The sequence below is a fragment of the Gilliamella sp. W8136 genome, assembly GCF_016101285.1.
Taxonomy (GTDB): domain Bacteria; phylum Pseudomonadota; class Gammaproteobacteria; order Enterobacterales; family Orbaceae; genus Gilliamella; species Gilliamella apicola_N.
Map to the genome: position 1 here is coordinate 1 of NZ_JACFQU010000010.1, position 115,343 is coordinate 115,343.

Below are 115,343 nucleotides of genomic sequence, written 5' to 3' on the forward strand. Positions count from 1 at the left end.
CTATGATAATTTTTAAATCTCGACTATATTTTGACATAAAAAGACCCCCAGTTATTGGTTGTCCAACTATTGGGGGTCACTTCAATTAGGCGCTTTTTTTGTATGGTGCAAAGTTTCTCATTTTTTTGTGAAATAACTCATAATATTTCTACTGATTATTTTATCTTATCTATTATTCCATTAATAATTCAGTTTTGAATAATAGGAATTGTATTATGTCTTCACTACCCACAACATTAATGCCCAGAGAAAAGCTTTTGAAATTTGGAGTAGAAACATTAAGTGATGCTGAATTACTAGCGTTATTTTTACGTACTGGTACCCGTAATTTACCTGTTTTACAGTTATCGCAAAAATTATTAAGTGAATTTGGTTCTTTGTATAATTTAATTAATGCAAGCCATAGTGAATTTTGTAAAAAAAATGGATTAGGAACAGTAAAATACACACAATTAAAAGCAGTCATTGAACTTTCACATCGATACCTTAAAGTTAAAATGGCAAACGAAAATTTTCTTTCTTCACCATCCTTAACTCATCATTACTTAGCTAGTCGATTAGCAAATAAAGATCGTGAAATTTTTATGGTGGTTTTTTTAAATAATCAAAATCAAGTAATTACATCTGAGGAAATGTTTATTGGTACTTATAATTGTGTCGAAGTGCATCCACGAGAAGTTGCTAGACGAGCATTGCAACATAATGCTGCGGGTTTGATTTTAGCGCATAATCATCCATCTGGAATGGCTGAACCAAGTCAAGCTGATCGTATATTAACTCAAAAAATAGAGCAAGTTTGTGAACTAATTGATATCCGAATTGTTGATCATCTTGTAATAGGTAAGGGGGAATACGTCTCTTTTGCCGAACGAGGATGGATTTCATAGGTCTTTTTACTTACAATATGAAAAATTGAATAGAATCCACAAAAACACTTTATGAAACATCAATTAGAATTACTAGAAACAAAAGTTGCATTTCAAGAAATGACCATTGAAGAATTAAATCAGATGGTGGTTAATCTACAATCTGATATCAGTAAACTTAAAGAACAATTAACATTATTGTCGCAAAAACTTCAAGCAACACAAGTATCAAATATTGCTAGCTTGTCTGAAGAGACCCCTCCGCCACATTATTAATGTATGTTGCTGTATCTTATAGGGATTCCCTTTTAATTTACAACTCAAAACTCAATAATAAAATTAATAAGTCATTGCTTAAGAATTAAATCTCTTATAAAACAGAAAATTTATTTTACTAATAAAAAACCGGCATATAGCCGGTTTTTGTACACAATGATTTTATAATTATTCAGCTGCTGCTTCTGCTTCTTCTACCGCAGGGCGATCAACTAATTCAATATAAGCCATTGGAGCATTATCTCCATCACGGAAACCACATTTAAGAATACGTACATAACCGCCTGGACGGGTAGCAAAACGTGGACCTAAATCTGAAAATAATTTTTTCACTGTATCTTTATCACGGATACGAGCAAATGCCAAACGGCGATTAGCTACGCTATCGCTTTTGGCTAGCGTAATTAACGGTTCAACAACACGACGCAACTCTTTTGCTTTAGGCAATGTAGTTTTGATGATTTCATGTTCAACAAGTGAACTAGTCATGTTACGAAACATTGCTTGACGATGGCTGCTATTTCGGTTCAGTTGACGACCACTTTTACGATGGCGCATAACTTTATCCTTCTTATAAATTTTATCTTAGTCTTCAACAATACTTGCTGGTGGCCAATTCTCAAGACGCATGCCTAAAGATAAACCACGAGATGCGAGCACATCCTTAATTTCAGTAAGTGATTTCTTACCAAGATTAGGAGTTTTAAGCAACTCAACTTCAGTACGTTGCACTAAATCACCAATATAATGAACTGCTTCTGCTTTTAAGCAATTAGCAGACCGAACGGTTAATTCCAAGTCATCTACTGGACGTAAAAGAATTGGATCGAACTCCGGTTTATCTTCTTTAACTTCTGGTTGACGTACATCACGTAGATCAACGAAAGCTTCAAGTTGTTCAGCCAAAATTGTTGATGCACGACGGATAGACTCTTCAGGATCGATAGTACCATTTGTTTCCATATCGATAACAAGTTTGTCTAAATCTGTACGCTGTTCCACACGAGCAGCATCGACAGAATAAGCGATACGCTCAACAGGACTATAACATGCGTCAACTAACAAACGACCAATTGGTCGATCTTCATCTTCTGACTTGACACGAGCAGAAGCAGGGACATAACCACGTCCTCGTTGTACACGAATACGCATACTAATTGAAGCATTGGCATCAGTAAGATGACAAATTACTAAATCAGGATTAACAATTTCAACATCACCATCGTGAGTGATATCAGATGCAGTTACAGCACCAATACCTGATTTATTTAAAGTCAGCATAACATCATCTTTATTATGCACTCGAACCGCTAATTTTTTTAAATTAAGCAAAATATCAAGCACATCTTCTTGAACGCCTTCTTTAGTACTGTACTCATGCAGAACACCGTCAATTTCAACTTCGGTTACTGCATGTCCCGGCATAGATGATAATAAAATGCGGCGTAGTGCATTACCTAAAGTATGACCAAAACCACGCTCAAGTGGCTCTAAAGTCACTTTAGCATGAGTTTGACTGTATTGAACAACATCAACTAGGTGAGGTTTTAAAAACTCTGTTACAGAACCCTGCATTATGTCCTCTCTTAAGTGCTAAACTTTACTTAGAGTAAAGTTCGACGATCAAATGTTCGTTGATGTCAGCAGATAAATCTGAACGTTCTGGTAAGCGTTTAAATACACCTTCCATTTTGCTAGCATCAACTTCTAACCATGTTGGTTTTTCACGTTGTTCAGCTAACTCTAAAGCGGCTTTAATACGTGCTTGTTTTTTTGATTTTTCGCGAACACTAATTACATCTTCTGGTGAAACCTGATAAGAAGCAATGTTCACTACCTGACCATTAACAAGAACAGCTTTATGACTAACTAATTGACGAGCTTCAGCACGAGTTGCACCAAATCCCATACGATAAACAACGTTATCTAAACGACGCTCTAAAAGACCAAGTAGGTTTTCCCCGGTATTGCCTTTAATACGCGCAGCATTTTTGTAATAATTACGGAATTGACGTTCTAAGATTCCATAAATACGTCTAACTTTTTGTTTCTCACGTAACTGAACACCATAATCTGATAAACGCGGTTTACGCGCACCATGTTGTCCAGGAGCTTGTTCTAATTTACATTTACTATCAACCGCTCGGACTCCAGATTTAAGGAATAAATCTGTACCTTCACGACGACTTAATTTGAGCTTTGGTCCCAAATATCTTGCCATTTTATTTCTCCAATAATCCTAAACATTCAATGTTTAACAAAATTAAACACGACGTTTCTTTGGTGGACGACAACCGTTATGAGGAATCGGAGTAACATCAGTAATATTAGTGATGCGATAACCCGCTGCATTTAATGCACGAATTGTTGACTCACGACCAGGACCAGGTCCTTTTACCATAACTTCCAGATTCTTGATTCCGTAATCTTTGACGGCTTCAGCACAACGTTCTGCTGCTACTTGAGCTGCAAAAGGTGTTGACTTACGAGAGCCACGGAAACCAGAACCACCAGCGGTTGCCCAACCCAACGCATTACCTTGACGATCGGTAATAGTTACGATTGTATTGTTAAATGATGCATGAATATGAGCTATACCATCAGAAACTTGCTTTTTAACACGTTTACGTGTACGAACAGGTGTCTTTGCCATTTAATTATACCTCAATTATTTCTTGATTGGCTTACGCGGTCCCTTACGGGTACGAGCGTTAGTCTTAGTGCGTTGACCACGAACCGGAAGTCCACGACGGTGACGCATGCCACGATAACAACCAAGGTCTAATAAACGCTTGATACTCATAGTTACTTCACGACGCAAATCACCTTCAACTGTGAATTTAGCGACTTGTTCACGTAACTTTTCAATCTGATCTTCAGATAGTTCTCTGATCTTAACATGTTCTGGAATACCAGCTTCAGCACAAATTGTCTTAGCGCGGGTATTTCCGATACCATAAATTGCTTGTAATGCAATTACAGCATGTTGCTGATCAGGAATGTTAATGCCTGCTATACGGGCCACTATGCACTCCTTTATTGTTAATGTTTAGTAAAATCACCATACTGAAAAGCCCGTTTTCAGGATACTCAAACAGCGATTTTACAAATAAATTTAGGCTGGCTATTCTAGCCAGCTTTACTATACTTTGGCAAGTAAAATATGCAAAAGTTACAACTTCGCGACCAAATAATTAGCCTTGACGTTGTTTATGTTTACCTTCAACGCAAATAACACGAACAATGCCATTACGTTTAATGATTTTACAATTTCTGCATAATTTCTTGACTGAAGCACGAACTTTCATGTTTTTCTCCGTAACTTCTGGCTAACTTATCGGCCGTAGCCTTTAAGATTCGCTTTCTTTAACACTGACTCATAACGATTTGGCATCATTAAAGTCTGTACTTGTGCCATAAAATCCATGATTACAACAACCACAATTAATAAAGAAGTTCCACCAAATTGAACCGGAACTTTCATTGCACTTGTCATAAACATTGGAACCAAACATACAAAAGTAATGTAGATTGCGCCAACCAGCGTTAAACGAGTCATTACTTTGTCGATATATTTAGATGTTTGTTCACCTGGACGGATACCTGGAATAAATGCACCAGATTTTTTTAGCTGATCTGCTGTCTCTCTTGGGTTGAAAACCAACGCCGTATAAAAGAAACAAAAGAAGATAATCGCTGCTGCAAAAAAGATTATATATAATGGTTGGTCATGAGAGAAGTATTGTCCGATAAGAACAATGATATATCTCCATCCTTCACCATCTCCTTGAAACCAAGAAGCCATCATCGATGGTAACATAACAATTGTTGAAGCAAATATTGCAGGGATAACGCCTGCCATATTGATTTTCAATGGTAAATGTGTGCTTTGTGCCGCATAAACTCTACGACCTTGTTGACGTTGAGCATAATTGACAACGATACGACGTTGACCACGTTCAACAAATACAACAAAATAAGTCACACCAACCACTAATGCTGCCACGACTAATAATAAAATCGGATGCAATGAACCAGAACGAGCTTGTTCAATCGTTTCATAGATTGCATGAGGAAGACCTGCAACGATACCAGCAAAGATAATGATTGAAATACCATTACCTACACCGCGTTCCGTGATCTGTTCACCCAACCACATAAGAAACATAGTGCCAGTAACTAAGCTAACCGATGCAATAAAATAGAAAGAAAATCCTGGATCAATGACCACTTGACCATAACCAGGAATATTAGGTAAACCAGTCGCAATACCAACAGCTTGTACCATCGCCAAAGCCAATGTGCCGTAACGAGTGTACTGACTAATTTTCTTACGACCTGACTCACCTTCTTTCTTCAATTCTGCAAGTTTAGGGCTAATGGCCGTTAATAATTGCACAATAATTGATGCAGAAATATAAGGCATTATCCCTAAAGCAAAAATCGAAGCACGGCTTAAAGCACCACCAGAGAACATATTGAACATACCTACAATACCATTAGATGATGCTTGTTCTAGTAAGTCCGATAACGCTTTAGTATCAATACCAGGAACCGGAACGTAAGAACCAAGACGGAAAACAATAAGCGCTAAAAGCACAAATAATAAACGTCTTTTAAGCTCGCCGCTACCGCCTCGTGTACTTTGAAAATCTAATCCTGGTTGCTTTGCCATCTTTCTAATTATTCCTCAATTTTTCCGCCAGCAGCTTCAATTGCAGCTTTAGCACCTTTAGTCACTCGAATACCGCGAACAGTTACAGGTTTAGTTACTTCACCAGATAACATAATTTTTGCGTACTCGATTTGTGAATTAATCACATTAGCGACTTTTAAGCTATTTAGGTCAACAATATCACCTTCAACTTTCATTAAATCTGAAAGACGAACTTGAGCTGTAACTTGAGCTTTACGTGAGGTAAAACCAAATTTTGGTAAACGACGATATAAAGGCATTTGACCACCTTCAAAGCCGCGACGTACGCCACCACCTGAACGAGATTTTTGACCTTTAATACCACGAGTACCAGTTTTACCTAATCCAGAACCAATGCCTCGACCTACACGTTTAGGTGCATGCTTTGAACCTTCAGCAGGAGATAAAGTATTTAAACGCATTACTATTACTCCTCAACTTTAACCATGTAATAAACTTGGTTTACCATACCGCGAATCGCAGGAGTATCCTCACGCTCAACAGTATGACCAATACGACGTAATCCTAGACCAACTAACGTTGCTTTATGCTTCGGTAGACGACCAATAGAACTACGAGTTTGTGTAATTTTAATTGTTTTTGCCATGGCTAATTACCCCAAAATTTCTTCGACGGTTTTACCACGTTTAGCAGCAACCATTTCTGGTGATTTCATATTTTCTAAGCCATCAATCGTCGCACGAACCACATTAATTGGGTTAGTTGAACCATATGCTTTAGCTAGAACGTTACGAACTCCTGCAACTTCTAAAACAGCGCGCATTGCACCACCAGCGATGATACCAGTACCTTCTGATGCTGGTTGCATATAAACACGAGACCCAGTATGAGCACCTTTAACTGGATGCTGTAAAGTATCGTTATTTAAAGCAACATTAATCATATTACGACGTGCTTTTTCCATTGCTTTTTGGATTGCTGCAGGCACTTCACGTGCTTTACCATATCCAAAACCTACGCGGCCATTACCGTCACCAACTACTGTTAGTGCAGAAAAACTAAAAATACGACCACCTTTTACGGTTTTAGAAACTCGGTTAACTGCGATTAATTTTTCCTGCAGTTCACCAGCTTGTTTTTCGATGTTTGACATCTTTAACTCCTACCTTAGAACTGTAGGCCAGCTTCGCGAGCAGCATCTGCTAGCGCCTGAACTCGACCATGATATTGGAAACCTGAACGATCAAATGAAACTTCTTTGATATCTTTCGCTAATGCACGTTCTGCAATTGCTTTACCAACTGCTGCCGCTGCATCTTTGTTTCCAGTGTATTTTAAACTTTCACTGATAGCTTTTTCTAACGTAGAAGCTGCTGCCAGTACTTCTGATCCGTTTGGTGCGATAATCTGCGCATAAATATGACGCGGAGTGCGGTGAACCACCAAGCGAGTTGCAAGTAGTTCATGCATCTTGCGACGCGCTTTAGTTGCACGACGGATACGAGCTGATTTCTTATCCATAGTGTTACCTTACTTTTTCTTAGCTTCTTTAGTACGCACAACTTCATCTGCGTAACGAACACCTTTACCTTTATAAGGCTCAGGACGACGATAAGCACGGATATCTGCTGCAACTTGTCCAATTAACTGTTTATCCGCACTTGTTAGTACGATTTCAGTTTGTGAAGGACATTCAGCTTTTACACCAGCTGGTAATTCATGTTCAATTGGATGAGAATATCCAAGAGATAAACCAATCGCATTACCTTTAACTTGTGCACGATAGCCGACACCAACTAACTGAAGTTTTTTCGTAAAACCTTCAGTAACACCAATAACCATTGCGTTAACCAATGCACGTGCAGTTCCAGCTTGAGCCCAAGCATCTGCAAAACCATCACGAGGACCAAATTTAATTTGACCTTCTTCTTGATTAATTACAACAGCATTATTTATTGTGCGAGATAACTCGCCATTTTTACCTTTAATCGTAATTACCTGACCATTGAGTTTTACCTCTACGCCAGCAGGAACAACGACAGGTGCTTTTGCAACACGAGACATTTTTTTCTCCCTTACGCTACGTAGCAGATAATTTCACCACCAAGACCTGCTTGGCGTGCTGCACGATCAGTCATAACACCTTTAGAAGTAGAAACAACTGCGATACCTAGTCCAGCCATAACTTTTGGCAATTCATCTTTACGTTTATAAATACGTAAACCTGGACGGCTAACACGTTTAATACTTTCTACAACAGCTTTACCTTGGAAATATTTTAAAGTAATTTCCAATTCTGGCTTAGTGTCACCAACAATTTTAAAGTCCCCGATATAACCTTCTTCTTTTAGCACATTGGCAATTGCCACTTTTAGCTTAGAGGAAGGCATGGTGACTGCAACTTTATTCGCAGCTTGACCGTTACGAATACGGGTCAACATATCTGCTATAGGATCTTGCATGCTCATCTATAACACTCCCCTGATTACCAACTTGCCTTTTTAAGACCAGGAATCTCACCACGCATGGCTGATTCACGAACCTTAATACGGCTTAAACCAAACTTACGAAGGACGCCATGAGGACGACCAGTTTGACGACAACGACGACGTTGACGTGATGGACTAGAATCACGAGGAAGCGTTTGCAATTTAAGCACTGCATTCCAACGATCTTCATCTGATGCATTAAGATCAGAGATAATCGCTTTTAATTCTTGACGCTTTGCAAAATATTTTTCTGCTAGCTTTACGCGTTTTTTGTCGCGTTCAATCATTGATTGTTTAGCCATTATGCCCTACCTTACTTACGAAATGGGAAGTTAAAGGCAGATAATAAAGCTCGGCCTTCTTCATCTGATTGTGCAGTAGTAGTGATAGTAATATCTAAACCACGAACACGATCAACTTTATCATAATCGATTTCAGGGAAAACGATTTGTTCACGAACACCCATGCTATAGTTACCACGACCATCGAAAGATTTCGCGCTTAAACCACGAAAATCTCGAGTACGAGGAAGAGCAATATAAACTAGACGTTCAAAAAATTCCCACATGCGTTCGCCACGTAAAGTGACTTTACAACCAATAGGATACCCTTGACGGATTTTAAAACCAGCAACTGATTTGCGTGCTTTAGTGACTAGTGGTTTTTGACCACTGATTGCAGCTAAATCTGCAACAGCATTATCTAATAATTTTTTATCAGTAATTGCTTCACCCACACCCATATTCAAGGTGATCTTTTCGATCCGAGGGACTTGCATGACAGATTTGTAGCCAAACTGTTCTTGCAGTTTATTTACTACCTGTGCTTTGTAGTAATCATGCAGTTTCGCCATCGTACACTCCAAATTACTTATTTGATTAATTCATTAGTAGACTTATAAAAACGGACTTTTTTGCCGTCTTCAATACGAAAGCCTACGCGATCTGCTTTGCCTGTAGCTGGGTTGAAAATTGCTACGTTAGAAACATTAATAGCTGCTTCTTTCTCAACAATTCCACCATCTTGATTTAATGCAGGTACAGGTTTTTGGTGTTTTTTCACCAAATTAATACCTTCAACAATCACTTTGCCAGTAGACAAAACGCTTCTTACTTTACCGCGTTTACCTTTATCTTTACCAGTTAACACGATAACTTCATCTTCTCGACGGATTTTCGCTGCCATTACCCGCTCCTTACAGTACTTCTGGTGCTAATGAAATGATCTTCATAAACTTCTCAGAACGAAGTTCACGAGTGACCGGTCCAAAAATACGCGTACCAATCGGTTGCTCACTGTTATTATTTAAAATAACACAAGCATTGCGATCGAAACGAATGACAGATCCATCAGGGCGACGAACACCTTTTCTAGTGCGCACTACCACAGCTTTAAGTACATCACCTTTCTTAACTTTACCACGTGGAATTGCTTCTTTGATAGTAACTTTGATGATATCACCTACCGCTGCATAACGACGGTGCGATCCACCGAGAACCTTGATACACATTACGCTACGTGCGCCAGAGTTATCGGCAACATCTAGCCTAGTCTGTTCTTGGATCATTTTAATGCTCCGTATAAATTAATTATTGTCTAATCTACCTTCATCCACCTCAACTTCCATGGATAAGAATAGACAACCAAAAACCCACTTACGTGAGGGCGCATAGTATAACACCACTCAAATAAAATGGATAGCATAAAATAAACGGCCGTCGAGCCGTTTATTATATTATGTGCAGTTTTTAATCAAATAGATTAACTAACCGCTTTTTCAACGATTCGAACAAGAGTCCAAGATTTGGTTTTTGATAATGGACGACACTCTTTAATTTCTACAGTATCACCAATACCACACTCGTTGTTTTCATCATGTACATGCAATTTAGTCGTACGTTTAATGAACTTACCATATAACGGATGCTTCACTTTACGTTCAATAGCTACAGTAATAGATTTATCCATTTTGTCGCTAATAACACGACCTTGCTGAGTACGAATTTTTACTTCAGTAGTCATATTACGCACCCGCCTTCTCAGTTAATAACGTTTTAACTCGTGCAATATTACGACGCACTTGTTTTAACATATGAGTCTGTTTCAACTGACCCCCAGATAATTGCATACGTAAGTTAAATTGCTCACGTAATAAATTAAGAAGTTCAGTATTTAACTCTTCAACGCTTTTTTCGCGTAGCTCTTTTGCTTTCATTTACATCACCGTCTTAATCACAAAGGTGGTTTTAATTGGCAGTTTTGCAGCTGCCAACGCAAATGCTTCACGAGCAACTTCTTCCGGTACTCCGTCCATTTCATAAAGGACTTTACCTGGTTGAATCTGAGCAACCCAGTATTCAACGTTACCCTTACCTTTACCCATACGCACTTCAAGTGGTTTTTCAGTAATTGGTTTATCAGGGAAAACTCGAATCCAGATTTTACCTTGACGCTTAACTGCACGAGTCATTGCACGACGTGCCGCTTCGATCTGGCGCGCAGTCAAACGACCACGACCCACAGCCTTAAGACCGAATGTACCGAAACTAACGTCAGTACTTACAGCAAGACCACGATTGCGGCCCTTGTGCACTTTACGGAATTTTGTACGCTTTGGTTGTAACATCAGCGACGCTCCTTATTGTTTTCGGCCTTTGCGCTGCTTTTTCGGTTGAGCAGCAGGTTGTTTCTCTGCTTGTTCAACGGCAGCCATACCACCAAGGATCTCACCTTTGAAGATCCACACTTTAACACCAATAATACCATAGGTTGTTAATGCTTCAGACAAACCATAGTCGATGTCAGCACGTAATGTATGTAAAGGTACTCGACCTTCACGATACCATTCACTACGAGCGATTTCAGCGCCGCCTAAACGACCACTTACTTCAACTTTGATACCTTTAGCACCCGCTTTCATTGCGTTTTGAACCGCACGTTTCATAGCTCGGCGGAACATAACACGGCGTTCTAACTGAGAAGTAATGCTGTCAGCAACTAATTTAGCATCAAGTTCAGGTTTACGAACTTCGGCAATATTAATTTGTACTGCAACATCACGTTTTTCTCTCTTGTCTTTATATTTATTGACAATAGAAGCTACGGCATTACGTAATTTTTCAACGTCCTCACCTTTTTTACCAATCACAATACCTGGACGAGCAGTGTGAATAGTAATGCGAACGTTAGTTTCTGCTGAACGATCGATTACAATCTTAGAGATTGATGCTTGTGCTAATTCTTTGTTCAAGAATTCACGCACTCTAAAATCACTTTCTAAATTATCAGCGAATGTCTTTGTACCCGAATACCATGTAGATGTCCAAGGCTTGACGATGCCTAGTCGGATACCATTTGGATTTACTTTTTGACCCATTGCTATTCTCCAGCCTAGCGATCTGAGACGATCACGGTGATGTGACTCGTACGCTTCAAAATTCGATCTGCACGACCTTTCGCACGAGGCATAATACGCTTCATGGTTGGGCCTTCATCTACGAAAATTTTCGCAACTTTTAGATCATCAATATCAGCACCATCGTTATGCTCTGCATTAGCAATAGCAGATTCTAATACTTTTTTAACAAGTACAGCCGCTTTTTTATTGGTGTACGTTAAAATATCAAGTGCCTGAGACACATTCTTACCGCGAATAAGATCTGCAACTAAGCGAACTTTTTGCGCAGAAGAACGAGCGTGGCGATACTTTGCAATTGTTTCCATCTCTTTCTCCTACTTATTTCTTCTTAGCTTTCTTATCAGCCGCGTGGCCGCGATAAGTACGAGTCGGCGCGAATTCACCCAATTTATGACCAACCATTTCGTCGGAAACATAAACTGGAACGTGCTGACGACCATTATGGACAGCGATGGTCAAACCGATCATATTAGGAAAGATCGTTGAACGACGGGACCAAGTACGAATTGGTTTCTTGTCCCCGCTTTCCACCGCTTTCTCTACCTTCTTCAGCAAGTGTAGGTCAATAAAAGGACCCTTCTTGAGAGAACGTGGCATAGCTAATCCTCTATATTAATTATTTCTTATTGCGACGGCGAACAATATACTTATCAGTACGTTTGTTGCTACGCGTTTTCAATCCTTTGGCTTTTTGACCCCATGGAGACACAGGATGTTTACCAAAGTTACGACCTTCACCACCACCATGTGGATGGTCTACCGGGTTCATTGCTGTACCACGAACAGTAGGACGAACACCACGCCAACGCGCTGCACCCGCTTTACCTAATACGCGAAGCATATGTTCTGAGTTACCAACTTCACCAATGGTGGCACGGCAATCAGATAACACTTTACGCATTTCACCTGAACGTAGACGTAATGTTACATAAGCACCATCACGCGCAACGATTTGAACATAACTACCAGCAGAGCGAGCAAGTTGTCCGCCTTTACCTGGTTTCATTTCAATATTATGCACGGTAGAACCGACTGGAATATTGCGCATCGGTAAACAGTTACCTGTTTTAATTGATGCATCAACACCAGATTGGATCTGATCACCTGCTTTTAAGCCTTTAGGCGCTAAAATATAACGACGTTCACCGTCTTTATATAAAACCAATGCAATATTTGCACTACGGTTTGGATCATATTCCAAACGTTCAACAACTGCTGGAATACCATCTTTATTACGCTTAAAGTCAACAATACGATAATGTTGTTTATGACCACCACCGATATGACGGGTAGTGATACGACCATTATTATTGCGACCACCAGTTTTGCTTTTTGAATCAAGCAACGGTGCATAAGGCTTACCTTTATGCAACTCTGGGTTAACCACTTTAACAACGTGGCGACGACCCGGAGATGTAGGTTTACACTTAACAACTGCCATTGTTCTTACTCCTCCGAATTACTCAGCGACGCCAGCAAGGTCTAAATTTTGACCTTCTGCTAAAGTAACGTAAGCTTTTTTCCAGTCGCTACGGCGACCGATTTGTTGACCACGACGTTTAACTTTGCCTTTAACAACAAGTGTATTAACGCCATCTACTTTAACTTCAAATAGTTGTTCAACTGCGGCTTTAATCTCTCTCTTAGTAGCATCTTTAGCAACTTTCAATACTAATGTATTTGTTTTTTCCATTGAAATAGATGCTTTTTCAGAAATATGTGGTGCTCGCAGGACTTTAAGCAGACGCTCTTCACGAATCATGCTAACATCTCCTCTACTTGTTTAACAGCATCAACAGTGATAACCACTTTGTCAAATGCAATCAAACTAACTGGATCAATACCTGCCACATCACGCACATCAACTTTATGTAAGTTACGTGCTGCTAAGAAAAGATTTTCATCAACATCAGAAGTAATAATAAGAACATCATTAAGGTTCATATCATTTAATTTCTGAGTTAATAATTTAGTCTTAGGTGCTTCAACAGTGAATGTTTCAACCACAACTAAACGTTCTTGACGCACTAATTCAGAGAAAATACTCTTTAATGCACCACGATACATTTTACGGTTAACTTTTTGGCTATGATCTTGTGGTTTTGCTGCAAATGTCACACCACCACTACGCCAGATTGGGCTCTTAATAGAACCTGAACGAGCACGACCAGTGCCTTTTTGACGCCATGGTTTTTTACCTGAACCAGCGATTTCTGCACGAGTTTTTTGTGCGCGAGAGCCTTGACGAGCAGCAGATGCATAAGCAACAACTACTTGGTGAACTAACGCTTCATTAAACTCACGTCCGAAGGTAGTTTCGGAAACAGAAAGCGCTTGCGCGTCTTTTACTACTAATTCCATCTCTATCTCCTCGACGTTAAGCCTTGATTGCCGGTTTAACAATTACGTCACTATTGATTGCGCCTGGAACAGCACCTTTAATTAATAAAAGGTTACGTTCTGCATCAACACGCACAATATCTAAGTTTTGAACAGTTACACGTTCATTACCTAAGTGACCTGCCATTTTACGACCTTTGAACACTTTACCTGGAGTTTGGTTTTGACCGATAGAGCCATGACCACGGTGTGCCAAAGAGTTACCATGAGTTGCATCTTGAGTACGGAAATTCCAGCGTTTAGTTACACCAGCATAACCTTTACCTTTAGATGTTCCAGTAACATCAACTTTTTTAACGTCAGTGAAAATATCAACGTTAATACTTTGACCTACAGTAAATTCGCCTTCTTCAAAACGGAATTCCCATAGACCACGACCAGCTTCAACGCCAGCCTTAGCGAAATGACCTGCTTCAGGTTTATTTACGCGGCTTGCTTTTTTGCTGCCAGTAGTAACCTGAATAGCTTGATAACCATCATTCTCAAGAGTTTTAACTTGAGTAACGCGGTTGCTTTGAACTTCTACTACGGTGACGGGAATAGAAACACCTTCTTCAGTGAAGATTCGTGTCATTCCCACTTTACGACCGATTAAACCAATCATTGTTTCGACCTCTCAATCATTCAGCTTAGGATTAACCTAAACTGATCTGCACATCAACACCGGCAGCAAGATCTAGACGCATTAAGGCATCAACTGTTTTTTCAGTTGGCTCAACAATATCAACTAGACGTTTGTGAGTGCGAATCTCATATTGATCTCGCGCATCTTTATTTACGTGCGGAGAAATCAATACAGTGAAACGCTCTTTGCGTGTCGGTAATGGAATAGGACCACGAACTTGCGCACCTGTGCGCTTCGCAGTTTCTACAATTTCAGCAGTTGATTGATCAATCAAACGATGATCAAACGCTTTTAACCGGATACGGATTCTTTGGTTCGACATGAGACCAGAGCTCCATTATTTAAAAGTTATAACAAAAGACTACTCCTCCTACCCTGTTTCGATTGACAGGAGAGTGTAATCCGTTCTTTTCGTAACCCCCAAATCGGGAGTATTGTTGATATAATTCAATACATTATATATTAACTATATCTTTATACGCATTTGCTGTTGAAAAATCAACAAACAAAGTGCGTCAATTATACGTAAATTATAAATGAATGCAAGGAGTAATTAATAAAGTATGTAGATAATTATTTAACTAACAAACATTTTTTAAATAATAGGTATAATTACGAGTTCTGACGCTTGAAGAGTGAATTTAATTACAATATATCATTCTTCAAACATCCTTTTTTAAAATAGATTATTTAAGGAAAGAAAAGCGCTTTGCAGAAATTTAAATCAAATTGTGATAGATAAAACCGCCATTATGGCGGTCTTTTTAATGATCTTCTTTGGCATGATTTAAACTATATCTTGGAATTTCAACTTCAAGATCTTCATCAGCAACTCGAGCTTGGCAACTTAGTCGACTATGAGGCTCGACTCCCCAAGCTTTATCAAGCATATCATCTTCTTGTTCATCACTTTCCTCTAGCGAATCAAAACCTTTACGAACAATACAATGGCATGTTGAACATGCACAAGACATTTCACATGCATGTTCAATTTCAATATCATTACGAAGTGCAACTTCTAAAATAGATTCACCTTCTTCAGCTTCAACTGTTTTGCCTTCAGGGCAAAGATCAGCATTAGGTAAAAATGTAATTTTGGGCATAATAATCTCGTTTGTTAAATATCATCAACTTTATGGCCAGTTAAGGCTTGACGAATTAATCTATCCATACGTTTAGCAGCAAACTCTTGTGTCATATTATCAACAATCTTAATATGCTTTTTTATAGCATCACTATCATCTAATTCACTTACGGCCTGTAACTGATGCTTAGCGATTAAAATCTGATTAAGCTGTTGCTCATTTAATAGATCAGCATCTTTATCTAAAGCACTTTGTAAACTCTCTAGTACTCTAGCCGCTTCAACCTTTTGTTCGGCAAGCATTCTTACTTGTTTATCTTGCTGGGCATAATTGATTGAATCTTGAATCATGTTAGCAATTTCATTATCAGTTAGACCATAAGATGGCTTAACTTGAATCGCAGCTTCAACACCTGTTGATTTTTCCATTGCAGTAACATTTAATAAACCATCAGCATCAACTTGAAAAGTAACACGAATATGTGCTCCGCCAGCAGGCATTGGGGGAATACCTCTTAGCGTAAAACGAGCTAACGAGCGGCAATCTGCAACACTTTCACGCTCGCCTTGTAACACATGAATCATCATAGCTGTTTGGCCATCTTTAAATGTGGTAAATTCTTGAGCTCTTGCACAGGGTATTGTGCTGTTACGAGGGATGATTTTTTCCACTAATTCCCCCATTGTTTCTATTCCTAAAGATAAAGGAATAACATCAAGCAATAACATATCTGAATCGGGCTTATTACCAACCAGAATATCAGCTTGTATTGCCGCACCAATAGCAACAACTTTATCAGGATCAATGGAAGTTAAAGGCTCTTTTCTAAAAAAATCACCGACTAATTGTCGAACTAAAGGGACACGAGTTGATCCACCGACCATGACAACTTCAACCACTTCATCAATATTGATTTCAGCATCTCTTAATGCTCGGCGACAAACCGCCAAAGTTCGTTTAACTAAAGGTTCAATTAAGTCTTGAAATTGTTGACGCGTTATAGTTAAAGATTGACCTTCTATATTAGCTAAAGCTAAGTCTTGCTGACTTAATGCTATTTTTATTTTAACTGTTTCATCGATAATTTTTTGGTTTATATAAGGATCAGTATTATTTTCTAAACCTAATTGATTTTTTAAATAATCAGCAAGCAATCGGTCAAAATCATCACCACCTAGAGCTGAATCACCACCGGTTGCTAAAACTTCAAATACCCCTTTATGTAGACGCAAAATAGAAATATCAAATGTACCGCCACCTAAATCATAAACTGCAATAACGCCTTCTTTGCCAGTATCCAAACCATAAGCGATAGCAGCAGCAGTTGGTTCATTTAATAATCTTAAAACATGCAGCCCAGCTAATTTAGCCGCATCTTTAGTTGCTTGCCGTTGCGCGTCATCAAAATAAGCTGGCACTGTAATTACAGCACCATCAATTTCACCACCTAAACTCTGTTTTGCACGTTGAGCTAAAGCGATCAAAATTTCCGAGGAGACTTGTATTGGGTTAACTTGATTATTAGGCAAATTCAATAATGGAACACCATTATCCGTTTGTGAAAAAGTATAAGGAAAATGTACAGCATCAACATCAGATAAGTTTCTACCCATTAACCGTTTAACAGAACTCACCGTGTTTTGAGGATCATTTACAGCATTAGATTTTGCATGCTTTCCAACGGTAATAACAAGATTATCATCAACATCTAAGCCGTAATGAACAACTGAAGGTAATAGAAAATCATTATCCAAATCTGGTAACACTTCGGTTTGTCCGCTACGCACAGTAGCAACTAGTGAATTAGTTGTCCCCAAATCAATTCCCACAGCTAAACGGCGCTGATGTGGTTCAGGTGTCTGTCCTGGTTCACTAATTTGTAATAATACCATTTGAATTGTCTCTAATTGATATATGCTTAACTAAAATTATAAAGCATATTGTTTTTCTTGTAACTTTTCGATTTGTTCTATCAATCTAGTTAAATAGCGGATTTTAAAGATTTGATTAAGGGCTGCTTCCCAATCTTGTTTGTTAATAAATTCTAATAATTCTTTATAAACATCACGTTGACGCGCAAAAACTTCCGAATGAAAGTCATCTAATATAACAAAATTATCCTGACTTTCAATATCTTCTAATTTTTCACGTAAAACAAATTGTTCCATTAAAAAATCAGCATCATGAATAATATTTTGCTCAGTTGCCACATCAAAACCTTGCAGATACAACAAATGTTCAGCAGCTTTAATAGGATTTTTCAATGTATGATAACCGTCATTAATCATTGCTGATTTTTGTACCATCACCATTTTATCGTTATCATTAGCAGTGGCAAAATTATCTGGATGATATTGTCTTTGTAATTGTTGATAATGCGCTGTTAGTAACGAAACATCTACTGGTAGCTTAACAGGTAAATCAAATAGTTCAAAGTAATTAGGCATGTTCATTACCCCAATTACACATTAAAGCTTTCACCGCAGCCACATTCATTTTGTGCATTGGGATTATTAAATTTAAAACCTTCGTTTAATCCTTCTTTAACAAAATCCAGTTCGGTACCATCGATATAAACCAAACTTTTTTTATCAACAATGACTTTAACATTTTTATCTTCAAACACACTATCATCATCGTTAATAATATCAGCAAACTCTAAAACATATGCCATACCAGAGCAACCTGATGTTTTAACGCCTAACCGCAGCCCTACCCCTTTTCCACGATTGGCAAGAAAAGCCTGAACACGATTAGCGGCGCTATTTGTTAGTGTAATTGCCATTAACTTTGACCTTTTTTAGTTTTATAGTCATCAATTGCTGCTTTAATTGCGTCTTCCGCTAAAAGCGAACAGTGAATTTTAACAGGTGGTAACTCAAGTTCTTTAGCAATATCTGTATTTTTGATTGCTTGCGCTTCATCCAAAGATTTACCTTTAATCCACTCAGTAACTAAAGAACTTGATGCAATTGCACTACCACAACCATAAGTTTTAAATTTAGCATCTTCAATTATACCGTCATCATTTACTTTGATTTGTAAACGCATAACATCACCACATGCTGGTGCACCAACCATGCCACTACCAACATTAGGATCATTTTGATCAAAAGAACCAACATTACGAGGGTTTTCATAGTGATCAACTACTTTTTCACTGTATGCCATAATTTACTCCTAATTTTAATGGGCTGACCATTTGATTTTGCTTAAATCAACACCATCTTTGAACATTTCCCAAAGTGGAGATAATTCCCTTAATTTACCAATAGAATCTTTAATTAGTTTAATAACATAATCCACTTCTTCTTCAGTACTAAATCGACCAAATGAGAATCGAATTGAGCTATGTGCAAGTTCATCATTAAGGCCAAGTGCTCTCAATACATAAGATGGTTCTAAACTTGCAGAAGTACATGCTGAACCGGATGATACGGCTAAATCTTTTAAAGCCATCATAAGTGACTCACCTTCAATATAAGCAAAGCTTACATTTAATATATTAGGGACACTATGTTCTAAAGAACCATTAAGATAAACTTCTTCGATATCTTTTAAGCCATTCCATAAGCGATTTTTTAACGCTAATAAACGTGGCATTTCAGTTGCCATTTCTTCTTTAGCTATACGATATGCCTCGCCCATACCAACGATTTGATGCACTGGCAACGTACCAGAACGCATACCGCGCTCATGACCACCACCATGCATTTGCGCTTCAATACGAACACGAGGTTTACGTCTAACATAAAGTCCACCAATCCCTTTTGGCCCATAAATTTTATGTCCAGAAAATGACATAAGATCAACTTTTAATTTAGACAGATCAATGGGTAATTTACCGACGCTTTGGGTTGCGTCAACATGAAAAACAATACCTCTTTCACGACACATCTCACCAATTTTTTCGATATCTTGAATGACACCAGTCTCATTATTGACATGCATAATTGATACAACGGTTGTATCACTGCGCATGGCTGCTGCAAGTTTATCTAAATCCAGTATCCCATTAGACTCTGGAGCCAAATAAGTCACTTCATAACCTTCACGTTCAAGTTGACGACAAGTATCAAGTACCGCTTTATGTTCTGTTTTACAAGTAATAATATGTTTACCTTTAGCTTTATTAAAATGCGCTGCACCTTTAATAGCTAAGTTATCAGCTTCCGTTGCTCCAGAAGTAAATACAATTTCGCGGGAATCAGCACCAATAAGATCTGCAATTTGATTTCGAGCAATATCAACTGCTTCTTCGGCTTGCCAACCAAATTTATGAGAACGAGATGCAGGATTACCAAAAATACCATTTGGTGTTAAATACTGCATCATTTTTTCAGCAACTCTAGGATCAACGGGTGTTGTAGCTGCATAATCCATATAAATAGGTAATTTCATTAATTACTCCCAATAACAAATTCTGTATTTTATTTTTTAATTAATGCTGACGTGTCGTATATTACTTTGTCGATTAGCTACGGCTTTAACTTCATTATTATTGACTAATTCGCTAAGTGTAATACTGGTTAAAAAGTCTTCAATTCGCTCACTTAAATCATTCCATAGTGTATGAGTTAGACATCTAACACCACCTTGACAGCCATCTTGACCGTGACACTTAGTTGCATGTACCGTCTCATCAACGGCTTTTACAATTGAGCTAATCGCAATTTGATCCATTGACCGACTCAGCACATAACCCCCACCAGGGCCTCTAACGCTGGTTACTAAACCATTTTTTCGTAACCGCGCAAATAATTGTTCAAGATAAGAAAGTGAGATTTCTTGACGTTCTGAAATATCGGCAAGTGATACAGGTCCTGAATCAGAATGTAATGCTACATCCAACATTGCAGTTACCGCGTATCTTCCTTTTGATGTCAATTTCATTAATCATCCCCCTATGTGTTATAATATTTATTGTATATATCCTTTTATTTTAGTCAAGTATTTAGTTGACTATTTTAGTGGGAATTATCCCCTTTTAGTTCATCATCGACGAAACACAATGAAATATGCTAATCTAGTTAGATAAATTCATATGGGAGCTAAAAGGATGAAATTGGTATCACGTTACTTATTGATAATAAGTTTAATATTTACAAGTAACGCTTTCGCAAATAATTCTCAAAAAATGTTACGAGAAAATTATCAAAAATGGATTAACTCTTATCAATCGTTAAATTTTCAAGAACAAAAAACATTACTTGCAACCATAAAAAATTATCCATTATATCCTTACGCTGCTGTGCAATTTTTTCAAAAAAATATAAAAGTTGTCTCCCCTGATGTAGTTAGTGATTTTGTAAAGAAAAATCAGGATTTTCCTTTAACAAACTCTTTAACCCAATCCTACTTGAAAGAGTTAACAAATCGCCAAGATTGGAGTTCAATAATTTCATTCCCCAAAGATAATTCAATATCTTCTAATTGTCGCTACCAATATGCTTTACTCATGAAAAACGGAGATAAATCAGTTTTTAAAGATGTAGAAACACTTTGGATGACAGGAAAAGATCTTTCTTCTGCATGTGATCCATTACTTAATGCTTGGGCTAAAGCCGGTAAACGAACAAACAATTTAATATTATTACGTATTGAATTGGCAGTTGAAGCGAATAATTTAAAATTAGCTCGATATCTAGCAAATTTATTAGATGAGGATTACAAAACAACTAAAAGTAATTTACTAGCTTTATTTGATAATCCGAGAAAATTAGACGATTTTTCAAAAAATATTAAAGCGAGTTCTTTTACTAAAAAGATTATTTTAGCATCATTTTCTCGTTTAACTAAAGTTGATATAGAATTAGCTGAGACCTTATTACCACAATTCATCAAACAGCAAAAATTAAATGAAAATGAACAAAGTTTATTGCAAAAAAGTTTAGCAAACCGTTACTTTAATGATTCAGCCACTTATGAACAAATTAAATGGCGAGATAATTATATTGCTAAAAGCCATGATTCATCTTTGGTTGAAAAACGTATTCGTTTAGCTATTGATGAAAATAATTACAAGGATATTGCTTATTGGTTAGAACAACTATCACCAGAAGATCAATTAAAAGAAGATTGGCAATATTGGAAAGCACGAGTGTTATTAAAAAATAATCGAAAAAAAGAAGCTAATAGTATTTTACAAACACTCACAGCTAAACGTGGTTTTTATGGTATGATCAGTGCGCAAACGCTGGATCGACATTATTCTCTTAATAATCAATCAAAAAAAATTACTCATACCGAAATTTCAGCATTAAAGTCTAAGTTTGATGATAAACCATTTGTGAAAAGAATTAATGAATTACGTAGTTTAGGAATGTTGCCAGAATCAAGCAGAGAATGGCGATATATGCTAAACAATCAAGTGGATAGTAATGAATATCTAAAATTGGCTCAATATGCTTTACATAAAGGTTGGGGTGATCTAAGTATTCAAGCAACGATTGTAGGCAAATTATGGAATAACTGGACTGAACGCTTGCCCATCATGTACCAAGACTTATACCATGATACCCTAAAAGATAAAGCTATCCCTCTTTCTTATGCTTTAGCTATTTCTCGTCAAGAAAGTGCGCTTGATACCTCGGTACAATCTTCAGCTGGAGCCAGAGGATTAATGCAACTGATGCCTGCAACCGCTAAAGAAACAGCTAAAAAAATGGGCTTACTTACTTATACTTCATCAACACAACTGTTCGATCCTGAAATCAACATACAATTGGGTAGTTACTATTTAAATTCAGTTTATCTACAAAATGGTAATAATCGGATATTATCTTCAGCTGCTTATAATGCTGGACCTAATCGCGTTAAACGATGGTTAAAAGAGAGTGGTGGAAAACTTGATGCCGTTGCTTTTATTGATAGTATTCCATTTACTGAAACACGTAATTACGTGAAAAGTGTTTTAGTTTATGACTATATCTATCAAATAATTTTAGGTAAAAAAAATCCACATATTTTGACTCAGCATGAATTTAATAAACAATATTAATGGTGACTATAATGAAAACTAACGAATGGCAACAAACCGTTAAGCTATTACACCAAGCATTTAATGATGGTTATTCAATTGATATATTAAAATTATTAATGACCGCCGATGAGCGCGATGCATTGATAACTCGAGTAAAAATCATACATTCATTACTTGATGGTTCAATCAACCAACGACAACTAAAAGATCAACTAAAAATAGGCATTGCTACAGTAACTCGAGGTTCTAATAGTCTAAAAGAGGCAACACCAGAATTTAAAAAATGGTTAGAGAATATTCTATTAAGCTCAGATAACTAAAACACTAGCTAATATCTATTCGTTACATTTGTAACAATCAGAGTTATAAATTTTGTTGGATATTAACCTCAGTTTCTGTAACAACTGGCACACAGTAATCACATTCCATAGTCTTAATATCTTTAACAGAGGCAACCGTATCATCATGAAGATTATGATGAATTTCGATTAAACAGCTGGAACTACGCAACCGAACTTTTAGAGCTGGCATTGCGGCTAAATGTACTTGAGAAATGAAATCTCTAAAGTTATCTGGTGAACCAATATATTTAAAGCAAAGATATAATCCACCTTCACTAACAACTTCTTCAATATGTTCAAGATTATTATTATGATCTAATGCAATCGTATAAAGTAATTCTTGTTCATTGGTATTATCTTTGCTTTTTAATATGCGACTAAAAGCATAGATTTTATCAGGCAAATCTTCGTTTTTATTTGTACAACGGGATAAATAATTATGAAAAAACTGTGTTCTAAGTCTATTTTCTTCGTCTAATAATTGTCCTAAATTACAATTATTTTTGAAAGAAATTCCCCAAAAAGTCTGTTTCGGCATATCAACAAATTTGGGTTCAGGTAGTGAAAGCTGATTTTTATTAAGCTCAATTGCTGGTGTTAATCCTGCTGGATCCCAAAATTCACCTCGACGATAACTTGCTGGGGTTTCATTGAACTGTTTTTTAAAAGATCGAGTAAATGTTTGTTGCGAATCAAAACGATATTGCATAGCAATGTCTAAAATGGGTTTACTGGTCATACGCAAAGAGAGCGCTGCATAAGTTAAGCGACGATGACGAATATAAGTTCCAAGAACTTGACCCGTCACTTCTTTAAACATACGTTGTAGATGCCACTTTGAATAACCAGACTTTTGCGATACATTATCAATAGACAATGGCTGTTCTAAATTTTTCTCAATCCAAACGATAAGATCTGAAATAATACTAACTTGATTCATAAAACCCCATCATAAAGTGAACAGACACATAACCCTTGATTATGACTTAATCCCAGCAATAAGCAAGTTTTAAATAAAAATTATTTTCCATGCATTTTAACAAAATGAATGTGTACCTGCTTGATGTTCAGTAATATCTTTCACTCCTGCAAGCTCAGGAAATTCGACCATTAATTGCTTTTCGATACCTTCTTTTAAAGTATAATCAACCATTGAACAACCATTACATCCACCGCCAAATTGTAAGATGACATAGTTATCGTCGGTCAACTCAACTAAATTTACGCGCCCACCATGACTTGCTAACTGAGGGTTAATCTGCGCTTGAATCACATAGTTGACTCGCTCAATTAACGGAGCATCATCAGCAACTTTTTTCATTTTAGAGTTTGGTGCTTTTAATGTTAACTGTGCACCAAATTCATCTGTCACATAATCAATTACGGTTTCTTCCAAAAATGGGGCACTAAATTCATCGATATACACTGAAAAATCCGCATACTTTTCTTCTATATCATTATCTTCAACTGTATCGGCCGGACAATACGAGACTCCGCATTCTGCACTAGGCGTACCCGGATCCATAACAAATACTCTAATTTGTGTGCCTTCTGGTTGATTAGCAAGCAATTTTTTAAAGTGCTGTTGAGCTGATTCAGAAATAGTAATAATAGACATAACTCCTCACTTTAACACCATTTATAATAGTTGACTAACTTTCTTGGTTATTATAAGGACTGTTTAGGATTTTACAATACCGTTCGACATAAACAAATTATCTGAACACGGGTTGCTCCGCATTGTTTTAATTGTTGACTAATAGCATTTATAGTATTACCAGTAGTAACAATATCATCAATAAGCATCACTGATTTATTAGCAACATTTTGGTTACAAACAAAAAGTGTCTCAACATTGCTCATTCTTTGTTTAAGTGATAATTTCTTTTGATCTGTTGCATTTTTCTTTCTTGATAACAGATGAGGATAAAAATCACAATTTAACCATTTAGCAATAGGCTTTGCCAACAATTCGGCTTGATTATAGCCTCGTGACCAATATCGAAGATGATGCAAAGGCACACATGTAACCAAATCTGGTTTAGCTAAACCTTCTGTTTCTCGTCGTTGATACCATGCTAAAAACATTAATCTCGCTAATGCTAGGTTTAATTCAACTTTTTTATAAAATTTTAATTGATGAATTAAGTTTTTCAATGGATGAATATATTCACTAACAGCAATAAGTTCGTTCCAATAAGGTTTATGTTCTCGGCATCGATAGCATACATTCGTTGATAATGAATGGGGTAGACAACATTGGCAACAAATTTTATTGAATTTAGGTAGATTTTTAACACATTGACTGCAAATACCATGATGAGATAAAAATAAAGGCATATTACATAAAATACAACGCATATAGTTTACTTTTTTGTAAAAAAGTTTCAGGTTAACATAACGTTTCAATATAAAAATGGCTTATTCATTTCGCTCAATATCAAAATTAATATGGATACGAATTAAAACGTTATACCAAAATCACAACCAAATAAGTTTATTTATATAAATATTTTAAAAAACTTGTAATTAACAAAAAATAAAATTGCGATCTATGACACATAATTTCATCTGATTTTACATAAAAATTATTTAAAATAATCAAATATTAGGTATAATCAACCAACTATATCGGATTAAGGAAATAATATATGAAAAAAATCAAATTATTATTTATATCATTGCTATTAACTCTTTTTACTAGTGTTGCTTTCGCTGACACTAAAGTTTTATTACAAACAAGTCAGGGTGATATTGAAATTGAATTAGATAGCGAACATGCGCCAATAACCACTAAAAACTTTCTTGATTATGTTAACAGTGGATTTTATGAAAATTTAACGTTCCATCGCGTTATACCTGGTTTTATGATTCAAGGTGGTGGTGCCGATGATCAATTAAAATTTAAAGATGGTAATGCTCCGATAAAAAATGAAGCAAATAATGGTTTAAAGAACAATCGTGGCACAATAGCCATGGCAAGAACGAGCGATGTGGATAGTGCAACTAGCCAATTCTTTATCAACACCGTAAACAACGAATTTCTTAATTACCAATCACCTGAAAATTATGGTTATGCTGTTTTTGGTAAAGTGATTAAAGGAATGGATATTGTTGATAAGATTGTAAATGTAGCAACTCACCGTGTAGGACCTCATCAAAATGTACCTGTTGAGCCTGTTTATATTAAAAAGGCAACTGTTATTGAAGAAAAATAATAAATTATTAAAAAACAGATAAAAACCTAAAAAAACCATCTTAATCATTTAAGATGGTTTTCCTCAACAATTTAATTATTTTTTAATTTATTACAAGCTTTTTCAAAGCCCAACTCACAAGACTGTTTGAAATAATTGTTAGCTAAAGATTTATCCTGTTCAACTCCATCACCTTCATAATACATAATTCCTAAATTGTATTGTGCTTCTGAATAATTTTGTTCTGCTGCTTTAGTAAACCAATAAATAGCCTTCTGTTTATCTTGCTTTACACTATCACCTTCATAATACATAAGTGCTAAATTGAATTGTGCTTCTGAATCATTTTGTTCGGCTGCTTTAGTAAACCAATAAATAGCCTTTTGTTTATCTTGCTTTACACTATCACCTTCATAATACATAAGTGCTAATTGATGTTGTGCATTGGATAAACCTTGTTCCGCTGCTTTTGTATACCAAAATGCTGCTTTTTGTTTGTCTTGTTTTATACCCTCACCTTTAACATACATAAGCGCTAAGTTAAATTGTGCACTCGATAAACCTTGTTCCGCTGATTTTGTATACCAATAAATAGCCTTTTGTTTATCTTGCTTTACACTATCACCTTCATAATATATAACAGCTAAATTATGTTGGGCTTCTGAAGTATTTTGTTCTGCTGCTTTAGTAAACCAATAAACAGCTTTTTGTTTATCTTGCTTTATGCCATTACCTTCATAATACATAAGTGCTAAATTATATTGTGCATTTGAGAAACCTTGTTCCGCTGCTTTTGTATACCAAAATGCTGCTTTTTGTTTGTCTTGTTTTATACCCTCACCTTTAACATACATAAGCGCTAAGTTAAATTGTGCACTCGATAAACCCTGTTCCGCTGATTTTGTATACCAATAAATAGCCTTTTGTTTATCTTGCTTTACACCATCACCTTTTTCATACATAACAGCTAAATTATGTTGTGCTTCTGAATAATTTTGTTCTGCTGCTTTAGTAAACCAATAAACAGCTTTTTGTTTATCTTGCTTTACACCTTCACCTTTATAATACATAAGTGCTAAATTATATTGTGCTTTTAAATGATTTTGTGTTGCTGCTTTTGTATACCAAAATGCTGCTTTTTGTTTATCTTGCTCTATACCATCACCTTTAACATACATAAGCGCTAAGTTAAATTGTGCTATCGAGAAATCTTGTTCCGCTGCTTTTGTATACCAATATACAGCTTTAAGTTTATCTTGCTCTATACCGTCGCCTTCATTATACATTTTTGCTAAATTATTTTGAGCATTGGATAAACCTTGTTCTGCTGCTTTTGTATACCAATAAACAGCTTTTTGTTTATCTTGCTTTATGCCATCACCTTCATAATACATAAAACCTAAAACAGTCTGAGCATTTGCATCTCCTTGTTCTGCTTTTTGTGTACATTTTTCCAATGCTTTCTCATAATTCTTTTTTTCAAAATCAATATTGCATTGACTTGCATATATTGAAAAAGAACAAAGGGATAATAACCCAAAAGATAAAAATTTTTTCATTGTATTTCCTATACATGTTTAAAAAAAATTAATATTTTTTATTTACCTATTGTATATAAAAGTATATATCAGAAATAACCGCCATTATTGATTTTCGTAATTACCAATCACCTGAAAATTATAGTTATGCCATTTTTGGTAAAGTGATTAAAAGAATGGATATTGTTGATAAGATTGTAAATGTAGCAACTCACCGTGTAGGACCTCATCAAAATGTACCTGTTGAGCTGGTTTATATTAAAAAGGCAACTGTTATTGAAGAAAAATAATAAATTATTTAAAATGAGATGAAAACCTAAAAAAAACCATCTTAATCATTTAAGATGGTTTTCTTCAAAAATTTAATTATTTTTTAATTTATTACAAGCTTTTTCAAATCCCAGATCACAAGACTGATTTAAATAATTTTTAGCTAAAGATTTATTCTGCTCAACCCCATCACCTTGATCATATATAAGCGCTAAATTATATTGTGCTTTAGAATGACCTTGTTCTGCTGCTTTCGTATACCAATATACCGCTTTCAACTTATCTTGTTTTACGTCATCACCTTTATCATATATAAATGCTAACCTATATTGTGCTTTAGGCTCGCCTTTTTCTGCTGCTTTTGTATACCAATGTAGTGCCTTTTGTTTATCTTGCTCTATGCCGTCTCCTTCATCATACATAACCGCTAAATTATTTTGGGCATTGGATAAACCTTGTTCTGCTGCTTTTGTATACCAATATAACGCCTTATGTTTATCTTGCTCAACACCATCACCTTTATCATACAGAATCGCTAAATTATATTGTGCTTCCGAATCACCTTGTTCTGCTGCTTTTGTATACCAATATACCATCTGTTCTATGTCATCATCTTCATCATACATAAGCGCCAAATTAAATTGTGCTTGAGAAAAACCTTGTATTGCTGATTTTGTATACCAATAGGCTGCCATCTGTTTATCTTGTTCTACACCATCTCCTTTATCATACAGAACCGCTAAATTGTTTTGTGAATAAGAATGACCTTGTTCTGCTGCTTTTGTATACCAATATACCGCCTTATGTTTATCCTGCTCTATACCATTACCTATCTCATACATAACCGCTAAGTTAAATTGTGCAGCAGATTCACCTTTTTCTGCTGCTTTTGTATACCAATATAACGCCTTTTGTACATCTTGCTCTATGCCGTCTCCTTTATCATACATAACCGCTAAATTATTTTGTGAATTAGAATTACCGTGTTCTGCTGCTTTTGTATACCAATATAACGCTTTTTGTTTATCTTGCTCTATGCCATCACCATGATCATACATAACCGCTAAATTAAATTGTGCATCAGATTTACCTTGTTCTGCAGATTTTTTATACCAATATGCAGCCTTTTGTACATCTTGCTCTATACCATCACCTTCATCATACATAAGTCCCAAAATATATTGGGCTTCGGCATTACCTTGCTCTGCTTCTACTTTACATGGAGTAAAAGCTACTTCATTAATCCCCATCAACCAATATATTTTGCATTGATTTGCATAACTTGAAATAGGACAAAGAATTAATAACCACAAAAATATAATTTTTTTCATTGTTTTCCTTGAATATGTTATAAAAATATTATCCTTTTATTTTAATACATTTAACAAATTAGCAAGCGTTCTTATCCCAATGCCTGTTGCTCCAGTTGCCCATAAAGCGGTTGCGCTTTTGCGGAATGTAGCTGAACAGTCAATGTGTAGCCAATTTTGTTTATAATTTTTTATAAAATGGGACAGAAATGCGGCGGCAGTGCTTGCACCAGCGGTATTCGGTAATCCAGAATTTGCCATATCAGCAAACGAGGATGGGAATTGAGAACGGTGAAAATCAGCTAATGGTAATCGCCAAAATGCCTCATGTTCAGCTTGGCTACTTGCTAATAACTGATTAGCAAATTTGTCATCAAATGAGAGTAATGATTGATAATCGTTGCCTACAGCAATTTTTGCTGCACCAGTAAGCGTTGCGCAATCAATGATATAATGAGGATTATCATTATCTGCATTAATTAATCCATCAGCTAAAACCAAGCGACCCTCGGCGTCGGTATTATCAACTTCAACTGTTTTACCATTACGATAACGAATAATATCACCTAGTTTGAATGCATTACCACTTACCAAATTATCAGCACAGCATAAATAAAGTTTGATGCGATGATTGACTCCGCGAGCAATAGCAAGAGCCAAAGCACCAGTCACCAATGCCGCGCCACCCATATCCGATCTCATTGATTCCATAAAACTACTTGGTTTTAAACTATAACCTCCAGAATCGAAAGTAATCCCTTTCCCGACTAGGCAAGCAATAATTGGTGCTTTTGGATTTTTAGTCGGATTATAATCAAGCTCAAGTAAGGCAGCTGGTCTGTCAGAACCTTTACCAACTGTGTAGATGCCCATATAATCTTGTTCTTTAAGTGCTTCTCCTGAAATAATGTTATAGGAAATATCAGAGGAATAATTGCTAATTAATTTTGCACTTTGTGTTGCTAATTCTAAAGGACTTAATGTTTCTGCTTGTTGATTAACAATATCTCGACACCAATCAATGATGGCTAAGCGATTTTTTAGTTCTTGCTTATCTTTCTTATTTAATTTTGCCCAACTGACTTTATTATTGTTTTTAGCATTACGATAACCAATCCAAAAATGCCAACATGACTCTAAATCCCAATTGTCACCACTAAGTTTAACTGATTTAATACCTTGATTATCTAATTTTCGTGCAGCTCGCTGAATGGCACCATGTCGATGCTCGGGTTGATAATGAATGGTAACAGCATCTTCTGAAAAACTGAGTAATGCATCTTTACCCCACTTTGATGGAGCAGATTTTTCCGAAAGTAATATAGATAAAGTCGACATAATAAATTCCTCAAACAATAATAATGCAAAAACGGTGAATCAATTCTAATCAGAAACATGTTAATATAGCAAGCAAAGTTAAGCATAAATAAGGACCTATAATGACATCAGTTGTACAAATCAAAAATGGAATCAATTTTCGTGACTTAGGTGGCATTAAAACCAGTGATGGTCGTCAAATCCGCTCAGGAATGTTGTATCGTTCAGGTGAATTTTCACGCCTTAATGATAGTGAAAAAAACTTTTTATCTGATGAGCTTAATTTGCATTATGTATTAGATTATCGAGATCAACATGAAATTGATCGTAATCCCGATAATCTTTGGAATAACAGTCAATATATTAATGTGCCTGCAAACCCATTAAGTGATGAAATTACAGCAAGCCTAACCAGTGATGATATTTTCATTATGAAAAAATACTCACCTTTTGATTTTATGGTTAAACTTTATCAATTATTACCATTTAATAATGTAGCATATAAAAAGTTAATATCGCTGCTGCTCAATGCCAACGGTAAACCGTTAGTGCAACACTGCGCAGTAGGTAAAGATAGAACAGGTGTAGGTGTTGCCTTAACCCTATTTGCACTGGGGGTGAGTGAAGAAGTTGTTATGCAAGATTACTTACTTACAGAACGCTATTTAAATGATTATCGTGAAGCCATACTTAGTCAGAATAAAAATAAATTATCACCAGAAGAATTTGAAAAACAAAAAACTATTTTCGCAGCGAAAGAAGAGTTTTTAAATGCGGCTATTGATGAAATCAAAAAACGATATCACACAATCGACAATTGGTTAATTAAAGAATATCAATTAGATGATAAAAACAGGAAAATTCTTCAAGATATTTACCTAATTTAAATAAAATAAGGGGTTTACTATCCCCTTATTAACAATCATGTTACCTGTATTATAAGTGAGTTGGGATTACTTATTACAAGTATAGAATAAACTCATTCCATTAGTCCTATTACAGGATCAATATCGAACAGCGTATTTATTTACTAAGATTGTAAGATAAATTCGGTGATAGGTTTATTATGATTGACAGCAAGATGAACTGATGCAACTTGCTGATATTGATAATAAAAATGTTGACCAAATGGTGCGCTGATCAACTGCTTTTCAATATCTACTTTTACTGATTTTATTTGCCAGACGCCTTTAGCATATAATTTAAGTGCTGATTCTTTTAAAGTCCAAAGCTGCCAAAAGGCCGTTAAGGTATCTGCTTGTTGCATCATCCACTGATACTCAGCATCCGCAAAAAAGTTTTTGGCTACATCTAAGTAATTTTTACGTGGGCGAGCAACTTCTATATCAAGTCCAACTCTACCATCTAACGATATTGCAACCGCTACCCAATCTTGACTATGACTGATATTAAAATCAGGAAGATTGCGATCTAAAAAACAAGGTCGATTATTATCACCTATGACCATAGTTGGCAAAATAGCAATTTGACAATACTGATTAAGCAAGCTAGCTAAGATTGAACGACAGACTAAAAACTGTTTTTTACGTCTGCCATTGAATAATTCAGCATCGTGAATGATCTGTTTTGATAATAGTGAATAGTTGACTTCCACCGTGTCTAAATGGGCAAGTTGGACAATTAACATTTTATATAAGCCATTTTAAACAAAAATTATTTTTTACTATTTTAACAGCATGCTATGCTAACTGTTATCGAAATTTATTAGATCACTAAGGATGCATCATGTCATTACAAACAGAATTAGTTCATGCCGGTCGAAAAAAACGTTATACCCAAGGAGCAGTCAACTCAGTTATTCAGCGAGCATCATCGCTGGTCTTTGACTCATTAGAAGCCAAAAAAGAGGCAATGGAAAATCGAGCTAAAGGAGCGCTATTTTATGGTCGTCGTGGCACACTAACTCATTTTGCCTTGCAAGATGCAATGGCCGAAATTGAAGGTGGCGCAGGTTGTTACCTTTATCCATGTGGTGCAGCAGCCATTGCTAATACCATTTTAGCTTTTGTAAAAAAAGGCGATCATATCCTTGTGTCAGAAGCCAGTTACGAACCAACACAAGAATTTTGTGAACATATATTAAAAGATTTTGGGGTTGAAACGGATTATTTTTCACCTTTGATTGGACGGTATATTACCAATTATATCCAACCGAATACAAAAGTCGTGTTTCTTGAATCACCAAGTTCCATTACTATGGAAGTACATGATGTACCAGCTATAGTTAAAGCGATTCGCAGTGTTAATCCAGAAATTGTTATTATGATGGATAATACATGGGGAGCAGGTGTTTTATTTAAAGCCTTAGAGCATGATGTTGATATTTCAATTCAATCTGGTACAAAATATCTAATCGGACATTCCGACGCAATGCTAGGCACAGCCGTTGCCAATCAACGTTGTTGGGATACCTTACGTGAACGTTCTTATTTAATGGGACAAATGTGTGATGCAGATACCGCCTATATGGCAGCTCGTGGATTACGAACTCTAGCGGTTAGACTCAAGCAACATCACGAAAGCAGTTTAAAAGTGGCAAACTGGTTAGCCAATCATCCTAAAGTTGCAACCGTTAATCACCCTGCATTAGCAAGTTGTAAAGGGCATGAGTTTTTTAAACGCGATTTTAGCGGTGCTAGTGGCTTATTTTCATTTGTACTTAAAGATCATTTAAGTGATATTCAATTGTCTGATTTTTTAGATAATATGACTCACTTTTCAATGGCTTATTCATGGGGTGGATTTGAATCATTAATTTTAGCCAATCAACCTGAAGATCTAGTAAAAATACGACCAGTATCCGGTGTTGATTTCACAGGTACACTAATCCGGTTACATATTGGTCTTGAAGATCCTGATGATTTAATTGCCGATCTTGCTGCTGGCTTAGATAGAATCAAATTACATAAAAACAAAGTTAATGCATTACAAAGTTTAGTGTAAATGGATAGCGGATGAACCATCAAAACAAAGCTAAGACTAAAAGTATTATAGAACAAACCATTTTACAACACCTAAACGGTCGGCAATCGCTACTCGTTGCTTTTAGCGGTGGCGTTGATTCGACCGTATTAATGCATGCATTAGTCACCCTAAAGCAACAATTGCAAAATTTACAACTTAGAGCCATTTATATTCACCATGGTTTAAGCGAAAACGCTGATAGTTGGGCTGAACATTGCCTGCAACAATGTCATTCTTGGCAAGTTCCTTTGATTATTGAAAAAGTCAAACTTGATAGATCGGCGGGCAATATTGAAGAACAAGCTAGAGAAGCTCGATACCAAGCTATCTATCGACATTTAAAAAATAATGAGTTTTTATGTACAGCCCAGCATCTTGATGATCAATGTGAAACGTTCTTTTTAGCGTTAAAGCGTGGAAGTGGTCCAGCGGGCTTATCCGCTATGCCACTTGAAAATGGTCAGCATCTTAGACCATTACTAACGATATCTCGTCAAGAGATTGAACAGTACGCCAATCAGCACCAATTAAGTTGGATAGAAGATGAAAGTAATCAAGATGACCATTACGATCGCAACTTTTTACGTTTAAATGTTCTACCAACACTTAACCAACGTTGGCCTCATTTTTCACAAATGGTTGCTCGCAGTGCCGAATTATGTCAACAGCAAGAAATACTACTTAACGAGCTACTGTTAGCTGATTTTAAACTCATTACAACACCTGAAGGGCAGTTATGTTTAACACCGTTATATAACTATTCAAACTACAAACGTAATGCTATATTGCGCATGTGGTTTCGATCTAAACAGATTAATATGCCAAGCCAAAAACAGTTATCACTAATTTGGCAAACAGTGGCTTTAGCAAAAGAAGACGCTAATCCACAATTTATTTTGCATAATTGGCAAATTCGCCGATATCAAAACCGGCTCTATTTGTTGCCTTTATATCAAGATATCGAACAGCAAATCTTGCCTTGGGATCTAAGTACATCGCTAACCTTGCCGGATAATTTAGGCGTATTACAGCCCAATTATCAAACCGATTTAACTTGCCGTTTACCGCAAAAAGAGGAAACTGTTTCAGTTCGTTTTCATGCACAAGGTCAATTTCAAATTGTTCAGCGCAAAGGATCTCGATCGATAAAAAAATTGTGGCAAGAGCATCATATTCCACCTTGGATGCGTACCCGTATTCCTTTAATTTATTATAATGAACAATTAATTACTGCCGTTGGGGTATTTGTGACCGAACAAGGTAAGGGTTCACAAGTTGGGTTTAATCTGAGTAATACTCTATAATTTAAAAAATAAGGAGACAATACATCTCCTTAATTTAAATTATAAAATATCAAATTATTTTGACTCAGAACGAGCTTTCCATCGTTTTAACAATAACGCATTAGTCACCACACTTACACTGCTAAGTGCCATAGCAGCGCCGGCTATCATTGGATTTAAGAAACCTAAGGCAGCCAGTGGAATGCCAATTAAGTTATAGAAAAATGCCCAAAATAAATTCTGTTTAATTTTATTATAGGTTCTTCGAGAGATATCAATAGCATCAGCAATTAAAAACAGATTGCCACGCATTAAAGTAATACTAGCCGCATGCATTGCCACATCGGTTCCCGTACCCATTGCAATACCAATATCAGCCGCAGCTAAAGCTGGCGCATCATTAATACCGTCACCCACCATCGCAACCTTATGATTGCTATCACTATTGTTAGTGTTTTGACTTTCTTTTTGTAATTGATAAATATAATTCGCTTTATCTTGCGGTAAAACCTCAGCAATAACCTTATCTAAATTTAATTGTTGTCCTACATAATTAGCAGCTTGTTGATTATCTCCGGTTAACATTACCGTTTTAACATTTAGCTGATGCAGTGCTGTAATCGCAGTTTTTGCTTCTTCTTTTATGACATCTGAAAAGCCAAATAGAGCTAATATCACAACGTTTGCTTCTAACTGTTGTTTTGCTAAAAATGAAATCGTATAACCTTTATTAGTTAGCTCATTGATTTTATCGTCCATATCCACAAAATGGGCGTTTAATGATTTCATCCAACGCAAACTACCTAAATAATATTCAGTATTATCAATCGTTGCCATGACACCCGAACCTGTTACAGAAGTAATATTTTGAGCATAACTATGCTGTTTTGCTTTTTTTAGAATTGCTTTTGCTAGTGGGTGCTCACTACCTGCTTGTAACGATGCGGCAATCGCTAATATTTGCTCAGGGGTTTGTGTCCCTATCACATCCATTTCAACCAATTCAGGTTTACCAATGGTTAAAGTTCCTGTTTTATCGAACGCTACGGTATTAACGTTGTGTAATGTTTCAAGGGCTTCGGCATCTTTAATCAAAATACCATGACGAGCCGCAACGCCAGTACCCACCATAATTGCCGTTGGTGTTGCTAGTCCTAAAGCACATGGGCAAGCAATCACTAACACCGCGACAGCATGAAGTAAAGCTTGTTGCCAATCCTGAGAAATCACGCCCCATGCAAGTAATGTAATAAGCGCAATCAATAAAATCACAGGTACAAAAATCGCGCTAATTCGATCTACAATTCGCTGAATGGGTGCTTTTTTAGCTTGAGCAGACTCTACCATGTTAATAATCTTTGATAAGGTAGAATCAGCTTGAATTGCCGTTGTTTTTACCATTAACAATCCTTCACCATTGATAGTACCACCTGTGACAATATCATTGACTGCTTTGTTGACTGGAAAACTTTCACCAGTTAACATCGACTCATCACTACTTGATGCACCTTCAATCACGATACCGTCAACAGGAATACGTTCACCAGGCTTCACTATCACTACATCACCAACAACAACTTGGTTAATGGGCAAACTTATCTCTTGATCGCCCCGCCTAACTAAAGCAACATCAGGTCGTAAGGCAGACAGTGCTTCGATAGCTTGGGTTGTTTGATGTTTCGCTCTTGACTCTAACCATTTACCAATCAAGATTAAGGTAATAATAACAACTGATGACTCAAAATAAAGGTGATCATTATTACCGATCATCCACTGATACAGTGATAAGCCATAAGCAGCACTAGTACCAATAGCGACCAGTAAATCCATATTACCGGACAACGCTTTAGCGGCATTGAAACCGCTGCGATAAAATTTAGCACCTAACCCAAATTGCACAATCGACGCAATTATTAATTGTAACCAAGCGGGCATCATCAAATGTATCCCGAAGGGTTCAAGTAACATAGGCAGAACAAAAGGTATCGCTAATAAAACAGAGATAATAATCGGCCAAAGCGATGCTTGTTTCTCAGCATCCTTAATATGAGTTTGTTGATCGTTAATTTTAACTGCATGATAACCTGCTTTGTCTACTGCCGACATTAATGTTTCTAATTTAACATTGGCATTAGCGTTAACGGTTGCTTTTTCTGTAGCAAGATTAACACTGACGTCAATCACACCATCAATCTTCTTTAGTGCTTTCTCAACTCGACTAACGCATGATGCGCAGCTCATATCCTCAACAAAAAAATTGTATTCAACTGTTTTCATTTGATGCATCCCTTAACTGCCGATGTTATTTGGATTTAGTATTGGCTGAATATTAAGAAACTATTTTCCAACAAAGTATACTGTTGTTTTAACAAATAGAGACAGGTTACTTTTTGTCTTTATTAAAAAGGCTTGTTATATTAATTGATATCAAATAGCTTATAGGCATTTACAAAAAACTCTTTTTATACCTCATTAATAATAACCATAACTTCAAAGGTTATGCTTCTGTAAGAATAGCAACACAAACGCGACTACTAACCTATTTAATGACTATTCTAATGTTTATCATTCTTTTAGCAAGAATGCACTTTTTTGATATATACTTCCCAAAAAGGTACTATTGAGACATTAAAATGAAGAATAAATCAGATTCTAATGAAGATTATAAACCTACTATCCGCTGCCCTGTTGAGACAACAATAAATATCATTGGAGGAAAATATAAATCTTTAATTTTATGGAAATTGATGACAACAAAAACACTGAGATATTCTCAATTACGTAAAGAGATTCCAAGTGCCACACCTAAAATGCTCACCCAGCAACTACGCGAACTTGAAACAAGTGGCTTAATTCATCGCAGAGTATTTCCAGTTGTCCCACCAAAAGTCGAGTACTCATTAACCGATTTTGGTAAAAGTATTAAACCCGTATTAAAAGCAATGTATAAATGGGGTAACCACTGCTTGGATAGCCAAGGATTAGAGGTTAATTGTTCAATGGTTGAGCTAACAGATTAATTATGAAAATTTAACTCAATAAGTTAGATACATACTCAAAAACTATATGAAAAATAACAGGGTGTGAGTAACCCTGCTATTTTAATCTAAAAATTAGTTACGTAATTTTTCTGGCCAATCGTTTTGAGTTGAAACTAATAGATCTTTAACAATTCTAGGATTTCCAGCTACCACATTACCAGAAACCATATAATTATTATTACCAGCAAAATCGGTCATCACACCGCCAGCTTCACGCAAAATCAATTCACCACCAGCGATATCCCATGGTTTTAAACCAATCTCAAAAAAGCCATCTAATCGACCTGCTGCAACATAAGCCAAATCTAAAGCTGCCGAGCCGCTACGACGAAAATCGCCACATCGAGTAAATAACTTTTGTAAAACCGCAAAATAGCTATCACTATGTTGTTTAGCCTTGAATGGAAATGCCGTCGCGAGTACGCTACCATCTAAATCTTTAGCATTACTAACACGAATACGATAACCATTAAGCTGAGCACCTTTACCACGCGCAGCAGTAAATAATTCATTACTCATTGGATTATAAACCACAGCAACTTCAGTTTTGCCCTTAACACGAGCAGCAATAGAAACAGCAAAATGCGGAATATTTTTAATAAAATTGGTCGTACCATCAATTGGATCGATTATCCACTGTGTTTCAGCATCATTACCTTTAGCCAAACCACTTTCTTCGGCAATAATCGTATGATCAGGATACGCTTTTTTGATTGTCTCAATAATCAAAGCTTCAGCAGCGCGATCAGCATTAGTAGCAAAATCGTTGGCGCCTTTAGTGTCAATTTCGATTGAACTAGGGTTTTCATAAGCCTTTATGGCCACATTACCTGCTTTACGAGCAGCGCGAATAGCAATATTAAGCATCGGATGCATAAATTTCTTCCAATTGATGATGTTAAAGAACGGATAGTTTTAGTAAAACTTACACAGTTATACTAAAATTTACGGCATAGTATAAAGGTTTTACCACTGCATTGCCAGACTATGTTAGGATTAATGGCTAAAATAGCCATATTCTCGTAACGCTAGAATTATTGCTTACCTTATTACTAAATTTATTCCATCTATATGTTGCATCTAAGTGAAAATTTTATTGGTAACGGTTCAGTTAATTACTGATCAATTAGGGTAAAAAAATGACTAAATCAATCTATCGTAACTTTTTTCATCGCATGATTGGCTTTCCATTCGCAATAAATTAAGAATTATTGCATAATACCTAGCGTATAAAATAGCGAACTTAAGTTAGGAATAATTATGGAACTTCTTTGTCCAGCCGGATCTTTACCATCACTTAAAGTAGCCATCGATAATGGCGCTGATGCTGTTTATATTGGTTTGAAAGATGATACTAATGCCCGTCATTTTGCTGGTTTGAATTTTAACGAGAAGCGCTTAATTGAAGCATCTGACTATGTGCATAAACGCGGTAAAAAACTACATATTGCAATTAATACTTTTGCGCATCCTGAAAACTTCCAGCGTTGGCAATATGCAGTTGATACAGCCGCCAATATTGGTGCTGATGCACTTATTATTGCGGACTTAGCAATGCTAGATTATGCTGCTGAAAAATATCCAAACCTGGAGCGTCATGTCTCAGTGCAAGCATCATCAACCAATGAAGAATCAATTAAGTTCTACTATAACAATTTTCATGTACATCGTATCGTGTTACCACGTGTACTCTCTATGCATCAAGTAAAGCAACTTTCGCAAGTTTCACCAGTTCCACTTGAAGTATTTGCTTTTGGTAGTTTATGTATCATGGCGGAAGGACGTTGTTATTTATCTTCCTATCTTACCGGCGAATCTCCTAATACCGTTGGTGCTTGTTCACCAGCAAAATTTGTTCGCTGGGAAGAAACTGAAAAAGGTCTTGAGTCTCGCTTAAATAACGTGTTAATTGATTGCCATAAAAAAGGTGAAAATGCTGGTTATCCAACCTTGTGTAAAGGTCGTTATTATGTAGGCGATGAGCTTTATCACCCTATTGAAGAACCAACCAGTTTAAACACAATTGAACTACTGCCTGAACTGTTTGCAGCCAATATTGCATCAGTCAAAATTGAAGGCCGTCAGCGTAGCCCTGCCTATGTTGAACAAGTAACTAAAGTATGGCGTCAAGCAATCGATCGCTATAAAGCAAATCCACAATCATTCCAGGCGGAAAAAAGCTGGATGGATACGCTGGGTTCTGTTTCAGAAGGAACACAAACCACGTTAGGTGCTTACCACCGCAAATGGCAATAACATAATACTAAGTCTACTGTTATATTAATCATCAAGAAATATTGATTATAAAAGATATCACATCTTGATTTTGTATGTACTGTACAACTTAGGTTATGCCATTTTTATTAAATGAAATCAAATTTAAGATAAATAAATTATAGTGAGCAAAACTATGAAATATTCATTAGGACCAGTGCTTTATTATTGGCCTAAAACTGAAACCGAAGCCTTTTATCACGCAGCAAAAGAGAGTGAAGCTGACATTATTTATATGGGTGAAACGGTTTGTACCAAACGCCGAGAAATGAAAGTTACCAATTGGCTAGAATTAGCTAAGGAAATCGCTAAATCTGGCAAACAAGTGGTGCTTTCAACATTGGCTTTACTTGAAGCTCCGTCAGAATTAAACGATTTACGACAACTAGTCAATAATGGTGACTTTTTGGTGGAAGCCAATGATTTAGCGGCCATCAATATTGCTCAAGAAAATAAATTACCATTCGTTGCTGGTCCTGCTATTAACTGCTATAACGCCTTGACTTTAAAATTATTACAAAAGCAAGGTATGGTACGTTGGTGTATGCCGGTTGAACTTTCACGTGATTGGCTAAATAATGTTCTTAAACAATTTGAGAGTTTAAATATTGAAAAAAACTTTGAAGTGGAAGTCTTTAGTTATGGTTATTTACCTTTAGCTTATTCCGCACGTTGTTTTACCGCTCGTTCAGAAGATAGACCAAAAGATAAATGTGAAACTTGCTGCATCAAATATCCTGTTGGCCGTGAAGTATTTTCTCAAGAACAGCAAAAAGTTTTTGTACTAAACGGTATCCAAACACAAAGCGGCTATTGTTATAATTTAGGTAATAATTTAAAAGAGATGAAAGGATTAGTTGATATTGTACGAATATCGCCGTTAGGACTCGAAACACTCGATATTGTAAAACAATTTAAAGCCAATGAAGATGGCTCTAATCCACTGCATATTGAACATAAACGCGACTGTAATGGTTACTGGAATGGTATTGCTGGACTCGAACTTAGCCAATAAAGATTTTACACCAAAGCAGTTTAGGGCTGATTTTCCAGCACTAAACAGTAATAGTGTATATCTTGATTCCGCGGCAACTGCTCTTAAACCTCAGGTAATGGTGGATGCCACAGTGGCCTATTATGCACACAACACCGCGACCGCCAAACGCAGTTTGCACCATGGTGCGTTGCAAGTAACAGTGGCTATCGATAAAGCACGACAACATGTTGCTAATTTGCTTCATGCAAGCAATAACACTGAAATTATCTGGACACGTGGTGCTACCGAATCAATTAATTTAATTGCTCAAAGTTATGCTCGCGGTATATTACAACCTAATGATGAGATTATTGTTAGCGAATTAGAGCATCACAGTAATTTAATACCTTGGTTAATTGTGGCTAAACAAACTGGGGCAAAAGTCATTAAATGGTCTGCCAATATAGATGAGTTATCATCGCTAATATCATCAAGAACTAAAATCGTAGCAATAACCCATATGTCAAATGTCACTGGATTTTGCCCAAATTTAGCTACAATTAGCCACATAGTTCATCAATATAATGCTATTTTAGTAGTAGATGGTGCCCAAGGAATTGTCCATCATGATATTGATGTAACAACGCTTGATATCGACTTTTATGCTTTTTCAGCTCATAAATTGTATGGCCCTACGGGACTGGGTGTTTTATATGGTAAACAAACATTACTTGAGCAAATGTCAGTTTGGCATGGCGGTGGAAAAATGCTAAAAAGCACCTCATTTAATGATTTTATTCAAGAAGATACACCTTATAAATTTGAAGCAGGCACACCCAATATAGCTGGCATTGTTGGCTTTAATGCAATACTTGATTGGTTAAACAATTGGGATCTTAAGAAAGCAGAAAATTACACAGAACAATTGGCCCATTATACTAAATCACAGCTAAGCAAACTGGCTAATCTACAATTCTACAGTGTTGAAAACAGCCCAATCATCACATTTAATATTAATGATATTCATCATAATGATGTAGCGATTTTACTTAGCGAGCAAAATATTGCGATTCGTACTGGCGAGCTGTGTGCTCAACCTTTAATGAATAAATTGGGTTGTCATGGGGTTATTCGTCTATCATTAATGCCATATAATAATGAGCAAGATGTAAATGCTTTTATTTTGGCATTACAAAATGCAATTGAAATTTTAGCCTAATTTTATACTGAAACGTATAGTTAACCTGAAACTTTTTTACAAATAGTTAATTATTTATAGGTCAATATTATGCTATCACAGCAAGACTTAACCAAATTATTTTTACAGCAACATAATTGGCAAGATCGCTATCGACAGTTAATTGTATTAGCAAAACAATTGCCACCAATGCCTGAAGATTTAAAAACGGATGAAAACCAAGTCAATGGTTGTGAAAATCGCGTTTGGCTAACTTATCAAAAGCAAAATGATAATACCTTTATATTTCAAGGTGACAGTGAAGGACGCATCGTTAAAGGCTTACTGGCAATTTTAATTATTATTGCTAACCACAAAACAGCAAAAGAAATTGCCGCTATCGATTTTCAATCTTTATTAAACCAGTTAAAAATTACGGATGAGCTAAGTCAATCGCGTTTACAAGGCTTGACTAAACTAATTGAGCGTATTCAATCCGTTGTATAAAAAAAGAGGGGGGTTATCTTCCCCCTATTTTACTAAGATTGTTGCTAACTGATAACGTTGTTGATTAATTTTCAATATAGGTAAAAAGTGTGATCACTTTTTTAACGCCATCGACTTTACTAGCAAGCTGTGCAGCAGCTTTACCATCTTCTGGTGTCACAATACCAATCAAAAATACTTCCCTATTTTCAGTTACGACTTTAATGTTGCGTGCTTTGGTTTTCGCATTCAATATTAGCTGAGATTTAACTTTCGTTGTGATCCATGTATCATTGGTGATTGTGCCTGCACTAACGGGTTGACCAACTCGAATTTGATTGTAGACTTTTTTTACACCTTCAACTTCATAAGCTAGGCTTTCGGCCTTTTCAATTTGCTCACGACTGGCTTGCCCCGTTAAGATAATATCACCGCTATACGTACTGGAAACGATACGTGCTCCAATAAATTGAGGACCATTATTTTTAATTTTCATCCCCATACGTGAATTTAAGGTAGTATCGTCAACTTGTGTGCCCGCAGTACGAGGGTCGGTAGCAACTTTTGCAGTAGCTGTAGCACCTGCGCCAATTACTGCGGCGGTAATACAGCCTTGTAACATTAATGCGCCTGTTATTAACATAGCTATTAAGGCAGCTCTCTTCATTATTACTCCTTACAATTTATAACATTGTAATCAAATACTAAAAATCGCTGTTATTATGCCTTTTTGATAATGATTTGCAAAACAATTTTGTGTTTTACACTATGATAAAAACCAATAACAATAATCGAACATAAATTATTTAAAAATTGTGTTATTTTATCACTAATAACGGTTACTTTTTTTGATACAATCTAATGTCATCAATATAGTGGAATATATGGAATTATCGGAATTAAAATATGAATCAAGATAGTATTGATTGGCTATATGGATTATCCGCGCCAATGGTTGCTTTAAACAAAGATAATGGTGCAAGTTATACTTCAGCATACTTTATTCCCGAACGGGATTTTGTCGATTTGAACGAAAGTTGGGGGATTAATTCTCGCGAAACTCTACTTAATTGTGTCTTTGATATGGTTGATGATGGACATGCAACATTATTATCTCGCTATTATTCAAGATACTGTCGATCTTCCGAAGCTGATTGGCGTAATTACTGCCAAGATCAAAACGATTATCAAAAAGTCCTAATGAAATTTGTTGAACAAACTTTTTGTGTATGCGGTATTGGTGGCATTCGTAGTTGGGATTATGCACGGATGGGATATATACTACGAAATGGCACAACCAACAAATTTATTACCGAAGAGGAAGCACTATGGATTTTTACAAGAATTGCTTCACGTTCTCAATATTTTTATAAATCTTGGCATAACTACTTTACTGCTTGGTCAGTTGGATTTCAATTTTGGGAATCAATTAACAATAAGGAAGATCTTGAAGCTTTACGTTGTGAATTAACTAGGGCATCGCAAACGCGCACCATGAAAATATTAATTAATGACGAAGATTCACCTTGCAATCGCCTACCTTGGTACATTGATATTGAAGAACTCGAAAAACCTGAATCATTAAGGGAGTATGATTGGTCATGAGTACAAATTTTTGGGAATTATTAGGCATTGAACAAACTACAGATACCGCGCTTATTCGCCAAGCATATCGTGAAAAACTACCCTCATATCATCCAGAAACGGATCCTGATGGGTTTAAAGCATTGCGCGAAGCTTACGAATCAGCAATAAGTTATGCAAAGTCGCCTGAAACAGCTGTTGATACAACAACTCAACAATCGGAAAAAGAATCAGTATCACAACTAACAGAAGAACAAATTCAAGCAAATGAAATTTACAACGCTTACCAAGCTCTATTAGAAGATCCCCAACGCTGTTATAAAGTAGATGAATGGCAGAAATTTATTGGTTCATTTTATGATTACCCAATGTCGGTTATTGATTCAGTCAAGTGGCGATTACTAACTTTAAGCTATGAAACAACAAATATCTCAGAATCATGTGTCAAAATTCTAGCTGATAATTTACGTTGGCGTCAGCAATTAATGACACAGTTCACCGATGACTTTCAAATATATGATAGTTATTTAAATCACATCGATCATGGTGATTTATTTGATTACACGTGTTTGCCTACAACCAACAAAGCATTACAAAATGCTACCATTGATTATATTTATTCTATTAAATGGGTATATTGGGAACGTAGACCTGACGATGTTTATATATTCCTATCACAAGATACTGTCTTTTATCTTCCTGATGATAAAAAACTTATGCTTGAATTTGCTTTTTGGCATAGTGAAGCAAATATGAAAAATCAATTTATCTTGGATTATGCTTTAAAATGCATTGCTGAAAATGATCAAGATGAACAAACTATTATCGATTGGAAATATATTGCCGCCATTCAATATACCTTGCTTGAAGACAAACATAATGCATTACAATTTTGGTTAGATCTATATTATTCTGGGCATTATCAAGAAAAAGCAGAAAGTTGGATAGCAGGTTGGTGCGTCTATTTTGAAAAAGATTACTTCCCTTTATTAATTATGGCGTTAAATAACAGCCACTGTATTGACACCGATAAAACAGAAATTTATCTGCACACTATTCCGCAATTAACCACAACCACAACAGCACGATTAGCAGGAATAGATGATATCGAAAGCTATCCAAAAGAAATTGTTGATTTTGTCAATTGGGCTCTAAGCGTAAATTGGAGTTACCGACAAGTTCTATCGATATTATTACGCGATGACGGTTCACATCGATTATATCGATTATATCGGCATGCAGTGATGTTGCGCCATGGTAACGAAATTCTGTTACAAGAAATTTTAGATGAGCAAAGTAATGATCCATTTGAACAATTTATTTTGCATCATTTAAAACGCCAAGCACGACAACATCTTACATGGCTTAAACAACTCTCACCAATACAAGAGTTTAAAGCCTGGCTATTTGATGATGATAAAAATGCCCTGTTACCAAAAAAATTCGATCCAGATGAAGAGGGTGAGCTGGTTTTATATGGTCGTTTATGGTTAGATAGATTTCAAGAGCTCCCTGAGGTTGCTAAATTACATTTATATCATAGTTTTCATTATTCAAATATGGAAATGTTTGATTGGGCTATGTATTTACAATTCATGAAATATTACTTGTTACCCGAACCACCAAATGCATCAACAAAAATGAATAATAAAAATGCGTATTGGCAATGGTTTCATCATTGTTTATTAGTTTTAGCTACCGTTAACCAACCGATTAATGTCGCTATATATCTACAGCAAGAAAATAATAATTTTACTATTAAGGATGATGACAAACTTAAACCATTAATAGAAATATTTAAACATGGCAATTGGCAAAATGAAACTGAACTTTACAACCTAATTGATAATGACAGCAAGCTCATTAATTGTATTTTAAACAATTATCCAGATTCCATGGAATGGTTTATTGATGATCCTGACTACATCGATTTTAATAATTTCGAACAAAAAATAGAACAATTATGGGCACCAAAATTAGCTAAAAAAAATCCAGTTTATGTGATATTGCTATACCTGATTGTATTAAACAAACCCGAACAAAAAGCCAAATTAGATCAAACGTTACAAAAACTGGTTGGTGATAATAAAGATCTGAAAAAAATAGCAAATAGTTTAAAAGATAATTGGAGTTTTCCTTTATCGGTTAACAAAAATAGATACCACTATACCAAACAAGTAGACGAAATCACCTCACTTGCTGAACGCTTATCTAATCAATACAGCGTATGCGATGATGATGAACTAAAAATGTTAGATAAATTTAAAAATGATAGCGATAACGATTTAGTATTACGACTCTGTGCAGCATTACTTTTGGCAAAAAATACTGAAAATCAAAAATGGCTTGAGTCACAATCTCTACCTCAAAATAAATGGTGGCAATTTTGGCGTTGGAATGGACGTACTAATATACAGGGCTTTATAGTACAGTTAATTTTATCAATTACGATGCTTATGTTTTTAGATAAAAATAATTTTGATAATATAACAAATTATGTCATTTTGACATTAGTAGCAATTAATACTCTTTTTGCTATCAAACGACGTATCAACGACACAGATAAAGGACAACCTTTATATTTTATTGCAACAATATTTTTGCTACCACTATTGTTATCACCATGTTGGCTTCCAGAATTAAAAAAAATCAATCGCTATGGACCACCAATAGAAAAAAAGACTAAGGAAAAGTAAACTACACAAAAATCCCCCTTTTGATTCGTATAAAAAGGGGGAAATGTGATCGAATAAAAATCTATAATGGTTAACGATTGAGTTCTTGTAGATTTGCTTCAATTTCACAGCGCATTTCATCAATTTCTTCTGAATTTTGCTGATCTAATACCTCAATAAAAGCTTCAATGTACGACCCAATTAATGCTCTTTCATCACCTAATGATTGTGCCCATGCTCGCTCTAATCTCGCTAATAAAGTCCGATTTGGCATCTCATCACGAGGATGAACTTTGAGTGATTTTAATCGTTCATGGCTCTCTTGTTTTTGTTTATCAGTTAAACCTATTGGACTATGATCAATGACTTTTCCATGTTTAATACCGGTTTCAAGAACAACTACATCAACTTCTAACAAACCATTCAAATCATAACTAAAACGAACATCAATACCTTGTGTTTTCTCCATCGGAGTTACAGGCACTTCAAACTGATCTATCAGCACATTATTTTCTACGCGTGGACTTTCGCCTTGATAAACCGCAATGCCAATAATCTTCTGTTGCGGATGCACCGTATAAAAAGTTTTTACTTTCGAGGTCGGGACAATGGTATTTCGCTCAATAATCGGTGCAAATAATCCACCAACATTACCTGAACTACTTTCAATACCTAACGTATAAGGACATACATCAGTTAAAATAACCTCTTCTATATCAGCATTACGTAACCGACAAGCAGCTTGAACAGCAGCGCCTTGTGCCACAATCGTGGTAGGATTAATATGACGATAAGGCAATTTGCCAAATAATTTCGTTACCAGCTCACGCACCACACCGAGTTGTGATGAGCCACCGACTAACACAATATGTTCAAGCTGGTTAGGCTTTAAGCGCGCATCATTTAAGGCTTGTTCAATAGGCGAACGTAAACGATTAAGAAGTGGTAACCATAGCGTTTTGGCTCGATTTTCATTTAAGGAAAACTCCCACTGCTTATCTTGCCAAAACCAAGTTAATTTGTGTAATTCATCACCGCTTAACTTACACTTTAATTGCTCCGCTAAATCTAATAAACGTGCATAGTCGTCAACGGGTATATCCTGTTGTTTAAGATTCCAATCACTTAAGCAGGCTTTAACCAGTTCATCGGTAAAATCTTCGCCACCTAAATAGTTATCTCCGGCAGATGCATGTACTTCAATAATTGGCAAAGCATATTCCAGTACAGTCACATCAAAGGTACCGCCACCTAAGTCAAAAACTAAAGTATTACCTGATTGCTCTTCATGTAATCCATATGCCATAGCGGCTGAGGTTGGTTCATTAATTAAACGTACAGCATTTAAACCAGCTAATTCCGCAGCAAAACGTGTTTGTTTGCGTTGTTCATCATTAAAATAAGCAGGAACAGAAATCACTACATCGTGTATTTCTTGTTTTAAAAACGCTTCGGCATCGGCCTTAAGAGATTTTAACACCATGGCAGAAAGTTCGGTTGGCGTAAATTTCTTGTCACCTAATTCAAATACTTTATTAGAGCCAAGAAAGCGTTTGAATGCAGCTGCACTTCGACTTGGATGCGTTGTTAAGCGAGACAATGCAGCACGCCCAACTAAAATAGAATCATCATCATCAACACTTACTACTGATGGAGTGACAACTTCGCCGATTGAGTTGGGGATAAGTATTGGCTTACCATCTTGCCAAACACAAATTAAACTATTAGTAGTACCTAAATCAATTCCTATGGGGTGATGCATAATTGGTTTGTTCTCTTCTTATTATTAAAGTTAATATCAACAATATTATATAGTTAATACTGCTCAAGGTACAATTTTATCAAACACTAAAATATTCAATTTACCTTAACTCATTATTTTATATATGTCTAAAAATTAGACCACCAAAAATTATAATTACTATCTGTATCGATTATTCTCAATAAATAACCATTAAATCAATCGTCATTTAAAAATTGACACTAATAATTATCTTTATTTTGCATATCAATAATTTGACTAGTTAACTGACCGTTAGCTAATCTGGTTGTGATAAACTCACCTACGTTTACTTGTTCAACACGACGCACTACCGTATTTTGTTGATTGGTCGTTACAGAATATCCTCTTTCTAATGTCGCAAGTGGACTAACACTATTAAGTTGCGAGGTTTGTAAAACAAATTGATGTCGTGACTGAGTTATTTTTTGCTGAATTAAATTAATAAGTTGCTGACGTTTCTGGCGAATCATCTGACTTAAGTAGGTAATATTATTTTGTGGAGATAGCCGTAACAGTTGTTTATCTAAAAAGTTATGGCGATTTGACTGTTTGAGTAAATATTGCTGCATATTTTCATATAAAGCATGCTGGTAAGATAGTAATCCATTTAATTTTTTTGCTAGTTTGGCTTGTGGATGTTGGGTTTGCAATTGGTGACGCCACTTATTGAGCATTTCACGACGTCGAGTCAAATAATAATCCATTGCCATAGATAAATGCTGTTCTTGAACTTCAATCCGTCTAATCTGATCTAAGCAATCGCGACTAACTAATTCCGCTGCCGCGGATGGAGTAGCTGCTCTGACATCAGCGACAAAATCGGCTATGGTAAAATCAATTTCATGCCCCACTGCACTGACAATTGGCAATTGGCTAGCAAAAATCGCTCTTGCGACTACTTCTTCATTAAATGACCATAAATCTTCGAGTGAACCACCTCCTCGACCAACAATTAACACATCACATTCTTGACGAGTATTAGCAATTTGAATCATTTTAGCGATCTGCGCAGCAGCTTCTGTGCCCTGTACTTGCGTTGGATAGATAATTAAACGCAAACTTGGATCACGACGTTTTAAGATCTGACAAATATCATGTAATGCCGCCCCAGTTGAAGAAGTAATAATGCCAACAGTACGAATATTTTCAGGCAATGATTGTTTATAAGTAGATTCAAATAACCCCTCTTCAAATAATTTTTGCTTTAATTGTTCAAACTTTTGTTGCAACAACCCTGCACCAGCAGGTTGGATTTTATCAATAACAAGTTGATATTCACCCCGTGCTTCATAAAGCGTAACTGTTGCTCTAACCAATACCTGCTGACCATTTTGTGGTGTAAAACCAGCGCGAAAATTACTATTGCGAAACATGGCACAACGAACTTGAGCGGCATCATCTTTTAAGGTGAAATACCAATGCCCAGAAGCGGGGCGAGAAAAATTAGAAATTTCGCCCATCAGCCAAATTTGACCAATAGCATCAGCAAGAATATCTTTTACCATTTGGTTAAGATCTTTAACCGATAGAATCGAACTATTGTGCTGCATACTATTCCTCTATTAATTATACTGTTACCTATTTAAGCTAAATCAAATTGAGCCCAAATTGGCGCATGATCAGACGGTTTTTCCATAGCGCGGATATCATAATCAATGCCAGTTTGTTGGCAATGCGCCATCAACTTTTCACTAGCTAAAATCAAATCAATTCTTAATCCAGTATGGGTATCAAAGCCTTTAGAACGATAATCAAACCAGGAATATTCCTGTTTTGTTGGATGCTCATTACGATAAGTATCAACAAACCCAAGTGACATTAAATTGTTCATCCACTCTCGCTCTTCAGGTAAAAATGAACATTTACCAGTACGCAACCAACGTTTACGGCTGTCGTCCGAAATGCCGATATCCAAATCGGTTGGACTAATATTCATATCCCCCATAATCAAGCAAAGCTGATCACTTAATTGATGTTGCTTTAAATAATCAATCAAATCTTGATAAAATTTACGTTTTGCAGGGTATTTGATTTCATGATGCAAACTTTCACCCTGCGGAAAATAACCATTAATTATGGTTAACTCACCTTGGTTGGTTGGCAACTGAGCGATAATTAATCGGCATTGGGCATCATCGCTATCAGTTGGAAAACCACATTGTACTGAAAGTGGCTTTTGCTTAGTTAACAGAGCCACACCATAATGCCCTTTTTGCCCATGATAATTTAAGTAATAACCAAACTGCTCAAGCTCCTCGACTGGAAACTGATCATTATGAACTTTGGTTTCTTGCAGACCTATCACATCTGGTTGGTGCTTATCAATAATGGCGGCTAATTGATGGATTCGAGCCCGAAGACTATTAATATTAAAAGAAATAACTTTCATGATGAATTTATTGTATTGGAATTAAGGTTGCAATAGTCCCATCCTACCAAAAATACGTTATACTGTTAAGCTATTACAGAAACAGTTATCATTTGTGAGAAAAGGAATAACCGAATATGTCTACGGAATTACTTGCCTTGCGCGATAAAATTGATGAAGTCGATAAATCAATTTTATCTTTAATTAATAAACGATTAGCTTTAGTCGCCGAAGTTGGCGATGTAAAAAGCAAACACGGTATTCCTATTTACGATCCTAAGCGTGAAGCAGAAATGTTAGCCCAAAGACGAAAAGAGGCTGAAAATATTGGTGTATCATCTGCTTTAATTGAAGATATATTACGCCGTTTAATGCGTGAATCATACATAAGTGAAAATGACAAAGGTTTTAAAAAGGTCTATACCGGTTCAGGTTCTATCGTTATCGTTGGAGGTAATGGACAAATGGGTAAATTGTTTGCTCGTCTGTTCACCCTATCTGGTTACCATGTTAAAACTTTAGGTTCTAAAACTATGCATCAAGCAGCCGAAATAGTTGCTGATGCAGCGGCCGTGATTGTGACAGTACCAATTAACAAAACTTGCGAAATCATCGATCAATTACCGCCATTGCCTAAGGATTGTATCTTAACCGATTTTACCTCAATAAAAGTCAAACCTCTTGAAGCTATGCTCAAAAAGCATCCTGGCCCTGTCGTTGGACTCCACCCAATGTTTGGTCCTGATGTACCAAATTTAGCAAAACAGATTATTGTCTATTGTGAAGGGCGTGAGCCAGATAAATATCAATGGTTAATTGAACAAATGCGCATTTGGGGAGCCAATTTATGTGCAATTGATGCCAAAGAGCATGATAAATGCATGTCATTTATTCAAGCTTTACGCCATTTTACCTCTTTTTCATATGGCGTAAATTTACAGCGAGAACAAGCCGATTTAGAACAACTGATTGCGTTATCCTCCCCTATTTATCGATTAGAATTAATGATGGTAGGTCGATTGTTTGCACAAGATCCGGTGCTTTATGCCGATATTATTATGGCATCTGATGATAACATTGAACTAATCAAACGTTATTATCAATGCTTCGGAGAAATGGTGAAATTAATTGAGCAACGCGACAAAGTAAAATTTATTGAGAATTTTAATAATGTCACCGAGTGGTTTGGTAATTATGCTCAGCGCTTTATTAAAGAAAGTCAGGTTTTACTAAAATTTGCTAATGATAATCGGGAATGATTTTATACTCAAACGTATAGTTAACCTCAAACTTTTTTACAAAAAAGCTTATAAACAATACGTCTAGTTAAAATAATTTTTAAATTACAATTTTATACTTAAGAAGTAGACCACAATAAAATTTAGTGTGAGGGAATAAAATGTCTAATCGGAAATATTTTGGCACTGATGGGATTCGAGGCAAAGTTGGAGAGTACCCTATCACACCAGATTTTGCGCTTAAGCTAGGGTGGGCAGCAGGTCGTATACTTGCTAAAGATGGGGTAAAAAAAGTATTAATTGGTAAAGATACCCGTATTTCTGGTTATATGCTTGAATCAGCACTTGAAGCCGGATTTGCTTCGGCGGGTGTTGCTACTGCATTTACAGGTCCCATGCCAACGCCAGCTATTGCGTATTTAACACGAACATTTAGAGCTGATGCCGGCGTTGTTATTTCAGCATCACATAATCCATTTTATGATAATGGTATTAAATTTTTTTCGACCGAAGGCAAGAAACTCGATGATGCAATCGAATTAGAAATTGAAGCTCAGCTTGAAAAAGAGATCGACTGCGTTGAATCCATACAACTCGGACGTGCAAGCCGAATTACCGATGCGGCAGGTCGTTACATTGAATTCTGTAAAAGCACCTTTGATCATGATTTGAGTTTAGCCAGTTTAAAAATAGTCGTCGATTGTGCTAACGGCGCCACTTATCACATCGCTCCTAAAGTTTTACGTGAACTTGGTGCAGATGTGATAAAGATAGGCTGTGACCCCGATGGCGTTAACATCAATGATAATTGTGGTGCAACAGATATTAGAGCATTGGCCAAATGCGTTATTGATGAAAAAGCCGATTTAGGATTTGCCTTAGATGGCGATGGTGATCGCATTATCATGGTTGATCATAAAGGGCGTAAAATTGATGGTGATTTAATTATTTATATTATTGCTCGTGAAGCATTAAGACAAGGTCAATTAAAAGGTGGCGTTGTTGGCACATTAATGAGTAATATGGGACTTGAAATCGCACTTAAAAATTTGGGTATTCAATTTGTACGCGCTAAAGTTGGTGATCGTTATGTACTTGAAAAAATGCTTGAAAAAAATTGGCGCTTAGGCGCTGAAAACTCTGGTCACGTTTTATTATTAGATAAAACCACCACTGGCGATGGTATTATTGCGGGTTTACAAGTATTAGCCGCAATGGTACGCAATAACATGTCATTAGCTGATTTATGTAGTGGTATGACCATGATGCCACAAGTATTAATCAATGTTCGATTTGCTGAAAAACACGATCCATTAACAAACCCCGATGTCAAATTAGCCATTGAACAAGCCGAAAAACAACTTGGTATTCATGGACGTGTTTTGATTCGTAAATCAGGAACAGAACCACTTATTCGCGTCATGGTTGAAGGTATTGATGCTGCTGAAGTACAAAAACTGGCAGAACAAATCGCTGAAGCAGTTAAAGCATCAAATTAGCTTATTTTATCCCTATTAATTTGGCGATTAATAGGGGATTATTTCTACTAAAGTGACATTATAAAGTTGCTATTCTTTACACAAATTTAGTAAAAAGTGTCTAAATTCTTAATTTAGTTAATCAAAGGTTGACTTATTATAGGCAATTAGGTTTAAAATAGTAGCTTCGAATTATTACAGCGATTGCTTATATCTTTATTGAAAGGAATGTAAGCAGTATTTTTAAATTTTAGGAATAAGGTAAGAGGGTTTTATGTCAGTTTCCTCTCCAGCTTCACCACAAGCTTATATCAAGCATCATCTTGAGAACTTGCAAGTAGGTTCTGGTTTTTGGACCTTTAATCTGGACTCGTTGTTCTTTTCAATTGTACTTGGTGTTATCTTTTTATGGATATTTCATCGCGTAGCTAAAAAAGCTACCAGTGGTGTACCAAGTAAATTGCAATGTGCAGTAGAAATGCTCTTTGAATTTGTTAATAACACCGTTAAAGACATGTTCACTGGTCAAAATAAACTCATTGCGCCGTTAGCCTTAACTGTGTTTACTTGGGTATTTTTGATGAACTTAATGGATCTCATTCCAGTAGACTTTTTACCTTACGCTGCACAATATTTAGGTCTTTCGCATTTAAGAGTCGTCCCTTCTGCAGATGTCAGTATCACAATGTCAATGTCATTAGGCGTATTTATTCTTATCATAATCTATTCAATTAAATACAAAGGTATTTCTGGATTTATTAAAGAATATACACTTCATCCTTTTAATCATTGGGCATTTGCGCCAATCAATTTAATCCTTGAGCTTGTTAGCTTATTAGCTAAACCAGTTTCTTTAGGACTTCGACTTTTCGGTAATATGTATGCTGGTGAACTTATCTTTATCTTAATTGCTGCACTATTACCTTGGTGGTCACAATGGATACTCTCATTACCTTGGGCCATATTCCATATTTTAATTATTACGTTACAAGCTTTTATTTTTATGGTGTTGACGATCGTCTATTTAGCAATGGCATCGGCAACGGAAGATCACTAATTTCAATATTTTTTTGATAATAAACTGGAGTATATAATGGATAGTATGTTATTTGTAGCCGCGGGCATAATGATGGGATTAGCTGCAATTGGTGGTGCAGTTGGTATTGGATTACTAGGTGGTAAATTCCTAGAAGGTGCCGCTCGTCAACCTGAATTAATGCCTATGTTACGTACCCAATTCTTTATCGTTATGGGCTTAGTTGATGCAATTCCAATGATCTGTGTGGGTATTGCACTTTATGTTATTTTTGCTGTTGCCGGTTAATAAACTTTTAAGAGGAATCGTCTCATGAATATGAACGCAACTCTCCTCGGCCAAGCAATTACATTTGTATTGTTTGTTTGGTTCTGCATGAAGTTTATTTGGCCACCTGTTATTAATGCGATTGAAAAACGCCAAAAAGAGATAGCAGACGGTCTTGCTTCAGCAGAAACAGCAAAAAAAGATTTGGAATTAGCCAAAGCAAATACATCTGACATAATGCAACAGGCTAAGGTAGAGGCTAATGCAATTATTGAGCAAGCAAACAAACGCAAAGCTATCATTCTTGAAGAAGCACAACAAGAAGCGATCCGCGAAAAAGAACGTATTGTTGCTCAAGGATTTGCCGAAGTAGAAGCTGAACGCAAACGCGCTAGAGAAGAGCTTAAACAACAAGTCGCTACACTCGCTATTGCCGGTGCAGAAAAAATTATTGAACGTTCTGTTAATGAAGCCGCAAATAGCGACATCATTGATAAACTCGTAGCTGAATTATAAGGAGAATAGAGCAATGGCTGACTTAATTACAATTGCTCGTCCTTATGCTAAAGCCGCTTTTGATTTTGCGGTAGAAAGAAACAGTATCGAATCATGGCATAAAATGTTGGTATTAACTTCTCAAGTAAGCAAAGATGCACAAGTAAGAAGTATCCTAACATCTGATATGAAAACTGATTCGGTGGCTAATTTACTCATCAACATCTGTAAAGATGTATTAGATGAGTTTAGCACTAATTTTATTAAAGTTATGGCTGAAAACAAACGATTATCACTTCTTCCTGAAGTTTTAACTTTGTTTGAACAATATTGTTTAGATAAAGATGCTCAAGCAGATGTTGATGTCATTTCAGCTAATGAGCTAACTAGCGAACAACTTAATAAAATTTCTATCGCTGTCGAAAAACGTTTATCACGAAAAGTAAAACTAAAATGTCATATAGATAAATCGCTCATTTCTGGTTTTATTATTCGTACGGGCGATATGGTTATTGATAGTAGTATCAGAGGGCGTTTAAATCGTTTAAATGACGCTCTACAGTCTTAAGGGGACTGATAATGCAGCTAAATTCAACTGAAATAAGTGAACTAATTAAAGAGCGGATAGCTCAGTTCAATATTGTGAGTGATGCTCACAATGAAGGAACAATCATCTCAGTAAGTGATGGTATTCTTCGAATTCACGGATTAACCGATGTAATGCAAGGCGAAATGATTGCATTACCTGGTAATCGATATGCAATGGCATTAAACCTAGAACGAGACTCAGTCGGTGCGGTGGTTATGGGACCATACGAAGACTTATCGGAAGGGATGAAAGTACAATGTACTGGCCGTATTTTACAGGTACCCGTTGGTGAAGGCTTATTAGGTCGTGTTATCAATACACTTGGTGAACCTATCGATGGCAAAGGCTCAATTCAACATGATGGATTTTCGCCGGTTGAAGTTGTCGCACCAGGTGTTATCGAGCGTCAATCAGTCGATCAAGCATTACAAACAGGTTATAAAGCCGTCGACTCAATGATTCCAATTGGTCGTGGTCAGCGTGAACTTATTATCGGTGACCGTCAAACAGGTAAAACAGCATTAGCAATCGATGCAATCATTAACCAACGTGATTCGGGTGTAAAATGTATCTATGTAGCAATTGGGCAAAAACAGTCAACTATTGCAAACGTAGTACGTAAACTTGAAGAACATGGTGCATTAAAAAATACTATCGTTGTTGTAGCTTCAGCATCTGAATCAGCTGCATTACAATATTTAGCACCTTACGCGGGTTGTGCCATGGGTGAATACTTCCGCGATCGTGGTCAAGATGCATTAATTGTTTATGATGATCTATCTAAACAAGCGGTTGCTTACCGTCAAATTTCGTTATTACTTCGTCGCCCACCTGGACGTGAAGCATATCCTGGTGATGTATTCTATCTTCATTCTCGCTTACTTGAACGTGCAGCTCGTGTTAACGAAGCTTATGTTGAAGAATTTACTAAAGGTGAAGTAAAAGGTAAAACAGGTTCATTAACAGCATTACCAATTATCGAAACACAAGCTGGTGACGTATCGGCATTCGTACCAACTAACGTAATTTCAATTACTGATGGTCAGATCTTCCTTGAAACAAGCCTATTTAACTCAGGTATTCGCCCTGCGGTTAACCCGGGTATTTCGGTTTCTCGTGTTGGTGGTGCTGCGCAAACCAAAATAATGAAAAAATTATCAGGTGGTATTCGTACGGCACTTGCACAATACCGTGAATTAGCTGCGTTCTCACAATTTGCTTCTGACTTAGATGAAGCAACAAGAAACCAATTAAGTCATGGTGAAAAAGTAACTGAATTATTGAAACAAAAGCAATACTCTCCTATGACTGTTGCTGAGCAATCAATTGTACTTTACGCTGCTGAACGTGGTTATCTTGAAGATGTAGAACTCGCTAAAGTATTACCATTTGAAACGGCACTCCTTGCTTATGCCCATAGTCAATATGCTGATTTTGTCAAACAAATCGACGAAACAGGTAATTACAATGATGAGATTGAAAGTAAGTTAAAAGAATTACTTGAAAGCTTTAAATCAACTCAAACTTGGTAAGGGTGAGGTAAAAAATGGCTAATGCAAAAGAGATTAGAACAAAAATTGCCAGTATCCAAAGTACGCAAAAGATCACTAAAGCGATGGAAATGGTTGCCAATTCTAAAATGCGTAAAACGCAAGATAGAATGGCAGCAAGTCGTCCATATGCTGAAATGATTCGTGAAGTAATTGGACATTTAGCGTTAGCTCAGATAGGCGCCAAGCATCCTTATTTAGAAGAAAGAGATGTAAAGCGAGTTGGCTATCTTATCATTTCAACCGATCGTGGTTTATGCGGTGGTTTAAATATCAATCTTTTCAAAACTGTCATTGCTGATATGTCAGCATGGCAGGAAAAAAATGTTGAAGCTGATGTTGCTTTAATTGGTTCTCGGGGTGTTTCATTTTTCTCATCAGTAAAAACAAACATCTTAACACAAGTCACGAATTTAGGTGATGAACCAACTTTATCCGATTTAATTGGACCGGTAAAAACAATGCTTGAGGCATATGACAAAGGTAATATTGATAAATTATATATTGTTACTAATAAATTTATTAATACTATGTCGCAAAAACCAACAATACAGCAATTATTACCATTACCACCATCAGAAGATAAAGCACTTAAAGCTTCATCGTGGGATTATATTTATGAGCCAGATGCTAAATCACTATTAGATGTGATTTTACGTCGTTATATTGAATCACAAGTCTATCAAGCTGTGGTTGACAATCTAGCGAGTGAACAAGCGGCAAGAATGGTGGCCATGAAAGCAGCAACAGATAACGGTGCAAACCTAATTAATGAATTACAAATTGTGTATAACAAAGCACGTCAAGGTGCTATCACAAATGAATTGATTGATATTGTATCCGGTGCAGCCGCTGTTTCAGGTTAGTGCTAAATATTGGCTTATAGTTAAGAAAAAGACGTAGAGGATTAAAAATGGCTACTGGAAAGATTGTCCAGATCATCGGTGCGGTGGTTGATGTCGAATTCCCAGAAGATGCAGTACCGAAGGTATATGATGCATTAGAAGTGGAAACTGGCACTGAAAAATTAGTTCTGGAAGTTCAACAACAATTAGGTGGTGGCGTTGTCTGTTGTATCGCAATGGGATCATCTGATGGTTTAAGACGTGGACTTAAAGTAGTAAACACAGGTCACGGTATTGAAGTACCCGTAGGTACTAAAACACTTGGTCGTATTATGAACGTACTAGGTGATCCTGTTGATAAAGCAGGTCCAATTGGTGAGGAAGAGCGTTGGGCAATTCACCGCGCAGCACCAACTTATGAAGAACTCGCTAACTCAACTGAGTTACTTGAAACAGGTATCAAAGTTATCGACTTAATTTGTCCATTTGCTAAAGGTGGTAAAGTTGGTCTATTCGGCGGTGCGGGTGTGGGTAAAACCGTTAATATGATGGAATTAATCCGTAACATCGCTATTGAACACTCTGGTTACTCAGTGTTTACTGGGGTGGGTGAACGTACCCGTGAAGGTAATGACTTCTATCATGAGATGAAAGAATCAAACGTACTTGATAAAGTATCGTTAGTATATGGTCAGATGAATGAGCCACCAGGAAACCGTCTACGCGTAGCGTTAACTGGTTTAACCATGGCTGAAAAATTCCGAGACGAAGGTAAAGACGTATTATTATTCATCGATAATATTTACCGTTATACCTTAGCAGGTACTGAAGTATCTGCATTATTAGGTCGTATGCCATCTGCGGTAGGTTACCAACCAACATTAGCAGAAGAGATGGGCTTATTACAAGAACGTATCACTTCAACTAAAACAGGTTCAATCACCTCAATTCAGGCGGTATATGTACCTGCCGATGACTTGACTGACCCGTCGCCAGCAACCACCTTTGCTCACTTAGATGCAACAATCGTATTGAGTCGTCAAATCGCCTCATTAGGTATCTATCCTGCGGTGGATCCATTAGATTCAACCAGCCGTCAATTAGATCCACTTGTTGTTGGTCAAGAACACTATGATTGTGCTCGTGGCGTTCAGTCAATTTTACAACGCTATCAAGAATTAAAAGATATTATCGCAATTCTTGGTATGGATGAATTATCAGAAGATGATAAATTAACCGTTGCACGTGCACGTAAAATTCAACGATTCTTATCTCAACCATTCTTCGTTGCAGAAGTATTTACAGGATCTCCTGGTAAATATGTACCATTGAAAGATACCATCAGTGCTTTTAAAGGAATTATGAACGGTGACTACGACCACATTCCTGAACAAGCATTCTATATGGTTGGTTCAATCGACGAAGCAATTGAGAAAGCTAAATCTCTCTAAGAGATTCATTGAACGGAGATAGTATTATGGCACTAACTTCCTATCAATTAGAAGTTGTTAGTGCTGAATCTCACCTGTTTTCGGGTGATGTTCAGCGAATCAGAGTCACAGGTCAAGAAGGTGAACTTGGGATCTATCCAGGTCACACTCCTCTACTTACAATGATTAAACCGGGTATGGTAGGTATTGTAAAAGCGGATGGTGAAGAAGAGTTTATCTACCTTTCTGGTGGCGTCTTAGAAGTTCAACCCAACATCGTCACAATCTTAGCCGATACGGCAATTCGTGGTGAAGACTTAGACGAAGCCAGGGCACAAGAAGCAGTCAGACAAGCAAAAGAACATATTAATCACCCAAGTGATGATATGACATTTGCTCAAGCATCGGCTGAACTATCAAAAGCTTTGGCAAAAATTCGTGTTATTGAATTAACTCGTCGCATGGGTCAATAAAAAATACGTTAATCACTAGATAAACCCATAAAAGGTTACAACTTAATAAATTGTAACCTTTTTAATTTTTACTTAACTGTTTTTTTAACTACTTATTTGAAAAATAATTCTATCTAAAAATCACGATTTTTTATCTCAAAAATATTCTTTAACATTTTTTTAAAATCTATTTGGATTTTATAAAATTATTTAGCTGTAAAAATGCACAACCTAATCGTAGCTAGATTTATTTATAACAATCAGCGATAATCTGACTAATTATATTAATATTAATGTAACTATGTTTACTATTTATCATTCAAATCAAGTCGATTTACTCAAGTCCCTAGTCAGTGAATTAATGCGCAGAGACCCCATAGAACAGGTTTTTACGCCCGATATGATAATTGTACAAAGCCAAGGTATGGCACAGTGGTTACAAATTGAATTGGCCAACGATCTTGGTATTCTTGCCAATGTCGATTTTCCTTTTCCCAGTCAATTTATTTGGCAAATATATCAAACCCTTTTACCGGATTCACCAACTGAAAATAACTATGACGTTGAATCAATGAGTTGGCGTTTATACTATTTATTGCCTAAGATCATTGAACGACCTGAATTTGAGACAATCAAACATTATCTAAATATTGATAAAGAAGAACGCAAAAACTATCAATTAGCAACGCGGATAGCACGATTATTTGACCAATATTTGGTATACCGTCCTGATTGGTTAGCAAAATGGGAAGCCAATCAAACCGTAAGTGAATTAAATCATCATCCTGATGAAATTTGGCAAGCAGAATTATGGCGGCAACTGATTTCAATCAGCCTACCCTATCACCGAGCCAATATTTATCAGCAAATATTAGATATTTTGTTAGATAAAGACTTTGATCGTTTACGGTTAAATTCTTTACCTAAACGAGTTTATATTTTTGGGATCACTTCTCTTCCACCTATTTATCTGTCATTACTCTCAGCACTTGGTCAACACATCGATGTGCATTTGATGTTTAACAATCCTTGTAAATGGTACTGGGGCGATATTGTTGAAAAACAACTATCCGATATTTTAAATACTCCCGATAAAATTCCTAATCCACTATTAACTTCATGGGGAAAACTAGGCCGCGACAATTTATTTTTATTGCAAGAATTTAATAGCAAACAGGATATTGAGGCATTTGTTGATCAAGAACGGACATGTCTATTGCACGCAATTCAGCAAGATATTTTAGAGCTTTATCAAAATGATTTGAGTGATAAACAAATTGATGATTCTGATAAATCTATCTCATTCCATGCTTGCCATAGTGAACAACGGGAAGTCGAAGTATTATACGATTATCTATTATCTGTTTTTGATGAAAACCCTGATCTTGAACTACGCGATTGTATTGTTATGGTTTCAGATATTGATCGCTATGTACCTTATATTCGTGCTGTTTTTGGTAATGCTAGTAATGAGCGCTATTTACCTTTTACCATTTCTGATCAAAAAGCTCGCAATATTGATCCCATCGTACAAGGTTTTTTTGCTATTTTAAACTTCCCAAATAGTCGATTCACCGCAGAAGAGTTATTTAATTTACTGGAAATTCCAGCCGTAGCTGAAAAATTTTCCATAAATGAATCACAATTAATATTACTGCGAACTTGGATTATTGAGTCTGGTATCCGCTTTGGTCTTGAAAGTGCACACAGCTGGTTATTTGGTCTTGAACGGTTATTGCTGGGTTATACCATGAATAGTGAACAAGGTGGATGGTTACAAATTTTACCTTATGATGGTGCAACAGGATTAGATGCGGAACTTATTGGTCAATTAGCTGAGTTTATTAAAGTTGTCCGTAAATGGTTTACGATTTTAAATGTAGAAAAATCATTATCTGATTGGCAAGGTTGTTGCCTTGAATTAATTAATGATTTTTTTATGCACAATCAGCAACGCGATGCTATTTTATTAATGATAGAAGATGAATGGCAACAATTAATTAATAGTGGTTTAACAGCTCAGTTTACCGACCTTATTTCAATCACTGTTTTACATGATGCAATGCAGGCACGTTTAGAACAAAATCACTTAGCACACCGTTTTTTAGTGGGTAAAATCAATTTTTGTACTATGATGCCTATGCGATCCATTCCATTTAAAGTAGTTTGTTTGCTAGGTATGAATGATGGTGACTACCCAAGAACGTCACTACCGCTGGATTTTGATTTAATCGCCAAATACCCAAGACGAGGCGATCGTAGCCGTCGAACCGATGATCGCTATCTATTTTTAGAAGCTATTTTATCCACACAATATCAGCTATACATCAGTTATGTCGGGCGGGATATAAAAGATAATAGCGAACGTTACCCATCAGTACTGGTTGATGAACTTTGGGAATATATTGTTCAATATTATGGTAAATCAACTAAAAGTTTAGAAAAAAATCTCAATTTTTTAAGAGTGTTGCATACCAGAACGCCATTTAATCCTCTAAATTTTTTACAAGAGCCGAAAAGTTATGCTGATGAGTGGTTACCGGCTGCATTGAAAAAAGGGGAAAGCCAAACATTTATTAGTCAAATACCCGCTATAAGTGTTGATTATATTAATCTTGATGAATTAAAACGATTCTTTCAGCACTCTATCCGGTTATTTTTACAAAAACGATTTAATTTTTATGTCAGTTACCTTGATGATACTTTACCTGATGCCGAAAACTTTAATCTTGATAGCTTAAAACGTTATCAACTTAATGTGCAAATTTTAAATCATTTAATTACTCAAGCCGCCCAAGATTCAGAGACTCTGTATCAACAATTAAGGTTAACGGGTGAATTACCTGATGGCGCTTTTGGTGAAATCATTTATGATGAACAAACTGAAGCAATGCAATCTTTAGCAGATAAAATCCGTCAAGAACGGTTAGAGATGACCAGCGAGGAAGTTAATTTAACAATTAACACAGATAAGCAATATTACCCACTTCAGGGGTGGTTAACACATGTACAGGCCGATGGTATTTTAACTTGGCGACCCTCAAAGCTCTCAATTCGTGATGGTATCTCATTATGGATAGATCATTTGGTTTATTGTATTTTATACCCTGAGAATGTTGATAACCAAAGCCGCATTTACGGTCGTGATGAGCAAGAATGGCGATTTTCGCATTTAGAAGCCAACGAGGCATTAACTTACTTAACCTCATTAGTTGAAGGATTTTTGCAAGGTATCAATCAACCTTTATTAATGCCAATCCAAAGTGCATGGAGTTGGTTAACTTCGGCTTATAATAAAAAAACTGGTGAAATTGTTGCTAATGATAGAGCTAAAAGTCAGCTTATAAATACTTGGCAAGGTGGCGCATTTCAATCACCCGAGTGCGACAGTTACTATGAACGTTTGTATCCTGAATTAACCGATGAACTGATAGAACAGATCATCGATTTTGCTAAACAATTTTTACTACCAATTTTATTACATCAAGTAACAGTAGAATAGGAGGCATTATGTTTATAGATACGCATTGCCATTTCAATTTCCCTGCTTTTGTTACAGATTTAGACAACTCAATAAGTCGTATTCAACAAGCTAACATTGCCAGTTTAATTATACCTGCTGTATCAGTAGATCATTTCAGCCAAATTCTGAAACTAACTGAACAGTATGATGAACTTTATGCTGCGCTGGGCTTACACCCTATCTATCAACATTCCCATGCTGATCTTGAAAAATTATCGGATATCGTTAGTACTTCTCCTAACAAATTAGTTGCCATTGGCGAAATCGGCTTAGACCGATATGACATTTCTGTTGATTGGCAACAGCAACTTATTTTTTTTCGAGGTCAACTGGCTTTAGCTAAACGTTATGAATTACCTGTTTTAATTCATTCTCGCAAAACTCATGATGTTATCTATCATGAATTACATCAAGCTAATTTACCTTGTCGTGGGGTGATCCATGGTTTTTCTGGTAGCTATCAACAAGCAATGCAATTTATTAAATTAGGCTATTATATTGGTGTAGGTGGCGTAATAAGTTACGCTAGAGCAAATAAAACTCGCCATACCATTGCAAAGTTACCTCTCGAAAGCCTAGTATTAGAAACCGATGCCCCCGATATGCCTTTAAGTGGTCGACAAGGGCAAATAAATCGACCAGAAAACATTGTTGATATTTTTAATATTCTTTGTCAATTACGTCCTGAAAATTCTAAACAAATCTCTAGAACGATCCTAACAAATACCTTGACGCTATTTAATAGAATTAATAAAATGAAAATCCAAAACCAAATACACTATTAACCATTTAATTATTAATAGTTTAATAAGCCACAAGGTGGTGCTTTATGTCTCAACGTCATAGTCAGCTTTTTGTGCAATCCATCATTTCACTTACTCGATTATTTCCGTTATGGGCAATTCTTTGTGCAATAATCGCCTATTTTTCACCAAATACATTCGTTCCAGTACAACCACATACATCACACTTATTGATGTTTGTAATGTTTACTATGGGGGTAACGTTAAGTATTAATGACTTTAAAAGAGTTGTGACTAAGCCTAAAGCAGTTATAATTTGTACCCTACTGCATTACATTGTTATGCCACTCACCGCTTTAATCTTATCTAAGTTATTTACTATGCGACCAGAGCTATTAGTAGGGATGGTTCTAGTTGGTAGCGTAGCGAGTGGAACTGCCTCCAACGTGATGATTTATCTAGCTAAAGGTGATGTGGCATTGTCAGTGACCATTTCGTCGGTTTCAACCCTTGTTGGTGTAGTGGTTACCCCGATTCTTACGCTTTTACTCGTTGGTACAACTGTTGAAGTTCCTGTTTGGAATATGTTAGTGCATATTATCCAAATTGTTCTAATTCCTATTATTCTAGGCTTGATTGTCCACCACTTCTTACATTCAATTGTAAAAAAATGCGAACGATTTTTACCATTGATGTCAATGATCTGTATTTTATTAATTATCTGTATTGTTGTCGCTGGTAGTCATGATCTAATTGGCCAAGTTGGTATAACAGTTATTTTTGCTGTGATTATTCATAATGGCATTGGTTTACTAGGTGGTTATTGGGGAGGAAAATTATTTGGCTTTGATGAATCAACTTGTCGAACTATGTCATTAGAGGTAGGTATGCAAAACTCCGCATTAGCCGCTACTCTAGGCACTACTTATTTTTCAGCCCTATCAGCACTACCTGCTGCCGTATTTTCTGTTTGGCACAATATTTCAGGTTCGATTTTGGCTGGTTATTGGCAAGGGAAACCCGTTAAAAATAAGAAAAAATCTAACAATTAATCGTGAATATTGTAAAATAGAATTCATTCACTCTCTTACGCATTAATCATGCGTAGGAGAGTATGACCTTAGGATTTACTATGATCCTTCTCTCCCCAGCATATTAATCAATTTTAGGCTGAAAAAATGAATAGCGAATTACAGTTACCGCCCTTTGTTTATCGAATATTACCTTGGATTGCCGCATTTGCATTTTTTATGCAATCACTTGATACCTCAATTTTAAATACTGCTCTGCCAACGATGGCTAAAGACCTTAATGAATCACCATTGAACATGCAATCAGCAGTAATATGTTATGCGCTAACATTGGCATTATTTATTCCTGTAAGTGGTTTTTTATCGGATAAATTCGGCACACGAAATATTTTTGTGATGGCCGTATCACTTTTTACCTTAGGATCATTGCTTTGTGCTTTATCCAATTCATTAGTTTTTTTAGATATATCAAGGGTTATTCAAGGTATTGGTGGATCAATGATGGTACCTGTTTCACGTTTGGTTTTGATTAAAGCATTTAAACGTAATGAGTTCTTAGCGGCGTTAAACACAGCAACAATTCCGGGTTTAATCGGCCCAGTACTAGGGCCTGTTTTAGGTGGCTACCTTGTTGATATGGTAAGTTGGCACTGGATCTTTTTTATTAATTTACCAATTGGTATTATTGGGGTAATGATTAGCTTAAGATATATGCCGAACATAAAAGGTGAACGTATGCCTTTTGACTTATTTGGATTTATATTTATCGTTATTACTTTTATTAGTGCAACTCTTAGTGTTGAATGTTTAAATCAAGGTCAACAATATTATTTACCTCTGGCTCTCGCTGTCATTAGCCTTGCTTTTTTATTTATTTATCGCAGCTATGCGAAAAAGAAACAAGCCCCCTTATTTCCACTCTCTTTATTTGATATAAGAACATTTAAAATAGGAATTATTGGTAATTTAGTTTGTCGATTAGGTATTTCTGGTGTGCCCTTTCTTATTCCTTTATTTCTACAAGTTGGATTCGGTTATTCGGCAATTTTCGCTGGAATGATGCTAATGCCAATGGCAATTGCATCAATTTGTACAAGGTTCTTTATTACTCGGATTCTTGGTCGTTTAGGCTATCGTTTCGTGCTAATAGCAAATACCATTTTGGCAGGAATTTTAATCCTTTTAATGTCGTTATTAAACTTAACTACCCCACTTTTGATATTAGGGATTTTGCTATTTTGTATTGGTGGCGTCAATTCAATGCAATTTACTTCAATGAACAGTATAACGTTAGCAAATTTACAAGGAGAAAGCACAAGTAGTGGCAATAGTTTAATGGCCGTCAATCAACAGTTGGCGATCAGTTTTGGTACTGGTTTTGGTGCTTTATTGGTAAGATTATTTGGTTACACAACAACGACTATTCACGCTTTTCAACTAACCTTTGTTATACTGGGTATTGTAACCATGCTATCAAGCATGATTTTTGCTCAATTGAAAAAACAAGATGGTGAGAATTTAACGGCTCGGCATTAAGCGACAAGGAGATAACAATTATGTTTCAATATCAAATCATTCCAGTAACGGATTTTCAAGAAAACTGCAGTATTATTTGGTGTGATGAAACAAATGAGGCTGCCTTTATTGATCCCGGTGGAGAGCCAGAATTACTCAAAAAAGCAGTTGAAAAACTGGGGGTTAATATTAAAAAAATTTTATTAACACATGGACATTTAGATCATGTTGGTGTAGCTGCTGAATTAGCTAAACACTATGATGTCAAAATCATTGGTCCTAGCCAAGAAGATGAGTTCTTATTTACTGCCTTACCACAACAATCGATGCAATTTGGTTTTCCTTATACCGAAAGTTTTTTACCTGATCGTTGGTTAAAAGAGAACGATAAAATTCAGATTGGCAATATCTCGCTTGATGTCCTATTTTGCCCTGGTCACACTCCTGGACATATTGTATTTATCAATGTAAAAGATAAAATTGCTTTTGTTGGGGATGTACTTTTCAAAAACAGTATTGGACGAACAGACTTTCCTCGTGGGAATCATGCCGATCTCATCTCATCAATTACCCATAAACTATTTCCTCTTGGCGATGACTTTATATTTGTTCCTGGTCATGGTCCAATGTCAAGTTTTGGAAATGAACGAATGACCAATCCTTTCTTAGTTTAATTAAAATGTTGAAAACAATAATGTAAACTTTTTTATTTCAAAATAGTTTACATTATAAATTTTTGTATTATTATGGCACTACTGTTTATTTTTTAATGGTAGAAAATAATGAAACAACAATTAACAACATATTACCCTACATTCATTAACACGCTGTTCAATTTATCATCTTGGCAACGCAAATTATGTACAACCACCAGTGCAGCACTATTGCTAGGCCTTGCGGCGAATATCAGCATTCCCACGTACCCAGTACCTTTTAGCTTACAATCTTTAGGTGTTTTACTGATTGGTGCTTGTCTAGGTCGTAAACTAGGTGCATTAGCGATTCTTCAATATCTGTTTTTAGGTGCGCTCGGTTTACCAATGTTTGCTAATGGTAGTGGTGGATTTATGGCGCTAGTATCACCTTCTGCTGGTTACCTATATGGGTATGCATTCAGTGCTTATATCGCCGGATTTGCTGCTGAAAAAGGTTATGATCGTCGCTTTCTTTTAGGATTAATCGCCTTTGCTTGCGCTCATCAATTAATCTTTGTATTTGGTGTAACTTATTTAATGGGTTATTTTCATATTTCACTTACCGAAGCATTACAAGTGGGTTATTTACCTTTCGTTGGTGTTGATGCGCTCAAGTTTATCATTGCGACTTGTGTTATGTTTTCATTATGGCGTTATCACGCGAAAAAACATCAATAAAAATGCAAGTTGGCGATATCATTTTTCAATCTCAGAATGAGGAAAGCGAATTTAGTAAGGCAATTACTCATTCTGGTTCTTTGCCTAGTTCAAACGATATAATTAATCAAATAAGCCATGTCGGCTTATATATCGGCAATGATCTGGTTATTGAGGCGACCCAAAAGCATGGAGTAATCAAGCAACCACTTAAATCTTTTTTAGGCTCCGCCCAATATAATGTGGTTGCAACGATTAGCGATAACGTTGTTATTAAAAATGCATTAATTCGTGTTCAAGACTGTTTAGGATTGCCCTATAACCACAGTTTTCGTTCAGATGCTAAAGGGTTTTACTGTAGTCAACTTATTACTTATGCTTTTAAGTATGAATCAGGTAAAAACTATTTTAAACTCTATCCTATGAATTTTAAGAATTTAACCACTGGCCAGATTCTCCCCTATTGGATCAATTATTATCGAGAATTAAAACAACCGATCCCTCAAGGAGAGCTCGGCTCACATCCACAACAGTTATTAAGACAAAAAGAACTATTTAAGACAATCCTGACACTCAAATAATATTAAATAACAATAATAAGTTAAAAATTGAACAAAAAAGAAATTTTAGATAATTAACTATTGACATAACGCCATTAAATCTATAATATGCGCGCTACATTTCGGTTCCTCCATAGTTCAGTCGGTAGAACGGCGGACTGTTAATCCGTATGTCACAGGTTCAAGTCCTGTTGGAGGAGCCAACTTCTCACATCATTTTATCTGCCATAAAAACGCCAAATTTCAATTATCATTTAGTATTATTCTAACTTTACATTATTAATAAATTTCTTAAAAATCATAAATAAACGAGTAAATAAAAATTACTTACTCCATACTACAATTAAATTTATTCAATATGTTAAAAAATAAAATTATCAATCACGCTTTTTTGTTATCTTAAATGAATACAGAGATTGGGAAAGAACGTATCTTTCAACCATCTTGAACAAAAATGCTCGTTAGTTTATAAAAATAATTTCTAATTTAACGTTAAAAAATAGATGAGTCTCGATAATTTATGTTTTTATCAGTTTTGTGCTCAATATGGCAATGTTTTTATTTAATCTAATCCAAATACTTTTATTCAGATCACAGAGCAAATCTTAGATATAACCATTACATTTTACGAAGAAAAGCACAATAGTTATCGTTGGCATACAGTAAGCGATCATCGGCACCTGAAATATTTTTTGAGCCTTTATCTAAATCCCCTATCCAGCCTAATATTTGTGGACGATATTGTGATGGCATTGTTATTCCTAATTTTTCCTTTTGCTTTATTTTTATTTCTTGAGCAATCTAGTTATTGCACATGATATTTTTGCTTAATTTCAGTAAGATGTTCGGGCGACAGGGCGTTAAACGCTTCAACCATCCATTCCGGCCAGCCTTGATCTTGAATGATATCCTTTTTAAAAGGTGTTTCTTGCTCCCACGTATATTTTCCGTCGTTTAAACTGATTAAATCGTTAAAGCACATAAAATTATTAACCCATCCCCAGACTTGATAACTACCAATACCATTACGTTGTGGATCTAATAGCACATGGTCAATAGTTTTATGCGTACCCGGCTCACACACCATTAAAATAGTAGTATTGAGTGAATAGGTGGAAAAGTTATGCACCACAACCCCATGTAAATCGGCCCAATCATACTCTTTTATTCGTTTTTTATTAGGCTTTAAAAAGTGAATCGGATTTTTAAACGAGGTAAAATTAAAGAAATAACTTTCATTAATATACACTTTATTGGTTTTACGATTAAAGATTATTGGACATCCTTTTCGTGTAAAAAGATTTTGGTATAGTTCAGGAATCATTACATATAAAATCAGAATAGAACAAACTAAACCAGCTAATAATAAAAAGTAAATAGCTTTATTGTTACAACTTGGAAGTGAATAAATTAATGATGGTATCAAAAAAAGACTCCCAATTATACAAATGAAGCTTATACATAAATAAAAAATCTCATCAGAAGATGTTTTACGAAGGAAAGCGCAATAGTTATCGTTGGCATACAGTAAACGATCATCGGCTCCTGAAAGGTAATTCGTACCTTTATCTAAATCATCTATCCAGCCTAATAATTGTGGGCGATATTGTGATGGCATTGTTATTCCTAATTATTCCTTTTTCTTTATTTTTATTTCTTGAGTAATCTAGTTATTGCACATGATATTTTTGCTTAATCTCACTCAGATGCTCGGGCGACAGGGCGTTAAACGCTTCCACCATCCATTCCGGCCAGCCTTGATCTTGGATGATATCCTTTTTAAAAGGTGTTTCTTGCTCCCACGTATATTTTCCGTCGTTTAAACTGATTAGATCGTTAAAGCACATAAAATTATTGACCCATCCCCAGACTTGATAACTACCAATACCATTACGCAGTGGATCTAATAGCACATGGTCAATAGTTTTATGTGTACCCGGCTCACACATCATTAAAATAGTGGTATTGAGTGAGTAGGTGGAAAAGTTATGCACCACAACCCCATGTAAATCGGTCCAATCATACTCTTTTATTCGCTTCTTATTAGGCTGTAAAAAGTGGATGGGATTTTTAAACGAAGTAAAATTAAAGAAATAACTTTCATTAATATACACTTTATTGGTTTTACGATTAAAGATTATTGGGCATCCTCGCCGTGTAAAAATATTTTGGTATAGTTCGGGAATCATTAGATATAAAACTAAAATAAAACAAAATAAAAATGTTAATAATAAAAAGTAAACAGTTTTACTATTACAACTTGAAAGCGCATAACTTAACGAGGGTATTAAAAAAATACTTGCAATTGTACAAATAAAACTTATACAAAAATAAAAAATCTGATCAGATGATGTTTTACGAAGGAAAGCACAATAATTATCGTTAGCATACAGTAAACGATCATCGGCACCTGAAAGATAATTCGTACCTTTATCTAAATCATCTATCCAGCCTAATAATTGTGGGCGATATTGTGACGGCATTGTTATTCCTAATTTTTCCTTTTGCTTTGTTTTTATTTCTTGAGCAATCTAGTTATTGCACATGATATTTTTGCTTAATCTCAGTAAGGTGTTCGGGCGACAGGGCGTTAAACGCTTCAACCATCCATTCCGGCCAACCTTGATCTTGGATGATATCCTTTTTAAAAGGTGTTTCTTGCTCCCACGTATATTTTCCGTCATTTAAACTGATTAGATCGTTAAAGCACATAAAATTATTGACCCATCCCCAGACTTGATAACTACCAATACCATAACGCAGTGGATCTAATAGCACATGGTCAATAGTTTTATGCGTGCCCGGCTCACACACCATTAAAATAGTAGTATTGAGTGAATAGGTGGAAAAGTTATGCACCACAACCCCATGTAAATCAGCCCAATCATACTCTTTTATTCTTTTTTTATTAGGCTGTAAAAAATGAATCGGATTTTTAAACGAGGTAAAATTAAAGAAATAACTTTCATTAATATACACTTTATTGGTTTTACGATTAAAGATTATTGGGCATCCCCGCCGTGTAAAAAGATTTTGATAAATTTCGGGTATAGATATATATATAGCAAGAAAGCAAGCAATTAGTCCGATAATAATAAGAAGTGAAATTAAATTTTCATTTTTATCTAGTATGTCAGATAGTAATGAAAAACCTAAATAAATTGTCGGTATTAATCCAATAAAAACTATAGTAAAAATGCATAAATAAAAAACTTGATCAGAATATGTTTTACGAAGAAAAGCACAGTAGTTATCGTTAGCATACAGTAAACGATCATCGGCACCTGAAATATTTTTTGAGCCTTTATCTAAATCCCCTATCCAGCCTAATATTTGTGGACGATATTGTGATGGCATTGTTATTCCTAATTATTCCTTTTTCTTTATTTTTATTTCTTGAGTAATCTAGTTATTGCACATGATATTTTTGCTTAATCTCAGTAAGGTGTTCGGGCGACAGGGCGTTAAACGCTTCCACCATCCATTCTGGCCAGCCTTGATCTTGGATGATATCCTTTTTAAAAGGCGTTTCTTGCTCCCATGTATATTTTCCGTCATTTAAACTGATTAGATCGTTAAAGCACATAAAATTATTGACCCATCCCCACACCTGATAACTACCAATACCATAACGCAGTGGATCTAATAGCACATGGTCAATAGTTTTATGCGTGCCCGGCTCACACACCATTAAAATAGTAGTATTGAGTGAATAGGTGGAAAAGTTATGCACCACAACCCCATGTAAATCGGCCCAATCATACTCTTTTATTCGTTTTTTATTAGGCTGTAAAAAATGAATCGGATTTTTAAACGAAGTAAAATTAAAGAAATAACTTTCATTAATATACACTTTATTGGTTTTACGATTAAAGATTATTGGACATCCCCGCCGTGTAAAAAGATTTTGGTAAATTTCAGGAATAGATAAATATAATCCAACAAAAGAAGCAATTAACATAACAATAAAAGTGATAAATATTAAAGTGTTTTCATCAGAATCTAAATCTAAATCTAAATCTAAAATTATAGTTATAGATAAATAAATTAAAGGTATTGAAAGAATAAAAGCAATAGTAAAAATATATAAATAAAATATCTGATCAGATGATGTTTTACGAAGAAAAGCGCAATAGTTATCGTTAGCATACAGTAAACGATCATCGGCTCCTGAAATATTTTTTGAGCCTTTATCTAAATCCCCTATCCAGCCTAATATTTGTGGACGATATTGTGATGGCATTGTTGCTCCTAATTATTCCTTTTTCTTTATTTTTATTTCTTGAGCAATCTAGTTATTGCACATGATATTTTTGCTTAATTTCAGTAAGGTGTTCGGGCGACAGGGCGTTAAACGCTTCAACCATCCATTCCGGCCAACCTTGATCTTGGATGATATCCTTTTTAAAAGGTGTTTCTTGCTCCCACGTATATTTTCCGTCGTTTAAACTAATTAGATCGTTAAAGCACATAAAATTATTGACCCATCCCCACACCTGATAACTACCAATACCATTACGCAGTGGATCTAATAGCACATGGTCAATAGTTTTATGCGTGCCCGGCTCACACACCATTAAAATAGTAGTATTGAGTGAATAGGTGGAAAAGTTATGCACCACAACCCCATGTAAATCGACCCAATCATACTCTTTTATTCGTTTTTTATTAGGCTGTAAAAAATGAATCGGATTTTTAAACGAGGTAAAATTAAAGAAATAACTTTCATTAATATACACTTTATTGGTTTTACGATTAAAGATTATTGGGCATCCCCGCCGTGTAAAAAGATTTTGGTATAATTCGGGAATCATTAGATATATAGCAAACAAACTGACAATAACGCCTAATGATAATAAAATATCTATAATTTTTTCATCATTATCAATTGAGATTTCAAAACTAAAACTAAAATTAAATGAAAAATAAAAAATTATATAAAAAGTAAGGGATAATATTGATATTAAGGAAATAAATAAATAAAAAATCTGATCAGATGACGTTTTACGAAGAAAAGCACAGTAGTTATCGTTAGCATACAGTAAGCGATCATCGGCTCCTGAAAGGTAATTCGTACCTTTATCTAAATCATCTATCCAGCCTAATAATTGTGGGCGATATTGTGATGGCATTGTTATTCCTAATTATTTCTTTTTCTTTATTTTTATTTCTTGAGCAATCTAGTTATTGCACATGATATTTTTGCTTAATCTCACTCAGATGTTCGGGCGACAGGGCGTTAAACGCTTCCACCATCCATTCCGGCCAACCTTGATCTTGGATGATATCCTTTTTAAAAGGTGTTTCTTGCTCCCATGTATATTTTCCGTCATTTAAACTGATTAGATCGTTAAAACACATAAAATTATTAACCCATCCCCAAACCTGATAACTACCAATACCATAACGCAGTGGATCTAATAGCACATGGTCAATAGTTTTATGCGTGCCCGGCTCACACACCATTAAAATAGTAGTATTGAGTGAATAGGTGGAAAAGTTATGCACCACAACCCCATGTAAATCGGCCCAATCATACTCTTTTATTCGTTTTTTGTTAGGCTTTAAAAAGTGAATCGGATTTTTAAACGAAGTAAAATTAAAAAAATAACTTTCATTAATATACACTTTATTGGTTTTACGATTAAAGATTATTGGACATCCTCGCCGTGTAAAAAAATTTTGATATAATTCAGGAATCATTAGATATATGGCAAGAAAGGAAAAAATTTGTCCAATAATAACAATAAGTAATATAAAATTTTCCTTTTTAGAAATTAAATCAAAAATTAACAAAAAGCATATGTAGATTGCTGGAATTAAACACACAATGATAATTGTAGAAATACATAAATAAAAAATCTGATCAGAAGATGTTTTGCGAAGGAAAGCGCAATAGTTATCGTTGGCATACAGTAAGCGATCATCGGCTCCTGAAAGGTAATTCGTACCTTTATCTAAATCATCTATCCAGCCTAATAATTGTGGGCGATATTGTGATGGCATTGTTTTTCCTAATTATTCCTTTTTCTCTTTCTTTGTTTTTATTTCTTGGGGGGATCTAGTTATTGCACATCATATTTTTGCTTAATCTCACTCAGATGCTCGGGCGACAGGGCGTTAAACGCTTCAACCATCCATTCCGGCCAGCCTTGATCTTGAATGATATCCTTTTTAAAAGGCGTTTCTTGCTCCCACGTATATTTCCCGTCGTTTAAACTGATTAGATCGTTAAAGCACATAAAATTATTGATCCATCCCCAAACCTGATAACTACCAATACCATTACGCAGTGGATCTAATAGCACATGGTCAATAGTTTTATGCGTGCCCGGCTCACACACCATTAAAATAGTAGTATTGAGTGAATAGGTGGAAAAGTTATGCACCACAACCCCATGTAAATCGGCCCAATCATACTCTTTTATTCGTTTTTTATTAGGCTGTAAAAAATGAATCGGATTTTTAAACGAAGTAAAATTAAAAAAATAACTTTCATTAATATACACTTTATTGGTTTTACGATTAAAGATTATTGGACTACCTTTTCGTGTAAAAAGATTTTGGTATAATTCGGGAATCATTAAATATAGAGTAATAACAAACAAAATAATAATTAACGGAATCAAAAATATAGCTTTATGACTATTAGAATCTATTTTTATTAGTGTAAGTAAATATATTGATACTGGTATAATGAAAATCAATAAAAATGTAATAATACCACTAATACATAAATAAAAAATCTGATCAGAAGATGTTTTGCGAAGGAAAGCGCAATAGTTATCGTTAGCATACAGTAAACGATCATCGGCACCTGAAATATTTTTTGAGCCTTTATCTAAATCCCCTATCCAGCCTAATATTTGTGGACGATATTGTGATGGCATTGTTGCTCCTTTTCGTTAATTAATTTTGTTAGACTTTTTGGTAATGATTAATGGGACTGCTTCACGGTTATTATATTCAATGATTATATGGTATTTTTTAATACTATTAGCACCAATTGTACCTGCAATCCATTTGTTAATAATTAACCCATCACTGTCAATACTATCACCTTGTTTAACCATAACATTTTTAATATCACTAAATTTTGGTTTGCTTTCGATCACTTTTGTTCCATTCGCTAGAGTTTGCGTTAATTGAAATTCAGCCGGTTCATCGATATAACGCTCCCCAGTTGAGGAAGGAAACTTACTTATTAATGACGGCAGTTCATATTTATTGAAATACACTTTTTTATCGGTGCAAATATATTTGTCGGTTCCAGGACCATTTTTAATCTCTAAAACTTCAATACCGTTGGTTGTTACGCGGCATTTTAAATCGATATATTTATCGGTTATCACACTGGATTGGTTATCAAGATGTTCCCAGTTATAAAGATATAAACGAATGGAAGCCGTTAGCACTTCGTTAGGATTGGCTTTGGCAAAATCGGGAATATCCACATAAAAATAGATATGTTCCTGAAACATATTGGCAGAATCACCTATTGATACAACAGGGGCACCATTATAAAGCGATTGCAAACGGATAAAGGTTTGAATGCCATAGAGCATAACAATATAGTCATTGAGTGCTAAACCAAAACCACTGTGTGAATAGCGATCTTCTTCATGATAAGCGTCATAACCTAAATATTCCAGCTCTGCTTGTTTGCCAAAATAGCAACGATTTAACCAATGCTGAATAGGCGTGAATTTATCATACTTTTTACTAAATATAATAGCTAATGCACCACCTATCATTAAAGCAACACCTATAATGATGGTGACCAAAGTACCGATTAAAGCTATGACAATACCAATAATTGAAGCAATAGAACCAAGAAATCTATAAGTAACATAAGTTTTATCTTCCATATCCACCATATCAAAGGCACTTTTTAACTCGCCAATGGCTTCAAGAACGGTGATTACTGCTGTTACTCTGGAAACTGTTTTATTAATTAGAGTATTTAATTTTAATTGACTACGAATGGCTTGCTTATTGGTATTAATAGCATTTTCTAATTGCTTATTGAGTTTAATATTTTGGTATTGACTGGTTAAATCAATACTCATTAAAGCTAGTGATACCACATCTTTTATTAGTTGTACTTTTACTTTTTGTTCGCCACTACCCTCTTTAGCAACTCCCCACTCTTTGAGAGTGTCTTTTATATTCATCAAAGTGACAACACATGATATTGCATCCACTGCCAGATTAATGGCAAATGTTATTTTTCCAATTTTAATTTCGCTATTAACGCCTTCTAGCTCAATTTTATTAATGACTGTTTCTAAATCAATTTTATTTTTGTTTGAAAGATCTCCTATCTTTTCTATTTTTTGGTTGATTTTTGTGGTTTTATTGCTAGTATTTTTGCTACTACCTTGATTTATTTTTTCATTGATTGACGTTTTATTTTTGGTTGCATTCTCAAGCTGTGCTTGAAGATTTTTTTGTTTATAAATTAGCTTAAAATAGTCTTTATACGCACTTTCAATAAATTTTTTTAATTCGTATGGTTTTAATATCCCATTGGTTTTCTTAATAAACTCGACAAATAAACTTCTTGTTACTTTGTCTGGAAAACAGAGCGTAAATTTGGCTTTTCTGGTTTTAGTTGTACCTGTTTTGGTTACCTTTTCATCAATGTCAAAATTTTGCAAAAATTCCTGTTCGTGTGGATGATAAAGACCTCGATTAAAAAAACCTCGCTGCATTTGAGTAATTAAATTTTGGATTTTAGCGATATTCTCAGGTTTTATCTGTATATTAATTTCAACGGGCATCGCCCCGATTCTGGCTAGTTGATCAAAAGCGTTAAGTCGCATCCACTGTGACTTTATAGGTATATGTAATTTATCTTTAATTAGTACAGCCTGCTTTTTAAGAGCGGTATTATTTAATAAATCATTTCTATTAGCGCTCTGCCCTAAGTTTGACACATTTGGTTGAGCCATTTCTGACATTTGTTGATTAACCTTTTCAAGCTCTTTATTTAATGTTTGAATTTCAGCATTGTACTTTCTTTTTGCCTTTATCAATTCTTGAATTTCAGTTTGATTATGGACTGGAATACTCTTTTTTTTGCTTTCCAGTTGTTCTATTTTTTGCTGATTGATTTTAATTTCAGCTTCTAACTGTGCTTTATTCTGTTCTAATATATATTGTTTTCTTTTTAGTGCTTCTTTGTTTACTTCTTCAATTACTTTATTTACAACAGGTGTAAAATTCAATACATTAGATATTATATCGTTAGGTTTGAGCAGTCGGTTATCCGTCAGTTCAACATACACTTCTTCATCACGATCAATACCTTTAGGATTATTATAGTCAATAATGTAATAGATACTTTCTGGATTGCTAAGCAGTTCATCCCACAAGGCACTATCATTGGCAAATTTTATTTCTGAATGGGTTGAATCTAATAGTATTTGCGTAACTTCTGTTACATGCGCCATCAAGGCTGTTTCAACCGAAAAATCAAATTCACGTTGCCAAAAATGGACTAGGTTAAAACTGCTTGGTTTTGATTCACCATAGTCCGATATAAACTCTTGCTTACCAAACAACCAGCGAACATAAGTATAATAATCTTGTGACCATTCTCGACAATAATTAACGACTTCGTTATAAGCTGACTCTAATTCGCTAGTAAAATTCTGAATTGTATCTTGATTAACACAATCATCAAAATCGTCTAATGCTTGCTTTTTGTCTGACGATAGTCTGCCTATTCTAGCTCGCATTCCTGCTGATACGGGAATACCGTTATAGCCAACATGATCATTACCAGAATTTACAACTTTTTCAATCACTTCCTCTACTTTAGCAATTTCACGATCATAAGACGTTACAATTGACTGACGGTACTGAGTCATCAATTCAAATATCATCCGTTTTTTTAACATTCCAGCTTCATAATATTTAAAGCGTTGTTGCAAATCTGGATTGATTGTTTTGAGCATATTTTTGGCACGTTGTTCATAAATTTTGGTTTCTTTATCAATGTCATCCAAATTATCAATACTTTCTTCAGCAAGTTTTAATTCGTCATCGGTCAGCGGTTTTTCATTAAATATATGCAAATGCGAAAGCCGCTGAGAGTTTAGCTCTTCAGCAATACCAAAGGTGTCTTCCACAACGACACCACATGAGGAATCTGATAATTGATTGACATGGTAGGCAAATAAACGTTTTTGATTATAAAGACTGACAAATGGATGTGCCGATTTGAAGTTTGTCAATGGGGCTTTTTTTATTCTAAATTCAAGTACGTTACTGACACTTTCGGTATCATCCGCTTTGCCAAAAATATCCGCAAAAGGTACTGCTCGATTGTTAGTTGCTTGATTGGGATCGTCTTTCAATTTGGTTATATCAATATGGGTAAAACGAGACAGTGCCAGTTTGTCTTGTTCTTTAATATATTGATTAATTGTTTCGCTAGACCAAGGTTGTGATACATACGCTACCCATGCATTGGTATAGATTCGATCATCTAAATTAATAAATGAGGCTGGAATGGAGTGACAGGCATTGTAACACGCTTTTGATAATGGTCTTGGTTCTGTACCACTTAAACTATAAGCATCTTTTAAACGTAATGCACCATCAATACACTCATAAGCTTCAAGCATTCGTGTATTAATATCATCCCCTTTTTGTTGCATCACATAAACATAACCATTGCGCAGGGTACGCAAAATATAACCATAATCTTTTAACGGTTCGTCAGGCATGCGATTTTTAAAGTTTATTTTTTGTGCATAATTAGCTAACGATTGATAATCAAGATCACTTTTTGCGCCTTCAAACGGAGCTAATTTAATTACCGCCTGACGCAGTAAAAACACCGGAATCCCTTTCCGCTCACATACAGGACATTTACCAGCCGCTTGTTTCTTATTTTGATTGGCGGTATTTATTTCTTTTTGCATGTTGGCTATTCCTTATTATTTTATTATTTTATTATTTTATTATTTTATTATTTTATTATTTTATTATTTTATTATTTTATTTATCTAATTTACTTAATGTTTGTGCCTTCAATAATAATATTGGCATTATTAACTTGTGTTGATAGTGTTCCAGGTGTTTTTTTAGCAAGCTCAGTTAGCATTAAAACTTTTGGATTTTGAGTAAAGGCTTGATGGTACCTTAAGCCACAAATTCCCCAAAATAAAATATCACCAGCATCAACTAAACCTAATTGCTCGGCTTGTTCAACCAATTGTGTCGCCTCAGTGATAACATCTTTTGATAATGGTAAAGATTGTTGCTCTTCAAATTGTAATCGGTTATTTGCCCAAGCATTAACCAAAGTACGAATTATTCGAATATTTTTAATAGGCAGATTGTCATCAACATCCCAACTCTTTTCTGGCATAGTTTCTTTATTAGCAGTAAATTGAATAAATTTACCATTATGAATTGAAGGATAATAATAGTTGTAAATTTGAGAAAATTGCGCTTTTAACCACGCTTTATTTTGATTTGAACCCACTTCATCTAAAAATTGCATCCGAAAAGGCTCAAAAAATGGGTAATACGATCCTTTTAAAGTTCGACCAATTGAATTACCGATATTGATTAATTGTTTTGCCAACGCTGACGGTTTTTGGTCACTAACCAGATAAGCACAGATATAACGTTGTGACCAAAAACGCTCTAATGTGGCTTGTCGGCTAATGTCATCAATAATGACATCATCGGTTAATATACTTGGCTCTGCCAATTGAATCAATGTCGGGCAAACACTCGGATCGTAATCTAGATCAGTACGTAATACTGTTGTTAGTTTTTTCTCACCAAAAGCTTTATTTTCGCCAAATTGTTGAGTTAGTTTTTCAAGTGATAACGGATTTGCCCAATGAAGTACAACCCTATTATCAATTAAAAGATAACGATATCGTCTAAAATTATCGTACCGATTTAGTTCATTGAACATTTTTAACCTTTTTTCGTACAGCGTTTATCATTAATTTCACTCATTTTTAGTAAAATAGTTCTTTTTGGTTAACGCTCGTTTTTTCATCGCGTTACATTTTAAGTAGACATTATCGATGATTCTCAACTCAATGTTGTTTTCGTTGATTTTAATAAATCAATCAATTAGATCTAACCTTGGGTTGACCGATAACTTTTTGTAGCTGAAAGTGGAAATAATTGAATAATCGCAAGATTGATTTAATTGTTCGTCTATTGCAACTGGAAAAATAGAAATTAATCTATTGGCTATGATATCAATTTCAAGCGAATCACGATTTTTTAAAACCGTTTTAGAAAGTGCGTTAACACTGGCTGATATTGTTTTTAAAAAAGATGTTTCCATTACTTCCTTACATATCCTGACAAGCTAAATTTTATTTATTATTTTTTAAAATGAAATATTTCCAATATTAACTTTAATATAAGTACATTACATTTTGTATAAAAGGATATAATTTATTTGTATGATTTTCAATCTGTTATTATATTTTTTTTAACTTAATTATGTGTGTTTTTTTATCAAGTTATAGTTAAATAACCATTATTAGCATGATTAAAATTACTCTGTTAGCAAGCTAAATAATGGATACAAAATGTCAATTAACTGTAACACTTATTCATTTAATTTTAATGCTAAAAATTAGCATTTATTTAAAATAATGTGATTAAAGATGACGATAATGGTATTAATTGAATTTATCATTGCAAATGATAATTATTGAAATACAAATATTTTGTTTTTATAACTGTTATTGCTTAATATATTGTTGAGTATTTTTGAGATAATTAATACTAAGTTTATTGTCAATTAATATAATAATTTTAATACATTAGGAATTAGGAACCCATGCATATACATTTTATAGTCCACGAAGAATTTGAAGCACCAGGTGCTTATGAGCAATGGGCGAAAATACATCAACATACTATTAGTTATTCGCGGGTTTATCTTGGTGAAGCACTACCTGATAATATCAATCACATTGACTTTTTAATTATCATGGGCGGACCACAATCACCAGCAACAACAAAGCAAGAGTGTGCACATTTTGATTCATTAGCTGAACAAGCAGTCATTTTGTCAGCCATTGAAGCAGGGAAAGTCGTTATCGGTGTTTGCTTAGGTTCACAATTGATTGGTGAGGCATTAGGTGCGACTCATGAACACAGCCCAGAAAAAGAAATTGGCAAATTCCCAATTACATTAACCGAAGTTGGAAAACATCACTCTTTATTTACGCATTTTGGTGATGAATTAGCGGTAGGTCATTGGCACAATGATATGCCGGGATTAACAAAAGATGCACAAATAATTGCGTATAGTGAAGGCTGTCCGCGGCAAATTATTGCTTATGGTAAATTGGTTTATGGTTTTCAGTGTCATTTAGAATTAACACATGAAGTCATTGAAAAACTCATTTCTCATTCGTTAAACGATCTGAATCAAGCTGCAAATTATCGTTTTGTTGATACGCCCGATATGTTACGAAAACATGATTATAGCCAAATGAATTTAAAGCTTTTTGTTTTTCTTGATAAGTTAAGCATTAATTATTTATCACTTATAAAAAAATAATCAATTCAGTGGTTAGGATGGAGTTGTATGCAAAACACTGTTGTAGAAAAACCTAAAAAACGCAGTCAGTTAAGATTAAAATTAGGTAAAGAGTATTTTATCGTTAAGCGTAAATTAGATTGGTGGCGCAACCGCCACGCCTATTGCGTAATAGATAAGAATAATAATACTTGCTGCTATTCTCATAAAAAACATCAATCTGTATTGTTAAGACAACTAAAAGATGTTGATATGTATTTGCAATATAACAAAATCACTAATCTTCGCTTAGCGATTGAACAGATTAACGGTTCGATAATTAAGCCCAATCAACGATTTTCAATTTGGCAAAAAGTGGGGCGGCCGTCTAAAGAACGTGGTTTTTTAGAAGGTCTCTCACTGCATAATGGTCAAATTGGTAAAGATATTGGTGGTGGTTTATGTCAACTTGGCAATTTAATTTACTGGATTGCACTACACTCTGATTTAACAATTATTGAACGGTGGCGACATAGTTTTGATGTTTTTCCTGATGTTAATCGCACTATTCCATTTGCTTGTGGTGCAACATTATCTTATAACTATATAGATTTACAATTGCTCAATAAAACAAATACAACCTACCGACTTAACCTTTGGTTAGATGATGAATACTTACATGGTGAACTGCTAGCCAATACACCACTATCTTATCACTATGAAATATTCGAAACTGATCACGTCATTGAGCAACAATGGTGGGGCGGATACACGAGGCACAATAAGATATGGCAACGTAAAACGCATTTGCTTGATAATCAGATAGAGGAAAATCTTATTAGTGAAAATCATGCAATTATGATGTATACACCTTATTTAACTCAGCAAAACTAAACGTAAAAATCGTACAGCAATTACATTAATTAGATAGTCATCAACTATCTAAATAATAGTTTGTGGACACTAGTAATAGCTCGTATACTTTTAACATAAAAAGTAAAAAACCAATAAATGAAAGGAGCAATTTCATGGCTTATACATTACCCCCTCTACCTTATGCTTATGATGCTTTAGAGCCTTATATTGATACTGAAACCATGCATCTTCATCATGATAAACATCATCAAACTTATGTAAATAACGCTAACGCATTATTAGAATCATTACCTGCTGAAGTTAAAGACTTTTGTCCTGAAACATTATTAAAAAACCTAGATAAAGTCCCATCAGACAAAGTTACTGGCATCAAAAATAATGTTGGTGGTCATGTTAATCACACTCTTTTCTGGGAATTGTTAAAAATCGGAACTGAACTTAAAGGTGAGTTGAAAGCTGCCATAGAAAAAGATTTTGGTTCGATTGATGCATTTAAAGAGAAATTTTCTGCTGCTGCTGCAACCCGTTTTGGTTCAGGTTGGGCGTGGTTAGTACTTAAAAATGGTAAGCTTGAAGTTGTTTCCACCGCTAACCAAGATTCACCAATTATGGGTGAAAAATTTGCGGGTGTATCTGGCACACCAATTTTGGCTCTTGACGTCTGGGAACATGCTTACTATTTGAAATATCAAAACCGTCGTGCTGACTACATTGGGGCATTTTGGAATGTCATTAATTGGGATAAAGTCGCCGAGTTATACGCAGAAGCTAAAAAATAATTTAAATAACTTTATCCAAACTACCTGATAATGACGCCTTGTGCGTCATTATCGTTTTAGAGTAATTATTCTTTACCATTGTGGCTATATTACGTTATTACGTTTAAATTATTTTGTAAAATTTGAACCATTTTTTTATCAATGTTCACCTCTTTTTGATAATGTTACTTTATCCCTCACTTTGTTGGATAAAATTATTGAATCACAATGAACCAAGCCTAAATTGGTAATTGCTAAATTATACTTAAATCCGCTACAATGAATGCTTATTTAAAAATCATAAACTGAGCATCTAATTTAAAACATGTTTGAAATTAATCCGGTTAAATCAAAGATCGCAGAACTTACCGAACGCACTGCTGTGATTCGGGGGTATCTTTGACTATGATCTAAAAAAAGAACGACTAGAAGAAGTCAACGCCGAATTAGAGCAATCTGAAGTCTGGGCTGATCCTGAAAAAGCACAAGCTTTAGGTAAAGAACGAGTAGCACTTGAAGATATCATCAATACCATTAATTCATTAGAGCAAGGACTTGACGATGTCGAAGGTTTACTTGAGCTTGCTATTGAAGCCGAAGATCAAGATACCTTTAATGAAACCAATCTAGAACTTGAACAATTAGAAAAAAAATTAGCAGGCCTTGAGTTCCGCCGTATGTTTTCTGGCGATTACGATAGTGCTGACTGTTATTTAGATATTCAATCAGGTTCAGGCGGTACTGAAGCGCAAGATTGGGCAGAAATGCTACTCAGAATGTATTTGCGTTGGGCCGAATCAAAAGGTTTTACCACCGAAGTTATGGAAGTATCAGATGGTGATGTTGCTGGTATAAAATCAGCAACAATTAAAGTATCTGGCGACTATGCTTATGGTTGGTTGCGCACCGAAACAGGAGTTCATAGGTTAGTACGTAAAAGTCCATTTGATTCAGGTAACCGTCGTCATACATCATTTGCATCTGTCTTTGTCTACCCTGAAATTGATGATAATATTGATATCGATATTAACCCTGCCGATCTTCGTATTGATGTTTATCGTGCATCCGGTGCGGGTGGTCAGCATGTTAATAGAACTGAATCAGCGGTACGTATTACCCATATTCCAACAGGCATTGTAACGCAATGTCAAAATAACCGTTCTCAGCACAGTAATAAAGATCAAGCCATGAAGCAGTTGAAAGCTAAATTGTATGAGCTTGAAATGCAGAAAAAGAATGCCGAAAAACAGCAGATGGAAGACAATAAATCCGATATTGGTTGGGGCAGTCAAATTCGTTCTTATGTCCTTGATGACTCAAGGATTAAAGATTTACGTACTGGTGTAGAAACACGCAATACTCAAGCCGTTTTAGACGGTGATTTAGATCAATTTATTGAAGAAAGCTTAAAAGCAGGTTTATAACCCTGCTTGGTGATAAATAAAAGGTAAAATTATGTCAACACAGCAAGAGCAACAAAATCATATTGAAGAGTTAAATAACGAGCTTGCAATACGTCGTGAAAAGCTTGCACATATTCGCGAGCAAGGTATTGCGTTCCCTAATGACTTTCGCCGTGACGCAATTTCAAGCGATCTTCATCAATTATATGACGATAAAACTAACGAAGAGTTAATTGAAAATAAAATTACCGTTACTGTTGCTGGTCGAATGATGATGCGCCGTATTATGGGGAAAGCATCGTTTGTTTCATTACAAGATGTTGCTGGGCAAATCCAACTTTATGTTACTCGTGATGATCTACCTGAAAACTTTTATAATGAACAATTTAAAAAGTGGGATCTTGGGGATATCATTGGAGCTAAGGGGTATTTGTTTAAAACAAAAACTGGCGAACTGTCAATTCACTGTGAAGAAATTCGTCTGTTAACTAAAGCGCTACGCCCATTACCTGACAAATTCCATGGTCTTGCTGATCAAGAAATGCGTTATCGTCAACGTTACCTAGATCTTATCACTAACCAAGAGTCGCGTAATACCTTTATTGCTCGTTCAAAAGTGGTAACAGAAATTCGTAACTTTATGCTTGAGCATCACTTTATGGAGGTTGAAACGCCAATGATGCAAGTGATCCCTGGTGGCGCTTCGGCTAAACCATTTATCACGCACCATAATGCGCTCGATCTTGATATGTATTTGCGTATTGCCCCTGAACTTTATTTAAAACGTTTGGTAGTGGGTGGTTTTGAACGTGTGTTTGAGATTAACCGAAACTTTCGTAATGAAGGAGTATCGCCAAGACATAATCCAGAATTCACCATGATGGAAATGTATATGGCTTATGCGGATTATAAAGATCTGATTGTTTTAACTGAATCGTTATTCCGTCGTTTAGCCATTGCGGTAACAGGTAATCCTGTTGTGCAATATGGTGATCATACTTTTGATTTTGGAAAACCTTTCATCAAAATGACCATGCGCGAAGCTATTTGTCATTATCGACCAGAAACCAATAATGCCGATTTAGATGATTTTGATAAAGCGTGTGCTATTGCAAAAGCTGTTGGTATCAAAGTTGAAAAAGGTTGGGGTCTTGGTCGTGTTGTTACAGAAATCTTCGAAGAAGTTGCAGAAGCTAACTTAATTCAACCAACATTTATCACTGAATACCCAGCGGAAGTATCACCACTTGCTCGTCGTAACGATGAAAATCCATTTGTTACCGACCGTTTTGAGTTCTTTATTGGTGGACGAGAAATTGGTAACGGATTCTCAGAACTTAATGATGCTGAAGATCAAGCACAACGTTTTGCTGATCAAGTATCACAAAAAGATGCTGGAGATGATGAAGCGATGTTCTATGATGATGATTATATCACTGCACTTGAACATGGCTTACCGCCAACAGCAGGACTTGGTATTGGTATCGATCGCACGGTAATGTTATTTACTAACAGCCATACCATTCGTGACGTAATTTTATTCCCGACCATGCGTCCAATAAAATAAAATTTCTTACCATAATAAACCTCACTTATTATTAGATAGGTGAGGTTTTATACTCAAACGTATAGTTAACCTCAAACTTTTTTACAAGATTATTTTTTATTATAATAAAAAAATTTGATATTAACTTTATTTAGGTATTTCTATCTCATTAAAACATTTAAAATAATTGAGTAAAAATCTTTTATTCATTGCAATTAAATTAAAATATTATTATTTATACCAACTCTAAACTTCACAAAGAACACTTATAGGCTTTCTAAATATTACCCTGAAATCTGATTAGTTAATGGTTAGAGATATAATAATTAGATCGTTATTAATCGGTCTGTTGAGACAACAATAGTTAACATCCCTAATCAATATTGATTAAGTTTTTTTAATGATAATAAAAGAAAAAATTAAGCTAACACCTTTAGTAAAAACTCAAACTATTGCAAAGAACGTCATCACTCACATCAAGTCACGATGGAATTAACAACATTTATAAAATAGTCAGTTATGAGAATAAGAAACCGTTAATGATATTCATCATTAACGGCTTATTAATTTAGATTAACTAATATTGGTCGGTTTAGTGTGATGAGGTAATATTAAATTTAATACAATAGCTAAAATGCCACACAAGCTAATTCCTTGTAGTGCATAAGAGCCAAAATCAAAAATCATTCCACCAATACCAAACACTAACACCAATGAAACAATACACATATTACGAGAATCGGATAGATCCACTTTATGTTTGACTAAAATATTGATGCCAACCGATGCAATTGACCCAAACAGTAGTACCATAATGCCGCCCATAACTACCGTTGGAATGGAGCTTAAAAAAGCGCCAATCTTTCCGACAAAAGACATTAAAATCGCCCAAATTGCAGCCCACGTCATCACTCTTGTTTTAAAATTACGCGTTAACGTTACTGCACCAATTACTTCAGCGTAAGTAATACAAGGCGGTCCCCCCAAAAGTCCAGCAGTTGAGGTTGCGAGTCCATCACCGAACAAAGTACGTTGTAAACCAGGTTCACGGGTATAATCTTTACCTGTAACAGAACTAATTGCCATAATATCACCTACATGTTCAATGGTTGGTGCGATAACAATTGGAATCATATATAAAATAGCTTGCCATTGAAATGTTGGAAACGTGAAATCAGGAACTTTAAACCATGGAGCATCAATAACAGATTGAAAATTGACAATACCAAATAAACACGAAAGCGTATATCCTACGATGATTCCAGCAATGATGGGCACTAATTTAAAAAAACCTTTTGCCCAAATCGCCATAGCTAAAGTAGTAATGAGTGATGCCATTGAAATAATAATTAATTGATAGTTTTCAGCGGGTAAACCACTATCTTTACCCATTGCCATGCCGACTGCGACCGGCGCTAGGGATAAACCAATAACCATAATAATGGGCCCCGTCACTACGGGTGGTAAAATTCGGTTAATTACATTATTTCCATTAATTTTTACTAAAAAAGCAAAAAACATAAACACAAAACCTGCAGCAACTAAACCGCCTAACGTTGCAGGTATTCCCCACTGCGCTACGCCAAATGAAATTGGTGCAATAAAGGCAAAGGAAGAAGCTAAAAATACTGGCACTTTTCCTTTAGTGGTAAGTTGAAACAATAGCGTACCAACACCAGCGGTAAACAGTGCGACATTTGGGTTTAATCCAGTTAATAGAGGAACTAAAACTAATGCACCAAATGCGACAAATAACATTTGAGCTCCGGTAAAAATGTCCTGCCATGAGTGTTTAGACTGGGGGGCTTGATGCTTTACTTCATCTGTTGTGATTTTTGCCACGTTGACAATCTCCTTTTCAACTTAATATGTAGCTCATAAATAATTTAATAATTAATTAACAGGCATAAAAAAACCGGATAAACCGGTCTAAAATTTGAGATTTTATTTGGTGCCAAATATTTTATCGCCAGCATCACCAAGCCCTGGTAAGATGTAGCCTTTATCATTCAGCCTTTCATCAATTGAAGCGGTATAAAGTTCGACATCAGGATGCGCCTGCTCAAGTGTTTTAATGCCTTCGGGAGCTGCAACTAAAACCAATACTTTGATATTTTTACAGCCCGCTTTCTTAAGCAGATCAATAGTTGCAACCATTGAACCACCTGTTGCAAGCATTGGATCAACAACCAAAGCCATTCGTTCTTCAATATCAGAAGTTAATTTTTGGAAATAAGGAACTGGTTCTAATGTTTCTTCATTACGATAAAAACCAACGACGCTAATTCTTGCACTCGGTACATGTTCCAATACTCCATCCATCATACCTAAGCCTGCTCGCAAAATTGGCACTACAGTAATTTTTTTACCTTTAATGCGTTCTACTTGAACAGGACCACACCAACCTTCAATGGTTACCGTTTCGGTTGGAAGATTTGCCGTTGCTTCATAAGTTAATAAGCTGCCTACTTCGCTGGCAAGGTCACGGAAATCTTTTGTGCTAATATCATGTTCACGCATTAAACCAATTTTATGACGAACAAGAGGGTGTTTTACTTCAACAATTTTCATGGGGGGCCTCAGTGTTATTCTTTCAAGACATAATTAGTAGGTATAAATAACCACTGAGCGGTAATTCTAACATAAATCTCATTTTATGAAAACCTGAAATCAATACGAGAACTGTTAGCATAACTATTGAAAATAAAATAAATAAAACTGATTTTAATTCTAAAAATCAGTTTTATTTTGATTTTTTTTTATTAAAATACCTACCACAAAAGGGTATTTTTCTAATTAAATTAAAAAGGAATATTTAAGGATGGATTGGTTTATTGATTGTATTACAAAAAATTATGTAAACTTCAGCGGAAGAGCACGTCGAAAAGAGTATTGGATGTTTAATTTATTTAATATTATTGCTTGCTTTGTTGTAATGCTGCTTGATTCTTTTTTGGAACTTAACAATATATTGATTTTAATATATGTGCTGGCAATATTGCTTCCTTCTTACGCTGTTACTGTACGACGCCTACATGATACAGACAAATCAGGCTGGTGGTTATTGCTGATGTTTGTTCCATTTGGCAATATTATATTACTTATCTTTTGTTTAATAGATTCGACACCGGGACCTAATCAATACGGAGAAAATCCTAAAAGGTTTTAATGTGTCAATGACCTCATTACCAGATGTAATGAGGTTAACTAATTTTTAGTGTTATCTAATATGTTATTAAATACTTTCGTCGTCTAAATAATCAATTAGAAAATCAATTTGTAGAAATACATCATTCATCATAATTAATCCTACACGTAAATTAGCTGTATAGAAATTTTTTCTTTTGGTGCCAACTATGTGCAGGATCACATCAACGTTCGATAGTTACAATCTTAACCGAGGTTTTTGTGGCTGCTTCTGTAGGTGAAGAAGCAACCAACTTAATTAACAAATATCGCAAATTTTTTATGATAAAATCTCGTTCACTCATTAAGCTATTACTATTTCTATGACATTCAAAAAGATATTTTACTTATATAATTTTCATAAGTTTCATTTTATGAAATGATAAAATAAACATAAATATCAATAAAATAAGTATCAATTACAAAAATAATAGGCTTAATGATGAAAATATGTTTTATTATCTTTTTTTTTCATTAAAATAGCTAACTCAAATGTTAGTTTCATTATTTAAATTAAAAAGGAATACATAAGGATGAATTGGTTTATTGATTGTATTACAAAAAATTATGTAAATTTCAACGGAAGAGCTCGTCGGAAAGAGTATTGGATGTTTGTTTTATTTAGTGCTCTTTTATGCATTGTTACAGTAATCATTGATAGGATGATTGGGGGGCCGTACATTGTTACTACGATCTTTTCCTTGGCAATATTCCTTCCTAATTTAGCTGTTACTGTACGACGCTTACATGATACAGATAAATCAGGTTGGTGGGTATTATTACAATTTATTCCATATTTAGGTGGCATTATATTATTTATCTTTTGTTTATTAGATTCGACACCAGGACCTAATCAATACGGTGAAAATCCTAAGGAATTATAATTTGTCAATGACCTCATTACTGAATGTAATGAGGTTAACTCAACTTCAGAGTTATCTACTATTTTATTTAATACTTTCATCGTCTAAACACACAACTAGAAAATCAATTTGTAGAAATACATCATTCATCATAATTAATCCTGCACACCAAATTGGAAGTTTAGAAATTTTTCTTTTAATGCCGACTATTTACAGAATTACATCAACTTTTAATGATTACAATTTTAATCGAGAAATTTGCACTTCTTTCAGTAAGTGAATAGTTAACCAGCTTAATTAACAAATATTAAAATCTTTTGGGCTAATATCATGTTTGTTCATTAAACTAATTCTAATGGCATTCAAAAGCATATTTTATTTAAATAATTTTCATGGAAACCCTGTGCTATTTTTGAAGATATAATGAGCAGGTATAAATAACCATTGATCGATAATACGAATATAAGTATCGCGTTAGAAAAACTCGAAATTAATAAGAGATCTGATAGTATAACTATTGAAAATAAAATAAAAAAATTAATTTTAATGATAAAAATCAGTTTTATTTTGATTTTTTTTTTATTAAAATACCTAGCCCCAAGAGGGTATTTTTCTAATTAAATTAAAAAGGAATGTTTAAGGATGAATTGGTTTATTGATGGTATTACAAAAAATTATGTAAACTTCAGCGGAAGAGCACGTCGAAAAGAGTATTGGATGTTTACTTTATTTAATGTTATTGCTGGCTTTGTTGTAATGTTGCTTGATTCTTTATTAGGACTTAACTATGTATTGACTTTAATATATACGTTGGCAATATTACTCCCTTCTTTAGCTGTTACTGTACGACGCTTACATGATACAGGCAAATCAGGCTGGTGGTTATTGATAGAGTTTGTTCCTTTCGGCAGTATTATATTATTTGTCTTTTGTGTAATAGATTCGACACCAGGACCTAATCAATACGGTGAAAATCCTAAAGGGCTTTAATGTGTCAAATGACCTCATTACTAGATGTAATGAGGTTAACTAAATTTTCGTGTTATCTACTAGGTTATTAAATACTTTCGCCGTCTAAAAACTCAACAGGCAAATCAATTACATTCTGATCAATCTGTTCACCATTAATACATTTCAATAACATGTCGGCTGATTTCTGACCGATTTCAATTCTCGGTGTCAAAATAGAAGCTAATTTCGGCGTGACGACTTGCCCAACATCATGTCCATGAAAACCAGCAATAGCTAGTTGTTCAGGTACTTTAATACCTAACCGTTGACATTCAAACAATACCCCAAGTGCTAAATCATCGTTAGTACTAAAAACACCATCAATTTGTGGATACTCTTTCAATGCTTGATGAAGTAAGTACTTACCTAATGAATAAGACGAAGATTCTTTTGTCGCAAAAGTTTTGGTAGACAGTCCTGCGTCTCGCATGGCTTGTTCATAACCTTGCTGGCGAATAATGCTTCTATCATCCTGACGCGCACTAAAATAAGCGATATGTTTATGACCTTTCTTAATCATGCGATTAACCATATTTTTAGTTACTTCATAATTATCAAAACCAACAGCCATATCAATACAAGGCGAAACACTATCCATAATTTCAACTACAGGTACACCTGATATTTCAATCATCTTTCGTGTTGCAGCGGTATGAGTTCGCTCAGTTAGTATCAATCCATCAATATTATAAGCTAGTAACGATCGCAAGCGCATTTCTTCTTTTTCAGGATTATATCCTGTGTGTGCAATCATGGTTTGATAACCATGTTTATCTGTTACAAGTTCGATGCCTTTCAATACATCAGCAAATACCTGATTGGTCAATGATGGTAATAAGACACCAATCGCATTACTTTTTGCATTAGACAGCATATCTGGCGCTTTATTAGGGATATAGCCAAGTTCATCTATTGCTGCTGATATTTGTAACTGAAGTGGTTTTGATACAAGATTAGGATCACGTAAAAAACGGCTTACTGTCATTTTACTAATACCAATAAAATCAGCTATTTCCTGCAAACCTGTCCGACGCTTTTTTATACTAACCATGTTTTTTTATGCTACTCATTAATATTTTCCAAAAGCACAGGTTGCCAATTTATTGGTGTTTTTCCTTGTTGCCGAATAAGATCGTTCGCTTTTGAAAAATGCTTACAACCAAAAAAACCACGATGTGCAGACAATGGCGATGGATGAACGGAAGTTAAAACATGATGTTTTTGACGATCAATAAATTGACCTTTTTTCTGCGCAGGTGATCCCCATAACAAAAAAACCACCCCTTCAAGGTATTTATCGATTGCAGCGATTACGTGATCGGTAAATGTTTCCCAACCTATTTTCGCGTGTGAATGAGCCTGGCCGGCCTCAACAGTTAATACATTGTTCAACAATAATACGCCTTGCGTTGCCCAAGAGGCAAGGTAACCATGAGAAGGAATTTTAAATCCTTCAATATCAGTTGAGAGTTCTTTATAAATATTTAATAAAGAAGGTGGTGGTTTTATACCTGGTAACACTGAAAATGAAAGACCATGCGCTTGATTAGGGCCATGATAAGGATCTTGCCCTAAAATCACCACTTTAATTTCATTAAATGGAGTAAAACGAAAAGCATTAAAAACATCGTGCTGAGGAGGATAAATAATCTTCCCTTCAGCACGTTGTGATGCGACAAATTGCATTATCTGTTGAAAATAAGGTTTTTCTTTCTCAGATCCAATGACATCATGCCATGTTAATTGATTAGTCATACAATACCTATATTATTTTATGGCTCAACAACATTATTTACTGGTTGCAATAATTATACCTAAAAATAATAATAAGCCTATTGCTAATCAATTTTATGCAATTTAAATAAAGACTCTTAAATATTCCGTTAAACATAAAATCGCCATAGATTGTCCGTATGGCATTGATGTTAGTGGAATATTTTTATAATACTCCAGATCGTTACCCATTGCCGTTCCAAATGAAACATTTAAGAGTGTACCTTTATCATTAATGTTTGCCATTACACCTTTAATTGCTTTTTCAGCAATAACTTTGTAATCATCAGATATATAACGTTTTCTTATTGATTTTAATATTCCATAGGCAAAACCTGCAGTTGCTGATGTTTCCAAATACGAGTTAGCATCATCAATAATGGTATGCCATAAACCACTTTCATCTTGATATTTGGCTAATGCTTCCACTTGAGCATTTAAAACTTCAATCAACATTTTACCAATAGGGTCATGTTCCTGAAGATCAAGTAGTTCAATAAATTCAGGAATCACTATGGTTAACCAGCTGTTTCCTCTGGCCCATCTTGCTTTAGCAAAATTATGATTACCTTCAAAAGTCCATCCATGGAACCAAAGACCTGTTTGACGATCCATTAAATATTGAATGTGAATTAATATTTGATAAATTGCTTCTTGAATGTATTGAGGTTTATTGAGTAATTTACCAATTTTGGCAATAGGTAATACGCTCATCATCAATGTATCATCCCAGAGTTGTTGATGATTTTCATTGTTATAAACGATATGTTGTAAACCTTTAAATTTAGTTCGAGGCATCTCATACATTACCCAATCTGCCCAGCGTTCTAAATATGGTAGAAAAACTGGATTTTTAGTTTCTTCATAACGGTAAGCTAATGTTAGAAATGGACATACAGTATTTACATTTTTAGTTGGTGTACCCTCAGATAAACGTCGCTTAAACCAATTATCAATAATGTCTAACGTAGTCTTATCGCCAGTCTGTTGATAAAATTGGTACATACCATAAAGACCAATGCCATGAGTCCATTCCCATCCATCCCAACCTTTAGTATCAATAATTCGTCCATCGTCCAAGCGCAATAAAAATTCACCTGTTTCATCCTTTATATTAATTAAATTATTTATAATGTTGTGAATTAATTCTTGCAACTCAGTTCTAGAAATTAAGTACTCAGGTTTACAGAGCAATTTACTATGTTTTACAGGAAATATTTGCATCTCTTCTCATCCTTTGATTAAATTTATATAAAAACAACTAACACTCATTTATTTAGCTTTATAACCAATATTATTATTGCCCCAAAGTTTGGCAACTGGCATTCCAGTCAACATTTCAACAATAGGTTTACCTTTATCACTAATTCTTTTTTCTGAATTTGTTCCAATTCCTTTTATATTATTAATTTCATCAATTAATATTTTGTGAGTTTTCAAATTAAGTTTAAATTTTAATGAAATCAAAAAACCTAAAGTTAAAACAAAGATAGTTCCAACGACTAATAAGATTAAAATAGCTTGTGATACCGCTGGTGGTTGCTCATTTTGCCCTTTGACAAACCCTGAGTATTGTAAACAAATACCAATTAACATTACCGCTCCTGCTTGAGAAGCTTTCCGTGTAAAAGTCATTACACCGGCAAAAATTCCTTCGCGACGTTTACCAGTAATAATTTCATCCACATCAGATATATAAGTATAGATATTCCAAGGGACATAGTTGATACCTCCGCGTCCCAATCCAGCTATCGCAGATACAGTAACTAATAGTGTATGAATATTACTTAAGTTGTAATACCAAATCACACCATAAGCTAAGCAACTAATACCAAAAATGGTGATAACACCGCGATATGCAGGTGCTGGTCCATATTTAATACATAACGGCATCATTCCTAATACCGCAACAAACTGTGTTATGGACATAGTACCAACTAGCATAGATGCAACTGTTGGTTCTTGTAATAACACAAAAATCACATAGTAAGTAAATACTGCATTAAAAACATCTTGTGCAATATATCCCCCTAAATACATACCTAAATGCTGTCTGAAAATTTTGATTTTAAATGTAGATAGGAGTTCAATAATTAAATGACGAATACTTTCTTTGAATGATAATGAAGCGGCTTCTTGTTCAGCTTGTAAAGCTTCTTTAGATTTAAGTTCTTTTGGTCTTTCCCAAGTAAATAAGTACACCATACAAAGAGCAAAAGAGCATAAAATGGAAAATACTAAGCTGGCGTAAAAAAACGATATAGCATTATCTTTCCCAAAATAAGTAAGTAATACGCCCGGTAAAAAACCCGCCAAAATTGCAGACAATTGCGCCATAGATATACGCGCACCAGAAAATTTTGTCTTTTGCTTAAAATCATCAGTCATTTCTGGAACAAGCGTTTCGTAAGGAACAAGAACCATGGTGTAAACCATATCAAAGAAGAGATAAGTTAATAAGTAATAGATATAGCTCATACCTGGAGCCCACATTACGCTATAACTAAAAATGAGAGGGATACCGAGTAGTATAAAAAATTTACGGCGACCAAAACGCTGACCTAAGCGAGTTCGACCAAAATTATCCGTTAAATATCCCATTAATGGACTAATTACGGCATCAAGTACTCTAGCTGCAGCAAAAATAAATGTTGCTTCAATAGGGGTTAAATCACAGAAATTGGTATAAAAATATAATAACCATACCGCAGTTAATGCAGTGGTTCCTGCACCTAAAAAATCACCGCCACCATAAGCTAAGTAATTTTTTAATCCTATTACTCTATTTTTCATATTTACCCCACACATTTTTCCAACTTATCCCAAAAAAGAAGTATCACTTCTAGATTGATCCTAGTTGTAGTCTATGGTGAGAGAATTTCTTAAACTTTAACGTGAATGCCAACTTTTTATAAAAGTGGCAAAAATTTAAAAGTCGGCGTGATTTTTATCACAAATATCTTATTTTCTTCAAAATATTTTTATTTTTAAAAAAAATTTATGAAACAATAATTTAAAATTTATTTTAATTAAGTTGTGGGTATTTATATGACTGTTCCAAAAGTTGCTATTCTATTAGCAGAGGGTTTTGAGGAAGCTGAAGCAATCATTATTTATAACGCGCTTTGTCGTCTCAAAATTGAAGTTCATTTATTAGCATGCCAAAATCAGATTATAGTCACGAGTTATCATAATATTGAAATGAAAGCACATGCGTTACTTATGGAAAAACAATCAACTCTTTATGATGCTATCATTTTGCCGGGTGGGCCTGACGGAACGATCAATTTAGGTAAGAATCCCGACGTAATTCAATTTATTCAATCACACGATGCTGCTGGTAAATGGATCTGTCCAATCTGCTCTGCTGCCGTAAAAGTATTAAATAAAAACAATTTACTCAAAGGCAGAAAGTACGTATGCTCCGGTGATTTGTATAAATATGCTCATGACGGTGTTTTCGTTGATCAAAATATCGTTTTAGATAAAAATCTTTTTAGTGGTAAAGGTCTCGGTATGGCATTTAAATTTGCTTTTACACTTGGAGAATTGCTTAATATAGATAAAAAAGAGGTTAAATTTCAAGCTGAACATATTTATATCTCTTATTGATCATATTAATTTTTGGAGTTTTAATTGTTGCTGTATCTTTTAAATTTCCTCAAAAAAGCTCCATCTAAATTACACAATAAATTTTAAAAGATTTAAATAGTTGCTTGTAAGCATTGCAATTACAGTGAAAAAGCTAAACAAAGGTATTACTTATTGAATTGATAGTTCTTTTTGACTTTAATCAAATTTTGAAAGTGCTATATTAACCTATAATTAATAAGGGCAATAAGGCCCGTTAGGAGGATTTAAAAATGATTACAGGTATCCAAATTACTAAAGCTGACAATGCTGCACTACTTAACTCTTTTTGGTTATTAGATGATTCAACAAAAGAAGCTCGTTGTGTAGCTGCTAAATCTGTTTATAAAGAAGATCAAATTATTCCAACTGCTGAATTAGGTCAATTTGAATATCGTGAAGTACCTTTAGATGTAGCACCAACAATCAAAGTTGAAGGTGGTCAACATTTAAATGTGAACGTTCTTCGTCGTGAAACCTTGGAAGATGCAGTAAAACATCCGGAAAAATATCCACAATTAACTATTCGTGTTTCTGGTTATGCTGTACGTTTTAATTCTTTAACAGCAGAACAACAACGTGATGTTATTGCACGTACTTTTACTACAAAAATGTAATTAGTATTAATATTATTTGTGCCTAATAATAATTAACATAAAAAGGATAATGAAAATTATCCTTTTTTTTATCGAAAAGATCATTTATTTATACAATTATTAAATAACTTAATAATCCCAGTTTTAAGTCAAAAATAAAAAATCCCCCCATTATCTGATCAAAGCAAATTGATAAGATTAAACGCCAAAAATCAAAATTGTTAAAAAATCATCACAATAAATTATATTTTAATCTAATAAATTAATTAATGCTGATATATCAGCTCGCTCCATATAATTAACATTTACATAAGCAAAATGAATTTTTTTATCCTGACCAATTAAGTAAGTTGCAGGTATAGGTAATTTATAACTATCATCACCATTAAAATCAGGTAAATAAGCCCCCAAACACTTGTATAGTTCTCTAACATTTTCTGGTAATGTAAAAACTAAACCAAATTTATTAGCGACCTGATTTTCAACATCAGATAATATATTAATTGATAGCGATTTTTCTTTTTTTAATTGTGCACTAATTTCAGATTTTTGTGGTGAAATGGCAATAAAATGCATATTTTTTTCTTGTTGGATCAATTTTAAATTATTTTCGAAATGTTCTAATTCTTTGACACAAAATGGGCACCAACTACCACGAAAAAAACTAATTACAACTGGTTTATTTTCAAGTAATTTATATAAATTAACCGGCTAATTCTCGGTTGATATTAATGAAAAATTTGGTGCAATATCTCCATGTTGCAAAGCATGATTATCTAATTTTTTGCTTAACATATCTGATAATGAACTCTCCATGATATTTAACATATCTTGAGGTAATTGTTTAATTAAATCTTGTTTTAATAATTCTAACTCTTCAATTGTTTTCATTAAGTAATATCCTTTGTTAATACATTTTCATAAATTTGACTCAATACTTTTTTAAATATAGCAACATCATTATCAGATAAATTGTTCGTTATTTTTTCAATCCATAAACTATGCTGTTTCAATGTTTCCGTTAATAAGACAGTACCTGCAGAAGTTAAAGAAACCAAAGTAATTCTTTTATCTTTTTGATCGTTTCTTTTTGATATTAACTTCTTATTAAATAATGAACTAATGAGAGTAGTTGTAGAAGCTTTAGTTATTCCTAGATGTTTTGCAATTTCTTGTAAAGATAATTCTTGATATTCTTGTAATAAAACTAAAATAATTAACCGACTTTCTGAAAGGTGAAATTGTTGCAGACGCTTAGAACATTCAATATCAATCAAACTAGACACTGATAACAAAGTAAAGCATGTCCGAATTTTTTCTAAATTAATAGTATTTTCTTTTTTCAAAATATTACAAAAAGATAAATATCGATTTTCTAGTTGCATATATAAATTTCACAAATTAGTTAGCGCCCTTACTATTTTTGTATGCTAAATAAAGTATGGTTTAATGTCAAACATTTGTTTTAAAGATTGGATGTGCAGGAAAGGGAAAAGATAAAAATTACAATATGACTAAGACAATAACAAAATCGAGCCTTAATGGCTCGATTGCATTATTATTAATTAATATTAACCAAAAAACTTTTTCACTTTATCAAAAAAGCTTTTTTCTTTCGGGCTATGTTTAGAGCTTTTGTCCGCTTTAAAACTTTCACCTAACTCTTTCAGTAGCTCTTTTTGTTTACTGGTTAAATTAACTGGTGTTTCAACTACGACATGACAGTAAAGATCACCAACCGAACTACCACGCAATGATTTAATACCTTTACCACGTAATCGGAACATTCTGCCTGTTTGCGTTTCGGCTGGAATGGTTAAACTTACTTTTCCGTTAAGGGTTGGAACCTCAACTTCACCACCCAGTGATGCTAAAACAATGTTAATCGGTATTTCGCAATGTAAATTAGTGCCATCACGTTCAAAAATCGCATGCTGTTTGATCTGTACTTGAACATATAAATCACCTGCTGGAGCACCATTTAAACCGGCTTCACCTTCACCAGCAAGTCGAATTCGGTTTCCAGTATCAACACCCGCTGGAATAGTTACTGATAGTGTTTTATTTTTTTGTACACGACCTTCACCATGACATTTCTTACATGGATTTTTAACAACTTTACCACGACCATGACAGGTTGGACATTCTTGTTGTACAGCAAAAAATCCTTGGCGCATTTGTACAACGCCAGCACCATGACAAGTATCACAAGTAACAACATCCGATGATTTTTCAGTACCTTGTCCATGACAAGTATCACATGTGACCCAAGTTGGTACTTTAATTTCTTTGCTGACACCGTTAGCTGCTTCTTCTAGTGTTAGCTGCATATTATATTGCAGATCAGCGCCTCGTGATGCCGTTTGACCACGTCCACGCCCCCCACCGAAGAAGTCACTGAATAGATCATCAAATGCACCCCCACCAAAACCACCGAAACCGCCAAAACCACCTGCTCCAGCGCCGCCACCTTGTTCAAATGCTGCATGGCCATATTGATCATAAGCAGCTTTCTTTTGGGCATCGGTCAAAATCTCATATGCTTCTTTGACTTCTTTAAATTTTGCTTCAGCTTCGGCTTTATTATCCTGATTTTTATCAGGATGATATTTCATGGCAAGGCGTTTATAGGCTTTTTTTATTTCACTTTCTGTGGCTGTTTTGCTTACGCCTAATATTTCATAATAGTCTTTCTTCGCCATAATTAACCTTTATTTTTATCATAACATAAACAACTAAACGGGCTTGAGTTACCTCGCGCCCGTTTAATGTGTTACATGTTTAAAACTCGTTGAAATAACTCATTAAAAAACATCTTTATCAATGCTTATTATTTTTTCTCGTCATCAACTTCTTTAAAATCAGCATCAACAACATCATCATCTTGCGCCGCAGAACCGCTGTTAGCTTGGTTTGCAGATTGACCAGCTTGAGCTTGTTGTTGTTCTAATTCAAGCAATTTTTTAGATGCTTCCATCAACGCATTGATTTTTGCTTCAATTTCAGCTTTATCTTCACCGCGAGCAGCAACTTCTAAAGCGCTTACGGCATCTTCAATCGCTTTTTTATCATCTGCTGATAGTTGATCACCAGCTTCTGTCACTTTTTTACGAGTTGAGTGAACAAGATGATCCGCTTGGTTACGCACTTGAGCTAACTCTTCAAACTTACGGTCAGCATCGGCATTTGCTTCTGCATCATTTACCATTTTTTGGATCTCTTCTTCACTTAAACCAGAAGAAGCCTTAATAGTAATGTTTTGTTCACGACCTGTATTTTTGTCTTTCGCTGATACATGTAAGATACCGTCAGCGTCGATATCAAAAGTAACTTCAATTTGTGGCATACCACGAGGTGCAGCTTGAATACCATCAAGGTTAAATTGACCTAATGATTTATTATCACTAGCACGTTTACGTTCACCTTGTAACACATGGATAGTTACTGCTGATTGGTTATCTTCAGCTGTTGAGAACACTTGACTATGTTTAGTTGGGATAGTTGTGTTTTTCTCAATTAAGGTAGTCATTACACCACCCATAGTTTCAATACCAAGTGATAATGGTGTTACGTCAAGCAATAATACATCTTTAACATCACCACCAAGCACACCACCTTGTACTGCAGCACCAACTGCTACTGCTTCATCAGGATTTACATCTTTACGTGGCTCTTTACCAAAGAAGTCAGCAACCGCTTTTTGCACCATTGGCATACGAGTTTGACCACCGACTAAAATTACATCTTTAATATCAGAAACAGAAAGACCAGCATCTTGTAAAGCAGTTTTAACTGGTTCCATTGAACGTTTAACTAAATCTTCTACTAAAGATTCAAGTTTTGCACGTGTTACTTTGATATTTAAATGTTTTGGTCCGGTTGCATCAGCAGTGATATATGGTAAGTTGATATCAGTTTGTTGTGCTGATGATAATTCAATTTTCGCTTTTTCAGCAGCTTCTTTTAAACGTTGCATTGCAAGTGGATCGTTTTTAAGATCGAAACCTTGTTCGCGTTTAAATTCATCAACTAAATAGTTAATTAAACGAGAGTCAAAGTCTTCACCACCTAAGTGAGTATCACCATTTGTAGCTAATACTTCAAATGTTTTTTCACCATCAACATCATCAATTTCGATAATTGAAATATCGAATGTACCACCACCAAGGTCATATACTGCGATAGTGCGGTTACCCACATCTTTATCTAAACCATAAGCAAGCGCAGCTGCTGTTGGTTCGTTGATGATACGTTTAACATCTAAACCAGCAATACGACCAGCATCTTTTGTTGCTTGACGTTGAGCATCATTAAAATAAGCTGGAACAGTGATAACGGCTTCAGTAACTGGTTCACCAAGATAATCTTCTGCTGTTTTTTTCATTTTCTTTAATACTTCAGCAGAGATTTGTGGTGGAGCAATTTTTTGTCCTTTAACATCAACCCACGCATCGCCGTTGTCAGCTTTTACAATTTTGTATGGCATAATACCCACATCACGTTGTACTTCAGCATCTTCAAAACGACGACCAATTAAACGTTTAATAGCAAATAATGTATTTTGTGGATTTGTTACTGCTTGGCGTTTTGCTGGTTGACCAACTAAAATTTCACCATCTTGTGTATAAGCAATAATGGAAGGGGTTGTGCGATCACCTTCTGCATTTTCTAATACTTTTGCTTGCCCATTGTCCATCACTGCAACACATGAATTTGTTGTACCTAAATCGATACCAATAATTTTACCCATAATCTTTGTCTCCTCAAAACCTGTATTTTATTTCTTGTATATAAGTCTTAAATTTTAATTTTCAAGCTTTAAATTTATACAAAGTAATATTTTTTGTTTCCACATAGATGGGAACAATATTGTTAATATCAAGGGGCAATATAAAAATTTTTTAATATATCTTGATTGCTGGGTTCTCTGCACTTATCATTGCCGCTCTTTTTTTATTGTAGAACTTAATTTATAGGATCTTTATGGAACAAACAAAACTTGCAAATCCTGGCCCTTTAGGTTTAATGGGATTTGGTATGACAACAATTTTATTAAATATTCATAATGCAGGATTCTTTCCTGTTATGACTGTAATTGTCTCAATGGGTATTTTTTATGGTGGTCTTGCACAAGTTATTGCTGGTATTTTAGAATTCCGCAAAGGCAATACGTTTGGAACAACAGCATTTACCTCTTATGGTTTCTTTTGGATCGCATTAGTTGGTATTTGGTATTTACCTACTTCACCAGCAACTGCACCATCTGATGCAACCTTTGTGGGTATCTTCCTTGCTTTATGGGGAATTTTTACTGGTTTTATGTTTATTGGTACCTTGAAAGGCAATCGAGTATTACAATTTGTTTTTGCTAGCCTAACACTGTTATTTGCTCTATTGGCAATTGGTAATATTTCAGGTGATCATGGCATTATTCATATTGCTGGATTTGAAGGCATTATTTGTGGTGCAAGTGCAATTTATTTGGCAATGGCAGAAGTGATTAACGAACAATTTGGTCGTACTATTTTGCCTATTGGTGCACCTAAAGGCGCAGCGCATTAAGAAAATTAAGCAGTCATATAATTGACTTTTTTAAGTGAGCAATGAAAACGGGGAAATATCCCCGTTTTTTTATGTCCAATAAGAGCGATTAAAGTCGATTATTTTTTATAAGCATCATTATGCACACCAACTGCCGCTCGGCCAGATGGATCGTTTAAGTTTTTAAATGATTCATCCCATTCAATTGCTTTAGCCGTTGAACACGCAACCGTTGGACCGCCTGGTACACAATGGGCAGCACTTTCAACTGGGAATAATTCATCAAAAATTTCACGATACATGTATGCTTCTTTCGATGCAGGCGTATTGTAAGGGAAGCGGAATTTTGCATTTTCTAACTGCTGATCAGTAATCTTGCTTTCAGCAATCTCTTTTAATGTATCAATCCAGCTATAACCAACACCGTCAGAGAATTGTTCTTTTTGACGCCAAACTACCGATGCAGGTAAATAAGATTCAAATGCTTCACGAACAATGTGTTTTTCCATTTTACCGTTGCTGCCACACATTTTATCTTTTGGATTAATGCGCATCGCCACATCTAAGAATTTTTTATCTAAGAATGGTACTCGAGCCTCAACACCCCAAGCAGCCATAGCTTTATTTGCTCGTGCACAGTCGTACATATGTAACGCAGCTAATTTACGTACGGTTTCTTCATGGAACTCTTTTGCATTTGGCGCTTTATGGAAATACAAATAACCACCAAATACTTCATCCGCACCTTCACCAGATAGAACCATTTTTATACCCATTGCTTTGATCTTACGCGCCATTAAATACATTGGCGTTGAAGCACGAATGGTGGTTACATCATAAGTTTCGATGTAATAAATGACATCACGAATCGCATCAATACCTTCTTGAATAGTAAAGTTAATTTCGTGATGAACTGTACCTAAATGGTCAGCAACAGCCTGTGCAGCTTTCAAATCTGGCGCACCTTTTAAACCTACCGCAAATGAGTGTAGCTGCGGCCACCAAGCTTCTGATTTTTCATGATCTTCAACACGGCGCGCTGAGAATTTTTTGGTAATGGCAGAGATAACTGAAGAGTCAAGACCGCCAGATAATAACACACCATAAGGCACATCAGACATAAGATGGCTTTTAACAGACTCTTCTAAAGCAATACGTAACGCATTAATATCGGTCTTGTTATCTTTTACATTCTCGTAGTCCATCCAGTCACGTTGGTAATAAGTTTTAATTTCACCTTCAGTACTAGATAAATAACTTCCAGGAGGGAAAGCTTCAATGGTTTTACAAACGGGTACTAGTGCTTTCATTTCTGAAGCAACATAAAACGTACCATTTTCATCATATCCCATATACATAGGGATAATACCTATGTGATCACGACCAATGAAATAAGTACCTTTATTGATGTCATAAAGGATAAAAGCAAACATACCTTGTAATTCATCAAGACAATGGATACCTTTTTCTTGATAAAGAGCTAAGATTACTTCACAGTCAGAGCCTGTTTGAAATTCATAACGATCTTTGTACTGATTTCGGAGTTCTTGATGATTATAAATTTCGCCATTGACTGCTAAAACTAAAGTTTTATCTTTATTATAAAGTGGCTGAGATCCTGTATTAACATCTACAATTGATAAACGTTCATGAGCTAAAATAGCTTTATCAGAAGCAAAAATACCAGACCAATCAGGACCACGATGACGTTGTAGACTTGATAGCTCTAATGCTTTTGTTCGTAGTTGTTCTGGATCTGATTTAATATCAAGAATACCTAAAATCGAACACATTGATTTTCTCCATTTAAAATCGCCTAGGCGATACAATTTACAAGTAAAAAACTAACTATCTGTATGAAAATATTCATATCATTTTGTTGTTATTGGTAATTATGCTCTTTTCAAATTAATGAATGTGAGCAAAATTCTAAATAAACAGCATACACATTATTGATACACAATTAAAGTACAATATCGTTATACTTTTCCTATCATTGCAAAAAGATCACAATTATTTTTTTTGCCATTGACCTTGTTGCTTTATATATTGACCTGCTGGCGTTTTGTCTTGTGCTTTACTACCAGCTCGATTTTCCACTTCATTTAATGGAACTTTACTTTCAGCAGAAACTTTTTGGTACTGTGCTTTGCGAGCTTGATTAATTAAATTTGCAATCTCACTGGCATTGCCTTCATTTTTTACTACACCTAAGTAGCCATCTGCTTGTTCTCCTACTAATCCTTGCGCTTTGGCTTGGCTTAGTGAATCGATGGCTTGTTCTAAAGTCAGTGCTGATACAGAAAAAGATAAAACAGCAGTAAATAAAGCTATTGTCACTTTTTTATAGATACTCATAGCACACTCCTTAATCATACTTTTTATCATTAAATTTAAAAGTAGCAAAAGATTTTTCATGCATAATAATTTGTATTATCAACCATCTTTGCCATTTTCCTACCATAAATCACTCATTAATAAAATTTTACTTTTTAATATAGTCCAGATTTATTGATAATATTGTCTAATGCCTTATCGACTTTAATATTAATCTCATGATCGATTTTTACATTTAAATTAATATTAATAGGTTCGCTTGGCGTTTGCACTTTGACCGTTGGCGAACATCCCATTAACGCACTACCTAATATCATTATTGCAATAACTCGTCGTATCATAAAATGACCTCTTATTTTGCAGATTCCTTTTTTAAATGTGCTTCAATACGTTTACGAATTGGTTCACTAATTTGATCTGATAATTGTAAACTCATGAGCAGCTTGGCGATATTTTCTTCTAATGTTACATTTAAATTGACGGCTTTGCCATCTTCAACATCCAAATTATGTCCTTGGATATGAAGCCCTAATTTAGCAACATCATCAGCATAATCAACCGTTCCATCTAGTTTAGTATAATGAAAATTTTTAATAATATCTGTGAGTATTTTCATATTAGGGTTACTTTTAGCATAATTTTTTAGAGCTGAGTTTTCAAACTGTAAATAGCCTTGATTGGTTGTGGTTAGCTGTCCTTTTTTAATTATCGGTTTAAAAGTCACACCTTCTTTTTTATTCACAGATAATAATGTAATAGGTAATAATCCATCAATAGCACCCTCACCAGCCAGCCCTTCAGCAGGATATGCGGCGAAAATATCTTTTAATTGTATCTGCTTTAACCTTAAATTAAATTGTTGGGGTAATTTAGCTAAATTCAATTTACCGGCTTCAAGAAAGATAGAGCCTGAAAAAATAGCCGCTTGTGCCTTTTTCCAAATAATCGTACCTTTGCTTGGTCTATTAAACGATGCGGTATAACTACCAGACAATTTTACCTGTTGCAAAGCGATCCCCATATTTATCTCTTGTATATTGAGTGTTGGCAATGAAACAGTAAATTGCTTATTTTTGATATCAACATTGATATTACCCGTAGCAGATTTTATTTCACTATTTTTGTAAATACCGTTGAATTTATTAAGAGTTAATTTAGCTGTAGCTAATATTTGTTTAGGTTCAACCGGAATGGGAGATTGTACTTTAAAGGTTAACGCTCCATTTAATTGGCTAAATATAGAATCGTCAGATAAATTCGCTTTCTCTATAGTTACTGAAGCATTGCCAGAATTAGTTAATTCAAATCGATTATTGGTGATCCAACCCGTGAATGGCAATAATATTTTCCCGTTTTCTATACCAAACTGATTTAAAGTAGTGGTTAAAACACCATTTTGGATATCAATACGCAAATCATTTTGATTAAATAATAATGTGGCCGAAAGATTGGCAACATATTGGTTATTTGCCGATACATCCAAATGAATAGCTTGTTGCTGTTTCGTTGCTTTAACTTTCACATCAAACAGTTCACGATTTTGTTCATAAAATCGCAATGAGTCAATATCGATCGTCGATGGTAGCCAGTAAACAATGGTTGGTATGGATGAATAATCAAACCCCGATTGATTTTGCTTTTCAGATGCCGTTTCAATGATATTTTTGGTATTATCTGTGACGATTTTGCTATCACTTGATTGCCAATTAATATTAAGATTTTGCGCTGATAGTTTTGACAAGGAGATAAATACATCTTTAGCCGTAACCGTAAATTGCGCCTCTTTATTAACCGTTAATTGATCAAATGAAAGACCGGATAGGTTAATATGGGCACCTTGCCAGTTTATTGAGAATCCATACTCTTGTTTAAATTTTTGCCAATAACGCCAACCAAATAGACCAAGTACCGTGATAAATACTAAAATACTGAGTGAAATCCAATAGCGTTTTTTTAAACGAGCCATATTCGTTCTCGACTTAGCTAAAATTATTGCCGGAATCACCCGGCAATAATAGGATGATTATGCGGGTGTTTGCTCTCGCTGGTTAATATATGCTAGTGCTTTATCGATTCTTGCTAGCGTGCGTTTTTTACCAACAGCAAATACCGTTGCATCAACAGATGGGGATTGACCAATACCTGTTACCGCAACACGAAGTGGCATACCTACTTTACCCATGCCTATTTCAAGCTCAGCAGCCGTTTCTTCAATAACCTCATGGATTTTATGAATTTCCCAATTAAAATCAGCAATAGCTTCAATTTTTGCTCGGATGTTTTCTAGTGGCTCTTTGGCAACTGGGCGTAGATGTTTTTTTGCAGCATCAGCATCAAAATCAGAAAAATCTTGATAACAATAAGCACATGATTGAGCCATCTCTTTTAGTGTTTTGCAACGTTCACCAAATAACTTAATAATTGTAATCAGATCTGGGCCTTGTGATAAATCATAGCCATGTTGATTCATATGCCAAACTAAATGCTGAGCAACATAATCAGCATCTAAATGATTAATATAATGGTGATTTAACCAAAGTAATTTTTCAGTATTAAATGCACTTGCAGACTTACTCACTGCATCTAGTGAGAAGAAATCAATCATTTCTGGCACTGAAAATATCTCTTGATCACCATGAGACCAACCAAGACGAACTAAATAGTTCAGTAATGCCTCTGGCAAATAACCATCATCACGGTATTGCATCACGCTTACTGCACCATGACGTTTAGACAATTTTTGTCCATCATCACCTAAAATCATTGATACGTGCCCATATTCAGGCAGTGGCGCTCCCAATGCTTTTAAAATATTAATTTGGCGAGGCGTATTATTGATATGATCTTCACCACGAATAACATGGGTGATTTCCATATCCCAGTCATCAACAACAACACAAAAGTTATAAGTTGGAGAACCATCAGTACGACGAATAATTAGATCATCAAGCTCTTTATTAGCAATTTCAATTGGACCACGGATCAAATCATTAAAAATAACTACGCCATCTACTGGATTAGCAAAACGGACAACATGCGGTTCAGTATGTGAGTGCTGTTTTTGTACTTCATCACAACGACAATGACCGTCATAGCGAGCTTTTTCACCTTTCGCCATTTGCTCTTCACGTAATTTTTCAAGACGTTCTTTCGAACAGTAACAACGATAAGCGGTACCTTTAGCTAACATTTCATCAATAACTTGATTGTAGCGATCAAAACGTTTAGTTTGATAGTAAGGGCCTTCATCCCATGACAATTTTAACCAATTCATACCTTCCATAATCGCTTCAATCGCTTCTGGTGTTGAACGCTCAAGATCAGTATCTTCAATACGCAATACAAACGCACCTTTTGCATGACGAGTATAGAGCCAAGAGTAAAGCGCTGTACGTGCACCACCTACATGTAAATAGCCTGTTGGGCTAGGTGCAAAACGGGTTTTAATTTTCATGAAATAATCCTAATAATAACAGAAATGAGCGCCGATACTATAAGGTTATCATTTGCGCTCTTTTTATTTTGACAATATCAATTAATAGAATAACTTTTTGATATACATTCATTTTAGTTGCTTATTCTAACATGCTAAAAGGTTTCGGCAATAGTCATGTTAATGTTAGAAAATTAATAACTAACTTGTAAAAAAGTTTGAGGTTAAGCATACGTTTGAGTATAAAACATTGATACTTAACCTTTGTATTTTGAATAATTAATGCGCTTCATCCCAGTTATTGCCGATACCGACATCGACTTTTAAAGGTACAGATAACTGATAACAATTTTCCATAATCTTTTTAATTTCTGTACAATATTGCTCAACAAACGCATCTTTTACTTCAAATACTAATTCATCGTGTACTTGCATCACCATTTTAATATTATCTTCGGATTGATTTTTTATCCACTCACTCATTTTTATCATGGCGGTTTTGATAATATCGGCCGCGGTACCTTGCATTGGTGCATTAATTGCTGCTCGTTCTGCCCCACGCTTTTCAATACCGTTAGTTGATCTAATTTTAGGTAGATACAAACGACGACCAGACAAGGTTTCAATATAACCTTGCTCAGCAGCAAGTTGGCGAGTTTGTTCCATATATTGTTGAACACCAGGATAGCGTTCAAAATAACGATCGATGTAAAACTGCGCTTCTTTACGAGGGATATTAATCTGTTTAGATAACCCAAAAGCACTCATACCATAAATTAAACCAAAATTAACCGCTTTAGCGCGTCTTCGCTCTTCATTGGTAACTTCCGATTCAGCTTTACCTAATATTTCACCAGCGGTTACTCGGTGAATATCTTTATCATGAGCAAAAGCATTAAGTAAACTTTCATCTTGCGACAAATGCGCCATAATACGTAACTCAATTTGTGAATAGTCAGCAGAAATGATTTTACAACCTTTCGGCGCAATAAATGCTTGGCGAATACGGCGTCCTTCTTCATTACGTACCGGAATATTTTGTAAGTTCGGATCGTTAGATGATAATCGTCCCGTAATAGTACCGATTTGATTATAGTTAGTATGAATACGCTGATCGATTGGACTAATCATCAATGGCAATTTATCGGTGTAAGTATTTTTCAATTTAGCTAATCCACGATAGAACAAAATCATTCTCGGTAATTCGTATTCGTTAGCCAGTTCACTTAATACTTCTTCACTGGTTGATGGATCACCTTTTGGTGTCTTTTTTAAAACAGGTAAATTATGCTTATCAAATAAAATCGCTTGAATCTGTTTTGGTGAGGCTGGATTAAATTTTTCGCCAGCGAGTGATTGCAGTTGCGCTTCAATTTCAATTAACTGTTTAGCTAACTCATTAGAATAGTCATTTAATTGTTTAGCATCAACTAATACACCGGTTCTTTCCATTTCAGCTAATACAATAGCCAGTGGCATCTCAATATCAGTAAATAGCTTTGTTAATTTTTGGTCTTTTTCAAGTTCTGGCCACAATTTTTCATGCAGTTGCAATGTAATATCGGCATCTTCAGCCGCATATTGAGTGGTTTTTTCTACTTCAATAGCATCAATGGTAACTTTCTTTTTATCTACTTTAGTGAGCTCATCATAAGTGATGGTTTTATGATTGAGATAACGATTTGCCATACTATCCATATCATGACGTTCAGTACTATTTAATACATAAGATTCAAGCATGGTATCAAAGGCAATACCACTCACCTTAATGCCATAATTAGCTAATATGCTGTAATCAAATTTAGCATTTTGCGCAATTTTTTTAATCTCTGGGTTTTCAAGTACAGGTTTTAATTTGGCTAATACCTCGGTTAAAGGTAATTGCTCTGGTACCCCTAAATACTGATGAGCCAGTGGAATGTAGGCGGCTTGATAAGGTTCAACACTCAGCGATATACCCACTAATTTAGCATGTACATGATCAACATTATCGGTTTCAGTGTCAAAAGCAAATTGCTTGCTATTGGTTAACTTGATAACCCAGTCATCAAGCTGTTCATGCGTTAATATACATTGGTAATCGGTCTCTTTCTTTTGTGCAGTAACTGAATGTTGTTGATCTTCCAATAACGATAAACTTTCACCTGCGATGCCATTTTTTTGCTGTTTTAGAAACGTACCCGCAATTAACTCTTTTTGCCAACGATGAAAGCCATAATAAGCAAACAATTCAACCAATTTATTGACATCAATATCAGTAATGAGCAGTTGCTCATTAGTAAAATCTAATTTTACATCAGTTTTGATGGTAGCAAGCAAATAGGAAAGTTCAGCTTCATTTTGATTATCAATTAATTTTTGTTTTAAGGATTTTGCACCACGGATCGATAATTTTTCAATATCATCTAAGCGTGTATAAATATCTTTAACACTGGTAAATTCAGTCAATAAGCTTTGTGCCGTTTTTTCACCTACACCCGGCACACCCGGTATATTATCGGAGGAATCACCTCTTAACGCTAAATAATCAATAATTTTTTCGGGCGGAACACCAAATTTATCCATCACACCTTTTGGATCAAGCACAGCATTATTCATTGTATTAATTAGAGTGATTTTATCACTCACCAACTGCGCCATATCTTTATCGCCAGTACTAATTAGCACGTCCAGATTTTCACGTTCAGCTTGTCTGGCTAAGGTACCAATAACGTCATCAGCCTCAACACCTTCAATACATAGTAATGGTAACCCCATCGCTTTCAAAATAGTATGAATCGGTTCAATTTGGGGACGAAGATTTTCAGGCATCGCTTCACGCGTCGCTTTATATTCGCTATAGATCTCATTACGAAATGAGCCCCCTTTCGCATCAAAGACCACCGCAATATGGGTAGGGTTATATTGATTAATCAAACTGCGAATCATATTAATCACACCAAAAATAGCACCAGTTGGCTCACCTTTGGCGTTAGTTAATGGAGGGCATGCAAAAAAAGCACGGTAAAGATATGAAGATCCATCAATTAAAATAATTGGTGTGTTATTTGGCATTTCTATTACCCAAATGTTATTCAAGTCAATGGCTGATAGTATAACCTAATTAACCTTAATATTCTTATTTATAACCATAATATAATGTAAAAAAGTTTCAGGTTAACTATACGTTTCAGTATAAAAAACCAGTAAACAACTGTATATTGTTTAATAAGTGTTATATAATGCTGCTTTTGTTTTCGCCTGAGTATGTAATAGATGACAGAATTAAGTCTTGCTGCGCAAAAAGTCAAAGAAGCTCTCGCCGCTAAAAATCTTGAAACCCCATCAAGTCGTTTAGATATGGATAATAGTGAACGGAAAGCTAAAATTGAAGCACACTTTCGAGAAATTATGAAGCTTATGGAACTTGATTTGAGTGATGATAGCCTCGCTGAAACTCCGCACCGCGTTGCAAAGATGTATGTTGACGAAATCTTTTCTGGACTTAACTATCATAACTTTCCCAAAATCACCCTAATTGAAAATAAAATGCAGGTTGATGAAATGATAACCGTTCGGGATATTACTTTAACGAGTGTGTGTGAACACCATTTTGTCACTATCGATGGCAAAGCTACGGTTTCTTATATCCCAAAAGATAAAGTGATCGGCTTATCGAAAATTAATCGGATTGTTGAGTTTTTTTCACAACGTCCACAAGTACAAGAAAGATTAACCCAACAAATTTTGGTTGCACTGCAAACTCTTTTAGGAACAGTTAATGTTGCCGTTTCAATTGATGCCACACACTATTGCGTAAAAGCTCGCGGAATTAAAGATTCGAACAGTCTAACGACAACAACTGCCTTAGGTGGAGGATTTAAAACCAATCCAAGCACTCGGCAAGAATTTTTAAGGGCATTAAAACACTATTAATAAAAATTATAGATATATACCAATACGATGTGTTATTTATCAGTAAAGTAATAAAAGTATAAATAACAAGCTAATGAACTATTTTGTTGTGAAATTTTATCTAATAATCAATATTAATTTACGCAAACCCAAAATATGCGTTAAGACTTGATATCACAATCAAGTCTTATTTATTCAATAAGCATAATATTCCATATATAACCATAAAAAGCACAGTTGTTATTGCGTGCATCTTCAAGAAAGATTGGTATAATTGGCAACTATTTTAGTTAAAACATAACAATTAATTAACACGCTTTAATGAAGATAATCCGCGGTATTGGCAATTTAAACAATGAATTTACTCAATGTGTACTAACATTGGGTAATTTTGATGGTGTGCATTTAGGACACCAACAATTAATTAACCATTTAATAGAACAAGGTAAAAAATTAAATTTACCCACAGTGGTTATGTTATTTGAACCTCAACCATTAGAGTTTTTTTGCAAGCAACAAGCCCCAGCAAGATTAACTTCATTTAAAGAAAAAGTGATGTTAATTGAAAAGCTCGGTATCGACTATATTATTGCGGTTCCATTCACCCAAACCTTTGCCAATATGTCAGCCAATACTTTTATTCAAGATTGGTTAATTAACAAATTAAAAGCTAAATATATTGCTATTGGTGATGATTTTCGATTTGGTCATGAGCGTAAAGGCGATATTCATCTTTTACAAAATTATGCTCACAACCATCACTTTTTCGTTCAAAGTATGCCAACATTGGTTTGGAATAACTTAAGAATCAGTAGCACTGCGGTGCGAGAAGCGTTATTAAATAGCAACTTTAAATTAGCACATTCCCTTTTAGGACGTGATTATACTATTGAAGGGCGTGTAATACATGGCAATGCTTTAGCTAGACAATTAGGGTTTCCCACAGCCAATATTCATCTACATCGCAAAAAACCAGCGCTACAAGGTGTTTATCTGGTTAAAGTCAAAAACTGCTGTAGTAATCAAGATTATCAGGGTATTGCCAACATAGGAATAAGACCCACAATTCAAGGCAAAAAAGCAATATTAGAGGTGAATCTGTTTGACTTTTCAGGTGATATTTATGGACAATATTTAGACGTTACCTTTGTTTATAAATTACGTGATGAGAAAAAATTTGATTCATTGTCAGACTTAAAAGAACAAATAACACAAGATATTTGCACTGCGAAAGAGATCAGTGCAAAATTAACCAATTAAAAAGTAGTATCAACAAAATTAACTGGAATAAATCAGCATGACAGATTATAAAAATACATTGAATTTACCGGAAACTGGGTTTCCAATGCGAGGTGATCTTGCTAAACGTGAACCTGCGATGTTGCAAAATTGGTATGATAAAGAGCTTTATCGTAAAATCCGCCAAGTAAAAAAAGGTAAAAAAGCCTTTATTTTGCATGATGGCCCTCC

The 115,343-nt window shown here is 35.2% G+C and carries 122 protein-coding genes, 1 tRNA gene and 1 pseudogene (1 of these 124 running past the window's edge); 48 read left to right on the forward strand and 76 right to left on the reverse strand.

What is annotated here, in order from left to right; genetic code table 11:
• Positions 1–215 precede the first annotated feature (215 nt).
• Together radC and H3T96_RS07710 are read left to right on the forward strand one after the other, a co-directional pair.
• The gene (gene radC / locus H3T96_RS07705; RefSeq protein ID WP_086325949.1) at positions 216–887 is read left to right on the forward strand and encodes a DNA repair protein RadC; all 672 of its coding nucleotides are present in this window, start codon (positions 216–218) and stop codon (positions 885–887) included.
• 51 nt (positions 888–938) lie between these two features.
• Positions 939–1,142 carry a SlyX family protein gene (locus tag H3T96_RS07710; RefSeq protein ID WP_025314409.1) on the forward strand — a complete coding sequence of 68 codons (204 nt, stop codon included), beginning with the start codon at positions 939–941 and terminating at the stop codon, positions 1,140–1,142.
• Between the two features lie 168 nt (positions 1,143–1,310).
• On the opposite strand, the gene rplQ is transcribed toward H3T96_RS07710, so the two are convergent.
• The 35 genes from rplQ to iscR all read right to left on the reverse strand — a co-directional run bounded on the left by rplQ (position 1,311) and on the right by iscR (position 20,709).
• On the reverse strand, positions 1,311–1,700 hold the full coding sequence (gene rplQ, locus H3T96_RS07715; RefSeq protein WP_025314408.1) for a 50S ribosomal protein L17: 390 nt from the start codon (positions 1,698–1,700) through the stop codon (positions 1,311–1,313).
• Positions 1,701–1,727: 27 nt separating this feature from the next.
• Positions 1,728–2,717: a DNA-directed RNA polymerase subunit alpha gene (gene rpoA, locus H3T96_RS07720; RefSeq protein ID WP_065738256.1), complete on the reverse strand. Its 990-nt coding sequence runs from the start codon at positions 2,715–2,717 to the stop codon at positions 1,728–1,730.
• 25 nt (positions 2,718–2,742) lie between these two features.
• Positions 2,743–3,363 carry a 30S ribosomal protein S4 gene (rpsD, locus tag H3T96_RS07725; protein WP_025314406.1) on the reverse strand — a complete coding sequence of 207 codons (621 nt, stop codon included), beginning with the start codon at positions 3,361–3,363 and terminating at the stop codon, positions 2,743–2,745.
• Between the two features lie 42 nt (positions 3,364–3,405).
• Positions 3,406–3,795 (reverse strand): 30S ribosomal protein S11, encoded by a 390-nt coding sequence (gene rpsK / locus H3T96_RS07730; protein ID WP_025314405.1) that lies wholly within the window; start codon positions 3,793–3,795, stop codon positions 3,406–3,408.
• Between the two features lie 15 nt (positions 3,796–3,810).
• The gene (gene rpsM / locus H3T96_RS07735; RefSeq protein ID WP_025314404.1) at positions 3,811–4,167 is read right to left on the reverse strand and encodes a 30S ribosomal protein S13; all 357 of its coding nucleotides are present in this window, start codon (positions 4,165–4,167) and stop codon (positions 3,811–3,813) included.
• 169 nt (positions 4,168–4,336) lie between these two features.
• Positions 4,337–4,450 (reverse strand): 50S ribosomal protein L36, encoded by a 114-nt coding sequence (gene rpmJ, locus H3T96_RS07740; protein ID WP_025314403.1) that lies wholly within the window; start codon positions 4,448–4,450, stop codon positions 4,337–4,339.
• A gap of 26 nt (positions 4,451–4,476) precedes the next feature.
• Positions 4,477–5,817 (reverse strand): preprotein translocase subunit SecY, encoded by a 1,341-nt coding sequence (gene secY, locus H3T96_RS07745; protein WP_025314402.1) that lies wholly within the window; start codon positions 5,815–5,817, stop codon positions 4,477–4,479.
• Between the two features lie 8 nt (positions 5,818–5,825).
• Positions 5,826–6,260, reverse strand: coding sequence for a 50S ribosomal protein L15 (rplO, locus tag H3T96_RS07750; RefSeq protein WP_039127711.1), 435 nt, complete (start codon positions 6,258–6,260; stop codon positions 5,826–5,828).
• A gap of 5 nt (positions 6,261–6,265) precedes the next feature.
• Positions 6,266–6,445: a 50S ribosomal protein L30 gene (gene rpmD, locus H3T96_RS07755; protein WP_025314400.1), complete on the reverse strand. Its 180-nt coding sequence runs from the start codon at positions 6,443–6,445 to the stop codon at positions 6,266–6,268.
• 6 nt (positions 6,446–6,451) lie between these two features.
• Entirely contained in the window at positions 6,452–6,952 is a 501-nt protein-coding gene (rpsE, locus tag H3T96_RS07760; protein WP_025314399.1) for a 30S ribosomal protein S5, read from the reverse strand.
• A gap of 14 nt (positions 6,953–6,966) precedes the next feature.
• Positions 6,967–7,320: a 50S ribosomal protein L18 gene (rplR, locus tag H3T96_RS07765; RefSeq protein ID WP_025314398.1), complete on the reverse strand. Its 354-nt coding sequence runs from the start codon at positions 7,318–7,320 to the stop codon at positions 6,967–6,969.
• A 9-nt stretch (positions 7,321–7,329) separates the two neighbouring features.
• Positions 7,330–7,863 (reverse strand): 50S ribosomal protein L6, encoded by a 534-nt coding sequence (gene rplF, locus H3T96_RS07770; protein ID WP_065738254.1) that lies wholly within the window; start codon positions 7,861–7,863, stop codon positions 7,330–7,332.
• Positions 7,864–7,874: 11 nt separating this feature from the next.
• The gene (gene rpsH / locus H3T96_RS07775; RefSeq protein ID WP_039129274.1) at positions 7,875–8,267 is read right to left on the reverse strand and encodes a 30S ribosomal protein S8; all 393 of its coding nucleotides are present in this window, start codon (positions 8,265–8,267) and stop codon (positions 7,875–7,877) included.
• A gap of 17 nt (positions 8,268–8,284) precedes the next feature.
• Complete coding sequence (gene rpsN, locus H3T96_RS07780) at positions 8,285–8,590, reverse strand: 30S ribosomal protein S14 (protein ID WP_025314395.1); 306 nt, start codon at positions 8,588–8,590, stop codon at positions 8,285–8,287.
• A gap of 11 nt (positions 8,591–8,601) precedes the next feature.
• Positions 8,602–9,141 (reverse strand): 50S ribosomal protein L5, encoded by a 540-nt coding sequence (rplE, locus tag H3T96_RS07785; RefSeq protein ID WP_025314394.1) that lies wholly within the window; start codon positions 9,139–9,141, stop codon positions 8,602–8,604.
• Between the two features lie 17 nt (positions 9,142–9,158).
• The gene (gene rplX, locus H3T96_RS07790; protein WP_025314393.1) at positions 9,159–9,473 is read right to left on the reverse strand and encodes a 50S ribosomal protein L24; all 315 of its coding nucleotides are present in this window, start codon (positions 9,471–9,473) and stop codon (positions 9,159–9,161) included.
• 10 nt (positions 9,474–9,483) lie between these two features.
• Complete coding sequence (rplN, locus tag H3T96_RS07795) at positions 9,484–9,855, reverse strand: 50S ribosomal protein L14 (protein WP_025314392.1); 372 nt, start codon at positions 9,853–9,855, stop codon at positions 9,484–9,486.
• Positions 9,856–10,049: 194 nt separating this feature from the next.
• On the reverse strand, positions 10,050–10,310 hold the full coding sequence (rpsQ, locus tag H3T96_RS07800; protein ID WP_025314391.1) for a 30S ribosomal protein S17: 261 nt from the start codon (positions 10,308–10,310) through the stop codon (positions 10,050–10,052).
• 1 nt (position 10,311) lies between these two features.
• On the reverse strand, positions 10,312–10,503 hold the full coding sequence (gene rpmC / locus H3T96_RS07805) for a 50S ribosomal protein L29 (RefSeq protein ID WP_025314390.1): 192 nt from the start codon (positions 10,501–10,503) through the stop codon (positions 10,312–10,314).
• Complete coding sequence (gene rplP, locus H3T96_RS07810; RefSeq protein WP_025314389.1) at positions 10,504–10,914, reverse strand: 50S ribosomal protein L16; 411 nt, start codon at positions 10,912–10,914, stop codon at positions 10,504–10,506.
• A gap of 12 nt (positions 10,915–10,926) precedes the next feature.
• The gene (rpsC, locus tag H3T96_RS07815; protein ID WP_025314388.1) at positions 10,927–11,664 is read right to left on the reverse strand and encodes a 30S ribosomal protein S3; all 738 of its coding nucleotides are present in this window, start codon (positions 11,662–11,664) and stop codon (positions 10,927–10,929) included.
• A gap of 14 nt (positions 11,665–11,678) precedes the next feature.
• On the reverse strand, positions 11,679–12,011 hold the full coding sequence (gene rplV / locus H3T96_RS07820) for a 50S ribosomal protein L22 (protein ID WP_025314387.1): 333 nt from the start codon (positions 12,009–12,011) through the stop codon (positions 11,679–11,681).
• Positions 12,012–12,024: 13 nt separating this feature from the next.
• On the reverse strand, positions 12,025–12,303 hold the full coding sequence (rpsS, locus tag H3T96_RS07825) for a 30S ribosomal protein S19 (RefSeq protein ID WP_024496505.1): 279 nt from the start codon (positions 12,301–12,303) through the stop codon (positions 12,025–12,027).
• A 19-nt stretch (positions 12,304–12,322) separates the two neighbouring features.
• Positions 12,323–13,147, reverse strand: coding sequence for a 50S ribosomal protein L2 (gene rplB, locus H3T96_RS07830; protein ID WP_025314386.1), 825 nt, complete (start codon positions 13,145–13,147; stop codon positions 12,323–12,325).
• Between the two features lie 18 nt (positions 13,148–13,165).
• Positions 13,166–13,468, reverse strand: coding sequence for a 50S ribosomal protein L23 (gene rplW, locus H3T96_RS07835; RefSeq protein ID WP_025314385.1), 303 nt, complete (start codon positions 13,466–13,468; stop codon positions 13,166–13,168).
• Positions 13,465–14,067 (reverse strand): 50S ribosomal protein L4, encoded by a 603-nt coding sequence (gene rplD, locus H3T96_RS07840; RefSeq protein WP_025314384.1) that lies wholly within the window; start codon positions 14,065–14,067, stop codon positions 13,465–13,467. The genes rplW and rplD overlap by 4 nt, the downstream gene beginning before the upstream one ends.
• A gap of 16 nt (positions 14,068–14,083) precedes the next feature.
• Complete coding sequence (rplC, locus tag H3T96_RS07845; RefSeq protein WP_025314383.1) at positions 14,084–14,710, reverse strand: 50S ribosomal protein L3; 627 nt, start codon at positions 14,708–14,710, stop codon at positions 14,084–14,086.
• A 31-nt stretch (positions 14,711–14,741) separates the two neighbouring features.
• Positions 14,742–15,053 carry a 30S ribosomal protein S10 gene (gene rpsJ / locus H3T96_RS07850; RefSeq protein ID WP_006120582.1) on the reverse strand — a complete coding sequence of 104 codons (312 nt, stop codon included), beginning with the start codon at positions 15,051–15,053 and terminating at the stop codon, positions 14,742–14,744.
• Between the two features lie 442 nt (positions 15,054–15,495).
• Positions 15,496–15,834, reverse strand: coding sequence for an ISC system 2Fe-2S type ferredoxin (fdx, locus tag H3T96_RS07855; RefSeq protein WP_034884110.1), 339 nt, complete (start codon positions 15,832–15,834; stop codon positions 15,496–15,498).
• Between the two features lie 14 nt (positions 15,835–15,848).
• Positions 15,849–17,708, reverse strand: a complete 1,860-nt coding sequence (gene hscA, locus H3T96_RS07860; protein WP_144092138.1) for a Fe-S protein assembly chaperone HscA — start codon at positions 17,706–17,708, stop codon at positions 15,849–15,851.
• Positions 17,709–17,744: 36 nt separating this feature from the next.
• A complete protein-coding gene (hscB, locus tag H3T96_RS07865; RefSeq protein ID WP_186279253.1) occupies positions 17,745–18,263 on the reverse strand; it encodes a Fe-S protein assembly co-chaperone HscB in 519 nt (172 codons plus the stop codon).
• Positions 18,264–18,277: 14 nt separating this feature from the next.
• Positions 18,278–18,601, reverse strand: coding sequence for an iron-sulfur cluster assembly protein IscA (gene iscA / locus H3T96_RS07870; RefSeq protein WP_025314377.1), 324 nt, complete (start codon positions 18,599–18,601; stop codon positions 18,278–18,280).
• Positions 18,601–18,987: a Fe-S cluster assembly scaffold IscU gene (gene iscU / locus H3T96_RS07875; protein ID WP_025314376.1), complete on the reverse strand. Its 387-nt coding sequence runs from the start codon at positions 18,985–18,987 to the stop codon at positions 18,601–18,603. Before iscU ends, iscA begins: the two co-directional genes overlap by 1 nt.
• Before the next feature lie 15 nt (positions 18,988–19,002).
• Positions 19,003–20,217, reverse strand: coding sequence for an IscS subfamily cysteine desulfurase (locus tag H3T96_RS07880; RefSeq protein ID WP_065603233.1), 1,215 nt, complete (start codon positions 20,215–20,217; stop codon positions 19,003–19,005).
• A 36-nt stretch (positions 20,218–20,253) separates the two neighbouring features.
• On the reverse strand, positions 20,254–20,709 hold the full coding sequence (gene iscR, locus H3T96_RS07885) for a Fe-S cluster assembly transcriptional regulator IscR (RefSeq protein WP_039127725.1): 456 nt from the start codon (positions 20,707–20,709) through the stop codon (positions 20,254–20,256).
• A 166-nt stretch (positions 20,710–20,875) separates the two neighbouring features.
• Between iscR and sltY the strand changes: the two genes are divergently transcribed.
• Entirely contained in the window at positions 20,876–22,816 is a 1,941-nt protein-coding gene (sltY, locus tag H3T96_RS07890) for a murein transglycosylase (protein ID WP_186279252.1), read from the forward strand.
• Positions 22,817–22,827: 11 nt separating this feature from the next.
• The gene (gene trpR / locus H3T96_RS07895) at positions 22,828–23,118 is read left to right on the forward strand and encodes a trp operon repressor (RefSeq protein WP_216355862.1); all 291 of its coding nucleotides are present in this window, start codon (positions 22,828–22,830) and stop codon (positions 23,116–23,118) included.
• 43 nt (positions 23,119–23,161) lie between these two features.
• Here the strand turns inward: trpR and robA are convergent, their stop codons facing one another.
• The 3 genes from robA to H3T96_RS07910 form a co-directional block, all read right to left on the reverse strand.
• Positions 23,162–24,079, reverse strand: a complete 918-nt coding sequence (robA, locus tag H3T96_RS07900; RefSeq protein ID WP_039127734.1) for an MDR efflux pump AcrAB transcriptional activator RobA — start codon at positions 24,077–24,079, stop codon at positions 23,162–23,164.
• Between the two features lie 96 nt (positions 24,080–24,175).
• Positions 24,176–24,757 carry a Fe-S biogenesis protein NfuA gene (gene nfuA, locus H3T96_RS07905; RefSeq protein ID WP_172398455.1) on the reverse strand — a complete coding sequence of 194 codons (582 nt, stop codon included), beginning with the start codon at positions 24,755–24,757 and terminating at the stop codon, positions 24,176–24,178.
• Positions 24,758–24,828: 71 nt separating this feature from the next.
• Positions 24,829–25,500 carry a phosphoribosyltransferase family protein gene (locus tag H3T96_RS07910; protein WP_144092133.1) on the reverse strand — a complete coding sequence of 224 codons (672 nt, stop codon included), beginning with the start codon at positions 25,498–25,500 and terminating at the stop codon, positions 24,829–24,831.
• A gap of 290 nt (positions 25,501–25,790) precedes the next feature.
• Here H3T96_RS07910 and H3T96_RS07915 point away from each other — a divergent pair, with 290 nt between their 5' ends.
• On the forward strand, positions 25,791–26,357 hold the full coding sequence (locus tag H3T96_RS07915) for a peptidylprolyl isomerase (protein WP_144092131.1): 567 nt from the start codon (positions 25,791–25,793) through the stop codon (positions 26,355–26,357).
• A 71-nt stretch (positions 26,358–26,428) separates the two neighbouring features.
• On the opposite strand, the gene H3T96_RS07920 is transcribed toward H3T96_RS07915, so the two are convergent.
• Entirely contained in the window at positions 26,429–27,895 is a 1,467-nt protein-coding gene (locus H3T96_RS07920) for an SEL1-like repeat protein (protein WP_144092129.1), read from the reverse strand.
• 86 nt (positions 27,896–27,981) lie between these two features.
• On the opposite strand from H3T96_RS07920, the gene H3T96_RS07925 reads away from it, so the two are divergent.
• Positions 27,982–28,164: a peptidylprolyl isomerase gene (locus tag H3T96_RS07925; RefSeq protein ID WP_260846885.1), complete on the forward strand. Its 183-nt coding sequence runs from the start codon at positions 27,982–27,984 to the stop codon at positions 28,162–28,164.
• Between the two features lie 72 nt (positions 28,165–28,236).
• Here the strand turns inward: H3T96_RS07925 and H3T96_RS07930 are convergent, their stop codons facing one another.
• Both H3T96_RS07930 and pepB read right to left on the reverse strand, forming a co-directional pair.
• The gene (locus H3T96_RS07930) at positions 28,237–29,475 is read right to left on the reverse strand and encodes a tetratricopeptide repeat protein (RefSeq protein ID WP_144092125.1); all 1,239 of its coding nucleotides are present in this window, start codon (positions 29,473–29,475) and stop codon (positions 28,237–28,239) included.
• Between the two features lie 36 nt (positions 29,476–29,511).
• The gene (gene pepB / locus H3T96_RS07935) at positions 29,512–30,792 is read right to left on the reverse strand and encodes an aminopeptidase PepB (protein ID WP_144092123.1); all 1,281 of its coding nucleotides are present in this window, start codon (positions 30,790–30,792) and stop codon (positions 29,512–29,514) included.
• A gap of 101 nt (positions 30,793–30,893) precedes the next feature.
• Here pepB and H3T96_RS07940 point away from each other — a divergent pair, with 101 nt between their 5' ends.
• A complete protein-coding gene (locus tag H3T96_RS07940; RefSeq protein ID WP_144092121.1) occupies positions 30,894–31,658 on the forward strand; it encodes a tyrosine-protein phosphatase in 765 nt (254 codons plus the stop codon).
• Positions 31,659–31,801: 143 nt separating this feature from the next.
• On the opposite strand, the gene H3T96_RS07945 is transcribed toward H3T96_RS07940, so the two are convergent.
• Positions 31,802–32,419, reverse strand: a complete 618-nt coding sequence (locus H3T96_RS07945) for a 4'-phosphopantetheinyl transferase superfamily protein (RefSeq protein ID WP_039127752.1) — start codon at positions 32,417–32,419, stop codon at positions 31,802–31,804.
• Between the two features lie 98 nt (positions 32,420–32,517).
• Here H3T96_RS07945 and metC point away from each other — a divergent pair, with 98 nt between their 5' ends.
• Together metC and tilS are read left to right on the forward strand one after the other, a co-directional pair.
• Positions 32,518–33,735 (forward strand): cystathionine beta-lyase, encoded by a 1,218-nt coding sequence (gene metC / locus H3T96_RS07950; RefSeq protein ID WP_144092120.1) that lies wholly within the window; start codon positions 32,518–32,520, stop codon positions 33,733–33,735.
• 11 nt (positions 33,736–33,746) lie between these two features.
• On the forward strand, positions 33,747–35,060 hold the full coding sequence (tilS, locus tag H3T96_RS07955; protein ID WP_144092118.1) for a tRNA lysidine(34) synthetase TilS: 1,314 nt from the start codon (positions 33,747–33,749) through the stop codon (positions 35,058–35,060).
• A gap of 54 nt (positions 35,061–35,114) precedes the next feature.
• On the opposite strand, the gene H3T96_RS07960 is transcribed toward tilS, so the two are convergent.
• Entirely contained in the window at positions 35,115–37,316 is a 2,202-nt protein-coding gene (locus tag H3T96_RS07960) for a cation-translocating P-type ATPase (protein ID WP_198248627.1), read from the reverse strand.
• Between the two features lie 356 nt (positions 37,317–37,672).
• Here H3T96_RS07960 and H3T96_RS07965 point away from each other — a divergent pair, with 356 nt between their 5' ends.
• Positions 37,673–38,059, forward strand: coding sequence for a helix-turn-helix domain-containing protein (locus H3T96_RS07965; RefSeq protein WP_065738234.1), 387 nt, complete (start codon positions 37,673–37,675; stop codon positions 38,057–38,059).
• Between the two features lie 93 nt (positions 38,060–38,152).
• Here H3T96_RS07965 and suhB read toward each other — a convergent pair whose 3' ends face one another.
• Positions 38,153–38,956, reverse strand: coding sequence for an inositol-1-monophosphatase (gene suhB / locus H3T96_RS07970; RefSeq protein ID WP_086325961.1), 804 nt, complete (start codon positions 38,954–38,956; stop codon positions 38,153–38,155).
• Positions 38,957–39,340: 384 nt separating this feature from the next.
• Between suhB and H3T96_RS07975 the strand changes: the two genes are divergently transcribed.
• The 4 genes from H3T96_RS07975 (at position 39,341) to csdE (ending at position 43,014) form a co-directional block, all read left to right on the forward strand.
• On the forward strand, positions 39,341–40,336 hold the full coding sequence (locus tag H3T96_RS07975; protein WP_065603214.1) for a peptidase U32 family protein: 996 nt from the start codon (positions 39,341–39,343) through the stop codon (positions 40,334–40,336).
• A gap of 154 nt (positions 40,337–40,490) precedes the next feature.
• The gene (locus tag H3T96_RS07980; protein ID WP_144092114.1) at positions 40,491–41,369 is read left to right on the forward strand and encodes a U32 family peptidase; all 879 of its coding nucleotides are present in this window, start codon (positions 40,491–40,493) and stop codon (positions 41,367–41,369) included.
• Positions 41,338–42,549: a cysteine desulfurase CsdA gene (csdA, locus tag H3T96_RS07985; RefSeq protein ID WP_144092112.1), complete on the forward strand. Its 1,212-nt coding sequence runs from the start codon at positions 41,338–41,340 to the stop codon at positions 42,547–42,549. Before H3T96_RS07980 ends, csdA begins: the two co-directional genes overlap by 32 nt.
• A gap of 69 nt (positions 42,550–42,618) precedes the next feature.
• Positions 42,619–43,014, forward strand: a complete 396-nt coding sequence (csdE, locus tag H3T96_RS07990) for a cysteine desulfurase sulfur acceptor subunit CsdE (RefSeq protein WP_144092110.1) — start codon at positions 42,619–42,621, stop codon at positions 43,012–43,014.
• A gap of 64 nt (positions 43,015–43,078) precedes the next feature.
• Here csdE and dolP read toward each other — a convergent pair whose 3' ends face one another.
• Positions 43,079–43,660, reverse strand: coding sequence for a division/outer membrane stress-associated lipid-binding lipoprotein (gene dolP / locus H3T96_RS07995; protein ID WP_065738229.1), 582 nt, complete (start codon positions 43,658–43,660; stop codon positions 43,079–43,081).
• Positions 43,661–43,899: 239 nt separating this feature from the next.
• Between dolP and H3T96_RS08000 the strand changes: the two genes are divergently transcribed.
• Both H3T96_RS08000 and H3T96_RS08005 read left to right on the forward strand, forming a co-directional pair.
• Positions 43,900–44,598 (forward strand): DUF1266 domain-containing protein, encoded by a 699-nt coding sequence (locus H3T96_RS08000; protein ID WP_144092108.1) that lies wholly within the window; start codon positions 43,900–43,902, stop codon positions 44,596–44,598.
• Positions 44,595–47,273 (forward strand): hypothetical protein, encoded by a 2,679-nt coding sequence (locus tag H3T96_RS08005; protein ID WP_144092106.1) that lies wholly within the window; start codon positions 44,595–44,597, stop codon positions 47,271–47,273. The genes H3T96_RS08000 and H3T96_RS08005 overlap by 4 nt, the downstream gene beginning before the upstream one ends.
• A gap of 70 nt (positions 47,274–47,343) precedes the next feature.
• Here H3T96_RS08005 and H3T96_RS08010 read toward each other — a convergent pair whose 3' ends face one another.
• From H3T96_RS08010 to xthA, 3 genes are all read right to left on the reverse strand, one after another.
• Positions 47,344–49,014 carry a molecular chaperone HscC gene (locus tag H3T96_RS08010; protein ID WP_144092104.1) on the reverse strand — a complete coding sequence of 557 codons (1,671 nt, stop codon included), beginning with the start codon at positions 49,012–49,014 and terminating at the stop codon, positions 47,344–47,346.
• 221 nt (positions 49,015–49,235) lie between these two features.
• A complete protein-coding gene (gene xseA / locus H3T96_RS08015; protein ID WP_144092102.1) occupies positions 49,236–50,585 on the reverse strand; it encodes an exodeoxyribonuclease VII large subunit in 1,350 nt (449 codons plus the stop codon).
• 32 nt (positions 50,586–50,617) lie between these two features.
• Positions 50,618–51,424: an exodeoxyribonuclease III gene (gene xthA / locus H3T96_RS08020; protein WP_144092100.1), complete on the reverse strand. Its 807-nt coding sequence runs from the start codon at positions 51,422–51,424 to the stop codon at positions 50,618–50,620.
• A gap of 116 nt (positions 51,425–51,540) precedes the next feature.
• Here xthA and tyrA point away from each other — a divergent pair, with 116 nt between their 5' ends.
• The 18 genes from tyrA (at position 51,541) to H3T96_RS08110 (ending at position 69,710) form a co-directional block, all read left to right on the forward strand.
• Positions 51,541–52,662: a bifunctional chorismate mutase/prephenate dehydrogenase gene (tyrA, locus tag H3T96_RS08025; RefSeq protein ID WP_086325970.1), complete on the forward strand. Its 1,122-nt coding sequence runs from the start codon at positions 51,541–51,543 to the stop codon at positions 52,660–52,662.
• A 140-nt stretch (positions 52,663–52,802) separates the two neighbouring features.
• Positions 52,803–54,140, forward strand: coding sequence for a phosphoglucosamine mutase (gene glmM, locus H3T96_RS08030; protein ID WP_086325971.1), 1,338 nt, complete (start codon positions 52,803–52,805; stop codon positions 54,138–54,140).
• 253 nt (positions 54,141–54,393) lie between these two features.
• Positions 54,394–55,176 (forward strand): F0F1 ATP synthase subunit A, encoded by a 783-nt coding sequence (gene atpB / locus H3T96_RS08035; RefSeq protein ID WP_065603191.1) that lies wholly within the window; start codon positions 54,394–54,396, stop codon positions 55,174–55,176.
• Between the two features lie 36 nt (positions 55,177–55,212).
• Positions 55,213–55,443, forward strand: a complete 231-nt coding sequence (gene atpE / locus H3T96_RS08040; protein WP_034901511.1) for a F0F1 ATP synthase subunit C — start codon at positions 55,213–55,215, stop codon at positions 55,441–55,443.
• Positions 55,444–55,467: 24 nt separating this feature from the next.
• On the forward strand, positions 55,468–55,938 hold the full coding sequence (gene atpF / locus H3T96_RS08045; RefSeq protein WP_144092098.1) for a F0F1 ATP synthase subunit B: 471 nt from the start codon (positions 55,468–55,470) through the stop codon (positions 55,936–55,938).
• Positions 55,939–55,951: 13 nt separating this feature from the next.
• Positions 55,952–56,485 carry a F0F1 ATP synthase subunit delta gene (atpH, locus tag H3T96_RS08050; protein WP_025314344.1) on the forward strand — a complete coding sequence of 178 codons (534 nt, stop codon included), beginning with the start codon at positions 55,952–55,954 and terminating at the stop codon, positions 56,483–56,485.
• Between the two features lie 11 nt (positions 56,486–56,496).
• Entirely contained in the window at positions 56,497–58,038 is a 1,542-nt protein-coding gene (gene atpA, locus H3T96_RS08055; RefSeq protein WP_086325972.1) for a F0F1 ATP synthase subunit alpha, read from the forward strand.
• Between the two features lie 14 nt (positions 58,039–58,052).
• Complete coding sequence (atpG, locus tag H3T96_RS08060; protein ID WP_025314342.1) at positions 58,053–58,922, forward strand: F0F1 ATP synthase subunit gamma; 870 nt, start codon at positions 58,053–58,055, stop codon at positions 58,920–58,922.
• A 47-nt stretch (positions 58,923–58,969) separates the two neighbouring features.
• Positions 58,970–60,352 (forward strand): F0F1 ATP synthase subunit beta, encoded by a 1,383-nt coding sequence (gene atpD, locus H3T96_RS08065; protein ID WP_025314341.1) that lies wholly within the window; start codon positions 58,970–58,972, stop codon positions 60,350–60,352.
• Positions 60,353–60,378: 26 nt separating this feature from the next.
• Complete coding sequence (locus H3T96_RS08070) at positions 60,379–60,804, forward strand: F0F1 ATP synthase subunit epsilon (protein WP_039128292.1); 426 nt, start codon at positions 60,379–60,381, stop codon at positions 60,802–60,804.
• Positions 60,805–61,084: 280 nt separating this feature from the next.
• On the forward strand, positions 61,085–64,285 hold the full coding sequence (recC, locus tag H3T96_RS08075; protein WP_144092096.1) for an exodeoxyribonuclease V subunit gamma: 3,201 nt from the start codon (positions 61,085–61,087) through the stop codon (positions 64,283–64,285).
• 8 nt (positions 64,286–64,293) lie between these two features.
• A complete protein-coding gene (locus tag H3T96_RS08080; RefSeq protein WP_144092094.1) occupies positions 64,294–65,091 on the forward strand; it encodes a TatD family hydrolase in 798 nt (265 codons plus the stop codon).
• A gap of 44 nt (positions 65,092–65,135) precedes the next feature.
• Entirely contained in the window at positions 65,136–66,101 is a 966-nt protein-coding gene (locus H3T96_RS08085) for a bile acid:sodium symporter family protein (protein ID WP_086326245.1), read from the forward strand.
• Positions 66,102–66,227: 126 nt separating this feature from the next.
• Complete coding sequence (locus H3T96_RS08090) at positions 66,228–67,616, forward strand: MFS transporter (protein WP_144092092.1); 1,389 nt, start codon at positions 66,228–66,230, stop codon at positions 67,614–67,616.
• Positions 67,617–67,636: 20 nt separating this feature from the next.
• Positions 67,637–68,269, forward strand: a complete 633-nt coding sequence (locus tag H3T96_RS08095; protein WP_086326247.1) for an MBL fold metallo-hydrolase — start codon at positions 67,637–67,639, stop codon at positions 68,267–68,269.
• Between the two features lie 108 nt (positions 68,270–68,377).
• A complete protein-coding gene (locus H3T96_RS08100) occupies positions 68,378–68,968 on the forward strand; it encodes a biotin transporter BioY (RefSeq protein WP_086326248.1) in 591 nt (196 codons plus the stop codon).
• Positions 68,938–69,528 (forward strand): YiiX/YebB-like N1pC/P60 family cysteine hydrolase, encoded by a 591-nt coding sequence (locus tag H3T96_RS08105; protein WP_144092090.1) that lies wholly within the window; start codon positions 68,938–68,940, stop codon positions 69,526–69,528. Before H3T96_RS08100 ends, H3T96_RS08105 begins: the two co-directional genes overlap by 31 nt.
• 106 nt (positions 69,529–69,634) lie before the next feature.
• Positions 69,635–69,710 (forward strand) — tRNA-Asn (locus tag H3T96_RS08110).
• Positions 69,711–70,125: 415 nt separating this feature from the next.
• Here the strand turns inward: H3T96_RS08110 and H3T96_RS14845 are convergent.
• From H3T96_RS14845 to H3T96_RS08160, 11 genes are all read right to left on the reverse strand, one after another.
• The gene (locus H3T96_RS14845; protein ID WP_255519009.1) at positions 70,126–70,260 is read right to left on the reverse strand and encodes a hypothetical protein; all 135 of its coding nucleotides are present in this window, start codon (positions 70,258–70,260) and stop codon (positions 70,126–70,128) included.
• Positions 70,261–70,312: 52 nt separating this feature from the next.
• Positions 70,313–71,125 (reverse strand): DUF6708 domain-containing protein, encoded by an 813-nt coding sequence (locus H3T96_RS08115; RefSeq protein ID WP_144092088.1) that lies wholly within the window; start codon positions 71,123–71,125, stop codon positions 70,313–70,315.
• Positions 71,126–71,177: 52 nt separating this feature from the next.
• Positions 71,178–71,990, reverse strand: coding sequence for a DUF6708 domain-containing protein (locus H3T96_RS08120; protein ID WP_144092086.1), 813 nt, complete (start codon positions 71,988–71,990; stop codon positions 71,178–71,180).
• A gap of 52 nt (positions 71,991–72,042) precedes the next feature.
• Positions 72,043–72,864, reverse strand: a complete 822-nt coding sequence (locus tag H3T96_RS08125; protein WP_144092085.1) for a DUF6708 domain-containing protein — start codon at positions 72,862–72,864, stop codon at positions 72,043–72,045.
• Between the two features lie 52 nt (positions 72,865–72,916).
• On the reverse strand, positions 72,917–73,750 hold the full coding sequence (locus tag H3T96_RS08130; protein WP_144092083.1) for a DUF6708 domain-containing protein: 834 nt from the start codon (positions 73,748–73,750) through the stop codon (positions 72,917–72,919).
• Between the two features lie 52 nt (positions 73,751–73,802).
• Positions 73,803–74,639 (reverse strand): DUF6708 domain-containing protein, encoded by an 837-nt coding sequence (locus tag H3T96_RS08135; RefSeq protein WP_144092081.1) that lies wholly within the window; start codon positions 74,637–74,639, stop codon positions 73,803–73,805.
• 52 nt (positions 74,640–74,691) lie between these two features.
• Entirely contained in the window at positions 74,692–75,513 is an 822-nt protein-coding gene (locus H3T96_RS08140) for a DUF6708 domain-containing protein (RefSeq protein WP_144092079.1), read from the reverse strand.
• 59 nt (positions 75,514–75,572) lie between these two features.
• Positions 75,573–76,397, reverse strand: coding sequence for a DUF6708 domain-containing protein (locus tag H3T96_RS08145; protein WP_144092077.1), 825 nt, complete (start codon positions 76,395–76,397; stop codon positions 75,573–75,575).
• Between the two features lie 15 nt (positions 76,398–76,412).
• Positions 76,413–80,441: a toxin VasX gene (locus H3T96_RS08150; RefSeq protein WP_144092075.1), complete on the reverse strand. Its 4,029-nt coding sequence runs from the start codon at positions 80,439–80,441 to the stop codon at positions 76,413–76,415.
• An 89-nt stretch (positions 80,442–80,530) separates the two neighbouring features.
• Positions 80,531–81,451 carry a hypothetical protein gene (locus H3T96_RS08155; protein ID WP_086326254.1) on the reverse strand — a complete coding sequence of 307 codons (921 nt, stop codon included), beginning with the start codon at positions 81,449–81,451 and terminating at the stop codon, positions 80,531–80,533.
• A 156-nt stretch (positions 81,452–81,607) separates the two neighbouring features.
• Complete coding sequence (locus H3T96_RS08160; RefSeq protein WP_039128325.1) at positions 81,608–81,835, reverse strand: hypothetical protein; 228 nt, start codon at positions 81,833–81,835, stop codon at positions 81,608–81,610.
• 504 nt (positions 81,836–82,339) lie between these two features.
• Here H3T96_RS08160 and H3T96_RS08165 point away from each other — a divergent pair.
• From H3T96_RS08165 to lysS, 5 genes are all read left to right on the forward strand, one after another.
• Positions 82,340–83,068 carry a type 1 glutamine amidotransferase gene (locus tag H3T96_RS08165; RefSeq protein WP_039128322.1) on the forward strand — a complete coding sequence of 243 codons (729 nt, stop codon included), beginning with the start codon at positions 82,340–82,342 and terminating at the stop codon, positions 83,066–83,068.
• Positions 83,069–83,095: 27 nt separating this feature from the next.
• Positions 83,096–83,920, forward strand: a complete 825-nt coding sequence (locus H3T96_RS08170; protein WP_144092071.1) for a VanW family protein — start codon at positions 83,096–83,098, stop codon at positions 83,918–83,920.
• 134 nt (positions 83,921–84,054) lie between these two features.
• Complete coding sequence (locus H3T96_RS08175; protein ID WP_065738203.1) at positions 84,055–84,681, forward strand: Fe-Mn family superoxide dismutase; 627 nt, start codon at positions 84,055–84,057, stop codon at positions 84,679–84,681.
• A 304-nt stretch (positions 84,682–84,985) separates the two neighbouring features.
• A protein-coding gene (prfB, locus tag H3T96_RS08180) for a peptide chain release factor 2 (protein ID WP_143422390.1) occupies positions 84,986–86,084 on the forward strand; the annotation gives its coding sequence in 2 pieces (ribosomal slippage) (positions 84,986–85,060 and positions 85,062–86,084; 1,098 coding nt in all).
• Positions 86,085–86,115: 31 nt separating this feature from the next.
• Complete coding sequence (lysS, locus tag H3T96_RS08185) at positions 86,116–87,630, forward strand: lysine--tRNA ligase (RefSeq protein WP_144092069.1); 1,515 nt, start codon at positions 86,116–86,118, stop codon at positions 87,628–87,630.
• Between the two features lie 552 nt (positions 87,631–88,182).
• On the opposite strand, the gene H3T96_RS08190 is transcribed toward lysS, so the two are convergent.
• Positions 88,183–89,442, reverse strand: coding sequence for a uracil-xanthine permease family protein (locus H3T96_RS08190; RefSeq protein WP_370528797.1), 1,260 nt, complete (start codon positions 89,440–89,442; stop codon positions 88,183–88,185).
• A 111-nt stretch (positions 89,443–89,553) separates the two neighbouring features.
• Positions 89,554–90,180, reverse strand: a complete 627-nt coding sequence (gene upp / locus H3T96_RS08195; RefSeq protein WP_025314320.1) for a uracil phosphoribosyltransferase — start codon at positions 90,178–90,180, stop codon at positions 89,554–89,556.
• Positions 90,181–90,430: 250 nt separating this feature from the next.
• Here upp and H3T96_RS08200 point away from each other — a divergent pair, with 250 nt between their 5' ends.
• The 3 genes from H3T96_RS08200 to H3T96_RS08210 all read left to right on the forward strand — a co-directional run bounded on the left by H3T96_RS08200 (position 90,431) and on the right by H3T96_RS08210 (position 92,648).
• Positions 90,431–90,778, forward strand: a complete 348-nt coding sequence (locus tag H3T96_RS08200; RefSeq protein WP_144092066.1) for a DUF805 domain-containing protein — start codon at positions 90,431–90,433, stop codon at positions 90,776–90,778.
• 550 nt (positions 90,779–91,328) lie between these two features.
• The gene (locus H3T96_RS08205; protein WP_086326273.1) at positions 91,329–91,679 is read left to right on the forward strand and encodes a DUF805 domain-containing protein; all 351 of its coding nucleotides are present in this window, start codon (positions 91,329–91,331) and stop codon (positions 91,677–91,679) included.
• A gap of 621 nt (positions 91,680–92,300) precedes the next feature.
• Positions 92,301–92,648 carry a DUF805 domain-containing protein gene (locus H3T96_RS08210; RefSeq protein ID WP_086326274.1) on the forward strand — a complete coding sequence of 116 codons (348 nt, stop codon included), beginning with the start codon at positions 92,301–92,303 and terminating at the stop codon, positions 92,646–92,648.
• Positions 92,649–92,715: 67 nt separating this feature from the next.
• On the opposite strand, the gene gntR is transcribed toward H3T96_RS08210, so the two are convergent.
• From gntR to H3T96_RS08230, 4 genes are all read right to left on the reverse strand, one after another.
• Positions 92,716–93,711, reverse strand: coding sequence for a gluconate operon transcriptional repressor GntR (gene gntR / locus H3T96_RS08215; RefSeq protein ID WP_144092142.1), 996 nt, complete (start codon positions 93,709–93,711; stop codon positions 92,716–92,718).
• Positions 93,712–93,731: 20 nt separating this feature from the next.
• On the reverse strand, positions 93,732–94,424 hold the full coding sequence (gene ung / locus H3T96_RS08220) for a uracil-DNA glycosylase (RefSeq protein ID WP_086326275.1): 693 nt from the start codon (positions 94,422–94,424) through the stop codon (positions 93,732–93,734).
• Positions 94,425–94,526: 102 nt separating this feature from the next.
• A complete protein-coding gene (locus H3T96_RS08225) occupies positions 94,527–95,666 on the reverse strand; it encodes a glycoside hydrolase family 105 protein (protein WP_086326276.1) in 1,140 nt (379 codons plus the stop codon).
• 48 nt (positions 95,667–95,714) lie between these two features.
• Positions 95,715–97,235 carry an MFS transporter gene (locus H3T96_RS08230; RefSeq protein ID WP_086326277.1) on the reverse strand — a complete coding sequence of 507 codons (1,521 nt, stop codon included), beginning with the start codon at positions 97,233–97,235 and terminating at the stop codon, positions 95,715–95,717.
• 255 nt (positions 97,236–97,490) lie between these two features.
• Here H3T96_RS08230 and H3T96_RS08235 point away from each other — a divergent pair, with 255 nt between their 5' ends.
• Positions 97,491–98,054 carry a DJ-1/PfpI family protein gene (locus H3T96_RS08235; RefSeq protein ID WP_144092064.1) on the forward strand — a complete coding sequence of 188 codons (564 nt, stop codon included), beginning with the start codon at positions 97,491–97,493 and terminating at the stop codon, positions 98,052–98,054.
• 251 nt (positions 98,055–98,305) lie between these two features.
• Entirely contained in the window at positions 98,306–98,689 is a 384-nt protein-coding gene (grcA, locus tag H3T96_RS08240; RefSeq protein ID WP_025314317.1) for an autonomous glycyl radical cofactor GrcA, read from the forward strand.
• A 228-nt stretch (positions 98,690–98,917) separates the two neighbouring features.
• On the opposite strand, the pseudogene H3T96_RS08245 reads toward grcA, so the two are convergent.
• From H3T96_RS08245 to dnaK, 5 genes and pseudogenes are all read right to left on the reverse strand, one after another.
• Positions 98,918–99,364 (reverse strand): annotated as a pseudogene (locus tag H3T96_RS08245) (peroxiredoxin-like family protein); the annotation flags it as partial.
• 15 nt (positions 99,365–99,379) lie between these two features.
• Positions 99,380–99,559, reverse strand: a complete 180-nt coding sequence (locus H3T96_RS08250) for a hypothetical protein (RefSeq protein ID WP_086326016.1) — start codon at positions 99,557–99,559, stop codon at positions 99,380–99,382.
• Positions 99,559–100,053: a MarR family winged helix-turn-helix transcriptional regulator gene (locus H3T96_RS08255; RefSeq protein ID WP_086326015.1), complete on the reverse strand. Its 495-nt coding sequence runs from the start codon at positions 100,051–100,053 to the stop codon at positions 99,559–99,561. The genes H3T96_RS08250 and H3T96_RS08255 overlap by 1 nt, the downstream gene beginning before the upstream one ends.
• 186 nt (positions 100,054–100,239) lie before the next feature.
• Entirely contained in the window at positions 100,240–101,370 is a 1,131-nt protein-coding gene (dnaJ, locus tag H3T96_RS08260; protein WP_144092062.1) for a molecular chaperone DnaJ, read from the reverse strand.
• Between the two features lie 128 nt (positions 101,371–101,498).
• Positions 101,499–103,418 (reverse strand): molecular chaperone DnaK, encoded by a 1,920-nt coding sequence (gene dnaK, locus H3T96_RS08265; RefSeq protein ID WP_065738193.1) that lies wholly within the window; start codon positions 103,416–103,418, stop codon positions 101,499–101,501.
• 233 nt (positions 103,419–103,651) lie between these two features.
• On the opposite strand from dnaK, the gene satP reads away from it, so the two are divergent.
• Positions 103,652–104,230 (forward strand): acetate uptake transporter, encoded by a 579-nt coding sequence (gene satP / locus H3T96_RS08270; RefSeq protein ID WP_086326013.1) that lies wholly within the window; start codon positions 103,652–103,654, stop codon positions 104,228–104,230.
• 98 nt (positions 104,231–104,328) lie between these two features.
• On the opposite strand, the gene asnB is transcribed toward satP, so the two are convergent.
• The 6 genes from asnB to polA form a co-directional block, all read right to left on the reverse strand.
• Positions 104,329–106,002, reverse strand: coding sequence for an asparagine synthase B (asnB, locus tag H3T96_RS08275; RefSeq protein WP_025314311.1), 1,674 nt, complete (start codon positions 106,000–106,002; stop codon positions 104,329–104,331).
• Positions 106,003–106,222: 220 nt separating this feature from the next.
• Positions 106,223–106,567 (reverse strand): YdbL family protein, encoded by a 345-nt coding sequence (locus H3T96_RS08280; RefSeq protein WP_086307948.1) that lies wholly within the window; start codon positions 106,565–106,567, stop codon positions 106,223–106,225.
• A 134-nt stretch (positions 106,568–106,701) separates the two neighbouring features.
• A complete protein-coding gene (locus tag H3T96_RS08285; RefSeq protein ID WP_065738189.1) occupies positions 106,702–106,887 on the reverse strand; it encodes a YnbE family lipoprotein in 186 nt (61 codons plus the stop codon).
• An 11-nt stretch (positions 106,888–106,898) separates the two neighbouring features.
• Positions 106,899–108,512 (reverse strand): YdbH domain-containing protein, encoded by a 1,614-nt coding sequence (locus tag H3T96_RS08290; protein ID WP_144092060.1) that lies wholly within the window; start codon positions 108,510–108,512, stop codon positions 106,899–106,901.
• A gap of 57 nt (positions 108,513–108,569) precedes the next feature.
• Complete coding sequence (gene gltX, locus H3T96_RS08295; protein WP_086326011.1) at positions 108,570–110,000, reverse strand: glutamate--tRNA ligase; 1,431 nt, start codon at positions 109,998–110,000, stop codon at positions 108,570–108,572.
• A gap of 258 nt (positions 110,001–110,258) precedes the next feature.
• Complete coding sequence (polA, locus tag H3T96_RS08300; RefSeq protein ID WP_144092058.1) at positions 110,259–113,033, reverse strand: DNA polymerase I; 2,775 nt, start codon at positions 113,031–113,033, stop codon at positions 110,259–110,261.
• Positions 113,034–113,234: 201 nt separating this feature from the next.
• Between polA and folE the strand changes: the two genes are divergently transcribed.
• The 3 genes from folE to ileS form a co-directional block, all read left to right on the forward strand.
• On the forward strand, positions 113,235–113,894 hold the full coding sequence (gene folE, locus H3T96_RS08305) for a GTP cyclohydrolase I FolE (RefSeq protein ID WP_086326009.1): 660 nt from the start codon (positions 113,235–113,237) through the stop codon (positions 113,892–113,894).
• Positions 113,895–114,194: 300 nt separating this feature from the next.
• Positions 114,195–115,133 (forward strand): bifunctional riboflavin kinase/FAD synthetase, encoded by a 939-nt coding sequence (ribF, locus tag H3T96_RS08310; protein ID WP_144092056.1) that lies wholly within the window; start codon positions 114,195–114,197, stop codon positions 115,131–115,133.
• 37 nt (positions 115,134–115,170) lie between these two features.
• Positions 115,171–115,343 carry the beginning of an isoleucine--tRNA ligase gene (gene ileS / locus H3T96_RS08315; protein ID WP_144092054.1) on the forward strand. The gene runs 2,635 nt beyond the window's last position, so 173 of the gene's 2,808 nt are visible here — the first part of the coding sequence; the start codon lies at positions 115,171–115,173; its stop codon lies off the right edge, out of view.

What these genes read in the sequence shown, in the direction of transcription:
- rpsC (WP_025314388.1), bottom strand. Translation starts at nt 11,664, where the DNA reads ATGGGTCAAAAAGTAAATCCAAATGGTATCCGACTAGGCATCGTCAAG.
- H3T96_RS08125 (WP_144092085.1), bottom strand. Translation starts at nt 72,864, where the DNA reads ATGCCATCACAATATCGTCCACAAATATTAGGCTGGATAGGGGATTTA.
- rplP (WP_025314389.1), bottom strand. Translation starts at nt 10,914, where the DNA reads ATGTTACAACCAAAGCGTACAAAATTCCGTAAAGTGCACAAGGGCCGC.
- hscA (WP_144092138.1), bottom strand. Translation starts at nt 17,708, where the DNA reads ATGGTATTATTACAAATTAGTGAACCAGGACAGACACCTGAACCACAT.
- atpF (WP_144092098.1), top strand. Translation starts at nt 55,468, where the DNA reads ATGAATATGAACGCAACTCTCCTCGGCCAAGCAATTACATTTGTATTG.
- secY (WP_025314402.1), bottom strand. Translation starts at nt 5,817, where the DNA reads ATGGCAAAGCAACCAGGATTAGATTTTCAAAGTACACGAGGCGGTAGC.
- grcA (WP_025314317.1), top strand. Translation starts at nt 98,306, where the DNA reads ATGATTACAGGTATCCAAATTACTAAAGCTGACAATGCTGCACTACTT.
- fdx (WP_034884110.1), bottom strand. Translation starts at nt 15,834, where the DNA reads ATGCCCAAAATTACATTTTTACCTAATGCTGATCTTTGCCCTGAAGGC.
- rplO (WP_039127711.1), bottom strand. Translation starts at nt 6,260, where the DNA reads ATGCGTTTAAATACTTTATCTCCTGCTGAAGGTTCAAAGCATGCACCT.
- csdE (WP_144092110.1), top strand. Translation starts at nt 42,619, where the DNA reads ATGCTATCACAGCAAGACTTAACCAAATTATTTTTACAGCAACATAAT.
- rpsJ (WP_006120582.1), bottom strand. Translation starts at nt 15,053, where the DNA reads ATGTCGAACCAAAGAATCCGTATCCGGTTAAAAGCGTTTGATCATCGT.
- tyrA (WP_086325970.1), top strand. Translation starts at nt 51,541, where the DNA reads ATGTCTACGGAATTACTTGCCTTGCGCGATAAAATTGATGAAGTCGAT.
- rplD (WP_025314384.1), bottom strand. Translation starts at nt 14,067, where the DNA reads ATGGAATTAGTAGTAAAAGACGCGCAAGCGCTTTCTGTTTCCGAAACT.
- hscB (WP_186279253.1), bottom strand. Translation starts at nt 18,263, where the DNA reads ATGCCTAATTACTTTGAACTATTTGATTTACCTGTTAAGCTACCAGTA.
- H3T96_RS08160 (WP_039128325.1), bottom strand. Translation starts at nt 81,835, where the DNA reads ATGGAAACATCTTTTTTAAAAACAATATCAGCCAGTGTTAACGCACTT.
- rpoA (WP_065738256.1), bottom strand. Translation starts at nt 2,717, where the DNA reads ATGCAGGGTTCTGTAACAGAGTTTTTAAAACCTCACCTAGTTGATGTT.
- atpA (WP_086325972.1), top strand. Translation starts at nt 56,497, where the DNA reads ATGCAGCTAAATTCAACTGAAATAAGTGAACTAATTAAAGAGCGGATA.
- rplX (WP_025314393.1), bottom strand. Translation starts at nt 9,473, where the DNA reads ATGGCAGCGAAAATCCGTCGAGAAGATGAAGTTATCGTGTTAACTGGT.
- xseA (WP_144092102.1), bottom strand. Translation starts at nt 50,585, where the DNA reads ATGCAGCACAATAGTTCGATTCTATCGGTTAAAGATCTTAACCAAATG.
- H3T96_RS08080 (WP_144092094.1), top strand. Translation starts at nt 64,294, where the DNA reads ATGTTTATAGATACGCATTGCCATTTCAATTTCCCTGCTTTTGTTACA.
- H3T96_RS07945 (WP_039127752.1), bottom strand. Translation starts at nt 32,419, where the DNA reads ATGTTAATTGTCCAACTTGCCCATTTAGACACGGTGGAAGTCAACTAT.
- gltX (WP_086326011.1), bottom strand. Translation starts at nt 110,000, where the DNA reads ATGAAAATTAAAACCCGTTTTGCACCTAGCCCAACAGGCTATTTACAT.
- recC (WP_144092096.1), top strand. Translation starts at nt 61,085, where the DNA reads ATGTTTACTATTTATCATTCAAATCAAGTCGATTTACTCAAGTCCCTA.
- H3T96_RS08120 (WP_144092086.1), bottom strand. Translation starts at nt 71,990, where the DNA reads ATGCCGTCACAATATCGCCCACAATTATTAGGCTGGATAGATGATTTA.
- H3T96_RS08145 (WP_144092077.1), bottom strand. Translation starts at nt 76,397, where the DNA reads ATGCCATCACAATATCGTCCACAAATATTAGGCTGGATAGGGGATTTA.
- H3T96_RS08200 (WP_144092066.1), top strand. Translation starts at nt 90,431, where the DNA reads ATGGATTGGTTTATTGATTGTATTACAAAAAATTATGTAAACTTCAGC.
- folE (WP_086326009.1), top strand. Translation starts at nt 113,235, where the DNA reads ATGACAGAATTAAGTCTTGCTGCGCAAAAAGTCAAAGAAGCTCTCGCC.
- rpmD (WP_025314400.1), bottom strand. Translation starts at nt 6,445, where the DNA reads ATGGCAAAAACAATTAAAATTACACAAACTCGTAGTTCTATTGGTCGT.
- H3T96_RS08165 (WP_039128322.1), top strand. Translation starts at nt 82,340, where the DNA reads ATGCATATACATTTTATAGTCCACGAAGAATTTGAAGCACCAGGTGCT.
- dnaK (WP_065738193.1), bottom strand. Translation starts at nt 103,418, where the DNA reads ATGGGTAAAATTATTGGTATCGATTTAGGTACAACAAATTCATGTGTT.
- H3T96_RS07960 (WP_198248627.1), bottom strand. Translation starts at nt 37,316, where the DNA reads ATGAAAACAGTTGAATACAATTTTTTTGTTGAGGATATGAGCTGCGCA.
- trpR (WP_216355862.1), top strand. Translation starts at nt 22,828, where the DNA reads ATGAAAACTAACGAATGGCAACAAACCGTTAAGCTATTACACCAAGCA.
- H3T96_RS08115 (WP_144092088.1), bottom strand. Translation starts at nt 71,125, where the DNA reads ATGCCATCACAATATCGCCCACAATTATTAGGCTGGATAGATGATTTA.
- H3T96_RS08225 (WP_086326276.1), bottom strand. Translation starts at nt 95,666, where the DNA reads ATGCAAATATTTCCTGTAAAACATAGTAAATTGCTCTGTAAACCTGAG.
- pepB (WP_144092123.1), bottom strand. Translation starts at nt 30,792, where the DNA reads ATGTCGACTTTATCTATATTACTTTCGGAAAAATCTGCTCCATCAAAG.
- H3T96_RS08070 (WP_039128292.1), top strand. Translation starts at nt 60,379, where the DNA reads ATGGCACTAACTTCCTATCAATTAGAAGTTGTTAGTGCTGAATCTCAC.
- H3T96_RS07975 (WP_065603214.1), top strand. Translation starts at nt 39,341, where the DNA reads ATGGAACTTCTTTGTCCAGCCGGATCTTTACCATCACTTAAAGTAGCC.
- H3T96_RS08205 (WP_086326273.1), top strand. Translation starts at nt 91,329, where the DNA reads ATGAATTGGTTTATTGATTGTATTACAAAAAATTATGTAAATTTCAAC.
- csdA (WP_144092112.1), top strand. Translation starts at nt 41,338, where the DNA reads ATGGTATTGCTGGACTCGAACTTAGCCAATAAAGATTTTACACCAAAG.
- H3T96_RS07930 (WP_144092125.1), bottom strand. Translation starts at nt 29,475, where the DNA reads ATGAAAAAAATTATATTTTTGTGGTTATTAATTCTTTGTCCTATTTCA.
- H3T96_RS08005 (WP_144092106.1), top strand. Translation starts at nt 44,595, where the DNA reads ATGAGTACAAATTTTTGGGAATTATTAGGCATTGAACAAACTACAGAT.
- H3T96_RS07910 (WP_144092133.1), bottom strand. Translation starts at nt 25,500, where the DNA reads ATGCGTTGTATTTTATGTAATATGCCTTTATTTTTATCTCATCATGGT.
- rplC (WP_025314383.1), bottom strand. Translation starts at nt 14,710, where the DNA reads ATGATTGGTTTAATCGGTCGTAAAGTGGGAATGACACGAATCTTCACT.
- H3T96_RS08175 (WP_065738203.1), top strand. Translation starts at nt 84,055, where the DNA reads ATGGCTTATACATTACCCCCTCTACCTTATGCTTATGATGCTTTAGAG.
- sltY (WP_186279252.1), top strand. Translation starts at nt 20,876, where the DNA reads ATGAAATTGGTATCACGTTACTTATTGATAATAAGTTTAATATTTACA.
- rplE (WP_025314394.1), bottom strand. Translation starts at nt 9,141, where the DNA reads ATGGCGAAACTGCATGATTACTACAAAGCACAGGTAGTAAATAAACTG.
- H3T96_RS08250 (WP_086326016.1), bottom strand. Translation starts at nt 99,559, where the DNA reads ATGAAAACAATTGAAGAGTTAGAATTATTAAAACAAGATTTAATTAAA.
- H3T96_RS07965 (WP_065738234.1), top strand. Translation starts at nt 37,673, where the DNA reads ATGAAGAATAAATCAGATTCTAATGAAGATTATAAACCTACTATCCGC.
- rpsQ (WP_025314391.1), bottom strand. Translation starts at nt 10,310, where the DNA reads ATGACTACTGAAGTAAAAATTCGTACTCAGCAAGGTCGTGTTATTAGC.
- suhB (WP_086325961.1), bottom strand. Translation starts at nt 38,956, where the DNA reads ATGCATCCGATGCTTAATATTGCTATTCGCGCTGCTCGTAAAGCAGGT.
- H3T96_RS08255 (WP_086326015.1), bottom strand. Translation starts at nt 100,053, where the DNA reads ATGCAACTAGAAAATCGATATTTATCTTTTTGTAATATTTTGAAAAAA.
- rplF (WP_065738254.1), bottom strand. Translation starts at nt 7,863, where the DNA reads ATGTCTCGTGTTGCAAAAGCACCTGTCGTTGTTCCTGCTGGCGTAGAG.
- H3T96_RS08105 (WP_144092090.1), top strand. Translation starts at nt 68,938, where the DNA reads ATGGCGTTATCACGCGAAAAAACATCAATAAAAATGCAAGTTGGCGAT.
- polA (WP_144092058.1), bottom strand. Translation starts at nt 113,033, where the DNA reads ATGCCAAATAACACACCAATTATTTTAATTGATGGATCTTCATATCTT.
- H3T96_RS08095 (WP_086326247.1), top strand. Translation starts at nt 67,637, where the DNA reads ATGTTTCAATATCAAATCATTCCAGTAACGGATTTTCAAGAAAACTGC.
- glmM (WP_086325971.1), top strand. Translation starts at nt 52,803, where the DNA reads ATGTCTAATCGGAAATATTTTGGCACTGATGGGATTCGAGGCAAAGTT.
- iscA (WP_025314377.1), bottom strand. Translation starts at nt 18,601, where the DNA reads ATGGCAATTACACTAACAAATAGCGCCGCTAATCGTGTTCAGGCTTTT.
- H3T96_RS07915 (WP_144092131.1), top strand. Translation starts at nt 25,791, where the DNA reads ATGAAAAAAATCAAATTATTATTTATATCATTGCTATTAACTCTTTTT.
- atpB (WP_065603191.1), top strand. Translation starts at nt 54,394, where the DNA reads ATGTCAGTTTCCTCTCCAGCTTCACCACAAGCTTATATCAAGCATCAT.
- rpsN (WP_025314395.1), bottom strand. Translation starts at nt 8,590, where the DNA reads ATGGCTAAACAATCAATGATTGAACGCGACAAAAAACGCGTAAAGCTA.
- rplB (WP_025314386.1), bottom strand. Translation starts at nt 13,147, where the DNA reads ATGGCAGTTGTTAAGTGTAAACCTACATCTCCGGGTCGTCGCCACGTT.
- H3T96_RS07710 (WP_025314409.1), top strand. Translation starts at nt 939, where the DNA reads ATGAAACATCAATTAGAATTACTAGAAACAAAAGTTGCATTTCAAGAA.
- H3T96_RS07980 (WP_144092114.1), top strand. Translation starts at nt 40,491, where the DNA reads ATGAAATATTCATTAGGACCAGTGCTTTATTATTGGCCTAAAACTGAA.
- lysS (WP_144092069.1), top strand. Translation starts at nt 86,116, where the DNA reads ATGTCAACACAGCAAGAGCAACAAAATCATATTGAAGAGTTAAATAAC.
- rpsE (WP_025314399.1), bottom strand. Translation starts at nt 6,952, where the DNA reads ATGTCAAACATCGAAAAACAAGCTGGTGAACTGCAGGAAAAATTAATC.
- H3T96_RS08285 (WP_065738189.1), bottom strand. Translation starts at nt 106,887, where the DNA reads ATGATACGACGAGTTATTGCAATAATGATATTAGGTAGTGCGTTAATG.
- metC (WP_144092120.1), top strand. Translation starts at nt 32,518, where the DNA reads ATGTCATTACAAACAGAATTAGTTCATGCCGGTCGAAAAAAACGTTAT.
- iscR (WP_039127725.1), bottom strand. Translation starts at nt 20,709, where the DNA reads ATGAAATTGACATCAAAAGGAAGATACGCGGTAACTGCAATGTTGGAT.
- rpsS (WP_024496505.1), bottom strand. Translation starts at nt 12,303, where the DNA reads ATGCCACGTTCTCTCAAGAAGGGTCCTTTTATTGACCTACACTTGCTG.
- H3T96_RS08140 (WP_144092079.1), bottom strand. Translation starts at nt 75,513, where the DNA reads ATGCCATCACAATATCGCCCACAATTATTAGGCTGGATAGATGATTTA.
- H3T96_RS08210 (WP_086326274.1), top strand. Translation starts at nt 92,301, where the DNA reads ATGAATTGGTTTATTGATGGTATTACAAAAAATTATGTAAACTTCAGC.
- dnaJ (WP_144092062.1), bottom strand. Translation starts at nt 101,370, where the DNA reads ATGGCGAAGAAAGACTATTATGAAATATTAGGCGTAAGCAAAACAGCC.
- H3T96_RS14845 (WP_255519009.1), bottom strand. Translation starts at nt 70,260, where the DNA reads ATGCCATCACAATATCGTCCACAAATATTAGGCTGGATAGGGGATTTA.
- H3T96_RS08290 (WP_144092060.1), bottom strand. Translation starts at nt 108,512, where the DNA reads ATGGCTCGTTTAAAAAAACGCTATTGGATTTCACTCAGTATTTTAGTA.
- ung (WP_086326275.1), bottom strand. Translation starts at nt 94,424, where the DNA reads ATGACTAATCAATTAACATGGCATGATGTCATTGGATCTGAGAAAGAA.
- H3T96_RS08280 (WP_086307948.1), bottom strand. Translation starts at nt 106,567, where the DNA reads ATGAGTATCTATAAAAAAGTGACAATAGCTTTATTTACTGCTGTTTTA.
- ribF (WP_144092056.1), top strand. Translation starts at nt 114,195, where the DNA reads ATGAAGATAATCCGCGGTATTGGCAATTTAAACAATGAATTTACTCAA.
- asnB (WP_025314311.1), bottom strand. Translation starts at nt 106,002, where the DNA reads ATGTGTTCGATTTTAGGTATTCTTGATATTAAATCAGATCCAGAACAA.
- rplQ (WP_025314408.1), bottom strand. Translation starts at nt 1,700, where the DNA reads ATGCGCCATCGTAAAAGTGGTCGTCAACTGAACCGAAATAGCAGCCAT.
- iscU (WP_025314376.1), bottom strand. Translation starts at nt 18,987, where the DNA reads ATGGCATACAGTGAAAAAGTAGTTGATCACTATGAAAACCCTCGTAAT.
- nfuA (WP_172398455.1), bottom strand. Translation starts at nt 24,757, where the DNA reads ATGTCTATTATTACTATTTCTGAATCAGCTCAACAGCACTTTAAAAAA.
- rpsD (WP_025314406.1), bottom strand. Translation starts at nt 3,363, where the DNA reads ATGGCAAGATATTTGGGACCAAAGCTCAAATTAAGTCGTCGTGAAGGT.
- atpH (WP_025314344.1), top strand. Translation starts at nt 55,952, where the DNA reads ATGGCTGACTTAATTACAATTGCTCGTCCTTATGCTAAAGCCGCTTTT.
- H3T96_RS08235 (WP_144092064.1), top strand. Translation starts at nt 97,491, where the DNA reads ATGACTGTTCCAAAAGTTGCTATTCTATTAGCAGAGGGTTTTGAGGAA.
- rpsK (WP_025314405.1), bottom strand. Translation starts at nt 3,795, where the DNA reads ATGGCAAAGACACCTGTTCGTACACGTAAACGTGTTAAAAAGCAAGTT.
- H3T96_RS08155 (WP_086326254.1), bottom strand. Translation starts at nt 81,451, where the DNA reads ATGTTCAATGAACTAAATCGGTACGATAATTTTAGACGATATCGTTAT.
- H3T96_RS08170 (WP_144092071.1), top strand. Translation starts at nt 83,096, where the DNA reads ATGCAAAACACTGTTGTAGAAAAACCTAAAAAACGCAGTCAGTTAAGA.
- tilS (WP_144092118.1), top strand. Translation starts at nt 33,747, where the DNA reads ATGAACCATCAAAACAAAGCTAAGACTAAAAGTATTATAGAACAAACC.
- xthA (WP_144092100.1), bottom strand. Translation starts at nt 51,424, where the DNA reads ATGAAAGTTATTTCTTTTAATATTAATAGTCTTCGGGCTCGAATCCAT.
- atpG (WP_025314342.1), top strand. Translation starts at nt 58,053, where the DNA reads ATGGCTAATGCAAAAGAGATTAGAACAAAAATTGCCAGTATCCAAAGT.
- H3T96_RS07920 (WP_144092129.1), bottom strand. Translation starts at nt 27,895, where the DNA reads ATGAAAAAATTTTTATCTTTTGGGTTATTATCCCTTTGTTCTTTTTCA.
- rpmC (WP_025314390.1), bottom strand. Translation starts at nt 10,503, where the DNA reads ATGAAAGCAAAAGAGCTACGCGAAAAAAGCGTTGAAGAGTTAAATACT.
- atpD (WP_025314341.1), top strand. Translation starts at nt 58,970, where the DNA reads ATGGCTACTGGAAAGATTGTCCAGATCATCGGTGCGGTGGTTGATGTC.
- rplV (WP_025314387.1), bottom strand. Translation starts at nt 12,011, where the DNA reads ATGGAAACAATTGCAAAGTATCGCCACGCTCGTTCTTCTGCGCAAAAA.
- rplR (WP_025314398.1), bottom strand. Translation starts at nt 7,320, where the DNA reads ATGGATAAGAAATCAGCTCGTATCCGTCGTGCAACTAAAGCGCGTCGC.
- H3T96_RS08150 (WP_144092075.1), bottom strand. Translation starts at nt 80,441, where the DNA reads ATGCAAAAAGAAATAAATACCGCCAATCAAAATAAGAAACAAGCGGCT.
- rplW (WP_025314385.1), bottom strand. Translation starts at nt 13,468, where the DNA reads ATGATTCGTGAAGAGCGTCTGCTTAAAGTCCTGCGAGCACCACATATT.
- H3T96_RS08135 (WP_144092081.1), bottom strand. Translation starts at nt 74,639, where the DNA reads ATGCCATCACAATATCGCCCACAATTATTAGGCTGGATAGATGATTTA.
- dolP (WP_065738229.1), bottom strand. Translation starts at nt 43,660, where the DNA reads ATGAAGAGAGCTGCCTTAATAGCTATGTTAATAACAGGCGCATTAATG.
- rpsH (WP_039129274.1), bottom strand. Translation starts at nt 8,267, where the DNA reads ATGAGCATGCAAGATCCTATAGCAGATATGTTGACCCGTATTCGTAAC.
- atpE (WP_034901511.1), top strand. Translation starts at nt 55,213, where the DNA reads ATGGATAGTATGTTATTTGTAGCCGCGGGCATAATGATGGGATTAGCT.
- robA (WP_039127734.1), bottom strand. Translation starts at nt 24,079, where the DNA reads ATGAATCAAGTTAGTATTATTTCAGATCTTATCGTTTGGATTGAGAAA.
- H3T96_RS08100 (WP_086326248.1), top strand. Translation starts at nt 68,378, where the DNA reads ATGAAACAACAATTAACAACATATTACCCTACATTCATTAACACGCTG.
- rpmJ (WP_025314403.1), bottom strand. Translation starts at nt 4,450, where the DNA reads ATGAAAGTTCGTGCTTCAGTCAAGAAATTATGCAGAAATTGTAAAATC.
- H3T96_RS08085 (WP_086326245.1), top strand. Translation starts at nt 65,136, where the DNA reads ATGTCTCAACGTCATAGTCAGCTTTTTGTGCAATCCATCATTTCACTT.
- rplN (WP_025314392.1), bottom strand. Translation starts at nt 9,855, where the DNA reads ATGATCCAAGAACAGACTAGGCTAGATGTTGCCGATAACTCTGGCGCA.
- upp (WP_025314320.1), bottom strand. Translation starts at nt 90,180, where the DNA reads ATGAAAATTGTTGAAGTAAAACACCCTCTTGTTCGTCATAAAATTGGT.
- H3T96_RS08230 (WP_086326277.1), bottom strand. Translation starts at nt 97,235, where the DNA reads ATGAAAAATAGAGTAATAGGATTAAAAAATTACTTAGCTTATGGTGGC.
- H3T96_RS08130 (WP_144092083.1), bottom strand. Translation starts at nt 73,750, where the DNA reads ATGCCATCACAATATCGTCCACAAATATTAGGCTGGATAGGGGATTTA.
- radC (WP_086325949.1), top strand. Translation starts at nt 216, where the DNA reads ATGTCTTCACTACCCACAACATTAATGCCCAGAGAAAAGCTTTTGAAA.
- satP (WP_086326013.1), top strand. Translation starts at nt 103,652, where the DNA reads ATGGAACAAACAAAACTTGCAAATCCTGGCCCTTTAGGTTTAATGGGA.
- H3T96_RS07940 (WP_144092121.1), top strand. Translation starts at nt 30,894, where the DNA reads ATGACATCAGTTGTACAAATCAAAAATGGAATCAATTTTCGTGACTTA.
- H3T96_RS07880 (WP_065603233.1), bottom strand. Translation starts at nt 20,217, where the DNA reads ATGAAATTACCTATTTATATGGATTATGCAGCTACAACACCCGTTGAT.
- H3T96_RS08010 (WP_144092104.1), bottom strand. Translation starts at nt 49,014, where the DNA reads ATGCATCACCCCATAGGAATTGATTTAGGTACTACTAATAGTTTAATT.
- H3T96_RS08090 (WP_144092092.1), top strand. Translation starts at nt 66,228, where the DNA reads ATGAATAGCGAATTACAGTTACCGCCCTTTGTTTATCGAATATTACCT.
- H3T96_RS08000 (WP_144092108.1), top strand. Translation starts at nt 43,900, where the DNA reads ATGAATCAAGATAGTATTGATTGGCTATATGGATTATCCGCGCCAATG.